We start from the raw sequence: 110,472 nt of genomic DNA, 5'->3' as shown, positions 1-110,472 counted from the left end.
CCTCCACGCGCAGCCCGATCGGGAGGTGCGTGAGGTGGACCCGGGCGGTCGCGCCGGGCGCGTGCCGCAGGACGTTGCTGAGCGCCTCCTGGACGATCCTGTACGCCGACAGCTCCACGCCGGGCGGCAGGGGCCGGCGCGTGCCGCTCGCCTGGGTGGTGACGGTCAGTCCGGCGGCCCTGGTGTTCTCCACCAGCGCGTCGAGCCGGTCGAGGGTGGGCTGCGGGGCGTGCGGCAGGGGATCGCCGCCCTCGGACGCCTCCAGTACGTCGGGGTGCTCGGAGCGCAGCACGCCCAGCACCCGGCGCAGTTCGGTGAGCGCCTCCAGCGCGTTCTGCCGGATGCCCGCGAGGTTCTCCCTCAGCTCGTCCGGCGGGTTCTCGACGAGGAGGGGGGCGACCTGGGCCTGGATGGATATCACCGACATGTGGTGGGCGACCACGTCGTGCAGCTCGCGCGCGATGCGGCTGCGCTCCTCCAGCAGGGTGCGCCGGGCCCGCTCCTCGGCGGTGAGCGAGGTCTGCTGCGCGAGTTCTGAGCGTGCCTCGCGGCGGCCGCGCAGGGCGGTGCCGAGAACGACGCCGACCGTGAACAGGATGACGGCGAGCATCCCGGTCGGCTCGAAGTTCGACGCACCCACCACGCCCTGCACCAGGTAGGTGGTGAGCGCGGTCAGGGCCAGGGCCTCCAGGGACACCCGCGTACGCACCCGCAGGGCGAGCAGGAGCAGGACGAAGAGGTGGGCGATGAGCCCGGCGGCCGTCCAGGGCCAGGTGAACTTGTCCCCGCCCGCCACCATCTCGGCCCGCACGGCGAAGGCCCCCACCAGCATGCCCGCCATCGACAGCCACCACGCCGCGACCGGCCGCCACAGCGCCAGGACCATGGCACCGGCCTGCGCGAGAGCGATGACGAAGGCGAATCCGGGGTCGACCCCGCCGTTCTCACCGAGTTGGGCCGCGGCACCGAGCAGCACGCCGAGGGCGGCCAGGCAGACGATGCCGTGCGGGAACCAGCGCAGCCACACCGACGGCGGCAGCGGATCCGGCCGCCAGGTCCAGAGGTCGTCGTGGAGCACCCCCAGCGCGCGTTCGACGCGGCCCCGGGCCGTCTGCCGTTTCCCCCGTCGTGTCACGGGCCCCACCCTAGACATGACGTGCACCCGCCGTCCTCGTCCGGCCGTCCGGGCGGTGGGCTCGGACGATCTTGGAACGGCGCCGGGCGCGACCGCGCTCGCAGGAGCGAAAGGCGGCCCAGCAGCCCGCCAGGGCCAGCGCGAACACCGGGAGCCAGGCGATCCGGGCCGCGACCCAGTCCAGGCCGTCGGGGCGCGTGTGCAGGCCGGGCAGGCGGCCCAGTAGGAGGCTGCCGGCCGTGGTCGCCATCAGCGCCGTCTGGTGCCAGAGGAAGATCGTCATGGCGGAGAGGTTGACCAGGGCGACGGCCGCCCACGCCACCGGCCGCCGCATCGCGCGTCGCAGCCGGTCGCGCAGCAGCAGGGCGAGGCCGCACTGCGCCAGACCGAAGGTGACGGCGGCCAGGGTCGGCGGATTGAGGTTCGACACCGCGGCGCCCGGGACGCCCACCATCGAGGCCGGATAGCCCGCCCAGGCGACCAGCGCCGCGGTCGCCGCCGTACCCCCGGTGAGCAGGATCCAGCCGCTGCGGCGGCGGTCCAGTTCGCCGCGGGTCCAGGCGGCGCCGAGGGTGAAGGGGACCAGCCAGCCGACCGCGAGGTTGAGCCAGCCCAGCCAGGACGGGGCGCCGAAACCGAAGCGCATCAGGTCGACGTGGAGGACGACGACCAGCGGCCACAGCGGGCTCAGCCGCGTCAGCAGCGGCGTCGCCGCCGTCAGCGCCGCGAAGACCAGCAGGAACCACATCGGGGACAGGGCGAGCTTCACCAGCGTGTGGACGGTGCCGAACTCCGCGCCGGACAGGAGCAGCAGCGCGGCCGTCACCGTCCACAGGCCGAGGACGGCCAGGACCGGTCGGAACAGCCGGGAGAGGCGGGCGGACAGCCAGCGGCCGTAGGAGTCGCCCCGGGCGCGGGCGGACGCGTAGCCACGGGTGGCGACATGACCGCCGACCAGGAAGAACACGGCAAGGGTCTGGAAGGCCCAGGAGACCGGGGCCAGCCAGGGCATGTCCCCCAACGGGCTGGCCGCACGCAGGCTGGTGCCGTCGGCGACCAGGGCCGTCACCAGCCAGTGTCCGAGGACCACCCCGAGGATGGCGAAGGCACGCAGGCCGTCGACGGCCCGGTCCCTCGACGCGGGCGTGGCGGCGTCGATCCGGCCGGCGGAGCGGAACAGGCGCCGCCGGGCGGTACCCGGCCACCGGGTGGGAGCGTCCCGCGTGGGGCTCGGCCGGGTCTCCGGCATCTCCAGCGCCGCTCGGGACGCTCGGGCCACTCGGGCCACTCGGGACGAGCGGACCGCTCCGGACGCTCGGGTCACGTCAGTCATGGGTCACCTCCGTGGTCTCGCCCAGGGCGATCCGGGCCAGGTTCGTCAGGGAGAGGGAGCCGGGGTCGAAGTAGTCGCTGTGGCCGCCTCCGCCGGCGTCGAAGACCCGGGCGCCGAACTGCGGGGAGACCGGGTCGGTGCCGAAGCCGACGGTGGTGCCGAACAGCCCGGTGCTGAGGTGCGGAACGTGCTCCACCCAGTCGTCGTCGCCCCGCGCCGCCCAGATCCGGGCGCCGCTGCGCAGGCCCGCGGCCGTGTCGGCGCCGGTGCCCGGGCTGCCGAGCAGGGCGATGTCGGAGACGTCGAGGCCGTCGGCGGCGCGGGCGCAGACGACCGAGCCGTAGGAGTGGCAGAGGAGGGTGAGGCGGGTGTCCGGCCCGGTGATCCGGCGCAGGTCGGCGACGAGGGCGCGGAGCTTCGGGGCGGCCCGCTCGGCGCGGCCGGTGGTGGCGACGGCGGTGCTGATCGTGCCCGGCGTCTCGTACCCCAGCCAGGCGATGACCGCGGTGCGGGTCCCGGCGGGGGCCTGCGCGGTGAGCTGCCGGTGCAGCGCGACGGCGGCGGCGCGGAACCGGCCGTAGGTGTCGAGGCCGGTGTCGGAGCCCGGGACCAGAACGGCGACGCGGTCCGCCCGCGCCAGGTCGCCGAGTACCTCGGTGGCCAGTCCGGCGCCCCGGCCGTCGAAGGCGAGGAGGCGTCGGGACGGGTCGGACATCGCACGGTCGGCCGCGGCACGGTGATGGTCGCCGTGGTCGGCGGCCATCCGGGACGCCTCTGCGGCGTTGGCCCGGTGGGCCGCGTAGGTCTCGGCCAGCGTGGCGGCCGTCGGCGCCGGCGGCTCGGCGGGGCGCGGGGCCGGGATCCGGGGCTGTGCGGCACCGGAGAGCGGGAGGACCACGGCACCGGTGATGAGGGCTGCGCACACGGCACGGCGCCACCTGCCCGCATGCCGCCGCCAACGTACCGCCGTACCGGGCCACATGGCCGCTCCCCTCCGGCACGCCCGCTCATCGGGCCCGCCTGCAGGGGAAGTTATGAATCTGGCCGGGTAACCCGCGTCCCGCCAGGGAACTCACCTGGCGGGTAGCTCTCAGGTACTACGGGTACGACGCCGACGCCTGACACGAGGGGGTCGCCCGGTCCTCCCGGGGGCTCACGTGGGGGTCGCCCGGTCCTCCCCGGGGCTCACCACGCCAACTGCGCGATCTCCTCCGCCACCACCGCGCACGCGTCCGCCGCCGGGTCGATCAGCGGGAAGTGGCCGACGTCCTCCAGCAGGGTCACACCCACCACCTCCCCGGCCTTCGCCGCCGCGTCGGCGTACGCCTCGGCGACCGCCTGCGGCACGTCCACGTCGGCCCGCCCCTGGACCAGGGTCGTCGCGATGCCCGTGGGCAGCAGCAGGGCGGGGTCGGCGTAGGGCCGGCGTTCGGCGAACAGGTCGCTCCCGCCCAGGAACTGACGCGCCGCTCCCCCGCACACCTCGAGTTTGTCGGCGACCTCGAAGTCCGCGATCGGCGCGAGCGCGACCACGCCCCGCAGCGGCGCCGGGCGGTCGGTGCGCCAAGGGGCGTCGGCCGGCAGCAGGTGCCGGGCCGCCGCCCACAGGGCGAGATGCCCGCCGGCGGAGTGGCCGGTGAGCACCGTACGGCGCGCGTCGGCCCGCGGGAGGTGCCGTCGTACCAACTCGGGCAGCGCGTCCAGCGCGGCGGCCACGTCGTCGAGGGTCTCGGGCCACCGCCCCGCCACGGGCCCGCCCGTGCCGGCGTCACCGCCCTCCGCACCGCGCCGGTACTCCACACTCGCCACGGCGAAGCCCCGCTGTGCCAGGAACCCGGCGAACGGGCTGACATGGCGACGGTCGTACGGCGCCCGCCACGAGCCTCCGTGCAGGACCACCACGACGGGAGCGGCGCCGTCCGGCCCCACGGCGGCACGCGGGGCGTAGAAGTCGATCACCTGGTCGGGGTGGTCGCCGTACCCGGCCGTGCTGTCGGGGTCCACCGCCGGATGCGCGAAGGCCGATTTCTCCTCCGCGGCGTTCCTCGCGGCAGCGGTGCCCGGTTCTGCGGCGGCGTCCGGCATGCTCAACCTCTCTGCGAAGGAACGGTGTTGGCGGACCGGATGAGTGGAAATCGGCCGTTGGCGGGACGTTATCAGGCCGATGACGTGCGCGGACATGGGGATGTGACGCTGGGTGAGGACCAAACGATTCGCCCGGCCCCCACCCTTCACCCACGGGTGACGGCACCACTCCCGCGCGTCACCCCGGCGGGGCTCCCACGCATCACCCCAGCGTCCGCGCCAGCACCCGGGCCGCCCGCTCCACGTCCGCGAAGCCGACGTACAGCGGTGTGAAACCGAAGCGCAGGACGTCCGGGGCGCGGAAGTCGCCGACCACGCCGCCCTCGATCAGCCGCTTCATGACCTCGCCCGCGTCGTCACAGCGCAGGGCGACCTGGCTGCCGCGCTCCGCGTGTGCGGCCGGGGTCACGGACTCCACCCGGCCGACGGGGACGTACGCCCCGACGCAGCGCAGGAAGAAGTCCGTCAGCGCCAGCGACTTCGCCCGCACCGCCGCCACCGAGACACCGTCCTCGTCCCACACGTCCAGCGCCGCGTCCAGGGCGAGCAGGGAGAGGATGTCCGGCGTGCCGACCCTGCCGCGCACCGCTCCCGACGCCGGGGCGTACGCGGAGCGCATGCCGAACGGCTCGGCGTGCGAGTTCCAGCCCGGCAGCGGGGAGTCGAAGCGGGGCTGGAGATCGCGGCGCACGTACAGGTAGGCGGGCGAACCGGGGCCGCCGTTGAGGTACTTGTAGGTGCAGCCGACCGCAAGGTCGACGCCGTGTTCGTCGAGCCCGACCGGCAGCGCGCCCGCGCTGTGGCACAGGTCCCAGACGGCGTACGCCCCGCAGGCGTGCACCGCGCGGGTGAGCGCGGGCAGGTCATGCAGGCGGCCGGTGCGGTAGTCGACGTGGTTGAGGAGCACGGCGGCGGTGCGGTCGCCCCGGGCGGCCAGCGCCGAGGGCACCTCGGCCGGAGTGACGGGGCGCAGCGCGCAGCCCGTCATCCGGGCCGCCGACTCGGCGATGTACCCGTCCGTGGGGAAGGTGGTGGCGTCGACGAGGATCTCGTCCCGGCCCGCGCCGCCCCCGTCGCCGCCGTCGCCGCCGTCCTCCTGCGCCATGCGCACGGCGGCGACGAGCGCCTTGAAGACGTTCACGCTCGTGGAGTCGCCCACGACGACCTGCCCGGCAGCCGCGCCGACCAGCGGTGCGATCCGGTCGCCGATCCGCTCGGGCGCGGTCCACCAGCCGCTCTCCTCCCAGGAGCGGATGCGCAGTTCGCCCCACTGGCGGCGGACGACGTCGTCCACGCGCGCGGGCACGTGCGCGGGGAGGGCGCCGAGCGAGTTGCCGTCCAGGTACGTCACGTCGTCGAGGACGAACCGGTCGCGCAGCGCGGCCAGCGGGTCGGCGATGTCGAGTCGCTCGGCCTCGCTCCTCAGCTCAGACATAGGACCGCGCCGTCCACAGCTCGGGGAACACGTTGCCGCGGGCCCGCTTCTCCAGCCAGGCCACCCCGGCGGAGCCGCCCGTGCCGGTCTTCGAGCCCATCGCGCGGCGGGTGGCGACCAGGTGGTCGTTGCGCCAGCGCCAGACCAGTTCGGCGACGTCGGTGAGCGCCTCGCCGAGGCGGGCCAGCTCGCCGTTCTGGTCGCCCTTGTAGACGGCCGTCCAGGCGGCCTCCACCTCGGGTGCCGCCTCGTACTTCCGGGTGACGTCCCGCCGGAGCACGGCGTCCGGTATGTCGTACCCGCGCCGGTCGAGGAGCCGTACCACCTCGTCGTACAGGCTCGGCTCGTGCAGCGCCTTCTCCAGTTCCGCGTGGACGCGCGGGGCTCCGCGGTGCGGGACGAGCATGGAGGCGGACTTGTCGCCGAGCAGGAACTCCATGCGGCGGTACATCGCCGACTGGAAGCCGGAGCCCTCGCCGAGGGCGGCCCGGTAGGAGTTGAACTGGGCCGGGGTGAGCTGCGCCAGGGGCGTCCAGGAGGCGTTCAGCGCCTCCAGCTCCCGCACCGAACGCTTGAGCGCGTCGGTCGCCACCGGGATCCGGTCCTCGCGCAGGGCGCGGGCGGCGGTCTCCCATTCGTGGACGATGACGGTGAACCACAGCTCCATGACCTGGGTCGTGACCAGGAAGACCATCTCTCCGGGATCGTCGGAGAGGGTGTGCTGGAGATGGGTGAGCACGTCCGCCTGGACATAGTCCTCGTACGGCGTGCTGCCCTCGAAGTCGAGATTCGGGGCTTCGTGGGACATCGCTGTCTCCTGATGTGCACGGGTAGCGGTCCGCCCTGCCGTTACCGGCACGGGGCCCCGGTCCCCAACGGCATCCTCCGCAATCGTCGCAGGAAACCGCAAGGCCCGCCCGCGCACGGCGGACGGGCCGGGGGTGTTCCTCGCGCTAGCCGAGCACCTCGGCCGCGGCGGGCGAGGAGTCCTTCAGGAACTGGGCGCAGCGCTCGTACTCCTCCTTCTCGCCGATCGCCTGGGCGGCGCGGGCGAGGGCGTGCAGGGCGCGCAGGAAGCCGCGGTTCGGCTCGTGCTCCCAGGGCACCGGGCCGTGCCCCTTCCAGCCGCTGCGGCGCAGGGCGTCCAGGCCGCGGTGGTAGCCCGTACGGGCGTACGCGTACGACTCCACGACGCTGCCCCGTTCGAACGCCTCGTCGGCCAGGCGGGCCCAGGCGAGCGAGGACGTCGGGTACTTCGCGGCGACGTCGGCGGGGGAGGTGCCGCCCGCCAGCAGCTCGCGCGGCCCGGGGTCGTCGGGGAGGTGGGTCGGGGGCGGTCCCCCGAGGAGGTTCTCGTGAATGGACATGGGACAAGTCTGCGGCATGGGTGTGAAGGGGTGCGTCGTCGGCCGGGGGTGCGTTGCCCGCCGGGGGTGCTTTGCCGGCCAGGGTGCGTTGTCAGCCGCGGGTGCGCTGGGGCTGGGCGCGCAGTTCCCCGCGCCCCTAAGGGCGTGACCCGGGCGTCGGGCCAGGGGTGCACCCTGCGTCCAGGTGCGTCGTCGACCGCGGGTCCGCTGGGGCCGGGCGCGCAGTTCCCCGCGCCCCTCAGGGGCCTGACCCGGGCGTCGGGCCAGGGTTGCACCCTGCGTCCAGGTGCGTCGTCGGCCGCGGGTCCGCTGGGGCCGGGCGCGCAGTTCCCCGCGCCCCTCAGGGGCCTGACCCGGGCGTCGGGCCAGGGCTGCGCCCTGCGTCCAGGTGCGTCGTCGGCCGCGGGTGCGCTGGGGTCGGGCGCGCAGTTCCCCGCGCCCCTCAGGGGCGTCGACACCGGGCACAGCGGTGTACGGCTACGTGCTGCGCTCGCCCTCCAGGGGTGGGGTCAGGATCGAGCCGTGGGTGTGGCATTCGGGGCGGCGGCAGTCCGGGGCCGGGCGGCGGACCGTCGTGAAGGCGATCGCGGAACCCGCCACCAGGACGGCCGCGCAGATCAGCATCGCCGGGCCGAACGCGTCGTCGAAGGCCCGTGCGGACCGGTAGGCCTCCTCGCCCATGCCGATGAGCAGCGGCAGCGCGGCCACCGCGACGAGCCCCGCCGCGCGGGCCGCCGCGTTGTTGATGCCACTGGCCAGTCCGGCACGCGCGGTGTCCACGGCGGCCAGCACGCTCGCCGTCAGCGGCGCGACCAGGGTGACCATGCCGAGGCCGAGCACCACCAGGGCGGGCAGCACGTCGGTGAGGTACGAGGCGCCCGGCCCGACCCGGAGCATCAGCAGCATCCCGGCCGCGCTCAGCAGCGGTCCGACGGTGAGCTGGAGCCGGGGGCCGAGCCGCTCGGACAGCTCGCCGGAGCGGGCGGAGAGCAGCAGCATCAGGACGGTGGTCGGCAGCAGCGCCGTACCGGCGGCCAGCGCGGACCAGCCGAGCACGACCTGGAGCTGGAGGGTGGCCATGAAGAAGAAGCCGCCGAAGGCCGCGTACACGCACAGCGTGACCACGTTGATCGCGGTGAACTGGCGGGAGGCGAAGACGTCCAGCGGCATCATCGGATCCGTGCGGCGGCCCTCGACGACCACGAAGGCCACCGCCGCGGCCACGCCCGCCACCGCGCTGAGCACCACCGCCCAGGACGCGCCGCGCGCCTCGATCAGCGCGTACGTGAGCAGCGCGAGGGCCGCCGCGCCGAGGACCGCGCCGAGCACGTCGAAGCGCGCGTGGGCGCGCTGGTCCGAGGACTCCGGTACGTGCCGCAGCGCGATCGGCGCGCACAGCAGGGCCAGCGGGATGTTGAGCAGGAAGACCCAGCGCCAGCCCGCCCCGTCCACCAGCCAGCCCCCGATGAACGGCCCCACCGCCGCGCCGACGCCCCCGAAGCCCGACCACAGGCCGACCGCGCGGCCCCGGTCGTCGGGGTGGAAGGAGGCCTGGATGAGGGCGAGGGAGCCGGGCGTGAGCAGCGCGCCGCCGATGCCCTGGAGGGCGCGGGCGGCGATCAGGACACCGGCGTTCGGCGCGATGCCGCACAGCAGGGAGGCGGCGGCGAACCACACCACGCCGATGACGAAGATCCGGCGGCGGCCGAACCGGTCGCCGAGGGTGCCGCCGAGGAGGATCAGCCCGGCCAGCGTGACCAGGTACGCGTTGACCGTCCACTGGAGGGCGGCGAGGTCGGCGTCGAGGTCGCGGCCGATGCGGGGCAGCGCGACGTTGACGACGGTGGAGTCCAGCAGCGCCATGCTGGAGCCGAGGACGGTGGTCAGCAGGATCCACTTGCCTTGCGGTGAGGCCAGCCGGACGTCGGGCATGCCCCCAGGTATACAGCGAGCCCGGCGCGTTCGGCGCCGGGCTCGCTGTACGTCTCGCGGCCGGGTGACCGCCCGAGGACCGGGCGGACGGCTGACCGCCGGGGACTACTTGATCTTCGTACCGGCGGACCGCAGGTGGCCGCAGGCCTCGACGACGCGCGCGGCCATGCCGGCCTCGGCCAGCTTGCCCCAGGTGCGCGGGTCGTAGGTCTTCTTGTTGCCGACCTCGCCGTCGACCTTCAGGACGCCGTCGTAGTTGCGGAACATGTGGTCGGCGACCGGACGCGTGAAGGCGTACTGGGTGTCCGTGTCGAGGTTCATCTTCACCACGCCGTTGTCCAGGGCGGTGGCGATCTCCTCGGCGGTGGAGCCGGAGCCGCCGTGGAAGACGAAGTCGAACGGCTTGCTGCCGGCCGGCTGCCCGTACTTCGCGGCGACGCCCTCGTTCAGCTCCTTGAGCAGGTCGGGGCGGAGCACGACGTTGCCCGGCTTGTAGACGCCGTGCACGTTGCCGAAGGAGGCGGCGAGCAGGTAGCGGCCCTTCTCGCCCAGGCCCAGGGCCTCAGCCGTGCGCAGCGCGTCGTCGACCGTCGTGTAGAGGGAGTCGTTGATCTCGTGCGAGACGCCGTCCTCCTCACCGCCGGTCGGGGTGATCTCGACCTCCAGGATGATCCTGGCGGCGCGGGCGCGCTCCAGCAGCTCGGTGCCGATGGAGAGGTTGTCGGCCAGGGTCTCCGCGGAGCCGTCCCACATGTGGGACTGGAACAGCGGCTCGCGGCCGGCCTTGACGCGCTCCTCGGAGACGGCGATCAGGGGGCGGACGTACCCGTCGAGCTTGTCCTTCGGGCAGTGGTCGGTGTGCAGCGCGATGTTCACGTCGTACTTCGCGGCCACGATGTGCGCGAACTCGGCGAGGGCCACGGCGCCCGTCACCATGTCCTTGCTGTGCTGGCCGCCCAGGAACTCGGCGCCGCCGGTGGAGATCTGGACGATCCCGTCGCTCTCCGCCTCGGCGAAACCGCGCAGGGCCGCGTGCAGCGTCTGGGAGGAGGTCACGTTGATGGCCGGGTAGGCGAACTTTCCTGCCTTCGCCCGGTCCAGCATCTCGTTGTAGACCTCGGGAGTTGCGATGGGCATCTGTCCGCTCCTTGTATGTGCGGGTGGGCTCGGCTGCTGCTTATGGCCCTGACCTAGGACTGGGGGGCGACGTCATCGTCGGCCCCATCCTTCCAGACGGACCGGGATTACCCGAGTGGACCTCCGGGCGGACTCAGTCCAGGCCCAGCTCGTCCTTGTCGTACGCGTACAGGTACGGCACTCCCGCGCCCTGCTCGATCTTCTCGGCGGCGCCCGTCGCACGGTCGACGATGGTGGCGACGGCGACCACCTCGGCACCGGCCGCGCGCACGGCCTCGACGGCGGTGAGCGGGGAGCCGCCGGTGGTGGAGGTGTCCTCGACGACCAGGACGCGGCGGCCCTTGATGTCCGGACCCTCGACCTGGCGCTGCAGCCCGTGCGCCTTGGCGGCCTTGCGGACGACGAACGCGTCCAGGCGCTTCCCGCGCGCGGCGGCGGCGTGCAGCATGCTCGCGGCGACCGGGTCGGCGCCCATGGTCAGCCCGCCGACCGCGTCGAACTCCAGGTCGTCGGTCAGCTCCAGGAGCACCTGCCCGACCAGCGGCGCGGCCTCGCCGTCCAGGGTGATGCGGCGCAGGTCGACGTAGTAGTCGGCCTCGAGCCCCGAGGAGAGGGTCACCTTGCCGTGCACCACGGCCTTGTCCTTGATCTGCTGCAGCAGCGCCGCGCGTACGTCGTCCGTCATGTACGCCAGCTTAAAGGCGGCGCCAGGACCAGGTCGTCGTGGCCTCCAGCGGCTCCAGGGGCGTGACCAGGCGCGGGAGGGTGTTCAGGCCGTCGGGCGGCCCGGTCTGCGGCTCCACGCAGACGGCGGCCTCCTGCTCGTCGTACACCACGACCCAGTGCTCGCGGCTGGTCACCTTCAGCTCCAGCCGCTCCGGCCAGGTCAGGGTGACGTCGACACCGTCGGGCATGCCGAAGCAGTCGTCCCAGGGGCCCGGCTTGGGGTCGACGCGGTTGCCGGTGGGCAGGTGGTCGTCGCCGCGCTCCTCCTGCCAGGCGGGGTCGAAGCCGATCGCGGCGTCCACGCCGTCGAGGGTGCGGTTGAACCACGGGTGCCAGCCGACCTGCGCCGGGAAGGACGAGGCGTACGTCTCCACGGACATCGTCAGCGTCAGCGCGTCCTCGGTGAGGGCGATCACCTGGGTGACGCGGCCGGTGTAGGGCCAGGGGTCGGCCAGGTCGTACGTGATGACCGCCTCGTCCGCGGTGACGCGGGCGGTGTGCCAGGCGCCGTCGCGGGCGGTGCCGTGGATGGCGTGCGGCGGGGAGTTGAGCGGCATCTGGTGGACGGCCGCGCCGTCCCGGAAGCGGCCGTCGCGGATCCGGCCGCACCAGGGGACCATCGGGAAGCAGCCGTAGCGCTCGCCCTGGCGGAGCAGTTCCGTGCCGCCGACGCGGAGTCCGCCGATCCGGCCGCCGTTGCCCGGCAGCACGGTCGCCTCCGCGTCACCCGCGGTCAGCGTGATGGGTTCGTTACTCACGCCACGACCCTACTGGGGCGATCAAGGGCGCCCCGGTACGCGGGGTGGTACGCGGGGTCCGGGAGGGCGCTCAGCGGCGCTTGCGCAGCGCGCGGCCCACGACGATCGCCCCGGCCACGACCACGGCCGCGGCGGGAGCGGCCCAGCGCAGGGGGGCGCCGGCGACGCCCGTCTGGGGTGCGGGGACGGGGGCGTACCGGCCGCGCGGCGGGGCGTGGTCCACCTCCTCGGCGCTGCGGCCGATCATCGTGCGGCGCGCGTGCGCGGCCTCGGCGGGGGGTTCGACCACGTCGGGGGCGGGGGTCTCCGGGGCGTTGGGGCCGGCGGGGGTCTGCGGGGCGGCGGCTCGGCCCTCGTCCGCGCCGTCCGTGTCATCCGCGTCGTCTGTGCCGGCTGCGTCGTCCGCCTCGTCCGCCTCGTCCGCGTCCTCCGTGTCGAGGGAGGGCGGAGGGACCTCGGTGTCGAAGACGGAGGCGGGCGGCTGCTCCTCGGCCGCCGCGGTGCCCAGGTTCTCCGCGAACCTGGTCAGCAGGCGGGCCGTCGCCGAGGTCACCGACTCCTCGGGCAGCTCCGTGACCCGCCCGTCCGCGGTGGCCGTCCCGGCGAGGACGACGGTGGCGCCGCCCTCGGCGTCCCGGACGGAGAGGGTCAGGGCGAGCGTCACCGCGCCGGTGCCGCGCGACTCCGTGGCGTCGCCCTCGACGGCATACGTGCCGTCCGGGCGCGCGGACAGGCGCACCGAACCCCGGTAGGTGATGGAGTGGCTGCCGATACGCACCTTCAGCCGGCCCGCGACGGGCTCGGCGCCGGCGTCCTGCTGGAGCCCCGGAACCGCCCGGGCGACCCGGACGGGGTCGGCCAGCACGTCCCTGAGCCGCTCGGCCGGAACCGGAACGAACACCTCATGCTCCATGTCACGGCACCCTACCCAGCGGGCGCCCGGAGCACCCCCCGTCGGCCCAAAGTCACCCGGCGTCCCCCGGACTCCTCGGCCGGTTCAGTACCGCGGATGCACCAGCGTCGAAGCCGGCAGCCCCGGCACCCGGGTACGGGACGCGGCGCGGGCGTCCCGGGCGAGCGACCGGGGTGTGAGGGTGCGCGGGCGGGGGTCCCGGGCGGTGTCCAGGCGCAGTGCGGGGGGTGTGCGGGCGGCCAGGAGGAAGCCCCATTCGCGGGGGGCGCCGGGGGCGGCGGCCGTGCGGTCGGGGCCGGGCGTGAAGCCGGCGTCCCGGGCGGCGACGCGGTAGGCGACGGTCGGCAGTCCGGCCGCGCGGAGTGTCGCGTCCACCGTCCAGAAGGTCCGGGGCCGGGCGGCGGCCGGACCCGCGTGCACCACCAGCCGCCCGTCGGGGGCGAGCACCCGCCGCAGCAGGCCGTAGAACTCCTGCGAGTACAGCTTGGTGCTGGCGGTGATGCCCGGGTCGGGCAGGTCCGAGATCACGACGTCGTACGTCGCGGAGGGCGTCGACCGCAGCCGCCGGAAGGCGTCCTCCGCCAGGACGTGGACGCGCGGGTCGCCGTAGGCGTGCTCGTTGAGGGTGGACAGGCCGGGGTCGTGCCGGGCCAGACGGGCGAGCCCGGGGTCGAGTTCGACGACGTCGACGCGCTGGACGCCGGGGCGCCGCAGTACCTCCCGCGCGGCGAGGCCGTCGCCGCCGCCGAGGATCAGCACGCGCGCGTGCGGGCCGCTCAGCGCCGGGTGCACCAGGGCCTCGTGGTAGCGCCGTTCGTCGCTGCCGCTGACCCGTAGCCGCCCGTCCAGGAACAGGCCGAGGGACCGGCCGTCGGTGCCCCCGGTGAGGACGACCTCCTGCACACCGGTCTGGACGGCCACCCGGACGTCCTGGCCGTACACGGCCTGCCGGGCCGCCCGTTCGAAGTCGGCGGCGAGGACGGTGGCCGTGGCGAGGAGGGCGAGTACGAGGAGGTTGGCGGTCAGCAGCAGCCAGCGGGCCCGGCGCGTCAGGTCGCGCCGGAACAGACCGAGGACCAGGGCGGCGCCGACGACCGCGTTCACGGTGCCGGTGAGCAGCGCGCCGGTGAGCTGGCCGAGGAAGGGGAGCAGGACGAAGGGGAAGGCGAGGCCGCCGACGAGCGCGCCGACGTAGTCCGCGGCGAACAGGTCGGCGACGGCGCCGCCCGCGTCCTGCCTGCGCACGCGCTGGATCAGCTCCATCAGCAGCGGTACCTCGGCGCCGATCAGCACACCGATGACGAGCGAGAAGGCGACCAGCAGGAAGCGCGGCCCGTCGGCCCACAGGCCGCCCCAGCCGCCGGTCCAGGCGAAGACGGCGTACAGGATCATCGCGCTGGAGCCGCCGACGAGGGCGAGGACCGCCTCGACCGCGCCGAAGCCGGCGGCGGCCAGCCGGCGCAGCCGTTTGGCCGCGAGCGAGCCGAGGCCCATGGCGAAGACCATGACGGACAGGACGACGGACGCCTGGGTGACCGAGTCGCCGATCAGGTACGAGGCGAGGGCGACCAGTTCGAGTTCGTACACCAGCCCGCAGGCCGCGCAGACGAACACGCCCGCCAGGACCAGGAACCGCGCGAGGGCGGGCCGGACGGGCAGCCGCGCGGGCCCCTGCGGACCGCAGGGGCGGCCCCAGGACGGCGGAGAGCCGGGCGGGGCGGGCGCGTGCGGATCGATCACGGAGTGACGTTACGTCACTCCCCCACTGCGCTTCGTCACCCACACGTGTGAAACTGGCGTCGCGTTCGGCCCCACAGGTTTACCCGGCCCGGACCCCGCGTCGGGCCGCTCCCCGCCCGGCCGCACTCACCGGCTCACACCGAGGCGCGGCTGAGCTGCGACGTCGGCACCCGGACGCCCACGCGGGTCCGGGTCGCCACCACCTGCCCGTCCTGCGGGTAGGCGTGCCAGGTACGCCAGTGCACCTGCCCCTCGTGCCGCTGGGCCAGCAGCGCGGTGAAGGCGTGCGGGCTGCCCGGGAAGACGCCGGCCAGACCGTGCGGATGGTCGGAGACGAGGGCCAGCAGCTCCTGGGCGCGGCCGGCGAAGGAGCCCGGTGTCAGCACCTCCACCCGGGCGGCGAACTCGTACTCCCAGTCGCCCACCCGTTTGGCGACGCCGAGCGGCAGCGGGGTGCTGCTGCCGGGGATGCACGCCACCGTCTCCGAGCAGCTGCCCCGCTCCTCCTCGAGGAGCACCTGGTGGGAGGCGCCGAGGAGTCTCAACTGCAGTTTCGCGTCCGTGAGTTCGACATCGAGGCTGGCGAGCGCGGGCAGCGGCTCGCGCCCCAGGGCCCAGGCCAGGTCTGCGGCGCGCGTGTCGGTGTAGGCGGTGTTCAGGGTCGTGAGCATGGATCGGCTCCGCAAGCACACAAGGAGAGGAAGATGTGGGGCCCGCGCATCCCGGCCTCTGCCGGGGCTGCGGTCCGCGCAGCCCGGTCGGCCGGTCAGGAGGGGGGTCAACAGGTCGTCCGAGGAGCTGCGTTGGTGAGGGAGAGCGAATCATGAACTATGGCGTCGCCACAGCGTTTTTACCCAACTTCGTGGGGTTTCCATCCCTCAGGGGGCTCCACTGCTCAACTGTTCAACCAGGGCGCACACCCCGAGCGAACGGAGTGCGCCGGTGTGCGGGAGCGCCCGCCGGGCGTACTGCCCGACGGGCGCTCTTGGCGGGGCCGGGGCCCGGTCCCAGGTGTGGGCCCCGTGGCGGGGATGCGGTTCCCCCTGGCTGGAGCTCAGCTGCCCCGTGTCAGCTGCCTCCACCGCATCCGCCGCCGCCCCCTCCTCCCCCGCAGGACGACCCGCCTCCGCAGGACGAGCCGCCACTGCAGGAGTGGCTTCCGTGGTGACCGCCCGAGGACGAGCCACTGCTGTCACCGGCCCACCAGCTGCCGCCGCTGTCGCCCGTCCACCGCGAACGGTTCGGCCGGACGGTGCGGCCGGCCCGCCGGCCGACCACGATTCCCCTGATCACCAGGGCTGCGACCACGATCAGGATGATGACTGTGACCATGACTTCACCCTCCTTCCATTCCCGGGCGCAGGCCCGGGAGGTCCCCCGAAGCAGTCCCCCGTCGGATGCCTCGCTCTGTCGGAATCTGTCGTGAAGCTCGTTGCGTGAACGGGAGATGCCCCTCGCCGCGACGGCCCAAAGCAGAGTTGAGGAAGTTCTGAGGGTCCCTAAACACGAACGGCCCCTGACCTGCACCGGAGTGCGAGTCAGGGGCCGTTGGCGCCTTGCTGGGCCGCCTATGGGCCGTCAGCGCCTTCCGGGCCGTACCGGAACACGGAGTCGATGGCCCGCCGGGCCCGTTCGCGGCTGTCGGGCATCAAGGGCCCGCGCGAGGCGCGGGCAGGCCCCCTTGGGCCAGCCCCTCTGCGCCTTCGGCGCCGGGGCCGGCCCATGGGGCCGCAGCGAAGCAACGGCCCGAGGGTAGAGCCCGCATGGCGTGCGAGGTCAAAGACGATGCCTCCGACGGGGGATCGGCCGGCACCGGGATGGAGGGGGCGCCGTCGCCGACCGCGGGCACGTTGGCGCGTGCGTGGGGTGCTCCCATCCCGTCCACCGTCGATCCAGGCAGAGCCGAGCAGACGCGGCCCAGGGCGTCCAGGTCGTTCGTACAGTGGCGCGCTCCACCTGGACGCCCTGAACCACGCCCGCTCCACGATGTGTGGGTCGACGGCGGACGGGATGGAAGCCGGGGAGGGTGGTGGTTCAGCGGACGCGGCTGACGTCGGCGCTTCAGTTCTCAGACGAGTCTGCTTCGGCGTGTTCGGCAAAGACCTCGCGTGCCACGGCGTAGCTGTCAAACGCGCGAGCGACACCCGCGTAGACGGCCATCTGGATGAAGGCTTCGACGATCTCCTCTTTGGTCACGCCATTGTGCAGAGCGATACGCAGCTGCCCCCGGAGCGGCTCGAGGATGCCCAGGCTCGCCGTAATGGTGACCGAGATGAGTGCGCGGGTGCGGAGGTCGAGATGCTCGCTGCGAGTCCATGCGTCATTGAAGGCGTGTTCGGTCGCGATCCGTGTGAAGTCGTAGGCGTTGTCGGGTTCCGTCGGCCTAGGATCGACATACGGCGCCAGGCTGAAACCAAGGATCTTCTCGGCATTGTTCAGAGCGCGCGTGTAGTCAGCGTCGTGTTCCGTCATGGCGCCATTCTGCGCGCTGCCGACCCAAGGGCATTGGACCGGCACGACGCTCGAACTGGTCCACTGTGTCGAGTTTGCCAAGAGCGCCCCTTTCGCTGACACCAGTACCTGACACCAACAAGGCTGGACAGCAGCAGATACCGCCGAACCTCGACGGATAGCTAGTCAAGGCGGGAGACGAGTTGGCCGACGTTCCGGGGCGCCATGATCGACCTGATAGGGATGAGGCTCCAGCTCGCCTCTGACCGGACGTCGCCCGTAGAGGCGGCATCCGGTCGGGCTGGCTAGCGCTGGGCCTGTTCCAGCGCGGCGATTTCCGGCGCCGTCGCCGTGGCCCGCTGACCTGCCTGGACCTGCTGGAGGCGTTTGATAGTGGCAGCCAGTACGTCATGGGCGTCTGTGGCATCGGCGCCCGCGTCCTCCACTTTCACGCGGGCGATGACGGTGCCGGACCTGCTGTAGCCGTAGACCATGCCACTCGATCCACTGTGCGCGAGGAAGACCGACTCTTCTCCGACCCGACCGACCTCGAGGGGGAGGTTTCATCCGTTTCCGGCCACTGCTCGTATGCCGCGTTCGCGTGAGCGACGTTGTCGAATTGGCAGACGTCTAGATCAATGCCTCGCGAGACGGTCGACCCCTGGTAGTCGTAGTCGCCGCTGCCTGCTCGCTGCCAACCAGCTGGTGCGGGAGTGTCCAGCGGAGCACAGTCGTCGGACTCACCCGGTCTACGCTTGTGCAGACTGCCGGGATAGTAGTCGGCAACCAGGTCCTCAGCATCGGGAATTGCCTGTGTGAGTTCCCCCCGGCTGAGCTGCTTGGTCAGCGGCACGTCGGTGTCGTCCTTGCGTGGCCTCGCTTTGCCGGTCTCGCTCACTGACGGCGCCCCAGCGGGGGCCGGCTGCGCCTCGTCCGCGGCACAAGCGGATAGCACGAGGCAAGCCAGAAGCATTGCAATGCGGGGAAGGTGACCTCTTGTCATGTTGTGAACCTAGGCCAAATCTAGGCCGTCGGAGCCAAATCACGTCAGGAGCCACGGGGGGCTCAATTAGGCCTGAAAGGGACTCTCTAGGGCATCGCCGGTGCCGTTGATCACGCGGGCCGGTCCCGCCCTGCTCGTGGACAGCAGTCGCACCACCCCACTCAAAGAGCGCACTGACAAGGCCAAGGCCTACTGCGCCGACTGCCACGTCCGGGAGCCTGCGCGGACTACGCCATCACCAACGACTTCACAGACGAGATCTGAGGCGGGCTCACTGTCGACGAACGCGACCAACTTGTGCGCAAGCGCGTGTGCGACGACTGAGCTTGTCTGGGGGCTCAACCGCTGGACTTGATGCGCAGCCACCCAGCATCCTTTACTGATGTTGCGACGTGCATGGCGAGCGTGGCGGGACCAAGAGGCGGCACGAAGCGCCTGGCAAAACCGGGGCGTATCTGTCCGGATGAATGAGTTTTACGACGCTCTATTGAAGGAGGAGAGAGCGTCTGCCGAAGACGTCGCCCTCAAGTACGCCCGTACGCTCTATCCCGCCTACGATCGTCTCTTGAGCACGAAGATCGCCTCGTCCTCTCCGTACTATGTCGGGCTGTCCTCAGACTTGGGGAGCTTCACACATGTGACCAAGCGGGTGCCCTTGGTCACAGACACGATGCTGTTGTCCGACCATGGCATCGGACCAGTGCACTACCTCGGGACACTGACCATTCCTGGCCCTGCCTTCGACCCCCCAAAACCCTCTCTCGCCCACCAGCGGTGTAGGGGACAGCACACAGCGCTACGGGATGGTGACCAGGGATCTTGTCGATTTGGGGCAGTGGCTGCTGGAGGCCGAGCCCCTGCTCCGCGCCGGCCTGGTCTGGTATGGGCCAGTCTTCTATAAAGGGAGCGTGCATCAGCAAACGGGACTCCGGCGACGGGATCCGGCCGATCTCCCTTCATTCAGTGACCGGTCCATCGACTTTCTGGTGGACCACGGCCGCGCCGTGGATCTATCGAGCACGAAGCCAATTGCTTGCCGGGTGGTCCGGCCGATCCTGGAGATCGATCTCCCCTTCATCGATGGCCTCACTCTCACCGACTTCGCGCAAGTCACCAGTGAGGAGTTCGATTCCTACCGCCAGTTCCGAGACTTCATGCGCTCCCGGCTTCTAGAACTCGACGACGCACTCGAAGCGGTTGACTCGCAGGTAGCCCTGGAGCGCGTCGCGCTCTCCATCCGTGACGAATTGAACGCCGCTACCGCTGAGATGGAAACCGCGGCCCGGTCCCGGGTTCTCAACCGCTCCGGTGCCGTGCTGGGTACGACGAGCGCCATCCTCGCTGCTGTCCGCCCCGACGCCCTCCAAGGTGCCCTCGCCGCGAGTGCGACTATCGCGGCCGGTGCCACCGGCCTGTGGCCCACAATTCAGGCGTTCGCCGACCACAAACCTAGACGCACCAGCGGTAAGTGGCACTACGTATGGGTCCTGCAGAAGAGAAGCGCCCTTTGAGCGCATGTGAGGACGACATGCCCTCGCGCTAGACCCTCAGCCGCGCCTTAGTCGGACGACAGGGCCGTCCAGGAGTCCAGCTTCCACCTGCTCCTACCCGCAGCCGTGCTCCGTAGCGGCCGGTAGACCGACACCGACCGATCCACAAGGAGCTAGGGAATCGAAGGTAGCCGCGTTCCTGGCGTGCCCGACCCACCCAGTAGCCAGCGTGTAGGGCTGCAGCGGCCGACGAACACTGCACACGAGAACGGCCCCTGGCCGATCCGCTTGGCCAGGGGCCGTCCTTACTACTCAGCAAACGGAGAGGGCGGGACTGAAACCGCCGCGGCATCGCGGCCACGCCTGTCCTCAAGGCTGATTACTCAAGTAGGTTCTCCGCCGGACGCTCCGGACAGGGTGGGGCGCACTCGTACACCTCGATGGACAAGCCGTGCGCTCCGGAGTGCCCTTCGGCGCGACCGGCGGATCTGGCCTCTGCCCTAATGGCCTTGTCGCACCAGCAGCAGTGCCAACCGAGGTACTGCCAGCCGTTGAGTTCCTTGACCGGTGGCGGCTTCGGCCGTCCGATCCCGGTCATGGCCGGTCGGCGTACGGGACCAGGGCGTGCTCCTCACGGCACGAACCACAGGCCGATTGCACACGCCCCGGTCCGCTTCCTTGCTCCACTACCTCGATGACCCGGAGGCCGGCACTGTAGCCGCGGTGCCATGAGCAGTAGCCGTAGGTCATGGGCTCCGCCGTGGCCGCCGCCGGACTGTTCGCCGGGTTCTGGTCCTGCGTACTCTCGTTCACGTCGACTCCTTGTCAGTCGTCCACGCCCCTGGGTCGTTCGCGCGGCCGCAGGGGCACTGTGCGTTTACGTAGGATATGCCTAGGTAGCTAGGGTAGCTAGGCCAGTCAGGCAATCTCGTCTCGCCGAGCAGGCTCATACTGCCTAGCTTCGGATCATGGACTGGAAGCCGGACATCCCCCGCTGGAAGCAGGTGTACGAGGTCATCGAGCAGCGGATTGCCGATGGCGAGTACCCGCCCGGTAGCCAGCTGCCCGGCGTCCTCGCGATTCAGGGGGAGTTCGGCATCGCACAGATGACGGCCCGGCGCGTCCTCACCGAGCTACGGGAAGCCGGGCTCGCGCAGATGCAGCCGGGCATCGGGACGTTCGTCGCCGAGCTGCCCAAGCCGTAGCGGCGCTCTCTGGGCGGGGTCTGCCTGACCACGGGTTTCCCGAGGACCGACCTCCTCCCCCGTAGGTGAGTCCCGGGCCGTCCCTGGGCCGTGCGAGGGGGGTCAACGTCGACCGACGATGACAGACGTCGACTGACCACCCGCAGGTCAGAGGGGGTGCCTGGAACATCGGCGCAGGTGGCTTCCGCCGAAGGTGAGTTGAGGAAGTCCAGAGCTTCGGCGCAGGATGACCGCCATGACCTCCATGAGCTCCAGCGCCCGCCCCCTTCTGAACCGCCGGCTGGCGGAGTTCGGAACGACGATCTTCGCCGAGATGTCCGCCCTGGCCGTGCGGACCGGCGCGATCAACCTGGGCCAGGGCTTCCCGGACACCGACGGCCCCGAGGAGGTCCGGGAGGCCGCCGTGCGGGCGCTGCGCGACGGGCACGGCAACCAGTACCCGCCGGGCCCCGGCGTCCCCGAACTGCGCGCCGCCGTCGCCGGGCACCAGCAGCGGCGCTACGGCCTGTCCTTCGACCCGGACACCGAGGTCCTGGTCACGGCCGGTGCCACCGAGGCCATCGCCGCGTCGCTGCTGGCGCTCCTGGAGCCCGGTGACGAGGTCGTCGCGCTGGAGCCGTACTACGACTCGTACGCGGCGGCGATCGCGATGGCGGGCGGCACGCGCGTGCCGGTGACCCTGCGCCCGCACCCCACGGACGAGGGCCCCGTCTTCCGCCTGGACCTCGACGAGCTGCGCGACGCGGTCACCGACCGCACCCGGCTGCTGCTGCTGAACACCCCGCACAACCCGACGGGCACGGTCCTGAACCGCGCCGAACTGGCCGCGATCGCCGAGCTGGCCGTGGAGCGGGACCTGCTGGTGGTGACCGACGAGGTGTACGAGCACCTGGTCTTCGACACCGCCGAGCACATCCCGCTGGCGACCTTCCCGGGGATGCGCGAGCGCACGGTGACCATCGGGTCGGCCGGCAAGACGTTCTCGTTCACCGGCTGGAAGGTCGGCTGGGTCACCGCGGCGCCGGCCCTGGTCACGGCGGTCCGCTCGGCCAAGCAGTACCTGACGTACGTGGCCTCCGGCCCCTTCCAGTACGCGGTCGCCGAGGCGTTGGCGATGCCCGAGTCCTACTTCACCGCCTACCGGGAGGACATGCGGGCCAAGCGGGACCTGCTGGCCGCGGGTCTGGCGGAGGCGGGCTTCGGGGTGTTCCGGCCCGCCGGGACGTACTTCGTCACCACCGACATCCGCCCGCTGGGCGAGAGCGACGGCTTCGCCTTCTGCCGGGGCCTGCCGGAGCGCGCGGGTGTCGTCGCCGTCCCCAACGCGGTCTTCTACGACCACCGGGAGGCGGGCGCGCCCTACGTCCGGTTCGCCTTCTGCAAGCGGATCCCGGTCCTCGAGGAGGCGGTGGGGCGGCTCAAGACGCTGGCGGGGTGAGGCGTGGCGGGACGACGAGAGCCCGGTCCCCGCGATACGGGGCCGGGCTCTCCTCGTACGGGCTCTCCTCGTACGGGCGGTACGCGGACCGTCGGACTACTCGCCGTCCTCGTCGGTCGGCTTCTCCGCCTCGTTGACCTCCTGCTCCAGGCCGAGCTGCTCCACGAGCCACCGGTCGAACTCGATGGCGGCCCGCACCCAGCTGACCGTCGAGGAGACGAAGTGCTCCAGGCTGACGCCCATGCCGATCAGCATCTGCGCCTCGCCGATCAGGCGGACGGTGCCGTCGTCGTGGGTGTGGGAGTACACCTTGGGCCACAGGGTGCGCCGGTTCCAGTCGTCGACCGACTCGAGCAGCTGCGGCTTCTCGTCGATCTGGTGGGGCCGGTCGTAGAACGTCCGCACCGAGAAGACCTGCTGGTCACCCTCACCGCGGAACATGAAGTACGTACGGAACTGCTCCCACGGCGCCGCGAGGTCGCCCTCGTCGTCGACGACGTACTTCAGCTCCATCTGTTCGAGGAGCTGCTTCACAAGATCCTGATCCGGGACGACGGGGCCCGCCGGTCCTTGGGGCTGCGGCTCGGGCTGCTTGCCCCCGAAGTTCGGAATCGAGGACGGGTCGATGGTCACCGTGAATTTCCCTTCGTACGGATCTGGCCATCCTCCCCCATGCGGGGAGGGGCGTGGCAAGCCCGCCGGGAGCCTGTCAGCCCTGGGCTGACATGATCCGGCCGGTCGGGTGGATGTTCGACGGACGGAGGCGGGGACGATGGCGCGCACACCGAGGGCGGGCGGGGGCCCACAGGGCGGTGCGGACGTACCGCGGGGGCGGACCCGGTGGCGGTGGGTGGCCGCGGGTGTGGCGGTGTCGGCGCTGATCCTGCTGCCCCTCCTCATCGCCCTCGTGGGCTTCGTCTTCTCCGAGTCGGACGACCGGGACGAGGGCGGGCGGGACGAGGGCGGGCGGACGAGCGAGCAGGTCCCCTGCTCCGAGGCGCTGGCGTTCGGCGGAGCGGCGCTCCCGGCCGGCGCGCGGCCCACCGGTGCGTGCACGGTGCAGGGCTTCCAGGACATTCACTACAGCGCCGCCTTCCGCATGCCCCGCACGGGTGTCCAGGACTGGCTGATACACACCTATCCGGACGCTCCCGCACCCGGCGCCGAGTCCTGCCTGGGCACCGAAGCCGATCTGTGTCTGGACCTGGGCCACGAGCAGGGGCTGCCGACGGGCGTGGACGCGCACGCCGTGCAGGTGCGGGTGGCGCACGAGGACGCCGGGACGGCGCTGGTGCGGTTCACGGCGTTCACGATGTGACACACGGCGGCCCGCCACCCACCCGGGGTGACGGGCCGCCGACGCCTCCGCGGCGCCCTCAGAGAGTCTTGCCCTCCGTCGCCGGTCCGACGATCAGATCGTCGCCGAACCGGTCCACGCGGACGGCGTCGCCGTCCTTGATCTCGCCGGACAGGATCTCCCGGGCCAGCCGGTCGCCGATCGCGGTCTGGACGAGGCGGCGCAGCGGGCGGGCGCCGTACGCCGGGTCGTTGCCCTCCTCCGCCAGCCAGGCCAGGGCCTCGTCGGTGATCTCCAGGGTGAGCCGGCGCTCGGCGAGGCGCCGGGACAGGCCCTGGATCTGGAGCCGCGCGATCCGGCTCAGCTCCTCCTTGCTGAGTGCCGAGAAGACCACGAGGTCGTCGAGCCGGTTGAGGAACTCCGGCTTGAACGAGCTGCGGACCACCTCAAGCACCTGCTGCTTCTTCTCCGCCTCGCCGGTGGTCGGGTCGACCAGGTACTGGCTGCCCAGGTTGGAGGTGAGGACCAGGATGGTGTTGCGGAAGTCGACGGTGCGGCCCTGTCCGTCGGTGAGGCGCCCGTCGTCGAGCACCTGGAGCAGGATGTCGAAGACCTCGGGATGGGCCTTCTCCACCTCGTCGAGGAGCACGACGGTGTACGGCCGCCGCCGCACCGCCTCCGTCAGCTGGCCGCCCTCCTCGTACCCGACGTATCCGGGCGGCGCGCCCACGAGCCGGGCGACGCTGTGCTTCTCGCTGTACTCCGACATGTCGATGCGGACCATGGCCCGCTCGTCGTCGAAGAGGAAGTCGGCGAGCGCCTTGGCCAGCTCGGTCTTGCCGACGCCGGTGGGGCCGAGGAAGAGGAACGACCCGGTCGGCCGGTCGGGGTCGGCGATCCCGGCCCTGCTGCGCCGTACGGCGTCGGACACGGCCCGCACGGCCTCGCTCTGCCCGATGAGCCGCTTGCCCAGCTCGTCCTCCATGCGCAGCAGCTTCTGCGTCTCGCCCTCGAGGAGCCGCCCGGCCGGGATGCCGGTCCAGGAGGCGACCACGTCGGCGATGTCGTCGGCGCCGACCTCCTCCTTGACCATGGTGTCCCTGGCGACCTCCTCCTCGGCCTCGGAGGCGGCCTCCAGGTCGCGCTCCAGGTCCGGGATCTCGCCGTACAGCAGCTTGCTGGCGGTGTCGAAGTCACCGTCGCGCTGGGCCCGTTCGGCCTGCCCGCGCAGTTCGTCGAGCTTCTCCTTCAGCTCGCCGACCCGGTTGAGGGACTGCTTCTCCTTCTCCCAGCGGGCGTTGAGGCCGCGCAGCTCCTCCTCCTTGTCGGCGAGGTCGCGGCGCAGGCGCTCCAGGCGCTCCAGCGAGGCGGCGTCGGTCTCCTTGCCGATCGCCAGCTCCTCCATCTTCAGCCGGTCGACGGCGCGCTGGAGTTCGTCGATCTCGACGGGCGAGGAGTCGATCTCCATGCGCAGCCGCGACGCGGCCTCGTCGACGAGGTCGATGGCCTTGTCGGGCAGGAACCGGGAGGTGATGTACCGGTCGGACAGGCTCGCGGCGGCCACCAGCGCGCTGTCCGCGATCTGCACCTTGTGGTGGGCCTCGTACCGCCCCTTGAGCCCGCGCAGGATCGCGATGGAGTCCTCGACGGTCGGCTCGGCCACGAGTACCTGCTGGAAGCGCCTTTCGAGGGCGGGATCCTTCTCGATCCGCTCCCGGTACTCGTCCAGCGTGGTCGCACCCACCATGCGCAGCTCACCGCGCGCGAGCATGGGCTTGAGCATGTTCCCGGCGTCCATGGCGGAGTCGCCGCCGGCACCCGCCCCCACGACGGTGTGCAGCTCGTCGATGAAGGTGATGATCTGCCCGTCGGAGTCCTTGATCTCGGCGAGCACGGTCTTCAGCCGCTCCTCGAACTCGCCCCGGTACTTGGCCCCGGCCACCATCGCGCCCAGGTCGAGCGCGACCAGCCGCTTGTCCTTCAGCGACTCGGGCACGTCCCCCTTGACGATCCGCTGGGCGAGCCCTTCCACGACGGCGGTCTTGCCGACACCCGGCTCACCGATGAGGACGGGGTTGTTCTTGGTGCGCCGGCTGAGCACCTGCACGACCCGGCGGATCTCCTGATCGCGCCCGATGACGGGGTCGAGCTTGCCCTCCCTGGCCGCCTCGGTGAAGTCGGTGCCGAACTTCTCCAGCGCCTTGTACTGACCCTCGGGGTCGGCGGTGGTCACGCGGCGTCCACCCCTCGCCTTGCGGAAGGCCTCCTGCAACTTCTTCGCACTGGCACCCTGCCCCTCCAGTACCTCACCGGTCGCGCCGCCCTTCGCGGCGATGCCGAGGAGCAGGTGCTCGGTGGAGAGGTACTCGTCCCCGAGTTCCTTGGCGCGTGCCTGGGCGTCGGCGACCACGGCGAGCATCTCACGGCTGGGTTGCGGCGGTGCGACCGTGGACCCGGTCACGCTGGGCAGCCCGCCGACGATGCGCTCGGCGCCGGTCCGTACGGCGGCCAGGTCGGCCTCGACGGCGGCGAGCAGGTCGGTGATGTTCTCGTTGTCCTGCCCCTGGAGCAGGGCCAGCAGCAGGTGGGCTGGGGTGAGGTCGGCGTTCCCCTCGGTCACGGCCCGGCTGCTGGCCGCGTTGATGGCGTCCCGGCTCCGGTTGGTCAGCTCGGCGTCCACGTTCTGGCTCTCCTCCGTGTCTCCATGTCTCCCAGTGCTGACTCAAACAACGTACACAAAGTTGAGTCTATTTCACTCAAGGGGGGTCGGCCACGGGTTCCGTAGGGACATCCGGACGGAACCCGGGTGAGATCAGGACGTGATCCGACACGGGCAGGAGCTTTTCAGCCAGGCTCAGGAATCCGCGGTACCCGCACATACCCATACATACGACAGCGGCGTCACCGTGTTCAGGTCACGGTGACGCCGCTGCCGGGGGGAAGCACCTGAGCGATTTGTTACGACGGGGGAATCGCGTCAGGCGCTGCGGGGGGTGGCCGAGATGGTCCTGATGTCGGAGACCTCCGGCGGCGCGAGCCGGTGGTCCCGCTGGTCCAGGTTCACAAAGATCATTCCGTACCGGATGGCACACCGCACGGGCTGCGGCGCCCCCCGAGGCCGCCGCAGACACCGGTACGCCCGCACGTCACCGTCCTCGTCCAGCGTGACGACGACCGGCTCACCGAAGACGGTCACCATCAGGGAGTCACCGGGGTGGGGGATCGCGGTGACCAGGTCGATGAAGTGCCAGCCGGAGCGGTAGGCGGTGGCCATTTCTCGGCGGAAGGAGCGGTCGTCGGGTGGAGTCGTCATGTCGATCAGTCCCACTTACTGTCCGCCGGGAGACTGGCTACCCCGTCGCCGACCGCGGCGGCAGGCGCAATCTCGACCCCGACAACCGCCCCGTGCGCGTCGCCCTGCGCACCGGAGAGGCCAGTCAGAGCTCCGAAGGCCACAACGGCGGAGGCGGCGACGACAAGCACCGAGCGAAGCATTTTCTTACGCATAGTCGGCTTCGTCCTCACTTGAAGATCCCCTCTATCCCCCGTCGGATAAGACGATGGCTCATTCAGGCACGTCATGGCCACACAATCGGTGCATCATGTTCCTGCACGTTCAGGACCCTGGGGGGTGGAGAATTGACATCAAATGGGATGAAAGCGACACATCCCCATTCGGTCACCGAACTTTGTGAGGACGGAAGCCGCCTCTACGCGGGTGCACTGCGAACAGGACGCATCCTGCGGACGGATGCCGAATCTGCTCCGTGCCTGATGGAGTTCGCACTGCTTCATCCCGATCCCGATGACGCAAAATGGTTGCGTCCTGTGCCTCCGGCGATCGCCCTGGCCCGGCGACTCAACCCCCTCGAGCGCGAGATCACCGAGCATCGACGGCAGTCGATCGCACTCGCCGAAGTCTTCGAGCCGTTCATGGCTCTCGGCGTCCAGGACTCCGCCCCGACCCACTCCATCAGCGTGCTGGAGGGCCTGGACCGCATCAACTCGGCTCTCGATCTGGCGACGGCCCAGTGCCGGACCGAGATGCTCACCGTTCAGCCGAGTGGCAGCGCCCGCAGCGCCGAGAACCGCCTCCTGGAAGCGCTGGAGCGCGACAAGCCGCTGATCGAGCGCGGAGTGAGCATCCGCACCCTCTACCAGCACACCGCGCGGTACAACCCCGAACGACTCGCCTATGTGGACCAGTTCGCAAATGGCAAGGTCGAGTACCGCACCATCGACGAACTCGTCGAACGCCTCATCATCTGCGACGAGACGGTGGCCTTCATCCCCATCCGGGACGACCGCCAGGTCGCTCTGGAGATCCGGCACCCGGGTCTCGTCCGCTACCTGATCAAGGTCTTCGAGTTCATCTGGGGCCGGGCGGTGCCGCTCACGGCCGGCGCACCGTACGAGACCGCCCCCGACGGCATCACGGACATCCAGCACTCCATAGCCAAGCTTCTGGTGGAGGGCCACGTGGACGAGGCGATAGCCCGCCGTCTCGGCATGAACGTCCGCACCTGCCGGGCCCACATCGCCAAACTGGCGACGGCACTCGGCAGCGGCAGCCGGGCCCAACTCGGCTATCTCATAGCCCAGTCGGGGATCCTGGAGCAGGCGTCCCCGAGTCTGGGAGGAGAGAGGCGCTCATGACGGTTGAGGCGCACCGGCACGGGGCTGAGGAACTGTGCGGCGCGGGTCTCGATCTCTACTCCCGGGCACTGCGCGAGGGCCATGTGTCCAGCGCCGAGGCAACAACGGCGCCTTGTCTGATCGACATCGGGCTCCTGCACCCGGCCGTAGACAACCTGAACCGGCTGGAGCCTGTCGCACCGCCCGTCGCGCTGCAACGTTTGCTGCGTTCCTCGGAGGAGCGCATCGCCGACGAGAGGCGACGCGGTCAGCGCATCGCCGACACCTTCGAACCCCTCATGCGCGTCGGCGCGCACGTTGCGGCGAGCGAGGAGACCCCGGCGCTCCGAATCCTCGGCAGCAAGGAGCGGACGGGGCAGGCCATCGAAGAGGCCATGCGCGAGGGCCGGCAAGAATTGCTCGCGATCCAGCCCCACGACCCGAGCGTCACCCAGCGCCCGTACATCCTCGAAGGGGCCATGAAGCGGGACCAGGCGTTTCTCGACCACGGCGCCCGCATCCGCGCGCTGTACCAGCACACCGTCCGGTACGCCCCCTACGCACGCGCCCGCTACGAGCAACTGTCCGGCGACGTGGAAGCCCGCACCCTCGACGAGATCACCGAGCGGCTCATCATCGTCGACCGCACCGTCGCCTTCATCCCCGCCAGCGCCGACCGCACCCTCGCCCTCGAAGTCCGCCACCCCGCCCTCATCACCTACTTCGTCAACACCTTCGACCGCCTCTGGCGCCTGGCCACCCCCATGCACCCCCAAGCCACCCACCAGCCCACTCTCAACGGCATCACCCCCCGCCAACACGCCATAGCCACCCTCCTCGTCGAGGGTCACACCGACGCCGACATCGCGGAGCGGCTCGGCATGAACGTCCGCACCGCCCGCGTCCACATCGCCAAGCTCGCCGCCACCCTCGGCAGCGAGAGCAGGGCTCAGCTCGGGTACCTGATCGCGGAGTCAGGGGTACTCAAACGAACGGATGCCGAAGAGTGACGCCTTCGCACCGGACGCACGGCCCGGAAGAGATGTGTGCCGTGGGGATGCACTTGTACCGAAAGGCATTGGAGCGAGGCCACCTGACAGAGCAAGCCACTGGTCAGGCTCCTTGCCTGCTTGACTTCGGACTGCTTCATCCGGCGCTCGACAACCCGGGCAGACTTGAGCCGGCCTCTCCGATGTCCGCGCTGCACAGTCTGCTGCGTGCCTCGGGCCAACGGATCGCCGACGAGCGTCGCCGCGAGGAACAACTGGTGGAGACCTTCAGCTCACTGATGCCTGAGCCAACCACAGCGGCTGGCGTCACCACGCTGATGACAGTCATGGGGAAGGAACAGATCAGCCGGGCCATCGCGGATGCCTTGTCCGGCGCAACAGAGCAGGCTCTGACCATCCAGCCCTATCAGGGCCCCAACTCTCCACCCCAGCAGGACAACGCGCGTTCGCTGGAGCGCGATCAGGCGTTTCTCAGACGTGGGGGCAAGATTCGCACTCTGTACCAGCACACGTTTCGCCACGCTCCGCACGTGCTCGCCCGCTACGAGCGACTGACCGGCGACGTCGAGGCCCGCACGCTCGACGAGGTGACCGACCGGCTCATCATCGTCGACCGCACCGTCGCCTTCATCCCCGCCAGCGCCGACCGCACCCTCGCCCTCGAAGTCCGACACCCCGCCCTCATCACCTACTTCGTCAACACCTTCGACCGCCTCTGGCGCCTCGCCACCCCCATGCACCCCCAAGCCGTCGAACAACCCACCCTCAACGGCATCACCCCCCGCCAACACGCCATAGCCGCCCTCCTCGTCGAAGGCCACACCGACGCCGACATCGCGGAGCGCCTCGGCATGAACGTCCGCACCGCCCGCGTCCACATCGCCAAGCTCGCCGCCACCCTCGGCAGCGAGAGCAGGGCTCAGCTCGGGTATCTCATCGGGCAGTCGGGGATTCTTGACCGGGAAGGATGACGGGGGCGGGGACGCCCTGGGAGGTGCCGTCCAGGCCCGCCTGGGCTATGCGGACGCCCAGTTGGGTGCGGCTCGCCGCGCCCAGGGTCTCCGAGAGGCGGGCGATGTGCGCGCGGGCCGTGCGGACGCTTATGCCCAGCCGTTCCGCGATGACCGCGTCCTGGTGGCCCTCCGCCAGCAGCGCCGCGATGGACTGCTCGCGGTGGGAGATGCCCTCGATGCCGGTGTCGGGGAGGGCGGCGGAGAGCGGGATGGCGAGGCGCCAGAGGCGTTCGAAGACCGTGACGAGGTAGGAGACCAGCGCGGGGTGGCGCAGTTCCAGGGCCATGGTGCGGTCGGTGTTGGCGGGGATGAAGGCGACCGTGCGGTCGAAGAGGATGAGACGGTCGATGACCTCGTCCAGCGTGCGTGCCTCCACCGCGTCGCCCATCAACTCGAGGTAGTTGAGCAGACCCTGGCCGTGCCGGGCGACGTGCGTGTACAGGTCCCGCATCCGCACCCCGCGCCCGCGCAGCGCCAGCGCCCGGTGCAGCCCCTCCGACAGCTCCGCCTCACGCCGGATACCGCCGGGCTGCACGGTCAGGACCTCCGTCGTGCACGCCTGCGTCGCCTCGTCCATCGCGGCCTGGATGCGGGCCAGCCCGTCGAGGACCCGGATCGCCGAACTCTCCGTCCCGGCGGAGGCGTGGATGAGCCGGCCGAGCCCCGCGTACCACTCGAAGGCCTCCACCGCCGAGCCCACCCGCCGCTGACTCGCGCTGACCTCGTCGTGGACGCCGCGCAGCAGCCGTGTCATGACCTCCTGCGGAGAGGTCGGCACCAGCCAGTCCATGTCGTCGGGGTCGGGGTGCAGCAGGGCGAGTTCGAGGAGGCAGGGGACCGGTTCGGCGTCCTGGCGCGGCACCCGGCCCCGCCGTACGGCCCGGGAGTACACACGGTCCCCGGCCGCGCACAGCCGGTCGGCGCCGTGCGGATGCTCCTGAGCCCCGTGCCCGGCCATCGCCCATCCCACCCCCGGTTCCGGCTCCTCCGCAGCGCAACTATGCGCGGCCGGGACCGGCTCCGCAACACGGCTCCTCCCCCACGCCACGTGCATATGCGCCGTAATGGCCCTTTACGCACGCCCCCCGGTTCCGCTCGTTGCAACAAGCTGAAGGTGTCGCGGGGTTGTACGCAGCGTGCATGCTGGGTGACGGCGGAGCATGACCGGCTCCGCCTGCCGTACTGAGGCCGCCTTGCCGTCGCGTGGGCGGGGCCGGGAGCCCGGACGGCGTGCGGGGGTGCGCATGGGGGAGGACAGAGATCGTGATACGCGTAGGCGTACTCGGCCGGGAGCCGCTGGAACGGGCCGGGGTCAGACGTGTGCTGGAGGAGGACACCAGGATCCGGATCGTCTGCGAGACCTCGGACCCGTCGTCCCTTCTGATCAGGACGTCCCGTCCGGACGTCCTGATCAGCATTCACCGCGGTGCGGACGATGCGCTCGACGCTCTCCGGCGACCGAAGCCGGCCTCACCGGGGGCGGCCGGTGTCCCGGCCTTTGCTCCCGCACACGTCGTACTGGTCGACTCCCTGTCGGAGCACGGCACACGCACGCTGCTCCGCCACGGAGCGCGCGGAATTCTGCTGCGCGGCAACTCCGTACGGCACCTGCCGTGGGCGGTCAGGGCAGCCGCCGAAGGCACCGTCGCCCTCGGACCGGTTGCCGCCCGGTTCCTCGTCGATCAGTACGTCCGCCCCGGCCGCGTGGCGGACGCGGTGGTCGCCGCGCGGGGGATGCTGGAGAGGCTCAGCGCCCGTGAGCGGGAGATCGCCCGGTTACTGGCGGAGGGTGCCTCGAATCCCGACATGGCCGAGGCGCTGGGGATCAGCGCGCACACGGTGAAGGACCACATCCGCGGGGTCTACGCCAAGCTCGGTGTCGACAACCGCGTCCAGGCCTCCCGCATCGTGTGGCAGGCCCATGTCCCCGAACAGCCGACGACGACCGCACCGGCGCGAGAGTCCAAGGCCTGCACGGGTGGCGATGGTCCTTGATCGCCGGGGGTGTGGGCCACTGCATGTCCACACCCCCGGCACGCCTCGCCTCAGTCGTTGCGGGGCCGCCACACCAGTCCCGCGGCGGAGGCCGTTCTGGCGCCCCACCACGCCATCACCGCGGCGCACACCAGACCGGCCGCGCCCACCGCCGACAGCGCGGACAGCCGGTCGGCGGAGTCGGCCATCAGCGGTGTGGTCACGTACCACGTCACGGCGACGGCCGCGCACACCGCGAAGGCGGTCGGCGCCAGGAGGGACCAGACGGAGACGGCGTAGTAGACGCGGCCGTTGCCGCTCAGCACCGAGACCGGCCCCAGTTCGCGGCCGGTCCGGACGAACTGGGCGACCGAGCCGACCCCCGCCACCACCACGATCACCAGGACGCCCGCCACGGAGAGCAGCTCCAGCCACCGCTGGGCCGCGACGCCCTCGCCACTGCCCCCGAAGGTGCCCGCCATCGCGAAGACCTGGACGTCCGTCGCCATCGCCACGTGCGCGTTGGCGGCCTGGTGCACCCGCGACAGCGACAACTGACGTCCGTCCCGGGCCAGGACCACCAGGGCCGCTTCCTCGGCTGTACGGACGGTCTTGGTCACGTCGCCCGTACGGGCGTAGAGGTGCGCCCCGACGGACCGCTCCAGCTCGGCCGCACGGGCCAGACCCGCGTGCCGGGTGCGCAGTCCGGCGGGGGCCGCGGCCGGACACACGACTCCCAGGTCCCGCCAGACCGGGCAGTCCGCTACGAGGTCGATCCGCCCCGACCGGGAATCCCTCGTCATGGCCAGGGCATGGACCTCCGTCCCCAGATCCCGTTCGAAGGCCGCCACGTCGGCGGTGGCCGTGGCGAGGGTCGTCGACACGTGCAGGACGCTGGTGCCGAGGTGCTCCTCCACGGCGTCGACCCGGTCGCTCATGTCCGTGAACAGGCTGATCGCGATCTGGCCCTGCGCGGCCAGCCCGATCGCGATGACCACCGCCGCCACCAGCCGGGCCACCGGGCGCGCGCCCGCCGCCAGCCGCCGGCCCGCGACCAGCATGCCCACCCGCCCGCGTGCGGCGCCCAACCGGGCCAGTGAGGGCCCGGTCGCCGCCACCACCGCGCCCGCCACTCCGGGCAGCAGGGCGATGGTGATCACACTTCCGGCCGCCAGGACCGGCAGGCGCAGATCGTACGGAGCCAGGTCGGTGCCCCGGACCGTGCCGAAGAGAGCCACGGGAAACAGCCACAGCATCCACTCGCGACGCCGTCCGGCGGCCACGGGCCGGGTCGAGCCGCCCGGCCGGTGGCGCGGCTGGAGCAGTACCACCGCGGCCAGAACCGCGAGCGGTACTCCCAGCACGGCGCCCACGAGGCCGGGGAGCGCGGCGCGCGCGTCCGGTTCGTACAGCACGAAGTCGACGACGGGCAGCGGCACGTCGGTGAGGAGTACGGGGGCGACCGTCACGGCCGCGGCCGACGCCCCGAGCGCCACGGGAAGGAACGCCTCGCCCACGGTGAACCAGGCCCGGGCGGTGACCGAGGCGCCCAGCGCGGTGAGGACCGCGGTCCGCCGGTCCCGGGCCGCGGCGCCGACCCGGGCGGCGATCACGACGAACAGGCCGGCGGGAAGGCCCACCATCGCGAGATAGGCCCAGTGGAACTCCTTCGGCCCGAAGTTGTACATGTGCTCACCGAGCGACGGCGTCCAGGAGACGCCGAATCCCGAGGCCCTGGTCATGTTCCCGGCGTCCAGTCGCTCCTGCGTCGGCCGTACGTAGGCGAAGTACTCGCTCGGCGACTCCAGGCCGTCCGGATCGATGGTGCCGACGCTCCGGCCGTATTCGCGGCGGACCTGTGGCCCGGCCGCCTTCAGGGCCGGGGAGAGCACGGCCTGTCCGGGCTCCGGCCAGTCGTTCAGGCCGGGTGGCAGGGGCGCCTGCGGGGTCAGGGGCTCTATGTAGACCACGTCGTACTGGCGGTCGCCCGCGCTCGCCAGCGTCGCCCGCCACAGGAGGGTGGCGGAGCCGTTGTCGGCGGTCTGGGGCCAACGGGCCTGGCTGCGCTCGGTCCGGCCGTCGAAGGAGGACACCGCGAGCAGGAATCCGCAGACGGTGAGGACGGCCACGGTGGTGGCCGCGAAGAGCGCGAAGTACCGGATGCGGCCCGCTTCCGCCGTCCCGGACGCGGCGCGCCCCATGCGCAGCAACTGACCGCGCAGAGCGGCCCCGTTCACCGCACCTCCCGCGTCTGGACCAGGCGCCCCTCGTGCAGGTGCAGCCGAAGGTCGGCGCGACCGGCCACCAACGGGTCGTGCGTCACCACCACCAGGGCACACCCGTGTTCGCGCGGGGTGCTGAACAACAGGTCGGCCACGGATTCGCGTTGTTCCCCGTCCAGCGCTCCGGTCGGCTCGTCGGCCAGCAGCAGCTCGGGGGTGTTGACCAGGGCGCGCCCCACGGCGACGCGCTGCCTCTCGCCGCCGGACAGGTCCCGCGTGGCCGCGGCCTGGGGCACACCGAGGCGGGTGAGCAGCGACTCGGCGCGGGAGCGTGCGTCGGTCACCGCCTCCCCGGCGAGCAGGCTCGCGATCATCACGTTCTCCACCGGGGTCAGTTCGGGCAGCAGCTCGCCGAACTGGAAGACCATGCCCACGTGGCGCCGCCGATGCGCGGCGAGGGCCCGCGCGGACAGCCGGGTCACGTCCTGACCCACGACCTCCACGCGCCCCGACTGCGGGCGTATCAGCCCCATGACGCACATCAGCAGGGTCGACTTCCCGCTCCCGGACGGCCCCATCACGGAGACGGAACCACCCGGCGGAACGGTGAGATCGGCACCGGCGAGCAGACTCCGGCCGGACACGCCGTAGACCACCTCGCTCAGCCGCAGAACAGGGGGGCGGGGGGTTGAGGTCACGCGGAGCTCCCTTGGTCGGGGGGATCACTCGATGTGTACGTCGCGGACAACGCATGCCTGACCGAGGGGCCGGGTCGGCCCCTCGGTCAGGCAGTGGTCGGGCTGTGTGGGCGGAACTGCGTCAGCCCGAGTACCAACTGGTGTGCCAGTCGGGCAGGTTGTTGCGGGACACCGTGCCGCGGGCCTTGTAGATCTCGGAGGCCCTACTGCTCTCGACGGTGCCCCTGTTGCCGTCGTTGTCGGACGGACCGTTCGGGCCGTTCTTGTTCCACAGGGTCAGCTTGGTACCCGAGTGGGCCACCCGGTAGTACTCGGCCTTGACCCAGTGGCTGGAACCCGTGTCCTTGATGTTCATGACGGAGCGGTTGCCCTCGGTCCAGAACCGGAGCTCGCCACTGTAGGAGTGCGGGCCGATCTCGTACGCGAAGGCGGGCGTCGCCGTGCTCAGGGCCAGGGCGGCGATGGCGCCGACCCCGAGCCGTCGAGCGATTCTGACGTTCACTGAAGTGTGTCCCCTCGTCTGACGGAGTGCCCGTGCCGCGACAGGCGACAGGGAGGGAGACGCACCGCGGAGAGCCGTGCGTTTCCTGTGGCTCCCAGACTGCTCGGGGACGATGGAGGGGAGAATCCACCCGTTGGGGGGTGTGAACGCGCCCCCCGTCCTGCCGGGGGGGCTGCCTACTTCAGCCCGATCTCCGCGCAGGCGTCCGCGTACTTCGCCGTGCAGATGTCGCTGGCCTTGTAGAAGCCGTCCGCGACGACCGTCTCGTCGATGTTGCCCTGGGTGAGGGCGACGACGGGGACGAGCTGGGCGGGGATGCCCTTGTGGGTGGGGCTGTCGACCTTGTCGCGGGCCAGTGCGTCGAACTGGATGTCCCGGCCCTGGACCCGCGCCACGGCCATCTCCGCGGCGTTCTCGGCCTCCTGCGGGTAGGACTTGTAGACGCTCATGTACTGCTCGCCGGTGACGATCCGCTGCACCGCGGAGAGTTCCGCGTCCTGACCGGTGATCGGGGGCAGGTCGGTGACGCCCGCGCCCTCCAGGGCCTTGATGATGCCGCCCGCCATGCCGTCGTTGGCGGAGTAGACGCCCGCGATGTTGTTCTTGCCGACCTTCTCGATCGCCTCGGTCATGTTCGCCTCGGCGTTCTCCGGCTTCCAGTCCTTGGTGTCGAAGGACTGGGCGATCGTCACCTTGCCGTTCAGCTCGGACATCGCGCCGGCCTTGAACTGCTTGGCGTTCGGGTCGGTGGGCGAGCCGTTCATCATGACGATCTTGTCGGAGCTGTCCGCGCCGTCGAGCGCGTCGATGAGGGAGCGGCCCTGCACCTCGCCGACCAGCTCGTTGTCGAAGGATATGTAGGCGTCGATCGGGCCCTCGGCCAGCCGGTCGTAGGCGATGACCGGGATGCCGGCGTCCTTGGCCTTCTGCACGCCGTCCCCGATGGACTGCGCGTCGACCGCGTCCAGCACGATCACGTCGACCTCGTCGTCGATCATCTGCTGCATCTGCTCGGTCTGCTTCGACGCGCTCGCCTCGGCGTTGGCGTACTTGACGTTGCCCGCGTCGTTGGTGAGCTCGCCGACCTTGGCCTTGAAGAAGGGGTAGTCGAACTGCTCGTAGCGCGTGTTCGCCTTCTCCGGCAGCAGCAGTCCCACGGTGATGTCGTTGCCCTTGGTCGGGCTCGCCTCGTCGCTGCTGTCCGTCGCGCCGAGCACGCCGCAGCCGGCCAGCACGAGGGACATCGAGGTGGCGGCCATGGTGATGGCGATACGGCGCATGTGAGGGCTCACTTCAGGTGCGATTCGGGACGTGGGTACAGCAGTGCGACCCATGTGACTGAAAAGCCAACGCTTCACCCACCATCGGCGTCAAGGGGAACCACTTAACGAGATGGGCACAGTACGTTCCACTTATCCGGCGAAAGTTCTGCGAACAGTCTGCGGAGATCTTCCGGGAGCGCTCTCACGCCCTGGTCACACCTGGTGCACAACGTGCGGGCGCCCGTGGGCGTCTGACGTACCGAGCACCTGTCGCGTACCGACCACCCGTCAGCCGCGTACCCACCATCCGTCAGCCACCGCACGGCGAAGGAAGACCGCATGGCCCACGTCACCGAGGACGCGCGCTTCGGCGCCCTGACCGTCCGGCTGGACACCGGCCTCGGGGAGGTCACCGTCGAGGGCGACGCACTGCCCCGCGTCGAGCTGCGCCGGGCGCAGGGCACGGAGACCGACGAGCACACCCCCGTCGGCACCCGGGACGGCCGGCGGCTCACCCTGACCGTCGACGGCGAGGAGGCGGTCGTCAGCCCGGCGAAGGGACGGCTGACGCGGCGCTCGTTCGCCGTCGACGTCCGGTACGCCGGCCGCACCTGGCGCCTGGTCCCCGACTCGGCCCTGGGCAGCCGCCTCACCCGCGACGAGGAGCACGTGGGGGACTTCTCGGGTGACGGCGAGGGGCGCGGCCACGTGCGGGCAGAGTGGCGCGAGGACGCCGCGTGCGAGGCCCTGGACGCCTCCCTCGGCTACGCGCTGGCCACCGCGTTCGGCACCGGCGCCGAGTCCATGTGGTCGCTGGCCGTCGACGCGGCCGGCGAACTGCTCCCCGGCTGACGGCCGCAAGGGAACCGCGGGCGCGGGGCGCACGTGAAGGGGCCCGGGGGCCGCGCACGAAGCGCGGCCCCCGGGCCCCTTCACTGGTTCCGTCAGTCCGACTGCTGCCGCTTGGGCCGCCACACGACCAGGGCGCTGGTCTGCTGCACCTCCTGGTACGGGACCAGGTCACGGCGGTACGACGCGTGCACCGCCGCCTCGCGCTGGCGCATCGCCGTCGCCGCCCCGTCGAGGGCGTCGGCCATCTCCGCCACCCGGGCCTGGAGCGCGGCGACCTGGTTCTCCAGTTCGATGATGCGCTTGATTCCGGCCAGGTTGATGCCCTCGTCCTGCGACAGCTGCTGCACCTGGCGGAGCAGCTCGATGTCGCGGGCCGAGTAGCGCCGGCCGCGCCCGGCCGTGCGGTCCGGGGAGACCAGGCCGAGGCGGTCGTACTGGCGCAGGGTCTGCGGGTGCAGACCGGAGAGCTGGGCCGCCACCGAGATGACGTAGACCGGGGTCTCCTCGGTCAGTTCATACGGGTTGCGTCGACGACCGTCCATCCCCATCAAGCTCCCTTCGCGGCCTGGAACAACTCCGCCCGCGGATCCTCGTCCGCGGTCGCCTCGCGATACGCCTCCAGCGCGTCACGAGCCTTCCCCGTCAGGTCCTTCGGAACACTCACCTCGACGGTGACCAGGAGGTCGCCCCGGCTGCCGTCCTTGCGGACCGCGCCCTTGCCGCGGGCCCGCATGGTGCGCCCGTTGGGCGTGCCCGGCGGAAGCTTGAGCGTGACGGGCGGACCGCCCAGGGTCGGCACCCGCACCTCGCCGCCCAGGGCGGCCTCGGCGTAGGTGACCGGGACGGTGACCGTGAGGTTGTCGCCCCTGCGGCCGAAGACGGAGTGCTCCTTGACGTGCACGACCACGTAGAGGTCGCCCGCCGGTCCGCCCCGCTCGCCCGGTGTGCCCTTGCCGCGCAGCCGGATGCGCTGCCCGTCCGACACCCCGGCCGGGATGCGGACCTGCATCGTCCGGGAGGACTTGGCGCGTCCGGAGCCCTTGCAGACGTCGCAGGGGTCCTCGGCGATCAGGCCGCGGCCCTTGCAGTCCGGGCACGGGTCGGTGAGCGAGAAACCGCCGCCGGAGCCCCGCGCGACCTGGCCGGTGCCGACGCAGGTCGGGCACACGCGCGGTGTGCCGTTCTTGTCGCCGGTGCCCGAACAGGCCTTGCAGGGCGCCTGCGAGGACATCCGCAGCGGCACCGTGGCGCCCTCGATGGCCTCCGTGAAGCTCAGCGTGACCTCGGACTCGATGTCCTGGCCGCGCCGCGGCTGGGTCCGCGTGCCGGCGCCGGGACCCCCGCCGGTGCGGTTGAACAGGCCGCCGAACACGTCCCCGAGGCCGCCGCCGAAGCCGCCGGCGCCGCCCCCTTGGCCCCCGCCCTGGGCGCCGCCTCCGAAGAGGTCGCCCAGGTCGAAGTTGAAGGTGCCGCCGCCGCCCGCGCCCGGCCCCGGACGGAAACCGCCGTTGCCGAAGAGGGCGCGGGCCTCGTCGTACTCCTTGCGCTTCTTGGAGTCACCGAGGATGTCGTTGGCCTCGGAGATCTCCTTGAAGCGCTCCTCGGCCCTGACGTTCCCCTTGTTGGCGTCCGGGTGGTACTCGCGGGCGAGCTTCCGGTACGCCTTCTTGATCTCGGCCTCGGTGGCGTCCTTGGGGACGCCGAGGACCTTGTAGTAGTCCTTCTCGATGAAGTCCTTGGTGCTCATCCCCGACGTCCCTCCTTCCCGCTTCGCCTACTGACGTCAGCCCTCCTCCGGGCCACCGCTCTCCTTGTTCTCCGCGGCGTCGGAGCCGTCCTTGGCGTCGGTGCTCTCCTCGGCCGGCTTGACGGTCTGCGCGCCGGGCTGCGGCTCGGCGACGGCCACCCGCGCGGGGCGGATGGTGCGCTCGCCGATCCGGTACCCCGGCTGCAGGATCGCCACGCAGGTCGTCTCGGTGACGTCCGGTGCGTAGGAGTGCATCAGGGCCTCGTGGATCGTCGGGTCGAAGGGCTCGCCCTCCTTGCCGAACTGCTGGAGGCCCATCTTGGCGATGACCGTCTCCAGCGACTCCGCGACGGACTTGAAGCCACCGACCAGCTCCCCGTGTTCCCGGGCGCGGCCGATGTCGTCCAGCATCGGGAGCAGCTCGGTCAGGAGGTTCGCGACGGCGACCTCCTTGACCGCGACGCGGTCCCGCTCCACGCGGCGGCGGTAGTTCTGGTACTCGGCCTGGAGCCGCTGGAGGTCCGCCGTACGCTCGTTGAGCGCGGTGCGCACCTGGTCCAGCTGGGCCACCAGGCCCGCGTTCTCGCTCGCGTCCCCGGCCGGGGCCGCGCCCTCCTCCGAAGAGGGGGCGGCGGCCTTCGGCTCGGCGTCGTCAGGGCTGGCGCCGGAGGGGACGTCGGGCTTCTCGTCGAAGCCCGGGGTCTCCTCCGTCACGCGGCACCGTCCTTGCGCTCGTCGTCCACGATCTCGGCGTCGACGACGTCGTCGTCGGCCTTGTCGCCGTCACCGGCGGTGGCACCGGCGCCCGGGGCCTCGCCGCCGGCGGCCTGCGCGCCCTGGGCGTCGGCGTACATGGCCTGGCCCAGCTTCTGCGAGACGGCGGCGACCTTCTCCGTGGCGGTGCGGATCTCGGCGGTGTCCTCGCCCTTGAGCTTCTCCTTCAGCTCGGCGACGGACTCCTCGACCTCGGTCTTGATCTCGCCGGGGACCTTGTCCTCGTTGTCCTTGAGGAACTTCTCCGTCTGGTAGACGAGCTGCTCGCCCTGGTTGCGGGACTCGGCGGCCTCGCGGCGGGCGTGGTCCTCCTCCGCGTACTTCTCGGCCTCCTGGCGCATCCGGTCGACCTCGTCCTTCGGCAGCGAGGAGCCGCCGGTGACGGTCATCTTCTGCTCCTTGCCCGTGCCCAGGTCCTTCGCGGTCACGTGCATGATGCCGTTGGCGTCGATGTCGAAGGCGACCTCGATCTGCGGGACGCCGCGGGGCGCCGGCGGCAGACCGGTCAGCTCGAACATCCCGAGCTTCTTGTTGTACGCCGCGATCTCGCGCTCGCCCTGGTAGACCTGGATCTGCACGGAGGGCTGGTTGTCCTCGGCGGTGGTGAAGATCTCCGAACGCTTCGTCGGGATCGTCGTGTTCCGCTCGATCAGCTTGGTCATGATGCCGCCCTTGGTCTCGATACCGAGGGACAGCGGGGTGACGTCGAGGAGCAGGACGTCCTTGACCTCGCCCTTGAGGACACCGGCCTGCAGGGCGGCGCCGATGGCGACGACCTCGTCCGGGTTGACGCCCTTGTTGGCGTCCTTGCCGCCGGTCAGCTCCTTGACCAGCTCGGCGACGGCCGGCATACGGGTCGAGCCACCGACGAGGACGACGTGGTCGATCTCGGACAGCTGGATGCCGGCGTCCTTGATGACGTTGTGGAACGGCGTCTTGCAGCGCTCCAGCAGGTCGGCCGAGAGCTGCTGGAACTGCGCCCGGGTGAGCTTCTCGTCCAGGTGCAGCGGGCCCTCGGCGGAGGCCGTGATGTAGGGCAGGTTGATCGAGGTCTCGGTGGACGAGGACAGCTCGATCTTGGCCTTCTCGGCGGCCTCGCGCAGGCGCTGGAGGGCCATCTTGTCCTTGGACAGGTCCACGCCGTGACCGGCCTGGAACTGCTTCACCAGGTAGTCGACGACACGCTGGTCCCAGTCGTCACCACCGAGGTGGTTGTCACCGTTGGTGGCCTTCACCTCGACGACGCCGTCGCCGATCTCGAGCAGCGAGACGTCGAAGGTGCCGCCACCGAGGTCGAAGACGAGGATGATCTGCTCGTCCTTGTCGAGGCCGTACGCCAGCGCGGCGGCGGTCGGCTCGTTGACGATGCGCAGGACGTTCAGGCCCGCGATCTCACCGGCCTCCTTGGTCGCCTGGCGCTCGGCGTCGTTGAAGTACGCCGGGACGGTGATGACCGCGTCGGTCACCTTCTCGCCCAGGTAGGACTCGGCGTCCCGCTTCAGCTTCTGCAGCACGAAGGCGCTGATCTGCTGCGGGTTGAAGTCCTTGCCGTCCAGGTTGATCTTCCAGTCGGTGCCCATGTGGCGCTTGACCGACCGGATGGTCCTGTCGACGTTCGTGACCGCCTGGCGCTTGGCCACCTCGCCGACCAGCACCTCACCGTTCTTGGCGAAGGCGACGACGGACGGCGTGGTCCTGGCGCCCTCGGCGTTGGTGATGACGGTGGGCTCGCCGCCCTCCAGAACGCTGACGACGGAATTAGTCGTGCCCAGGTCGATGCCGACCGCACGTGCCATGGTGAATAACCTCCAGCTGACTTGAGTGGAACAGGCTCAAGTGTGCATGACGGCCTTCGTGCGGTCAACGTAGGTGAGTCGAGCCGACTCAACTCTTATCCGTTCCTTACGCGCAACGGAGCGCTGACCTGCGCTTCTTCGGTACGCCTGGCCTGACGAACCGGGAAAATCGACCCTCGGGAGGATGCACCCCTAGGGGGTCCGACCGCCTCGGGAGACACCTGGGACTCCGTACGCGGCCGCCGCACCCGCGCCTGCGGCCGGCCGGGCACCGGCCCGTCCGCCTCCGCCCGCGGCCGCGCCTGGGGCCGGCCGGGCGCCTGTCCCGGCACCTCTGCCGCCCCTGCCCCGCTCCGCGGCCCGTACACCCGCACCCGCAGCAGTCCCGTCAGCGCGGCGACCGCAGCGCCCGCCACCCACCACACCGCCGTCCCGTCCAGCCGCCCGGTGTGCACGAGCACCCCCACGAGCACCGCGCCGCACGACGCCCCGCCGACGACCACCGCGGCGCCCTGCGGAGTGAGCCCGAGCCGGCGCAGCCGGTGGGCGAGATGGTCGGGCCCGGACCGCAGCGGCGGCCGCCCGGCCAGCCGGCGCGAGAGCAGGACGAGTACGACGTCCAGGCAGACCGGCACGGCGAGCGCGAACAGCACCGCCGCGCCGCTCGCGGGCGCGTACCCCTCGCGGGTCAACACGGCGGCCCCGGCGAGCAGGAACCCGGCGAAGAGGGCCCCGCACGCACCGAGCGCGATCCGCGCGGGATGCCAGTTGTGCAGCAGCAGTCCGGTCAGCGCGGCGGCCAGCGCGAGCAGCGCCACCGCCAGCCCGTCGCGCAGCTCCGCCGCGGCACAGGCGGCGACCCCGAAGGCGGTCACGACCCCCACCGTGCCGGCCACCCCGTCGGCGTGGTCGAGCCCCCGGAAGGCGGAGGCGACCAGCGTGATCCATCCCACGGCGAGCGCCCCGGCCAGCGGCCCCGTCTCGCCGTACGGCACGACGCACACCGCCGCGACGGCGGTACCCGCGACCACCCAGCGCCGCCGCAGCCGCCAGGCGTCGGCGGCGAGGCCGAGGACACCGACGGCGGACGCGCCCAGGAGCAGCCGGCCGGCCGCGGAGCCGAGCGGCACGACGCCGGTCCAGTCCCCGGCCCACGCGACCAGCGCGGTGACCAGGGCGACGGCCACCCCGCCGGAGAGCGGGACGGGCCGCCGGCGGCGGCGGTCGACGAGGGCGAGGGAGAGGGCGGGTGCGCGCAGCACCCCGGCGAGGAGAGCGGCGAGGAGAAAGGAGGCGGTGGCGGCGGCGATCCCGTAGAGCACAGGGATAAGCTATGCCGGATATCACGTTTTGTTATGAATTGCCCGCCCACGACGGCGTGGCGCCGGCCCGGCAACCGGGCCGGTGACCGCACCGGCGGCCGATCCCGGGTCAGGGTTGCCTCAGCGACGCAGATCACCGCACGTCCGACTACAGTGCGGCGGAGGATCGGGGTAGTCTCGGACGGACTGAATAAGTTACCGCTTAGTAATATCGATCCCCCTCGCAACCTCGCAGGCCCGAGGAGCCCCCAAATGCAACTCGCCGCGATCATCGTGTCGCTGGTCCTGATCGTGGTCGGCGTCGCACTGTTCGGCCGCGCCGTCCTGCAGATCGTCAACTACATGCGGCTCGGTCAGCCGGTGCCGGCCGGCACGCGGACCGACGATCCCGCAGCGCGCACCGTCACCGTGGTCCGGGAGTTCCTCGGCCACACCCGGATGAACCGCTGGGGCATCGTCGGGGTGGCGCACTGGTTCGTGGCGGTGGGCTTCTTCTCCCTGCTCCTGACGATCGTCAACGCGGTCGGACAGCTCTTCGAGGCGGACTGGATCCTGCCGGTCATCGGCGACTGGGCGCCGTACAACGTCTTCGTCGAGTTCATCGGCACCATGACGGTGCTCGGCATCCTCGCCCTGATCGTCATCCGCCAGCTGAGCAGGCCGGACAAGCCGGGCCGCAAGTCCCGCTTCGCCGGGTCCAACTTCGGCCAGGCGTACTTCGTCGAGGCCGTCATCCTCATCGTCGGCGTCTGCATCTTCATGCTGCACGCCCTGGAGGGCGCCCTCCACCACGTCGACGGCTACGAGGCCTCGTTCTTCATCTCGTACCCGGTCGTCTCCGCGCTCGGGAACCTGGACGTCTCCACCCTCCAGAACCTGGTCTACCTCTTCGCCGGCCTGAAGATCGCGACCTCGTTCATCTGGATGATCACCGTCGCCCTGAAGACCGACATGGGCGTCGCCTGGCACCGCTTCCTGGCCTTCCCGAACATCTGGTTCAAGCGCGACGCGAAGGGCGGCACCGCCCTCGGCGCCCTGCTGCCGATGACGTCGGGCGGCAAGCCGATCGACTTCACCGACCCCGGCGACGACGACACCTTCGGCGTCTCCCAGGTCGAGCAGTTCTCCTGGAAGGGCCTGCTGGACTTCTCCACCTGCACCGAGTGCGGCCGCTGCCAGTCGCAGTGCCCCGCCTGGAACACCGGCAAGCCGCTCTCCCCCAAGCTCCTGATCATGTCCCTGCGCGACCACGCGCACGCCAAGGCCCCCTACCTGCTGGCCGGCGGCGGCAAGACGATGGAGGGCGAGGAGAAGGCGTCCGAGGAGCAGCTCGCCTCGGTGCCCGCGGCGGCGCTCGCGGAGTCCGAGCGCCCGCTGATCGGCACCCTCGAGGAGAACGGCGTCATCGACCCGGACGTCCTGTGGTCCTGCACCACCTGCGGCGCCTGCGTCGAGCAGTGCCCGGTGGACATCGAGCACGTCGACCACATCGTCGACATGCGCCGCTACCAGGTCATGATCGAGTCGGCGTTCCCGTCCGAGGCGGGCACGATGCTCAAGAACCTGGAGAAGAAGGGCAACCCCTGGGGCCTGGCGAAGAAGCAGCGCCTGGAATGGCTCAAGGAGCTGGACTTCGAGGTCCCGGTCGTCGGCAAGGACATCGAGGACCTCACCGAGGTCGAGTACCTCTACTGGGTCGGCTGCGCCGGCGCCCTGGAGGACCGCGCCAAGAAGACCACCAAGGCCTTCGCCGAGCTGCTGCACATCGCGGGCGTCAAGTTCGCGATCATGGGCGGCGACGAGAAGTGCACCGGCGACTCCGCCCGCCGCCTCGGCAACGAGCCCCTGTTCCAGGAGCTCGGCATGGAGAACGTCATGTCCCTCAACACCGCCTTCGGCGAGGAGATGGACGACGACGGCAAGGTCACCGAGGAGTCGAAGAAGCCCAAGTCGGCGAAGAAGATCGTCGCCACCTGCCCGCACTGCCTCAACACCCTGGGCAACGAGTACCCGCAGCTCGGCGGCGACTACGAGGTCATCCACCACACCCAGCTGCTCCAGCACCTCGTCGACGAGGGCAAGCTGCTCCCGGTCACCCCGGTCGAGGGCATCATCACGTACCACGACCCCTGCTACCTGGGCCGGCACAACAAGATCTACACGCCGCCGCGCGAGATCATCGCCGCCGTCCCGGGCGTCCGCAACGAGGAGATGCACCGCCACAAGGAGCGCGGCTTCTGCTGCGGCGCCGGCGGCGCGCGGATGTGGATGGAGGAGCGGATCGGCAAGCGCATCAACAACGAGCGCGTCGACGAGGCCCTGTCCCTCAACCCGGACATCGTCTCCACCGCCTGCCCGTTCTGCCTCGTCATGCTGACCGACTCGGTCAACGGCAAGAAGAACGACGGCAAGGCGAAGGAGTCCATCCAGGTCGTCGACGTCGCCCAGCTCCTGCTGGACTCCGTGAAGACCCCGGCCGACCCGGCGGGCGAGCCGGAGGCCGAGAGCGAGCCGACGCCGGAGCCGGTGAAGTAGCCGCCGCCCGGCAGCCCTTCGGCCGACACCCCCTGGTCCCGTCCGGACCGGGGGGTGTCGCCGTTCATCGGAGTGCCGCCATGCACGGGGGGCGCCACTCACCCGGGGGCGTCTCAGCTCACCCGGGGGTGTCGCCATGCGTCGAACACGTGCATCATTACCCGGTCGTTGTCGGTGACACGGATTCACCGGTGGCACGGGTTGACCGGTGACACAGGTTGACCGGTGACACGGTTTCGGACGGGCGGGGTGAATGGTGCGCAGGCGAAGAAGCACCCGGGTCGGCACGGCGGCGGCCGTCGGCTGCATGCTGCTGCTCGGCGCCTGCGGCCAGGGCGGCCGGGCTCCCGGCACCAAGGACGCCGAACCCACCCCCGTACGGGCGGCCCAGGCCCCCGCCGCGCTGCCCGTCCCGCGCGGCGACGGCAGCGAGGTCCCCGACGACTTCAACGGCGACGGCCACCGCGACCTCGTCCTCGACGACCTGGTCAAGGCGCAGAGCCACGCCGACGACGCCGGAATCGGCATCGTCTACGGCTCCTCGCGTGGACTGGTCCCGGGCGCCCGGCAGTTGCTCACCCCGGCGAAGTACGCGGCCCCCACGGACGGGCAGACACCGGCCGTCTTCGAGGCGGAGGCGACCTGCGACCTCGACGGCGACGGCTTCACCGACCTGGTGGTCACCACCGACCCGCCCTACGACGGCCAGGGCCGCCCGCCGGTCCCGCTCCAGCTCCTCTTCGGCTCCCCGACCGGACCGGCCGCCCGCGCGGTCCCGCTGAACGTCCCCGACCAGGCCCGCTTCGGCAACGACTGGCCCGAGCGGCCGGTCTGCGGCGACTTCGACGGCGACGGCGCCGAGGACCTGGTCCTGCACGCCTCCGCCGGTCACCTCAGCTATCTGCGCGGCCCCTTCACCCGCAAGGGCGCCCCGCGGAAGGCCGGAGCGCCCGTCCTCTCCCCCGGCGAGGTACCGACCGGCCCCGCCGCCGACGTGAACCGCGACGGCTACGACGACCTGGTCGTCCGCGCCTCCGCGGGCCCCGGCGCCGCGGCCGTCGTCCTCGGCGGGCCCGCCGGCCCCACCCGCACCGGCGTCGACCTCCCCGCGGGCGTCGACGTCGTCCTCGGCTCCTTCGGGCGGGGCAAGGCGCTGGACGCGGCGGTGGGCGACGCGGACGGCACGGCCCTGCGCTTCGACCTGCCCACACCCCGGCGGGGCACCCTCGACACCCCCGGCACTCAGCTCGACGCGGCCGACTTCGACGGCGACGGTCTGATGGAGCTGGTCACCGGCGACTCCGGCGTACGCGTCCTCCCGGTCCGCGCAACCGGCCCGACGACGCGGGGCGCGGTCACGGTGGCGCCCGCCGCCGAGGGGACGACGCGGGTGCTGACGGCGGGCGACTTCGACGGCGACGGCCGGGCGGACCTGGTCGTGCGGACGTACCAGGGCGACACGAAGGACACGGTCGAGGTCCACCGGGGCGCGGCCGAGGGTCTGGTGACGACGGAGCCGGCGCTGACCTTCTCGACGTCGCAGTTCCTGGTCCGGTAGGCGGCCGGCGGGGCGGACGCGGACGGTCCACCGGCCGCCACCCCTTCCCCGAGCCGGTGCCGGGGACGGTGCGCGGGGCGGCTAAGGTTCCCCTCCGCATCACAGGGGAGGGGAACAGCACCATGAGGAACCGATTCACCAGAGCCGTCGCCACGCTCGCCGGCCTGGTACTGGCCGGCTCCGGGCTGGCCGTCGCCAACGCCGCTCCGGCCGCCGCGGACTTCGAGGAGGACTGCCCGAGGGGCTACTTCTGCGGCTGGACGGGCGACGACGCCGACGGCAAGATGTGGAAAACGAACAAGAACGTCGCGGACCTGGGCCGCTGGGCCGACGACATCCACTCCTACGCCAACCACACAAGCGCGGAAGCCTGCCTGTACGGCAAACGGAACTACGACAAGTCGAGCTACCTCTGGTACGTGGAACGCGCCCCCAGCGGCGAGGGACTCGCGTATTACGGGGAGAACGACCGGGTGATCGGCTCGGTCAGGTTCGTCCAGGACCGGCACGAGTGCGACGTGAGCGACTACCCGTCCTGGGCGGTCTCGCCCACCTCCGGCACCCCGGAGTTCGGTGACATGGACGGCGACACCCGGCCCGACATCATCAGCCGCGACCGCGCGGGACGCCTGTGGTTCAGCCCGGGCAGCGGAACGGCGGGCCGGATCATCGGCACCGGCGGCTGGAACGCGATGAGCGCCCTGACCCGGCACGGCGACTTCAGCCGCGACGGCCGCGAGGACGTCATCGCCCGTGAGGCCGCCACCGGCAGGCTCTGGCTCTACCCCGGCACCGGCTCCGGCCGCCTCGGCGCCCGCAAGCTCATCGGCACCGGCGGCTGGAACGGCATGCGCACCATCACCGCCTCCGGCGACCTCACCGGCGACGGCCTCACCGACCTCGTCGCCGCGGAGAAGTCCACCGGCAGGCTGTACCTCTACTCCGGCACCGCCACCGGCGGCCTCGGCCCCCGCAAGCTCATCGGCACCGGCGGCTGGAACGCCATGAACACCCTCGTCGGCATGGGCGACACCAACGGCGACGGCCACCCCGACCTCTACGCCCGACAGGCCGCCACCGGCCAGCTCTGGCTCTACCCCGGCACCGGCTCCGGCGGCCTCGGCGCCCGCAAGCTCATCGGCACCGGCGGCTGGAACAGCATGGCGCACCTCGTCGCCGTCGGCGACGTCAACGGCTCCGACACCCCCGATCTCGTCGCCGTCACCAACGACAGCTACACGCGGGACGGTTCGCTGTACGGCGCCGGCTGGCAGGTCGTCTACACAGGCCGCGGCGACGGCCGCCTCGAAGGCGCCTGGCCCGTGGGGGAAGGCTGGTGGGGTTTCACCGCCTTCTGCTGACGGCACTCCCGCCCACTGGGGCCGTACGACACCGTCACCGACCCCCGTACGGCCCCTAGGGGACGCCCCGGTCAACCCCCGTAAGGGATGTCACAGCTCGGCCGCAAAGGGTCCCCCGAATGGCCGGGCCCCGCACGTCACTCTCCGGGACCAGGTACGTTCGAAGGCGTGGCTGGATTCAGGATCGGACGCGGCCGGGACAACGGCGCTCCAAACACGCGACCGCAACGCCCACCGTACGGACAGCAGGCTCCCCAGGGACCGCCGTACGGCGGCCAGGCGGCGCCTCGGCAGCCGTACCCGCAGCAGCCGTACGGGGGTGGCGGACCGGGACCGGCTCCCGGCGGATCCCCGTGGCCGCAGGCCCACGGCGGCGGCCACGGTGGCGGCCACGGCGAGCCGGAGTACTTCGGCGACGGCGGCCACCACCCCGGCGGGCACGGCGGCCAGGCCCCGTACGACCCGTACGCCGCCAACAACCCAGGGCACACCCAGGCGTTCAGCGTCGACGACCCCTACAACCAGGGCGACACCTACCGCGCCGGCTCGGCCCCCGCGCCCGGCCCGGTCGGCCCGCGCCTGCACTGGAAGGACCTGCTGAGGGGCGTCGTCCTCGCCCCCAACCAGACCTTCCTCCAGATGCGGGACTACGCGATGTGGGCCCCGGCGCTCATCGTGACGTTCCTCTACGGCCTGCTGGCGGTCTTCGGCTTCGACGGCGCCCGCGAGGAGGCGATCAACGCCACCCTGTCGAACGCGGTGCCGATCGTCCTGACGACGGCCGTCGCCATGGTCCTGAGCGCGTTCGTCCTGGGCGTGGTCACCCACACGCTGGCCCGCCAGCTCGGCGGCGACGGCGCGTGGCAGCCCACGGTCGGCCTCTCCATGCTGATCATGTCCATCACGGACGCCCCGCGCCTGGTCGTCGCCCTGTTCGCCGGCGGCGACGCGCCCTTCGTCCAGATCCTGGGCTGGGCCACCTGGATCGCGGCCGGCGCCCTCCTCACCCTGATGGTCTCCCGCTCCCACGACCTCCCCTGGCCGAAGGCGCTGGGCGCGTCGGCGATCCAGCTGATCGCGCTGCTGTCGATCGTGAAGCTGGGCACCTTCTAGCATCCGGCCACGCGAAGGCCCCCGGTGTCGCACACCGGGGGCCTTCTCCCTGCCCCACGGCGATCACCTGGTGCTACTGTCACCCTGCTCACGCGGGACGAGCGGCGACATCGTGAAACGCCCCCCTGCGCGACCGCCCTGGGGAGGGACTCCTTTCGTGATACGTCCGCTGAACAAGCGGGCCGTGCGCCGTCGGCGTGCGCTCGGCCGCACCGCTGTCACCGTCACGCTCGCCGTGACCGCCGGAATCGGCACCACGGCGGCAGGCACCGCCGCCGCGGCGCCCACCGGGACCACCGCCGCGGCCGCCGAACCCGTCGTCGTCAGCCCCGGCGCGCGCTTCGTGCCCCGCGCCACCGTCGTCCTCAACACGGGCGAGACCGGCCTCCTCACCGCGCAGGAGGGCGACGACCGCCTGCGCTGGATCGACTACGCCACCGGCGCGACGACCGTCCTGGACCGCCGGCTGCCCGAGCCGCTCGCCTACGACGTGGACGACTTCCGCTTCGCCGAGCACCCCGGAGACTTCGGCCACGGCTCCGACACCGTCGCCCTGTACGCCCCGACACCGTCGCCACACGTGACGCTCCAGCAGCGGGCCGGCGACGGAGCGACGGTCACGATCCCCGTCCCGGACGGCCAGACGTACGTCGCCACCTACGGAGACACCGTCATCACCCGCACCGGCACCGAGAACGCCGCGACGGGCCTGCACCTGCTGCGCCCGGAGGACGGCGGGGTGCGGGACCAGAGGCTGGAGGGGCTGCCCGAGGGCTGGCACCTCACCATCAGCTCGGGTGACGCCCGGTCCGTGGCCGTCCGCGCGATCAAGTGGGAGGACACCAGGATGTCGCAGGGGTGGTGGGTCGTCGACCTCGCCACCGGGTCACTGAAGACGCTGTCCACGCACGGCGAGAGCGTCTCCTTCGACCGGGACACCGTCTTCCACCTCGACGCCCCGGAGCCCTACGCCGCCCAGGTCTACCGCCGGGACGACCTGGATGCCGAGCCGACCACGCTCGACCTGCGGGAGGTGCACGCGTACGACGACACGATCCTGCCCTTCGCCGACGGCTTCGCCACCGTGTCCGCGCCCAACCCCGGCAACAACGAGTACCGCGGCAACGCGCTCACCCTGAGGGACATCGAGGGTCGGCACGCGAGGACCCTGCTGGACGTCGCCTCCCCCTCGCTGCACCGCACTCCCGACGGCTCGCTGCTGGTGACCGGCGCCGAGAAGGACACCGACTACGGCCCGCTCGACTGGGGCTACTACCTCTTCACGCCCGCGGCGGACGGCACCGTCACCCGCAAGCGCGTCGCCGACATCGAGGACCGGGAGGCCGAGCCGTACGGCATCTCCCTGGGCAGCGGCATCCTCACCACGGCCGACGACTCGAAGCTCTACATGCCGCACACCTACGTCGGCGCCTACCGCAGCACCTGGCTGAAGACGTCCGGCCGCCCGGAGGAGCTGAACTCGACCGTCGACGGCCTCGTCGCGGGCGACGACGGGGACTGCGGCGACTCCGAGAGCGGCTACTGCGTGACCATGTTCGCGAGCGGCGACGGCCACCACGGCCGCAAGGCCGGTACCGAGCAGGACGTCACCATGCTCTACCGCAACGGCGCCTCCTCGTGGGGGCCGCGGGTGACCTCCGGGTACTACAGCCCACAGCTCCTCGACCTCTCCGGCCGGTACGGCGTCGTGAACGAGGGGACGGGCGGCGCGCAGGCCGTCGTCCACTTCAAGGACGGCGACACCGGGAGCGTCGTGGAGAAGCGGGCGGAGGTCGCGGCCTCCGTCTGGGGCAGCACCCTGTGGAGCGCCCTCGGCCGGTGGGACGACACCGGCTCGGGCGTGTCGACGCGGGTCGCGGCGAAGAACCTGTCGACGGGCGCCGCAGGCGAGTCCTTCGACGCCGGCTGCGTCCCCAGTGACCTCCAGGCCGTGGGCCGTTGGGTGTACTGGCGGTGCAGCGACTACTGGCACGACTTCAAGGGCGCCGGCGTCTACGACCGGCAGACCAAGCGCTTCCTGAAACTGGGGGCCGACAAGACACTCCTCGGTGACGGCTATCTGGTCCGCCAGTCGGACACGACCGGCTTGACCCTCGTCGACCTGCACGACGGCTTCCCGGCCGGCGGCGCGGAGGCGGACCTGCCCCGCCGCGTGATCGTCACCGCCGCCGAGCTGGGCGACCGGACCGTGCGCCGGGCCGGCTGGACCGTGGACCGCTTCGGCGGCCACGTCGCCTACATCGGTGCGGACCGCCAGGTGCGGATCGTCCCGTCGAACGTCCCCGCCTCCCGTATCACCGTCATCGACGCGGAGACGTCACCGACCCTGGACATCCAGGCCGGGGCGACGTGGGCGTCGCGCTGGTGGCTGTCGAAGCCGGCCGCCTCCTGGTCGCTGACACTGAAGAACAAGGCGGGCGGCAAGGCCGTGCGCACCCTGTCCGGCGGCGAGGCCCGGGGCCTGCTCCCAGCCTCCTGGGACGGCAGGGACGCCGCCGGGAAGCACGTCCCGAACGGCACCTACACCTGGACGCTGACCGTGAAGCCCGCCGACGGCGCCGGGGCCGACCTCTCCGTCTCCGGCACCGTGCCGGTCACCGGCGGCGCGGCCGTCTGGCGGGACATGGCCGGCGACGACGGCTTCGGCGACCTGCTCACCACGGACGCCGCCGGCGCCGTGTCGCTGTACCGGGGCACCGGAACCGGCGGGCTCTCGGCCCGCACCGCCGGCACCGCGGGAGCCTTCGCCGCCGGCTCGCTGCTCGTGCCCGTCGGGGACGTGGACGGCGACCGGTGCGCGGACGTGCTGGTGCGCGTCGGCGACCAGCTGCGGGCCTACCGGCCGGGCTGCGGCAAGGTCGTCGGCGCCTCGTCGCCGTACACGCCGATCGGCGGCGGCTGGTCCCAGTACGACCGGCTGACCTCGCCGGGCGACCTGAACGGGGACGGCCTCGTCGACCTCGTCGCACGCCAGGCGGCCACCGGCGACATCTACTTCTACGCCGGTACGGCGGACCATCGCCTGAAGCCCCGGGTGCGGATCCAGACGAACTGGAAGCTGTACAAGAGCATCACCGGCGCCGGGGACCTCAACGGCGACGGCCGCGGCGACCTGCTCGGCCTGGACAACGCGGGCGTGCTGTGGCGCTACTACGGCACCGCCGCCGGCGGAGTGACCCCACGGGAGCGGGTCGGCGGCGGATGGAACGTCTACTCCGCCCTCGCCGGCACCGGCGACCTCTCCGGCGACGGCCGCACCGACCTGCTGGCCCGCGACACCACCGGGAAGCTGTGGCGATACGCGTCCACGGGATCCGGGGCGTACGGGGGCCGGGTGCTGATCGGCACGGGGGGCTGGAACACGTTCAAGGGCCTGTTCTGACCCGTCCTGCCCTGCCCGACCGAACCGCGAAGGGCCCCGGCGTGTGTCACGCCGGGGCCCTTCGCGCACGGCGTACCGCGCGACACTCAGGCGTCGAGCACCTGTCCGTCCCGGCGCACTACTGGAGGCAGGACACTCCACGGGAAGTTGATCCACTCATCGGTCCGCTTCCACACGTACTCGCACTGGACGAGCGAGTGCGACTTCTCATAGATCACCGCGCTGCGGACCTCGGCGACGGTGTCGAGGCAGAAGTCCCGCACCAGCTTGAGCGTCTTGCCGGTGTCGGCGACGTCGTCGGTGATCAGGACCTTCTTGTCGGAGAAGTCGATGACGTTGGGGACGGGCGCGAGCATGACGGGCATGTCGAGCGTGGTCCCGACGCCCGTGTAGAACTCCACGTTCACGAGGTGGATGTTCTTGCAGTCCAGCGCGTAGGCCAGCCCGCCCGCCACGAAGACGCCACCGCGGGCGATGGAGAGCACTATGTCCGGCTCGTACCCGTCGTCCGCGATCGTCTGAGCGAGTTCGCGCACGGCGACGCCGAACTGCTCGTAGGTCAGATTCTCCCGAACATCACTCATGCGCGCGTCCTGCTCATACCTGGGTTCATGCCCGGGTTCACACCTGGGTCCGATGGAAGTTGAGGAAGGAGCGGGAGGCGGTCGGCCCCCGCTGCCCCTGGTAACGGGACCCGTACCGCTCGCTCCCGTACGGGTGCTCGGCCGGCGACGTGAGCCGGAACATGCAGAGCTGCCCGATCTTCATCCCCGGCCACAGCTTGATGGGCAGGGTCGCGAGATTGCTCAGCTCCAGCGTCACGTGCCCGGAGAACCCGGGGTCGATGAACCCGGCGGTGGAGTGCGTGACGAGGCCGAGCCGCCCGAGCGAGCTCTTCCCCTCCAGCCGCGAGGCGAGATCATCGGGCAGCGAGACGACCTCGTACGTACTGGCCAGCACGAACTCGCCGGGGTGCAGGATGAACGGCTCGTCGCCCTCCGGCTCCACGAGCCGGGTCAGATCCACCTGCTCCACGGAGGGGTCGATGTGCGGGTACCGGTGGTTCTCGAACACCCGGAAGTAGCGGTCGAGGCGCACGTCGATGCTCGACGGCTGCACCATGGAGTCGTCGAACGGATCGATCCGCACCCGCCCGGAGTCGATCTCGGCCCGGATGTCCTTGTCTGAGAGAAGCACGCACCGAGGATACGCAAGGCGCGCGGAGCTGCGACAACCGCCGCCGCACCGCGCGCCCGATCCTGCCCCGGGAAGCCCCCGGGATGTCCTGCTACCGCTCCTGCGAACCCACCGGCACGGCACTCCGCAGCCGCGCACACCGCGGACATCGGACGAGCCTGCCGGGGCCGAGTCGCTCGGCCTGCTGCATCGGGAACGAGGCGGCGGTGAACACGTGCCCATCGGCACAGCGGACGACGGTGGTGCGCTCCATCAAGTCCTTCAAGTCCCTTCCCCAAGAGCCGCGTCTGGCTGTCTACCCTGACGACAAAAGCCACAGTACGGGATGAAAGAGACGACTCTCCAGGCGGCACTCCGCCTTCACGCACACCCTCTCCGACGCCCCCACCGTACGCGCCAACTCGGCCCACCCGCAGCCGGATCCCACCCCCCGGAACGACCAGCGGCCTCGCGGCGGGAACACCGGGGGCCGGCGATGGGGTAGAGTGAGCGAGCGTCCAGGCACCGACCGTGTTCGGCGTCTTACGCGGGTGTAGTTTAATGGTAGAACATCAGCTTCCCAAGCTGAGAGCGCGAGTTCGATTCTCGTCACCCGCTCCATGCGAAACCCCCCAGGTCATCGACCCGGGGGGTTTCTTGTTGTCCAGACCGGTGGGCGACTGCCGCACCACAACCGCACCATGCCTCTGTGGCTGGGGCGGTCGGCTCCACGGCTTTACAACGGCTAACAAAATGGTCGTCGGGCCTGTGCTTACAAGCCTCCCGGCTCGCCTTCGGCGTTGAACCTTGTCAGGGAGCGCTCCAGCAGTTCCAGAAACTGTCGTAGGCCATCGGCTACCTTGTCGAGCTCCGCTTCGTCCAGCGAAGCCGTCCGCGTCCGGTACACGGCCCCATCAGGCCCCGCGACATAGATCAGGCCGCCGCCGTTCGAGCCGATGACCAGGCCACGGCTCTTTTCGTCCGTGCCGACGTCGACAACGCCGCACTCCTGGAGCCGCAGCAGGAGGTCACCGGCCGGATCGAGGAAGTAGCCGTTGCCAACGTCCTCCCAGGTGACGTCACCGATGCCCTCGTAGAAGGTGACCAGGTCAGCTGGTGTAGGGGTGACTTGGGCCAGCGTGCGAGCCGCGGCTTGATCGTCATGGTCGGCCGGCCGAACCTGGTTGATCCCGGGAGGAAAGCCGTGCCGATGCTCGAACTCGCCCGTCATGGCCGTGAGTGTCCCGCTGACCCTCTCTGTCCACGAGGCCAGCCAGGCAGGCGAAAGCGATCGATCGCTCATGGGGCCGGATCATGGCATGCGCGACGGACATCCATGGAGTGCCCAGCGGTTCCAGTGTCAGCGCAATGCCCTGAGCTGCCGATGGGTGATGAGGCAGCAGGCGAGTTTGAGGAATGCTTCGTGGATGTCAGCTCGCCGTTCCCAGCGGATGCGCAGGCGACGGAAGCCGTGCAGCCAGGCAAAGCTCCTCTCCACGACCCAGCGGTAGGTGCCCAGTCCGGTGCCCAGTCCGGTGCCGTGCAGGGTGCCGCGGCGGGCGATCGCGGGCACGATGCCGCGGGCGCGGACCTGGTCCCGGTAGATGTCGTGGTCGTACCCGCGGTCGGCGAACAGTGAGTCCGGCTTCCGGCGAGGATGACCGACCCGGCCGCGGACCGGCAAGATCGCGTCGAGCAGGGGCAGGAGTTGGGTGACGTCGTTGCGGTTGCCGCCGGTCAGCAGGACCGCGAGCGGGGTGCCGTGTCCGTCGGTGATCAAGTGATGCTTGGAGCCGGCTCGTCCCCGGTCGACCGGCGATGGGCCCGTGTGCTGCCCCCTTTTAGCGCCCTGACGTGCGAGGAGTCGACCACACAGCGGGACCAGTCCAGACGTGCGGCCGCGTTCAGTTCGGCCAGCAGAATCTCGTGCAACCGCTGCCAGACGCCAGCCTCGTTCCAGCCTCGCAGCCGGCGCCAGCACGTCATGCCCGACCCGAAGCCGAGGTCCTTGGGCAGGTACTCCCACTGGATCCCGGTGTGCAGCACGTACAAGATCCCGCACAGCACGTCCCTGTCCGGCAACGGCTTGCGACCTGGATGCCGGAACCTGCGCTCACGCTGCGGCAGCAGCGGCTCCAGACGGTCCCACAGTTCATCCGACACGATCCACGGCGACGTCCCCACACCGAACAAAGGCTCAACTCCCGTGCCGGACACGGCAACCAGGACTGATCCACCTCATTGTGTTAGGCGTTGTAAGCCCGGAGAACTAGGGTCGTGAGTCGGGCGCCCGCAACGGCTGCCCGCCCAAGCGGCCGGCTGCCACTCAACCTCTCGTTCCTTGGACAGGGGATCTCCTTCTGCTGACCTCCTGCTTCTCCGGTTCGTCGCCGACCGGCATGCTCAGCTTGAGGTCGCGCAGACCCGCAACGCGTGCTCGGGTTGCCTGGCCGGTGTCGTACGTAAGCACCGTCACTTCGCGCCCCGACAGGGGCTTGACCGCCAGTGCCCTGTCCACAATCTCGTCATCCTTGATTGGCAGCCGCACATGACCCGGCGGATCGAACAGGAGCTGCACGGTCACTTCGCCACGTCGCAGCCCGGTGGTTCGCAGTTCCTCGGCGTCAGCCTCACGGAGCCTGGCCTGCTCCGTGCTCTTCTGGAAGAGTCGATCCAGAACAGCAAGTGTGTACCGTGCCCGCCATCGCGACTGCGGGGCCTTGCTCTCCTTGAGTTGGTCGAGTTCATCAACCACGACCATCGGCACCATGAGGTGTACGAACGCCCCGCGCGTACCTAGCAGAACAGAAAAGTCCGTGTCTTCCAGCTTGTCTGGATGATGGATGAGACGTGAATGCCGTCGTCCGCTGCCGGAGTTCGGCACTCACCAGTTGGTTCACGAGGCGCTGAGTCGTCCCGACGGTAAAACTGTCCAGTCCGGCGAGCAACTGGTCGTGCCGCTTGGTAAGAACAAGCCGGTCAAGGTCAGCGCTGCTGATGAGAGCCTCCAGTCGATCAACGGCATACGCCGCCCAATCTAGGTAGGCCAAGAGCCGTTCGTAGTACTCGTGCGGACCGCTGGTGTGCAGGTTCGAGAGCTTCTGGCACACCTCGCTGAGCGTCTTGTATAGGTGCTTCCGGTCAACGCCGGGCAGCGAACTCACAAGCATCCCCGTACTGTGGCAGCTTACGGACACTGCCCGCACGTGAACTGTCGTACTCCTGACGCTGAACGGCGCCAAAGCAGTACCGCGGCCCGAGCCAAGGGCCAGGTCAGTCTCTGGTTGGCAACGGCTCGTGACGGTGCCAGATCAGGTACCGGTCCTCGCGGCGCAGCTCCGCTGACCCCCACTCAATGCGCATGACACCTTTCTCCATGGAGCAGGCGTAGGCGACGAGGACGAGCTGCACGTCCTCGGGAAGCAGCTCCAGATCTGGATGCACTTCGGAGTCGTCAAGCTCTCCCCAGTCCAGGTCGAATGCCTGCTGCCTGGGAGGTGGGCCGTGGCGGCGGATCAGGTCAGCTCGGAAGCCTGTGGCCCGACGGAGACGAGCGGCTGTGACAGGCACGTCTTTCTTGGCGTAGCGGAGGGGGTAGATCAGGTGGCCGCGGACGAGCATCAGCGTTCGCCCTTGTAGACGCACAGCTTCCCCAAGCCCTGAGATGCCGGCGGCCAGTTCTTCGTATTGCACCGCGTAGAGGCCATGCCCGTAGGCCTCGAGCGTCTGAGTGTGAACGCCCTCATGCCCCGTCCGGGCGCGGTCATGAGCCCGTAGGAGGCAAGCCGGGATGATGTCGGCCAGCTCACCGGCTATGTCCCCGAAGGTCTCACGTGCCCATTGACTGGCTGAACCCACGACGTAGCCCCTCCCTGATGGTCCTGCGGCACAGCACCGAGCAGCATCCGCCTCAACCGTGCTGCGCCCAGGCGAGTCACACAAGGTCGCAACCAGCGCACGAAGGGAGCGCGCACCGCCTGAACAGGGTTCACCGCACGTACCACTCGCCTGTCAACCACAGCAGACGTTCGCCCGGCCCGATCGCTAGGGTGACGGCAATCCCGACGGCAACGACGGCGAACGGCAGCGACCCTCAGCAGCCCACCACGGTGCCGGTGTAGGCCGATCGGTCGAATAACTAAGATGATGTCTCAGTTGGCGTGATTGCTCTATTCCCCGGCAAGATGCACCGGCATGGCAGATCCGGAGCTTGAGCGTGTTAACGACATTGCCCTCACGGCGGTGCAGGCCCTGCTGGGGCTGATCTCCTCCGACGTGGTCGCGGTAGCGGTTGGGGTCGAGGAGGACAGAGTGCTGCTCTCTTTCTGGGTGCATCGCCATACCACCGAGATCGACGAAGACACCGCCGATGCGATCGCCGACCTGGACGCCTTTCTCCAACCAGACGGCCCGCTGATCGAAGCGCGCGTCGTGGTGGGTGCTCCGGAGGCGGCCGTCATGAGACCGCACGAGCGCATGATCTATTGGGCCAAGTCCTAGACCTGCGCGGCTCTGCGGCAGCAGCTGAGGGCGCAGGCGATACCGACGAAGGCGAGGAAGTGGTCAGCGGTGCGTTCGTAGCGGCGATGCAGGCGGCGGCAGCCGTTGAGCCACGACATGGTGCGTTCGATCACCCAGCGGTGCCGGCCCAGGCGGCCGGATGACTCGATGCCGCGGCGGGCGATGCGCGGGACGATCTGTCGTCGCCGCAACCAGTTGCGCAGGTGGTCGAAGTCGTAGCCCTTGTCCGCGTGGAGCTTGGCCGGTCGGCGTCATCTGGGCCCGTAGCGGGAGCGGATGGGTGGGATGCCTCGCATGAGCGGGATGAGGGCCCGGCTGTCGTGCAGGTTGGCGCCGGAGATGCCCACTGAGATCGGCAGGCCGTTGCGGTCAGAGATGACGTGGATCTTCGACCCGAGTTTGCCGCGATCGGTCAGATTCGGTCCGGTCAAGGGCCCCTTTGACCGCCCGGACACTGACCGAATCGATCGCGCACCGGGACCAGTCCAACTCGCCGTTCGCGCCGAGCCGGTCAAGCACGACGCGGTGCAGCTTGGCCCATACCCGGGCTTTGGACCAGTAGGTGAAGCGGCGGTGCACCGTATGCCAGGACGCGCCGAAGACGGGCGGCAACTGCCGCCAGGTACAGCCCGACGTGGCCACGAAGATGACTGCAGCGAGCACCGCACGGTCGTCGCACCGCCGACGCCCCCCACCTTGTGCGCGAGCCGGTGGTTCCGGCGCCACGTCCAGGAAGATCTCTCATAACCCATCCGGCACGAGCCGTTCAACTATCCCCATGCAAGGGCAACGAGCCAACGCCAACTGAGACATCGTCTAACTGCGTGACAACGCCGACGTATAGCGGCGGACATGCACGGACGTCTGTGGGCCTTCAGCGCAGGTAGCGGACACACCCAGCTCAAGGTCAGACACCCGCCTCCGATATCCGCGAGCGACATGAACGGCCCCGGAAGTCAGAATTGCCAGGCGGTCTGACGTGGGCAGCATGGCCATGAGGCTCACCGATAGTGCCGAGGAGCAACCGAACGTCTAAGAGCTCGTAACAGGATCTTGTCGGGGTGCCGCCAGTGCGCAGAGCAGCCCTTCACCGAGCAGACACTTGCTCACAATCTAGGCCATTGCATGGTGACGCAATGAGGGCCACCACCACCGTGCGTCAAGGCCACTGCAGGAGTGAACCTGACCTTTCGTCCCGAAAAGACCTGCTTGAACTGGCGGGCAATCGCAATGTCGGTACCGGCACCCACCGTGGGGACAATCACGCTGCGGTTGGTCAGCAGAAAGTTGATGTACGAGGCGGGCTGCGCACGGCCGTCTGGCATGACAGCGTAAGGCAGGTGCTCCACTACGTGGACGTGCAACGGCTCTCCCCCGGCAAGCCGGGAATGCGCAAGGACATCCAGGTTGGCCGCCAGACGGGTGTGGTTTGGGTTGTCGACTGCTGCTACCTGGACAAGCAACGTGTCTGGACCGGTGAACACAGCGACGTTATCGACGTGCCCATCGGTGTTCGCCAAATCCTCAACAAGACCGTACGGGAGCCAGATGACATGGCGCACCCCTAGACTGCGGCGTACGACGGCTTCGAAATCCTGACGGGTAACCGGACCATTCCGATTGAGGTTGAGGACACACTCTTCAACGACGACGGCGGTGCCGGCGCCGTTCATGGAGATGGCCCCGCCCTCCAATACAAACGGTAGGCTCTCGATCGGAAGATCAAAGTGCCTGGCGACCGCATGCCCCACCGAGGCGTCGCCTGTGTACGGGACAAATCGGCGTCCCCAGGAGTTGAAGGAGAAATCGACGACTTCCGCGCCTGCTTCCCCCCGCGCCAAGATCGGACCGTTGTCACGGATCCACCCGTCATCGATGGGGTGCACAAGCAAGTGGCTGTTCTGCGGCAGAATCCGCCCCACCAGGTGCTCATCACGTGGATGGCAGATCACCACGATTGACTCGTCCTCAGCGACTGCGTTGAGGAGCGCCGTGTATTCCTCCACTGCGCGGCCCATCCAAGGGGACCAGACCGACTCGCGAGTAGGCCACGCGACGAGGGTGGCTTCGTGATCCTCCCACTCACCGGGGACGGTGCGACTACTCATGCGCGCCTTACGGGATCACGAACAGGAATAGGATGGACAGACCGACGCCGATCAAGCCGCTGAAGAATCTGGCCAGGATGTCCGTCCAATAGGCTGACGCCACATCGGAGATGAGAGCTTGTGGAGTCACTCCCGCATGCAGGGCTTGCCCTTCAGCCAGACGCTTGATCGCTTCGACTCTCCACGCCAGGGATGAAAACGCGACGGCGGAGACGAAGGCGGCCAGCGTGCACCAGCCGAGCGCCGCTCGGTTGACGGGTGTCGGCACCGTTCCGTAGGCCGAGGTGAAGGTGTTGACAGCAAGGGACAGGACGACAGCACCCGCGAGATACAAGGCTGCGGGGTTGATCAGGGTGATGGCCATAGCTAACCTACGCATCGCCAACGATCTCCTTCACCTGGCGCCGGAACTTATTGATCTGTTCCATGAGTGTCGAAACGGGCTCATCCCGGCATAACGTGAGGGTGCTGTCAGCGAGGTCATCGATCTTTGCGATGTCGGCCAGAATCGATGCCCTACGCCTGGCTGTCGCGTCGCGCTTAAATAGCCGCCCTCCCACCTGCTCCGCGAACTGTTGGAGCGTGACGAGCCGCTCGTTGAGACGCTCCTTAGCCGAACCCCATACTTCGCGTACCTCTGTCTGCGCCGCTTCACGGCGCTTCGTTTCAGCTCCTGCCAGCAGGGCCTCGACGGTCTCCACGATGTCGGTGGTTCCATAGCCGCGACGTTCCACATCGCCCTTGATCACCACATCGGCGACGCCGTATCGCAGCAGAATGTTCTTGTAGATTGAACCTTTGAGTCGCGAGCCGGTTACCACCGCCCTCGGTAGCTCTGGCCGGTTCTGCAAAAGGAAGGTCAGCACCTCATAGCCCGAGTAATCGTCCTCGTCGGTGAGGTTAAGATCGATCAGAGCGCAGTCGAAGCTACCGACGCTCAGCTCATTCATGGCGTCCTGGACTGTCCTGACGTGGATTACCTGATGGCCAGTGAGAGCCCGTCTGACCGCGCGTGCGAAATGCCCGTTGTCTTCAAGGAGAAGGATGCTGGACATCGTCATTTCCCCTCACAACGCATAGACACCAGGAAAGTCGCTCCGCCAAGCTGAGTGCCCGAAGCCGAGATACTCCCCTGCAGTTTCGTCACAATCTCTCGAGCGCGGGCCAGTCCCAGCCCCCTACCTTCCCCTCGGGAGCTGAATCCAAGGCTGAAGATCTCCTCCGTCTTACCCGCGGGGATGCCCGGACCGTCATCGGTAACGGCCACGTGGACCGTGGAGCCAGCCATCTCCACAGCGACCCGTACGGTGCCGCAGTCGTCTGTGGCTTCTATCGCGTTGTAGAGGAGATTTTCGAAGACAGCCGTTACTTCGCCGCGGACACCACGAATCAAGATGTCCTCCGCAAGGGGAACTTGTAACTCAATGTGGGTGTCTGGGAATTCTAGTGATAGCCGGTTGCGCAACGCAGTCAGCACGTTGACGAGGTTGACGTCGTCCACCTGTTGAGCCCGCCGGATGTCGGACGGTGCGAGCGCAAGCTCGGTACAACCGTCCTCGATGTCGTCGAGACACTGCTTCAACTCACCATCAATAGCTACCTGACGAGTGGTCAGCTCCTGCCTAATCGACTGGATGTCTCTCAGAATGGGGTCGACAGCCTTGCGGATTCGGTGGGCAAAGTCTCGATTCAGGCCAAGTCGAGTAGTCTCGGCCTCAGATTCGGCAACCTCCTCGCGGCGACGTCGCAGTTCCGCGACCAACCTGGCGCTGGCCAGAACGACCGATGCCAGGACGGGGACGACTTCACGTTGCGGCGGGGTGAACGGGTGTCCGTTGGGAATAGTGATTATCTCCACGCCGAGGAGTGTTCCCTCGGCGTGCAGCGGGATCAGTGCAACCGAGTTGGCCGGCCATGCGTTGGGGCCGATGAACTTGGCGAAACGGTGAGGGCGGTTCTGAGAATCCAGCATGATGGGCTTGGAGTGCCCGCTGAACCACTTCAGAGTCCCCTTGATGTCGAGGCCTTCGGGCGTTTCCCAGCCCTCTGTGTGATAGGCCTCCCGCAGTCGGCCGTTTCGGCCCGCCAACCACGTACTTGACTCCAGTTCGGAGTGGATTGCGTCGCGGAGCAGGGCAGCGCCCAAGGCGAGCACCGACCGCTCATCCTCGCCCTGCCCCGAGAGTGTGAGGGCACCAACTAGCTGCCGAAGTTGGTCGGTCAGCACCTCACGAGCTGCGGCTTCGCTCGCTCGGATAGCTTCCTCTCGGGCCTGCCGCAGGCGTGCCTCATCCTCCAGCGGCACATCCGTGACATCGATCCCTAGCTCTGCGAGGAGGTACTTGCTGCGGAACTCATCCCAGAGGGCAAATCCGACCGTCAGCAGCAGGCGCTCGGAGCCGTCCGCCATGACATCATTGGCCAGGTTTCGAAACTCTCGACGTTTGGCGACGATGTCCGCGTGGTCGGCTACTGCTTGGTCGCGCTCGAGTTCGTTGACGAACAGGTCGAGATAGCTCTTCCCCAGCACCCTCTCGCGAGTCAAGCCGTACAACTTCTCCGCGCCCCGATTCCACACGTAGATCGCGTAGTCGTCCTCGGGACCAGCTGCCGCCCAAACGGAAGCAGACACGTTTGAGACGATTTCGGTGAGCAGTTGCTGTTCGTGGTCTGCATCCTTCGCCTTGCTTAATCGCTTACGGTCAGAGGGCATCATTCTCCCGCTTCATAATCGCGTCGACGCAGGTGTAACCGCCGTCCACGATGTGGTTGGCGCCGGTAATGAAGCGAGCTTCGGCAGACAGCAGGAAGGCGACAACGCCCGCCACTTCCTCAGGCGTCCCGTTCCGACCGAGTGGAGTCAACTGTGTTGCCTCGTACGACTCCTCGGTGGACATCCCGGTGTCGACCCACCCGGGCGAGACGGCGTTGACTCGCACCCCCGCGCCCCCGAGCACGTTAGCGAGGCTCTTCGTGAGGTTGATGAGTGCGGCCTTGCTGGCGGAGTACGAGATAGATGAGAACGAGCCGATCAGCCCGTCGGTGCTCGCGATGTTCACGATGGCCGAGCCAGGCCCCATACTCTTGCTGATTTCGAGCGTCGCCAGCAACGGCCCGCGGAGATTCACCTCTAGTACATTGTCCCACGCCTCAAGGGTGAAATTGTCCCACTTCTCAAACTCAATGGCGCCGGCGTTGTTGACCAGACCGTCGAAGGGAACGCCAGCGGCAAGGGTCCGTAGCGTCTCTGCGGCCCCGTCGCGGTCGAGGAAGTTCAGGTGGACTACCTCGCTGACGCCATGCTCCAAGAGCTCACGTGCCTCGGCCTCTCCAGTGTTGTAGGTACCCACGACGCTGGCCCCGCGCGCGGCCAGCGCGAAAGCGATCGCCCTCCCGATGCCCCGCGAGGCTCCGGTCACCAGGACACGCTTCCCATCAATACCCATTTACTCTTCTCCTCACATTTTTTATCGGTACAGGCGGTCATCCAGTCCCTTGGGGCGGATACGCCCTTCGCCTTGAAGATAGAAGTTCATGGGAGCCGATATGCGAGGCGTCGACGCCGACGTCACACGATGAGGTGATTTCCGCGCGTCAAAGAAGGCGAGATAACCCTCCAGGGGTTGAATCCGCCAGACATGACCTCCCGGCCCAGTCAATTCCAATGCGCCCCCTTGTCCATCCGGGTGGCTCGTCAGGAAGAGAACACCTGTGACGGGGTTGGTGTCACAATGCCACTCATACCCCCCACCATGCGCGGGCAAGATGTTGATGTTGACGGCCGACCGTAGAGAAGTGTCGACCTCCAAGAGCCGACCGCTGACCGTCTCGGCAAGGCGCAGGAAGGGATCCTCGTACAGCGAGCGGAGCCAGGGCAGTCTCGTTGCTACCGCCTCACCGTCGATGAGCCGGTAGCTGATCTCCGTGCCGACGGGTTCCAGGCTTCCTGGTTCCCCGCCGCGTAGGACGGTCTCCATGGACGCCTCATCGACGCAGCGTTCAACGTCCGAACACCATCCGTGGGGCAGTAAATCGGAAGCGTCCACCATAGAAAAGAAGGGAAGCCTCAATGCTGCATCGACGACCATGCACCCCACCCTCCGCTACCTGATCATTTCGATCGTATGACTTCCCAGCGTGAAATCAGCGAAAAGACGATTTAAGGGCCATGCAAGCGGTAACTCGAGAAGTCCACTCAGAGGACCTAACGAGACGATTTTTACCTTTAGGCCGTATACACCGGCCGCTCGGAGTAAATCTGTTTTGGAGTATCGGAAAGCTGGCACAACTCCGCCACTGGTGCGGCGAGAAGCATATTTAATCTCAGAACGAATACCCCATCTCGGGGAAAGCTTCAACGAAACTCTGTTTAGAAAGCTGAGATAAAGGCGCCCACCCTTTGGTTTAAGCCATTTAAGGATTTTCCACAACAAGGATTCCAGCGGCAATCGGACATAGGAAGCGGAAGTGAAAATAGCTATGACCAGGTCAACGTCCTGGAACTGATGGGCTTGCATTTCTTCTACTGGCGCATTCAAGAGGCGAATGCTTCCACTGGGATATTTGCGTTCGAAATTTCCCAACATTCCAGATGAGACGTCTATGCCGGTGTAACTGATTTTGGCGGTCGTGTTCTTGATAAGCAGGTCATAGCCCAACCCGGTGCCGCAGCCGAGTTCGAGAACAGTGCACCTCTCCCGAGGAGGTACCAGCGATGTCAGCCGACTTGCTACCAGAGCATTCTCCCGAACCGACCAGGGCGAGTCATATACCTGGTCGTACGTTTCCGCAAGTGAATCCCAGTACCTTGCTTGCAGAGCCACCCACTCGTCCTCGTCCAACGCGCTCCCCCATCGCGAAGGCTGACGTCGAGATTGGATCTTGTAACGCGACTCGACCCCAACATGACGTTGCGGCACATTAGCACCTTGTTGAGTTGTCAGGGTAGAGGCGGACATCCTCAATCACGGCATCAACTATCAATGCTCCCACGGGTCTGACAGGAAAGCTCGGCCGGCAACCTTCCCGAGATCGTCGCCAGCGACGATGCGGTCTGTGCGGTTTGAGTGAGCATGGACAGGGGAGATGCGCTTCTACGATTCACAAGGTTCTCGGTGCCCCCTGCAGCGACGGCGGGGCCCACCGCTTCGTCTACACCCTCGCCCTTGGCTAATGAGCTCGCGCACGGTTAGAGCTCGTAGCAGGATCTTGTCGGGGTGCCCTGGCCGGGCGTGACCGATGTGATGATCTGGCCGTTCGTGTCGTGTGCTGACTCGGCCGTGGATCGTGGATGACGACTGATGGGTGCGGATCGAACCGCTGCCGCCATGGCCGGAGCGGTCCCCAGGGTCGAGGCCGGTGCCGGACCGGCGGTGTCTGCAAGGCATCCTGTACGTCCTGCACTAGGACATCGCTTGGGAACTCCTGGTCTGCTGGCGGCGGCTCAGGAAGACCGGATCATGAACCTGGCACAGGCTTCTAGGGCGGTCGGGTCACGATTGAGTGGCGTACGAAGCCAGGTCGTGGACTAAACCTGCAGGCGCCGTCTCCTGAGCTTGTCCAGAAGGGCGAAGCTGTGCCGGTAGGTGCCTGACGAGGTGATGTCGGTGCCACCGCCGAGTGCTCGGGCCACGTCCACAGACCCCCGATGACAAGCGAACAGCCCTGCGACCTGTTCGTAGCTGAAGCGCTGGTCGGGAACCATCTCGACGATGCGATCGCGACATTACCCCCGTCCGAGGCGAGAACGGATGGTGGGAGATCACCTACCCGTGCCGGTCGCTCGGCCCCCGCGGGCAACTTCCACTCGACCTCGCAGTAGGAGGTCCACAACGGTCAGGATTCTGCATCCAGGAGCGCGGCGTAGACGAGAGCAGCAGGCGCCGATAGGCGCGAGATAGCAGTAACAGCAAGGGGCGACACCCAACAAAGGTAGACCGTGTCTCACCGTGATCGTGTTACGAGCTCTCAGTCGCGTGGAGAGCGGCGGCCACCTCTTCCTGACGCTCTGCGTCGGAGTGCTGGTAGATCAACGCCTACTCTCGGAGGACTGTCCGGCGCGGCCCGGATACCCTGCTTGGCAGCCACCTGATGAGGATGACTGTCAGCGCGACGATGAACCAGGCGGCGAAGCACCCCACGGTGATCAAAGTCCAGCGGGTGCCAGAGAAGCTGGCGATAACGATCGGAGTTCTTTACAGCGGTCGAACGTCCCCTCACGATCACGCCATACCCCTGACGGGACTCGAGCCAGCCATCCCGAACCAGCAGCTCCAGGGCGCGAAGGGCAGTCGGGCAGGACCTACCGAAGGTCTGCACGAGCAGATTCTCGCTCGGCTCCCAACCCCCTGGCACCTAGGTGCCGTCCTCCATGCGGCGCTGGAGCGTCTGGGCGAGGCGTAGGCACTTCGGTCGCTCCACTTCGTACGCCATGAACGCGGCCCGTCAACATAGGCCAAGTCGGCGGCTCAGCCCGCCTGGAGACACTTTCACCCCGTCAGAATTAGAGCGGACCTTGCCCATCACGTCGTCCAGGCAAAAGCGACCACGAATGAGGTTATCGTGCTGGCGAGTTGGCTGGAGCTGACCTGACCCACAGTGAAACGGTGCTTGGTCCCAGGTAACCGTCGTCTTGATTCCCTTGCGTTCCCCGTGACTTCCCACAGAGTGACCCCGAGATCGCCTCAGCTTCCCAAGCTCAGAGCTTCAGCCTCCGGATACGCAGTGGCCACCTGACGCGTGGCGCTGTAGCTTGCCCCCATGACCGACAACCGAAGGGGCAATGCCGCGTAGGCGCCCGTCAGCCCTGCGGGGCGACCTCCCTGTCCGCCCCTGGAGGCGGCGACAGTACCCGTTCATCGACCGACTCTCAGGATCTTGCACAGCTGACCTGCGTCGGCTGGAGCGGATCCGCTTCTGGTCCGAAGCCACAGAAGAAGCGTTCTGGCACTGGCAGGCCTATGCCCATGGTCCCCTCAGACAACTTGTAGGCCCACGCACAGGTACTGATTGCGGCATCCCTGAGTGCGGGTGTTACGGCGCCGGCTTCCGCGAGCACCTCGAAACCGTGCTTCACGCGCTTCCCAGGAAGAGTGCGCGTGAATTACGCGCCCTCGTGCGGGCCCTCGACGAGAAGATTCTGGCAAGGGCCGAGGTCATCGCTGCTGACAGCCTGGACGTGCCCTGGTGGCGGGGTCAGCTCTAGGGCCACAGTCGGCCGTCTCAGGTTCCGTCTCATTCAGCCCCGTTCACGGCCGTTGGGCGAGGCCCTCAGCCGTCCCCGCGTCGACAGCCACAACCCGACTCGGTGCATCGGGGTATCTCCACTCGCCCCGCCGGATCGGCCAGTCATCCGCATCGGCCGTCGCTTCAAAGACGATGCCCTCGGCCGGGGTGGGGCACAGGCGCGCCGGCTTGGAGGGGGCGCCGTCGCCGGAATCGGGCGCTTTGGGCGGGCGTGGGGTACTTCCAGCCCGGCTGCCGGGGTGGGTGGTGGGCTGCAAATCTCAGCGACCGACGTCGGTTCCGACGTGGAACCTCGTCAGGGCGAAGATGGTGAAGAGGTCGAGTGTCATCACGGGGATGGCCCACAGCGGGTAGTACGGGACGAACATGAACTGGGTGATCAGGCTGATCCCTGCCGCCACCGCGCCCGCCCCACGCCCCCAGCTCTGGTTTGTCACAACGCCCATGCCGGCGATGACGAGTGCCAGGCCGACCACGATGTGGATCCAGCCCCAAGCCGTCAGGTCGAACCGGTAGGCGTACTGGGACGCGGCGAACAAGTTGTCCCTCGCGATGCCGGACGCCCCCATGAGAATGCTGAGCGGTCCGCTGAGCATCATCACGGAACCGGCGAACAGGGACGCGCCGCTGAGCCTTTCGCTGTCGCCCGGCCCGCCGTGCCCTCGCCGTGTCTCGCCCGGAATCGTTGTCATGACCGCCACCTCCTGTACAGCACAGTCACCGACGCATACAGCCCGTGCGACGTCAGGAACGCTTCACTGACAGGATCACCGCGATCCTTGGGGACCGCGACTCCAGCCGTCGTGGCTCGCCGGAGCGATCTCGTCGAGCAGGCCGCGGATGCGCTTCTCGATCTCGTCGCGGATCGGGCGGACCGCTTCGACCCCTTGCCCGGCCGGGTCGGGAAGCTCCCAGTCGAGGTAGCGCTTGCCGGGGAAGACGGGGCAGGTGTCGCCGCAGCCCATCGTGATCACGACGTCGGACGCCTGGACCGCCTCGGCCGTGAGCACCTTGGGTACCTCGGCCGCGATGTCGATGCCCGCCTCCGCCATGGCCGCGACGACCGCCGGATTGACGCCGGCCGCGGGCGCGGAGCCGGCGGACCGGACCTGGACGCGGTCCCCCGCGAGGTGGGTGAGGAAGGCGGCGGCCATCTGCGAGCGTCCGGCGTTGTGGACGCAGACGAACAGGACGGACGGGGCGGCGGTGTCAGGCATGGGTGGCGTCCTTCTGAGGGGAAGGGGTGGCGTCCTTCCGGGGCGCGGGGGTGGCGGCCGGGGCGGGGAAGTAGCGGCGCGCGTACAGGGCGACGTACACGAGGCCGATGAGTACGGGCACCTCGATGAGCGGGCCCACGACGCCGGCGAGGGCCTGGCCGGAGGAGGCGCCGAACGTGGCGATGGCGACCGCGATGGCCAGTTCGAAGTTGTTGCCCGCAGCGGTGAAGGCCAGCGTGGTCGCGCGTGGGTGGTCGAGGCCGACCACACGTCCCACGAGCATCGAACCGGCCCACATGAGCGCGAAGTAGACCAGCAGCGGCAGGGCGATGCGGGCGACGTCGAGGGGCTGCGAGGTGATGGCGTCGCCCTGCAGGGCGAAGAGGATGACGATCGTGAAGAGCAGGCCGTACAGGGCGAAGGGGCCGATGCGCGGGACGAGCCTGGCTTCGTACCAGGTGCGGCCCTTGGTCTTCTCCCCGATGCGGCGGGTGAGGTAGCCGGCTGCGAGCGGGATGCCGAGGAAGACGAGCACGCTGCGGGCGATCTCCCACACCGGGACGTCCAGGCCGGTCTGTTCCAGGCCGAGCCGGCCGGGCAGGACGGAGAGGTAGAACCAGCCGAGCGCCGAGAACGCGAAGACCTGGAAGACGGAGTTCACGGCGACGAGCACCGCGGCGGCTTCGCGGTGGCCGCAGGCGAGGTCGTTCCAGATGATGACCATGGCGATGCAGCGAGCCAGGCCGACGATGATCAGGCCGGTGCGGTAGGCGGGCAGGTCCGGCAGGAACAGCCAGGCCAGGGCGAACATGAGCGCCGGGCCGATGATCCAGTTGAGCAGCAGGGACGGCAGCAACAGGCGGCGGTCGCGGGTGACGGTGCCGAGGCGGTCGTAGCGGACCTTGGCCAGCACCGGGTACATCATCACGAGCAGGCCCAAGGCGATCGGCAGGGACACCCCCGTCACGGTCACCTTGGCCAGCACGTCACCCAGGCCCGGAACCAAGCGGCCCAGGCCCAGCCCGGCAGCCATGGCGGCGAGGATCCAGACGGCGAGGTAGCGGTCCAGGAAGGACAGGCGCCCCGCCACGTGCCGATCAGGAGCAGGAGTACTCACGAGGCGGATCCGGCCGCCGCGCCGTGGTCGGGCAGGGGCTCGCCCATCGGGCGGGTCAGGATGCTCGCCAGTCGGTCGGTCGTCTCCGGGACCAGCCAGTAGTAGACCCACGTGCCGCGCCGTTCGCAGTCGATGAGGCCTGCCTGCCGGAGCAGCTTCAGGTGGTGCGAGATCGTCGGCTGGGACAGATCGAACGCCGGGGTCAGGTCGCAGACGCACACCTCACCGCCCGCCCGTGAGGCGATGAGCGACAGCAGGCGCAGCCGCACCGGGTCGCCCAGCGCCTTGAACACCTTCGCCAGCTCCAAGGCCTGGCCCTCATCCAGGGGAGCGGTCAACAACGCGGGGCAGCAGGCCCCGGCCTCGTCGGTCCGGCCGAGCACCACCAGCTCTTGATTCGACATTTCTCTATGTTGACATCCTTCGATTCAGGGCGCAACGTTGTATCGAAGGACATCGAAACAACTGGATGGGAGCCCTGCCATGTCCCGCGCTCAGCTCGCCCTGCGTGTCAGTGACCTGGAAGCGTCGATCACCTTCTACTCGAAGCTGTTCGGCACCGAACCGGCCAAGCGGCGCGAGGGCTACGCCAACTTCGCCATCACCGAGCCCGCGCTCAAGCTCGTCCTCATCGAGGGCGAGCCCGGCGAGGAGACCCGGCTGGACCACCTCGGCGTCGAGGTCGAGTCCACCGACCAGGTCTCCGCGGCCACGACCCGCCTCAAGGACGCCGGCCTGGCCACCTTCGAGGAGAACGACACCTCCTGCTGCTACGCCCTCCAGGACAAGGTGTGGGTGCACGGCCCCGGCCAGGAGCCCTGGGAGGTATACGTCGTCAAGGCCGACGCCGGCACCCTCGACAGGAGCACCGACCCCCACGCCACCGGCGACGGCTGCTGCACCGGCCGGGCCGCCGAGGAGGCACCGAGCGCCGCGGGCTGCGCCTGCGGCTAGGGGCGGCGAAGGTCGAGCGAGAACGGGCCCCGGCCACGGTCGGGGCCTACTCGGTTCCCGCATGCCGCCGGTGCGGTCTTGGCGCCGCGCCGCGCCGCCCCCGGCCACGGGCCCGGTCGGCTCAGGGGCGTCTTTCGGCCTTTCCGGGCGGGACCGGCCGCAGCGCGCTTCCCGGCCGCCGGAGCAACTCTATGCTTCTACTTGTTTGTAGAAACAAGACCAGGGGCGGCCCTGGGCGGGCGGACAGGTGTCGTCCGTGCGCATCCCTCCGGTGGCCGGATGGCGCCGCCTCACGAAACACAAGCACTCATAAGGAGTGAACGCCACGATGGTGTTCAAGCGGCTTCTCGGCTCCCTCGGCGTGGGCGCTCCCACGGTCGACACGGTTCTCCAGCCGGAGCCCGTCCTGCCCGGCGGCACGCTGGCCGGACAGGTCCATCTCAAGGGCGGACAGGCTGACTTCGACATCGAGCACATCACGCTCGAGCTCGTGGCCAGGGTCGAGGCGGAGCACGAGGACGGGGAGAGCGAGGGCTTCGTCGTCTTCGACCGGTTCACCGTCGGCGGCGGCTTCCGGCTCGGGGCGGAGGCGTCGCACAGTGTGTCCTTCCAGGTCACGCTGCCCTGGGAGACGCCGATCACCGAGCTGTACGGACAGCCGCTGGGCATCGTGCTCGGCGTGCGCACCGAGCTGGCGGTCGCGGGCGCCAAGGACAAGGGCGACCTCGACCCTCTCACCGTCACGGCCCTGCCGGTTCAGGAAGCCGTCCTGGAGGCCTTCGGCCAGCTCGGCTTCGGCTTCAGGTCGGCCGACCTGGAGTACGGGCACATCGGAGGAACGGGCCAGCAACTGCCCTTCTACCAGGAGATCGAGCTGACCCCGGCCCCCCAGTACGCGCACCAGCTCAACGAGGTCGAGGTGACCTTCCTGGCCGGACCCGGCGGGCTCGAAGTGGTCCTGGAGGCCGACAAGCGCGGCGGGTTCCTCTCCTCCGGCCAGGACGCCGTCACCCGCTTCGCTCTGGGCCACCACGACGTCCGCGACTGGGCGGCCGAGGTGGACGGCTGGGTTCGGCGGCTCGTCGAGCACCGCGCGGCGTACGGGGCCGGGGCCGCGTACGGACACGGCACCCCGTTCACCGGCCAAGGGCACCACGGGCACCCCGGGCACCACGCTCACGGAGGTCATCACCACGACGACCACCACCGCTCGGGCCCCGGTGCCGGCACGGCCATCGCCGCCGGAGCGGCCGGACTCGCGGTCGGCGTGGTCGGTGGCATGGTCGCCGCGGAAGTCGTCGACGAGGTCGGTGACTTCTTCGAGGGCGACGACGAAGGAGAGGGCGAGGACTGAGACCGGCGCCTGCCCGGGGGCGAGGCCCTGAACCGCTCGCCTGTTCCCGCGGGTCGCCCGTCGCGACCCGCAGGTGCAGCATGGAAGGAGGGGGAAGGGCCGGCGGTGCCGGTTCCCCGGTGCCGTCGCGGGACCGGAGGAGTGGGAGCGATGACGAAGTTCATGGACGTGCACCACGGCATGAAGGGGATCACGAGCGATCAGTTCCTCGCCGCCCACAATGCCGACCTGGCGGTGCAGGGCGACGAAGGCGTGCACTTCGAGCAGGCATGGGCCGACCCGGATTCCGGCACCGTGTGGTGCCTGTCCGAAGGGCCCTCGGCGGAAGCGGTCCAGCGGACCCACGAGCGGGCGGGCCACACCGCCGACGAGATCTACCCGGTGTCACTCATGCTGTAGTGACGGTCCGCCGGTGCTTCGGCGAGCGAGCCGTATCCGCGCGGTGTCGTGCGGGGGCGGGTCGCGCGGGCGGGCCCGGTGACCAGGGCCACGCGCCCTCAAGGGTGTGACTGGCCCGCCGCCCGGCTCTCCGCCGCCACCCGCCCCACCACCGCCAGCGCCTCGCGCACCGCCCCCGGGATGTCCGTCACCGGAAAGCGGGCCAGGCGCACCACGCGGTCACGGTCCACCACCAGTACCGCCCGCTTCAGTCGCAGCGTCTGCCCCGCGCGGAAGACGGGGAGCCGCAGAGCGGCGGCGAGGCGCAGGTCGACGTCCGAGAGCAGAGTGAAGGGGATGCCTTCCTCGACCGCGAACACCCGTTGCTCGTCGGGTCGTTGCGTGCTCACGCCGCGCACCTCGGCGCCCGCCGCGCGGAAGTCGTCGTAGGCGTCCCGGAACAGGCGGTTCTCCAGCGTGCAGCCGATGGCGCCCGGGATGTCGGCCCAGCCCTCCGGCAGCGGGCTCGGGCGCCCGGTCGCCGGGTAGCAGAACAGGACGGTGGCCGCGGCATCGGCCACCGGGTCCAGTGGGTCGCCGTCCCGGTGTCCCGGCAGTTCGAGGCCGGGCAGTCGCTCGCCCAGCAGGTCCGCCACCCGCCGCGCCTCGGCACTCTCCTCGTCCGCCGTGCCGTTCAGTGAGCCGTCGCCGAGCAGCCAGCGGTCCGCCCAGTCCTGCATCGAGAGCAGCACCGGCAGCAGGCCGAGACCGCTCTCCGTCAGCCGGTACTCGTAGCGCACCGGGCCGCTCTGATACGGCACCTTCTCCAGGATCTCCGCCTCCACCAGGTGCGCGAGACGCTCGGTCAGCACCTTGCGGGAAATCCCCAACTCCTCCTGGAGCGCGTCGAAACGATGGTGCCCGCGTGCGGTCTCCCGTACCAGGAGCAGGCTCCACCAGTCGCCGACCACCGCCGCCGCCTGTGCGATCGCACAGGCGGCGTCCCGTTCGGGCACCGACCTGACCATGGCTCCCCTGCCCTCCGGATACGGCTCCAGTCCTGGAAACCATCTTGCGCCCTCGAGTGAGTTCCCGATAGGAACTCAGTCACAGCAGTAAGTTCCCATAAGAGACTCACCGGAGGCGGGGGCCGCATGAGCGAGACACCGACGAGCGAGACACCGACGGTCCCGAAGCACGATCGCCGCGGCACGGGCCACGCGACCTCGCCCTCGGCCGTCTTCTGGCGCTACTGGGCCGCCGCCACCGTCAGCAGTGCCGGAACCGCCGTCACCTCCCTCGCGCTCCCCTTGGTCGCCCTCTCGGTCCTCGACGCCACCGCGCTCCAGGCCGCCCTGCTCGCCGCCGCCGGACAGATCTCCTGGCTACTGCTCAGCCTCCCGGCCGGAGTGATCGCCCAGCGTCTCCCGCTCCGCCGTCTCCAAGTGACCCTCGATCTCGTGCGGTTCGCCGCCGTCGGATCCCTCCCGCTCGCATGGTGGCTCGACCGGCTCAGCTACCCGCACCTGTTTCTCGCCGCCCTGGCCACCGGCGCCGCGACCGTACTCTTCGACATCGGCAACTCGACGTTTCTGCCCGCCATCGTCCCGGAGCGGCAACTCGCCGCCCGCAACAGCCTGATGTCCGGCACACACGCCGTCACCGAGACCGGCGGGCCCTCCGGTGGCGGCCTCCTCGTGCAGGCCGCGGGCCCGGTCGGGGCGCTCCTCGTGGACGCCGCCAGCTACCTGCTCTCCGCCGCGTTGCTGCGCACCCTCCCCGAGCGCCGTCCCGCCCCCCGCACCGGCGACGGCACCGGCCGGCTGATCCGCCAGGGCTGGACGTACGTGACGCGGCACCCCGTGATGCTGCCCTGCATGCTCTGGGCCACCGCCACCAACTTCGTCTGCGCCGCCCTGGTCGCCCTCACCCCCCTGTACCTGGTCCGGGAGGCCGGACTCACCCCCGCACAACTCGGGCTGGTGCTCGCCATGGACGGAGTCGGCGGGCTCGCGGGCGCCGCCGTGGCGGTCCGGCTGACCCGGCGGTTCGGCACCGCCCGGGCCTCGTGGGGACCGCGCTGGCCGGCGGCGCCGCCGCCCTGCTGGCGCCGCTGACCACATCCGCCGCCGACGCGTACTGGTTCGCCCTGGGCAACGCCGGCTTCGCCTTCGGGGTCGCCATCGGGTCGATCACGACCCGCACCTACCGCCAGACCGCGTCCCCGCCCGAGCTCCTCTCCCGCGTGATGGCCACCGTCCGCTTCGTCTCCTGGGGCGCCCAGCCCCTCGGCGCCCTCACGCCGGGCTGCTCGCCACGTACGCCGGGACGCACGCGGCCCTGTGGACGGTGTGCGCCGCCGCGGTCCTGCCGCCGCTCTACCTGCTCACGTTCCCGGCGGGCCGCCGCCGGGACTTCGAGTGAAACCGGTCCCGGCTGTCGACACCCCCTGGCCCCGGTCTCCCCACCGGTGCTGGGCAGGATCGCAGAGCCACCTTCACCCCGCCGACGAGCAATTCCAGGGAGACCTCCGATGAGCCGCATGACCGTGGGCGACACCGCACTCCACTACGACGACCTCGGCTCCCCGGACGGGATGCCGGTCGTCCTGATCCACGGACACCCGTTCAACCGCACGCTGTGGGCGCCCCAGGCCCGTGCCCTCGTCGCGGCCGGGCACCGGGTGGTCACTCCCGACCTGCGGGGGTACGGGGAGAGCGACGTGACGCCCGGAAAGGTGTTCCTCTCCGACTTCGCCGACGACATCGCCGCCCTCCTGGACCATCTGGGCATCGAACGCGCGGTGGTCGGCGGCGTCTCCATGGGAGGCCAGATCGCCATGGAGTTCTGCCGCCGCCACCCGGGGCGGGTACGGGCACTCGTCCTGTCCGACACGTCGGCCCCCGCCGAGTCCGACGAGGGCAAGGCGTACCGCAACCGTCTGGCCGACCGACTGCTCGCCGAGGGCATGGCGGGCTACGCGGACGAGGTCATCGGCAAGATGCTCGCCTCGTACAACGTCGCCGCTCTCCCGGATGTGGCCGCACACGTGCTCGGCATGATGCGCGCCACCGATCCCCGTGGCGCCGCGGCGGCACTGCGCGGCCGCGCCGAACGTCCCGACTACCGCGACACCCTCGCCACCGTCGCGGTACCGACGTTGATCGTGGTCGGCGTGGACGACGTCTACACGCCCGTCTCCGAGGCCGAGGCCATCGCCGGCCTCGTTCCGCACGCCGCGCTGAGCGTCATCGACGGCGCCGGGCACCTGCCGGGCGCCGAGCAGCCCGAGCGCTTCAACACCGTCCTGCTGGACTTCCTCCGGACGGCCGGGCCCGCCGGTACCGCCTCGTCGGCCACTTCCTCACCGCTTCCGAACCAACTGGCGTGAATCGCGTGGGAAGATGACGGTCGTGACCGATTCGTCGCCCTTAGTAGTTGCCGAAGGCGAGGCGCGCGTGCGTGGGTTGGGGGCCCGTGCCGCCGTCGCGCTCGTGTTCGGGTCCTCCGCCGCCGTGCTCGTGGTCGAGATCGTGGCCCTGCGGCTGCTCGCTCCGTATCTCGGGCTCACTCTCGAGACCAGCACCATGGTGATCGGCATCGCCCTCACGGCGATCGCCGTCGGGTCGTGGCTCGGGGGGAAGAGCGCCGATCAGGTCGATCCCCGGCGGCTGCTCGGGCCCTCGCTCGGGGTGTCGGGGGCGGTCGTGGGGTTCACCCCCGCCGTGCTGCGCACCACCGCGGAGTGGGCGCCGACGGCGCTGTTGTTCATCGCGTCGCTGACCATCCTCGTGCCGGGCGCGCTGCTGTCCGCGGTGACGCCGATGGTGACGAAGCTGCGGCTCACCAGCCTCGCCGAGACCGGGGCGGTCGTCGGACGGCTGTCGGGCGCCGGCACCGTCGGGGCCATCTTCGGGACCGTCCTCACCGGCTTCGTCCTGGTGTCGCGGCTGCCGGTCAGCGGCATCCTGATCGGCCTCGGCACGCTGCTGGTGGCGGGATCCGCGGTGGTCGAGTGGCGCACGCGCGGGTGGAGCGGTGCGCCCGCCCTGGCCCTCGTGATCGTCGCCGGGGGTCTCGCCGCCGCGGTCGCGCCCGGTGGCTGCGACGCCGAGACCCGCTACCACTGCGCGCGGGTCGTCGCGGATCCAGAGCGGGACGGCGGGCGCACGCTGGTCCTGGACGGTGTGCGGCACTCCTACGTCGACGTCGACGATCCGACCTTCCTGGAGTTCGCGTACGTGCGCGCCATCGCGTCCGTGGTCGACTCCGCGTTTCCCAAGGGTGAGCCGCTCGCCGCCCACCACCTGGGCGGTGGCGGGCTCACCCTCCCCCGGTACCTCGCCGCCACGCGGCCCGGGACGCGCAGCCTCGTCTCCGAGATCGACGGCGGTGTCGTACGGATCGACCGGGAGCGGCTCGGTCTCGGGTCGGCCGCCGGTGTCGACGTGCGGGTCGAGGACGGGCGGCTCGGTCTGCGGCGCCTGGACGCCGGCAGCCGGGACCTCGTCGTCGGCGACGCCTTCGGGGGCGTCAGCGTGCCGTGGCACCTCACCACGGTGGAGGCGATGACCGACGTGCGGCGGGTGCTGCGGGAGGGCGGGCTGTACGTCGCGAATCTCATCGACCACGGGGGGCTGGACTTCGCGCGTGCCGAGGTCGCCACCCTCGGCGAGGTCTTCGAGCACGTCGCCGTCGTCGGCGAACCCGTCGACATCGGCCTCCACCCGAGTACCGGGCCCGACGGCGGCAACCTGGTCGTGCTCGCCTCCGACCGGCCCGTCGACCTGCGCGCGGCGCAGCGGGCGCTCGACGCCCGGCGGACCGGCTGGAAGATCGCCGGTGGCGACCGGCTCGCCGCCTGGACCGGCGACGCCCGGCTGCTCACCGACGACTACGCACCCGTCGACCAGCTCCTCCAGCCGGCCGCCACGCGGCGCGGCCCCTGACGCAGGGCCGGTGCGCTCAGCCGATGGGTGCCGGCATGGGCTGGACGTCGTACTGGAGGCGGATCGTGTCCCCGGTGGCGGGGTCGGCCAGCTCAACGCTCCAGCCGTCGGCGAACTGGTCGACGCCGGGCGTCATGGGGATGGTGCCGGAGATCAGGACGGTGCCGGGCGTGAGCCCGCCGCGTGAGCGCAGTACGTCGATCCAGTAGGCGGGGGCGAGGAGTTCCGCCAGGGTGCCGTGCTGGATCTCCGTCGACGTGTCGCCGTGGGTGACCCAGGCGCGCAGGGTGAGGTCGTCGAGGCGGGACTCCACGTCGGCCAGGCGCCAGGCGCGGCGGGCCAGCACGTCGGGGCCGGCGTTCTTGCTCCAGGCCACGCCGTGCACCTCCAGGTCGCGGTCGGTGTGGTCGCAGGCGGCGGTCAGCAGCAGCTCCCCGTCGTCCGCCACGACCAGCGCCCACTCCGCCTCGCCCGAGGTGTGCCCGTGCTGCGCCTGGACCCGGTCGGTCTGCTGGGCGAGGTAGGGGGAGACGGGGTAGAGGGCGGGCGTCACGGACGGGCCGGGCACTCCCAGCTCGGCCAGTTCCGCGACGTGCGCGGCGACGTCCTCCTGGCTGCGTCCGGCGTACCCGGCGTTGAGGACCTGGACGACGTCGACCTCGCGCGTCGATCCGTCGGGCAGTTCGAAGGTCAGCAGCACGGCCATGAGGGCACTCCCAGAGTTCGGGTCCGTTGATCGGGTCCGCGGTGAATCTCTCGCGCAAAGGGTTGCGCATACGACCTGTATACAAGAAGTATGCCGGGAGGTCGATGTCCCCCGACGTCCCCGAGCGAGGATGGGAACCATGCGCGACACCCCGAAGGACGACACGAAGGACGGCACCACGCCGCCCGCGCGGCACTCCGGCGTCCGCCGGGCCTTCGTCGCGAGCCTGACCGGCACGGCGCTGGAGTGGTACGACTTCGCCGTCTACTCCGCCGCGGCCGCCCTGGTCTTCGGCGACTTGTTCTTCCCCTCGGAGGACCCGCTCACCGGCACGCTCCTGGCGTTCTCCACGTACGCGGTCGGCTACGTGTCCCGCCCGCTGGGCGGGTTCGTCTTCGGCCGGCTCGGCGACGTGATCGGCCGCAAGAAGGTCCTGATCGCCACGCTGGTGCTCATCGGCGCGGCGACGTTCCTGATCGGCGTGCTGCCCGCGTACTCGACGGCCGGCGTGGCCGCCCCGATCGCGCTGGTCGTGCTGCGCTTCGCGCAGGGCGTCGGCGTCGGCGGCGAGTGGGGCGGTGCCGTACTGCTGTCCAGCGAGTTCGGGGATCCGCGCCGCCGCGGCTTCTACGCCTCCGCCGCCCAGGTGGGCCCACCGGCCGGAAACCTGCTGGCCAACGGCGTGCTGGCGGCCCTCGGCGCGACGCTGACCGAGGCGCAGTTCGAGTCGTGGGGCTGGCGCGTGGCGTTCCTGTTCTCGGGCGTCCTCGTCGCGTTCGGGCTGTGGATCCGGGCGAAGCTGGAGGAGACCCCGGTGTTCAAGGCGATGGAGGCCGAGCAGTCCCGGCCCCAGGCGCCGGTCCGCGAGGTGTTCACCACCCAACCCCGCGCCCTGCTCGCCGCGATCCTGTGCCGCGTGGGCCCCGACGTGCTGTACGCCATGTTCACCGTCTTCGTCCTCACGTACACCACCGAGGAACTCGGCATGTCACGCGGCTCCGCCCTGGCGGCCGTGCTCATCGGCTCCTCGATCCAGGTCTTCCTCATGCCGCTGGCCGGAGCGCTCTCCGACCGGGTCAACCGCCGTCTGCTGTACGGCGTCGCCACGGTGGCCGCCGGTGTGTGGCCCTTCGTGTTCTTCCCGATGATCGGCGGCGGCACCTGGCTGCCGCTCGCCACGGGGGTCGTCGTGGGCCTGGTGATCCACTGCTGCCTGTACGGCCCGCAGGCCGCCTTCATCACCGAGCAGTTCGCGCCCCACCTGCGCTCGACCGGCTCGTCCCTCGCCTACACGCTGGCCGGGATCATCGGCGGCGCCGTCGCCCCGCTGCTGTTCACCACCCTGCTGAGCGCGTACGGCACGTGGACGCCGCTGGCCGTGTACATCGCCCTCGCCTCGGCCGTCACCCTCGTCGGCGTCCGGCTGGGGCGCGACCCCGACGCCGCCCTCGACGAGGACGCCGCCCTCGCCGCGCCGACGGCGGACACCGTTTCTACCCGCCTCTGAGGAGGACGCACCGTGCGCATCGCCCTGAGCCAGCTCACCACCGGCCCCGACCCCGAGAAGAATCTCCTGCTCGTCGAGGAATGGACCCGGCGGGCGGCGGACGCCGGAGCCCGTGTCGTCGTCTTCCCGGAAGCGACGATGGCCTGCTTCGGCACCCCGTTGGCACCGCTCGCCGAGACGCTGGACGGGCCGTGGGCCGACGGCGTCCGGCGGATCGCCGCCGCCACCGGCACGGTCGTCGTGGCCGGCATGTTCACCCCGGCCACCGGGGGGCGGGTGGCCAACACCCTGATCGCCACCGGGGCCGGCGTCGACGCCTCCTACGACAAGATCCATCTGTACGACGCCTTCGGATTCCGTGAGTCCGACACGGTCGCCGCGGGCTCGGCCACGACGGTCATCGACGTGGACGGCGTACGGCTGGGCCTCGCCACCTGCTACGACATCCGTTTCCCGGAGCTGTTCCGGGCGCACGCCGACGCCGGTGCCGTCGCCACGCTGCTGGGCGCGTCCTGGGGTGCGGGGCCGGGCAAACGGGAGCAGTGGGAGCTGCTGGCGCGGGCCCGTGCGCTGGACGCCACCGTCTGGCTGGCCGCCGTGGACCAGGCCGACCCCGGCACGGACGCGGGACCGGGCTCCGCGCCGACCGGCATCGGGCACAGTCGCGTCGTCGGACCCGACGGAACCGTACGGCACGCGCTGGGCGCCGGGCCCGAGCTGCTGGTGGCCGACCTCGACGTGGACGAGGTCGCGGCGGTCCGGCAGCGGATCTCCGTGCTGGCGAACCGGCGTCCCGAGGTGTGGGGGCGGTGAGCACCGTCTCTCGTCCCCGTTGGGGGGCGACGGGGGCGACGGGGGGGCGACGGGAACGACGGGGGCGGTGGAGGCTTCGGCGGCTCGGCATCGGCCTCGGTGGGGGCCGGGGGCGAGGGAGCCGAAGGGCCGAGGGAGCCGGGGGGCCCGAGGCAGCCGTGAGCCCGAGGCAGCCGTGGGGCTGAGGGAGCCGGAGGGCCGAGGGAGCCCTGGCCCGAGGGAGCCGGGGGCCCAAGGAGTCGTGGGCGGGGGAGTCGTGGGCCGGGGGCCGGGGGAGCCGGGGCCCGAACGAGCCCGAGGCCCGGGGGCGCGCGCATGCCCCCGGCCCTCAACCCTCCAGCAGAACCTTGAGCGTCGACTCCAGGTGATGGTCGATGGCCGCCCACGCGGCCTGCGCGTCACCGGCCTCCAGGGCGTCCAGGATCGCCTCGTGCTCCCCGAGCACCGCATCCTGGCGCCCCTGCCGGCTGAAGAGGGCGGCGACCCCGGCACGGACCTGGCGGCTGCGCAGACCCTCGTAATGCCGGTCGAGGAGGGTGTTGCCGACGGCGGAGACCAGCGCCGCGTGGAAGCAGTGGTCCACGGCGATGAACTCCCGGGCCTGATCGGCACCGGTGAGCCCGCGCTGCCGTTCCAGCAGGGACCGCAGCTCCGCGACCGGCGCTCCCCCACCCGAGACCAGCTCCTGGGCGGCGTACCGCTCGACGATGCCCCGCAGCTCCATGAGCTCGCGGATCTCCCGTCCCGTCAGGGGGGACACCCGGGCGCCCCGCTTCGGCACCAGCTCGACCAGGTCCTCGGCCGCGAGCTGCAACAGGGCTTCCCGGATGGGTGTGCGGGAGACGCCGATCCGGTCCGCGAGCTCCTGCTCGGACAGGAAGGCGCCCTGCATCCCGGGATCCGTCAGCACCGTGTCCTTGAGATACGCGTACGCCTTCTCCCGACCGGACGTCACCGCAGCCCCCAGCTCTCGCATACACCTTGTATACGACCGGACGCTACCACGCGGTCCCCTCGCGGTGCCCGCGGTGCGTTCCGGATCTCTCGGGAGATGCGGGCCCGCGCAGGTGAGAGGAGGGTGGGAGGAAGGGGTGGCCGCCCGGCCGAGCCGGGGCGCGCCTGACACCGCTGACCGCACTCGAGGCCATTCATGGAAACCGAAACGCAAGCCACTCTCGTCGCGGCCCTCGCGACCGGATACGCCCTGGGCCGCACCAAGAAGGGCAAACTCGCCATCGGGGTCGCCTCCGCACTCGCCGGCCAAGGGCTGCTGAGCCCCCGAGAGTTGATGACTCGGGCGCTGAGCAGGGCATCCGAGAACCCGCAGACCGCGCAGTTGCTGGATCAGGTCCGCGGCGAGCTGATGGACTCCGCCCGCACCGCGCTGTCCACGACCGCCGACCGCCGCCTGGGCGCACTGGCCACCTCGCTGCAGGAGCGCACCGAAGCCCTCCTGGGCCAACCCGACGGCGAGGGCGAGGAGGAGGAAACGCCGGAGGACCAGGAAGACCAGGAAGACCAGGAGGCCGAGCAGGAGGCGGAGGCGGCGCCGCCCCGTCGGAGCCGAGCGCGGAAGAGCCCCGCGAAGAAGTCCGCGACCAGGACCGCCCCCGCGAAGCAGACGCCCGCGAAGAAGGCGCCCGCGAAAAAGGCTCCCGCCAAGAAGGCGCCCACCGGGAAGAAGAAGGCCGACGCGGGCAGGACATCCGGCCGCGGCAGCCGTAGGAGGTAGGCCATGGCCAAGACGGAGTCGAAGTCCACTCCAGCCGGCACCTCCGGCATGGACCAGCTCAAGGAGCAGCTGGCCGCGTTCGCCTCGGCGAAGGGCCAGCAGATGGCGGACAAGGCCGGGGAGAGGATCAGCGGCCTCGCGCAGGACCTCGGGAACGTCGGCGAGGGCAACAGCACCTTGCTCGACGTCGGCAGACGCGTACTCGGCGAAGGGGAGTCGCCGGTCAAGGCGTTCCTCGGCAAGAAGGCGGGGGACGTGAAGGACAAGGTGGTCGACACCGTGAAGGGCGTCTTCGGCGGCGGTGGCAAGGCGGGGAGCGTCAAGGTCACGAACATCGTCGAGGTGATCGACGTCGGCAAGCCGGTGCGCACCGTGTACGACCGCTGGACCCAGCTCGAGGAGTTCAGCTCCTTCACCAAGGGTGTTCAGAGCGTCTCGCAGTCGGACGAGGTCGAGAGCGACTGGAAGGCCAAGATCGCCTTCTCCAACCGCAGTTGGAAGGCCACCGTCCAGGAGCAGGTCCCCGACGAACGCATCGTCTGGAACTCCGAAGGGGGCAAGGGCACCACCCGCGGCGCCGTCAGCTTCCACGAACTGACCCCCGACCTCACGCGTGTCGTCGCCGTGGTCGAGTACTACCCGTCCGGCTTCTTCGAGAAGACCGGCAACATCTGGCGCGCGCAAGGACGTCGCCTGCGCCTCGACCTCAAGCACTTCCTGCGGTACGCCACGCTCTCCGACGACGAGGAACTGGAGGGCTGGCGCGGTGAGATCCGCGACGGCGAAGTGGTCCGCTCGCACGAGGAAGGTCTTGAGGACGACGAGGAGGACGGGGACGACGGGGAGGACGGGAACGACGCAGAAGCCGATGCCCAGTACGACGACGAGGACGAGGAAGAAGAGGAGTACGAGGACGAGGAAGAGGACGAGGACGACGAGGGTCGGTAGGCGGGACCGGGCCGGCGGCGTGTGCGCGCGTCGCCGACCCGATCTCCCTACGACTCACCGCGTCTCACGGCGTCTCACGGCGTCTCACGGTGAGACATCACCGCACTCGCCGCGCCTGCCCGCCCTCGCGGCCCTCGCGGCCCTCGCGCGGGCGCACGAAGTCGGAGACGTGCGTCTCGCGGCCCGCGAAGTGGCCGACGACCAGACCGGCCAGACCGAGGGCGGCGACCACCACGAACGCCGCGAACCCGCCGAAGTATCCGGCGAAGCCAAGTGCGAGGCCGGTCAGGAGCCCCGCGGTGGTTGTGTTCATGGCTCGTTCCCCATCTCGCGTACGACTCCCCCTCGGGAAGGGCGGGGCGAGTCAGTCGACCCGCTGCCGGTCGCGGTCGCTCTCGCCCTCGTCCTCTTCATCCGCCTCCGGCAGGGCTACGTCGTTGACGTCGATGTTCACCTCCACCACCTCCAGGCCGGTCATGCGCTCCAGCGTCGCGATCACTTCGGCGCGCGTGTCCGCCGCGACCTCGGCGATGGGGTAGCCGTAGTCGGTGACCACGTCCAGGTCCACCGCCACCTGGCGTTCCCCGACCTCGACGCTCACGCCCCGGGTGACGCTCGTCCGGCCGCCGGGCATACGGTCGCGGACACCCCCGATGGCACGCGTCATGCCGGAACCGAGGTGGTGGATGCCGGGGACCTCACGGGCCGCCATCCCGGCGATCTTCGCCGCCACGACGTCCGCGATCGTGGTCCGTCCGCCGGGCTCCGAGCCGGCGGTGCCGGTCCGCTTCTCGCCCTCCGGCGCATCCCGCTTGGGGTCGTGCTGCGGCATGGTTCCCGGGGTCGGCCTGGCGCGGTCCGATGCCGGGTTGTACGTCGTCTGCGTCATGACGTCCTCCTGAGCGACGAGCTGCGAGCGACGGTTCGGGGGCACCTGGTCGGCGCCCTTCATAGAGTTCGACACGAACCAGGCGAAATCGTCACACTTATCTGTGATCTGGCTCACGTATCCTGGCTCGTAGCAGGACGCGCCCGACGGCGTCACGTGGGAAGCGGACAGTGGATGTGGGGAGCGATCTCGACGAAGCGGACGACCGGGTCCTCGCCGTCCGCGCCTCCGAAGCCGACGAGGACGCCTTCGCGGTGCTCGTGCACCGGCACACCGCCCGGCTGCTCGCGCTGGCCTGCCACATGCTGGGCAGCCTCCCGGACGCCGAGGAGGTCGTGCAGGATGCCTTCGCCAGTGCCTGGAGACGCCTTCCCGAGTTCCGGGGGGACGCCGCCTTCCACACGTGGATGTACCGCATCGTCACCAACCGCTGCCTCAACCTCCTCCGCGGACGCACGCCCTCCCTGCCCCTGGACTCCGTCGCCGAGCCCTTGGCCCACGACGCGACGGGCGAACCGGAACGCAGTGCCGAGAACGCCGCGGCGGCTGCCGCACTGTCCCGCGCGCTCGGAGACCTCCCCGCCGGCCAGCGCGCCTGCTGGATCCTCCGGGAGCTGCACGAACTCCACTACGAGGAGATCGCGCAGGTGCTGGGGGTGAGTGAACAGACCGTACGCGGCAGGCTCTTCCGGGCTCGGCGCACGCTCACGAAGGAGATGGCCCCATGGCGCTAGACCACCCCACCGCCACCTCCTCGTCCGGCCGGCCCGGCCCGGTCCACGGGAGCCCCGGCGGGATACGGTTCCCGGCCGACGAGCGACTGCCGTGCGCCCGCCTGCTGAGCGACGTATGGGAGCGGGCGCGCACCGGCCGCGATCAGGACGACGCCCACACGGACGGGTGCGTGTACTGCCGGGACGCCGTCGAAGGTCTGACGGCCCTGGACCGCGCCACCGACGCGCTGCGCACGCGAGGGCCGAGCGCCCGCGCCCTCGTGGAGAGGATCGTCGCCGCCGTGCGCGCGGAGGTACGACTCGGGCGGCTGGTGCCCCTGGACGATCCGACCGGAGAACTGCGCATCGCGGAGACCACGGCGGCGGGCGTCCTGCGCCGCGCCGCCGGACGGGTTCCGGGCGTGCTGGCCGCCAGCTGCCGGCTTGCCCCGGGCGCCGCGGGGACGGAGACCCGGGTGTCCGTCGCCATGACCCTTTCCGTCACGCTCGACCAGCCCCTGCCCGGCAGGACGGAACAGGTGCGACGGGCTGTGGCCGACGCGGCGGCCCACGAGCTGGGCCTCGCCGTCGAGGCGATCGACCTGCGGGTCTCGGCCGAGTGGGAGCGTCCGCACCCGACGGACAGCCGCGCCTCGGGGCCCGGGGTGGCGACATGACGGCCGTCGACCCGGGGAGCGTGGAACGCGCGGTCGCCCATGCCGCGCTGTCGGTCCCCGGAGTGGCCGGACTCCAGCCGGGCCTCGGCCGCTCACTGGCCGACGCGGCCCACGCGGCCCACGCACAGCACACTCCCGGCACCGCCACTCCGGCTCCGGGCGCCGGCGTCCGCGTCCGGCACGCGCGTGACAGCGGCGTCTGGCACGTCGAGGTCCGCTGCGTTCTCACCGAGGGCGGCCGCGCCCTCGACACGGCCCGCGCGGTCCGCGCCCGAGCACAGGCGGCCGTGCACCAGCAAGCTCCGGGGAGCTGCGTCGTCGCCGTCACGATCACGCGCATCGTGGGGGACGTGGAGGGCCGGGCCTCGACCAGCTGACCCGACGGACCGGGCCCGATCCCCCGAGGGGAACCGGGCCCGGTCGTGTCTTGCCGTGCCGTCTGTCAGGCGCCGGTGCTCTTGTTGCGGCGGCGGGTGACGATCACCGCGCCGGCGCCGAGGACGAGTGCCGCGCCGCCCGCCAGGGCGATCTTCGGCAGGGCGTCGTTCGAACCGGTCTGGGCGAGGGAGCCGGTGGTGGTGGTGCTGGACGTGTTCACCGGGGTGGTGGAGGTGCCGCCCTGTCCGGTGGGGCTGTTGGGGGCCGGCTTGTCCTTCGGGTCCTCGGGCTTGCCCGGGTCGTCGGCGTTGTCGCCGCCCTCGGGCAGGATCTGGAAGGCGTAGTCGTCCAGGTCGGGGTAACCGCCGCAGGAGCCGTCGTCGTTGAGGTAGTCGGCGGTGACGTAGACCGAGCCCTCACCGGCGAGGACGTCCTCGTCGACCTTCAGCCGCAGCTTGACGTCGACCGAGGCGTTCGCCTTGAGGGAGCCGATGGAGGTGCCGCCCAGCAGGTCGGCGTCGCGCCACTTCGGGTTGGCGGCGGTGGACCATTCCAGGTCGAGGTAGGAGTCCAGCTCCTTGTAGCCCTTGGTGTCGAAGCCGTGGGCGGACGCGAACGGGTACACCTCGTCCAGCGTGCCGCCGGTGCCGTTGGTGACGCGGAGGGTGAAGGTCTCCGTGGTGCCGCCGACGACCTTGTCCGGCAGCCCGCTGACGACGGCGGTGAGTTCGGGCGCGGCGACGCACTCACCGGCCGGCTCCTCGCCCTCAGCGCCCTCATCGCCCTCCTCGGCCTCGGCGTCGGAGAGCGCCTTCTCCGCGTCGTCCAGCTTCGTCTTGGCCTCGTCCCGCGCCTTCTTGAGGAGTTCGATCTTGCGGGCCTGGGCGACGCGCTCGTCGTCGTGGGCGTCCTGCGCCTCGGTGTGCGCGGTGTCGGCGGCCGTCTTGGCCTCCGCTGCCTCCGTGGCGGCGGTCTTGGCCTCGTCCAGCTCGGTCTGCGCCGCCGCCTTGTCCTCGTCGGTGGTGGCGGCGTCCAGCTTGGCCTGGGCGTCCACCACGGCCTGGTCGGCCTCGGCCTTGACCTTGGCGGCGTCCTCGGCGGCCTTCTCGGCCTCGATGAGCGCGGCCTTGGTCGGGTAGGTCTCCTCCTCCAGGCCCTCCTTGAGGAACTTCTTGGCGTCCTTCACCGCGATGACGGCGGCGTCGTACTCCTTCTGCGCGCGTTCGACGGCCTGCCGCAGCTCTTCGATCGTCGGCTTCGCCTTCTGCGTCTGCGCGGCGGGCTTCTCGTCGGCGAAGGCGGGCGCCGACGAAAGGAGGACGACCGGGGCGGTCACGGCGGCGGCGACGGCGGTCGCGAGAACACGGCGAATCTTCACATGGACCCCTGGTCGGGTGGAGAAAGGAAGCGAGGGACGCCGCACTCACAAAATCTTCACGCGACGCGACGCTCCGGCGATGGTATGGCCTGCTTGATCGAGACCACAGGGGGTTTCCCCCGCCCATGCCGGAAAAGCCTCCACGACGTATGAACAAACGGTACTTAAGGCGCAGTTGCCCTCGTAGGCCGCACTTTCTGTGTGAGCCATGTCATCGCCGCCGACCGCCACGCCGCCTCAGGCGCGGGCGAGTTCCGCAGCGCCGAAGGAGACGTCGAAGCGGTCGCACCAGATGCTGACGCTGCTGTAGCGGGCCGGGTCGATGCCGGCGGGCACGGTGTAGTTCTGGCTGCCCTTGTTGCCCTTGAGCTTGCCCAGGCCGACGTGCTTTCCGTCGTCGAAGACGTGCCAGCCGGCCCGGCCCTCCTCGACCGGTGCGTCGGTCAACAGGACGCGCAGGTCGGGGCCGTTGCTGGTGTCGAGGTCCTCCAGGCGGACGACGTGCGAGCCGTCTGACAGCCGCACGAGTTTCACGGTGCCGGTGGTCGTGTGCTCGTGGCTGATCAGGTCGCCGCTCGCCAGGGTGACCGGCTCCGAGGCGGAAGGTGCTGAAGTGGAAGGTGCCGCCGGCTTGTCGGACGAGGGTCCCTGGGCAGGGGCGCGCGACGCGTCCGCCGTCGCGGGCAGCGCCTCGTGGACGGTCTCGTCCTGCCACAGCTTCCACGGCTGGAACCAGTACAGCCCGAGGCCGGCCGCGGCGAGCGCCACCAGCAGCACGCCGCCCATCCACGGCCTGACCCTCGTACTTCGTCCACGTCCCATGCCGTCCGCCTCCCGGGGAGAATGCCGCGTCGCTTCCGTATCGCCTCCATTCAACGGATGGCGCGGCCTTCCCACGTCGTTCGGCGGATGACGAAACGCTTACGTCCGCCGCCCGTCCCGTCGAGTGTCCACGAACTTCTCCTGGATTGTCCGTGATCTGTAACGGACGGATCCCGTGTCCCCTTTTCCTCGTCCTGCCAGGTGGACCCGGGTTACCGAGGTCGACGGTGAACTGCGGGAAGGCGGGGCGGGCATGGCACGGCACAGTGGTGGGCGGGGCTGGTACGGCAAGGTGGTCGGGGCCGCCCTCGGGGTGACGATGCTCGCCGTCGGTGCCTCGGTGTGGACCGCGCAGGCCGATGCCGTGGGCAGTTCGGCGCCGAAGGCGTCCGCGTCACCCGCGCCGGGCGGCGCGGTGAAGCCGGTCGACGTGACCATCGCGCACGCCTCGGACGCGGGGGCGCGCGGCGTGAACATCACCATCGACGACGGGCCCGACCCGGCGTGGACGCCCCAAGTGCTCGACCTGCTGGCGGAGTACGAGGTGAAGGCCACGTTCTGCGTGACGGGGACGCAGGCGCAGGCCCACCCGGACCTGGTGAAGAAGGTCGTCGCGGCCGGACACCGGCTGTGCGACCACTCGGTGTCGCACGACACCTCCATGGACCAGAAGTCCGAGGCGTACCAGTCGAAGGAGATCCTCGACGCCGAGCGGATGATCATCAAGGCGTCGGGCGGCGTCCGGCCGATGTACTACCGGGCTCCCGGCGGGGCCTTCACCCCCTACAGCCGCAAGCTCGCCGCCTCCCACGGGATGCGCCCGCTGGGCTGGAACGTGGACACCAAGGACTTCGAGCGGCCGGGCACGGACGCCATCGTCGAGACCGTCCAGCGGGAGCTGGCCAACGGGCCGACGCTCCTGTTCCACGACGCGGGCGGCGACCGTTCGCAGACCGTCGAGGCCCTGCGGCGCGTGCTCCCGTGGCTGGCGGAGCAGGGGTACGCGTTCGGGTTCCCCGTGCGTTGATCCCGGTCGGTCCGCGCGAGCGGACCTCAGAGGGCCGCGGCCGGCGTGGCCCGGCGCCCCCGCAGGTCGCCCGCGAAGAGGAGGGCCAGGCCGAGCAGGGCCCAGCAGGCCAGCACCAGGGCGGGGGTCCCGGCGGACGTGCCGTCGAAGAAGGCGTTGGCACGCAGCAGGCTGCCGGCGGCTCCCGGCGGCAGGAGCTGGCCGAAGGCGGCCCAGCCGTCGGGGAGCCAGTGGGGGCCGCTGGCCAGGCCGGAGAGCGGGTTGCCGAGCAGCATGACCACCGCGGCGCCGAGGCCGAAGCCGGGCAGCCCGAAGAGCGATTCCGCGCCGAGCAGGGTCATGACCAGGGCGGCCATGCCCAGGGACATGCCGAGGGCGGTGACCAGGTAGTCGCCGTCGAGTGAGCCCGTTCCGTACTGGAGGAACGCGGTGACGGCGAAGCCCGCGACGAGGGCGAAGACGGCGCCGCCGACCGCGCGCAGCCGCAGCCCGGAGTGGCCGGGGAAGAGGCGCGAGAGGAGCACGGCGGGGAACATGCCGCCGAAGATCATGGGCAGGGTCGCCGCGGCGAAGCCCGCGCCCCTGGGGTCGTCCTCGGGGAACGGCTTGAGGTCGGTGACGGTGATGTCCGCCCGCTGCTTGGCCGCGAGCGCCGTCGCCGTGCCGGTCAGTGTCGCGGCCCCCTGCGGGCCGCCCGCCGTGGCCGTGTAGGCGGTGACCCGGCCGGGGGCCAGGACTATGCCGCCCATGACGTCGCGATTCCGGATCGCCGACCTGAGGTCGGCCTCGGTCTCGTAGGCGGTGACGTCCCACGCGTCGCCCCGGAGGGACTGGCTCACCGCTGTCGTGGCCTTCTCCGGGCCGGTGACGCCGACGGGCAGGTCGTGCGGGCCGCTGTTGATCGAGGGCAGGGCGAACGCGCACAGCATCACGACGACTACGGCGGCCAGGCCCACCACGACGACGGCGAGCTTGCGACCCCGGCCGGTGGTCGGGCCGGGGGTGCCGGCTTGCTGAGTCATGGGCGGGATCCTCGTCAGAAATTAATTCATCGACTGTTGAAACAACGATACATGCTAGGTTGACAGCTATGTCAAACGTCGAGTTCACCGCCTCCGAGCCCGTGCGGGAAGAACTCGTACAGGCCGCACTCCGCGCCGCCCGGACGCACGACATGGCCGTCGGCGATGTATCGATGCAGGCCATCGCCCAGGAGGCGGGCATCTCGCGCAGCACCCTGCTGCGCCGGCTGGGCGGCAGCCGGCGCGCCCTGGACGAGGCGGTCCGCGCCGCCGGCGTCGATCCCGGCGGGCAGCGGCCGGTGCGCGAACGGGCCCTGGAGGCAGGCGCCGCCCTCATCGGCGAGCGGGGGCTGGCCGCGCTCACCCTCGAACGCGTCGCCGCGCAGGCCCAGTGCTCGGTGCACAGCCTGTACGCCGCGTTCGGCGGCCGGGACGAGATGCTGCTGGCCGTCTTCGAGCGCTACAGCCCGATCCTCGACGTCGAGGCCGTGCTGGCGGCCCCGTCCGCGGACCTGCGCGGCACCGTGCGGACCGTGTACTCCCTGATGGCCGCCGCGCTGAGCCGTGAGCCGCGGCTGCTGCCCGCCGTCTACGCCGAAGTGCTGGCCCGGCCGCACGACGACTCCGTACGGCCGATCGCCGAGCAGTTCCTCCCGCGGATGTTCGCCGGCGTCGGCCGGTGGCTCACCACCGAGATCGAGGCGGGCCGCATCCGTGACCTGCCACTGCTGCTTCTCATCCAGCAGATGACCAGCCCGCTCATGATCCACTTCCTGATGCGGCCGACCACGGACCGGATGCCGCACTACTCCGTCCCGCCCGTCGAGGACGTCTGCGACACGTTCGCCGACGCGTTCCTGCGCGCCGTCACACCGCCGCGGGACGGACCTCCGCGCGCGTGACGGCACGGCGCCGGGCCGGTACGCCGAGGGTCGGGTTGGCTACGCCCCAGGCGGCGGCCTTGCAGACCAGCTCCTTGTAGAACGCGGCGAAGCGTCCGGTCAGGGCCGCCCCTACGGCTCGGTCGTCGGCGGTGACGTACTGGATCAGACCCTCACGGCGGCCCAGCGAGATGCACTGGTTGAAGTAGCGCAGCGGCGCGTTCGGGAGCTTGCCGCCGGTCAGGCGGGCCGCGATGGAGTCGGCGGCCTGCCAGGCGGTGGGGGTGCCCGAGGCGCACGACATCCGCAGCGGCTTGTCACCGGGGCCGGCCGCCATGGCCGCGTCGCCGATGGCGTACACGTCGGGGTGGGAGACCGAGCGCATGGTCCCGTCGACCACGATCTGGCCCGTGTCGGTCACGTTCAGGGTGGTGGCCCGTGCGATGGGGTGGACGGCGAAGCCCGCGGTCCACAGGGTGACGGCGGCCGGGATGGTGGCGCCGTCGGCCGTGGCGACGTGGTCCGCCGCGACTTCGGTGACCGCGGCGTTCTCGTACGCCGTGATGCCGAGGGTGCCGAAGACCTTGCGCAGGTGGCGGCGGCCCTTGGGCGAGAGCCAGTCGCCCAGACCGCCGCGCGCGGCGAGGGACACGTCGAGGTCCGGGCGGGCCTCGGCGATCTCGGTGGCGGCCTCCAGGCCGGTCAGGCCGCCGCCGACCACGACCACGGACGCTCCGGCGTCCAGCCCGGCCAGCCGCTCGCGCAGCCGGAGGGCTCCCGGGCGGCCGGCGATCTCGTGGGCGTGCTCGACGGTGCCGGGCACGCCCTGGTGGTTCCAGGCGCTGCCGAGGGCGTAGACGAGGGTGTCGTACTCCAACTCCCGGTCCTCGCCCGGCTGGTCCGGGTCGGTGACGGCGACCGTCCCGCGGTCCACGTCCACGCCGGTGACCTTCCCGAGCCGCACCTCGACACCGGTGCCGGCGAACATCTCGTCGAGCGACCGGGGCCTGAGCTGCTGGCCGACGGCGAGCTGGTGCATCCGGACGCGTTCGACGAAGTCGGGCTCGGCGTTGACGAGGGTGATGGCGACATCCTCGCGGCGCAGTCGCTTCGCGAGGCGCCCGGCGGCGACGGCACCGGTGTATCCGGCGCCCAGGACGACGATGCGGTGCTGCATTTCCCTGCTCCTGTCTCCGGTGGCCGAAGCCTCCGGTGTACGACGGTCTCCGGGGTCCGGAGCCCTTCGGCGGGTTCGCCCCTTGAACCGGGCGGCCCGCCGTTTCCTGACAGGAGCAGGGTGTGATGCGCGTCACATATGCAGGGGTGATGGTCAGAAGGCGTTGAACAGGGGTTCTCCGTGGTCGGTGGCGGCCCAGCGCCGGGTGGCGCGTTCGAGCTTGTCGGGGTTGACCTGGTTGCGGAACCCGGCGATGCCCTCGGGGGTGATCTCCAGGCACATGACGCCGATGACCCGGCCGTCCACGACCGCCACCACGGCGGGGTCGCCGTTCGCGGTGTCGGCGTAGACCCCGACGGTGCCGCCGGCCAGGGCCCGCTTGGCCTTGCCGGGCTTGAACAGGCCCCGCATGAACGTCGCCACCGCGCGGGCGCCCTCGAACGCCTTGGCCCGGGCCGGGACCTTCCCGCCGCCGTCGCCGACCGACACGGCGTCCTGGGTGAGCAGGCGGACGAGCGGTTCGGTACGGCCGCTGGTGGCCGCGGCGAGGAACTCCTCGACGACCCGCCGGGCGGCGGCCTGGTCGATCTCGGTACGGGCCCTGCCCTCGGCGACGTGCTTCTTGGCGCGGTGGAGGATCTGCTGGCTGGCGGCCTCGGTGAGGTCGAGGATCCCGGCGATCTCCCGGTGCGGGTAGCCGAACGCCTCGCGCAGGACGTACACCGCGCGCTCGCCCGGGGACAGCCGCTCCAGCAGGGCGAGTACGGCGAAGGAGACCGACTCGCGCTGTTCGGCCGTGTCGGCCGGGCCGAGCATCGGGTCCCCGGCGAGCAGCGGCTCGGGCAGCCACTGGCCGACGTAGGTCTCCCGCCGGGCGCGGGCCGAAGTGAGCTGGTTGAGGCAGAGGTTGGTGAGCACCTTGGTCAGCCAGGCCTCCGGGACCTCCACCCGGCCGACGTCGGTGGCCTGCCAGCGCAGATACGTCTCCTGCACGGCGTCCTCGGCCTCGCTCGCGGAGCCGAGGAGGCGGTAGGCGATGGCTTCCAGACGGGGCCTGGACGCCTCGAACCGTTCCACGTCGTTCATGGTCAGGGCCATGGGCCGGATCCTAGTCGCCACGCCGTGCGGACGGTCGGCGCCTCGTCACCGCTGGCAGCGCGGGCACCACACCGTGCCGCGGCCGCCCACGCGGGAGTGGCGCAGGTGGGTGCCGCAGCGGGGGCAGGCGGGGTCCGGGGTGTCGCGGTGGCCGGTGAGCCAGGAGGCGCGTGGTGGGACGCGGCCCGCGGGGACGGCGGAGCGCAGGGTGCGCCGCATGTGCGTGTGGAGGCGGCGGCGGTCGGACTCGGTGAGGTCGGCCGCCGCGTGCGTGGGGCGCAGGTGGGCGCGCCACAGGATCTCGTCGGCGAGCAGGTTGCCGAGGCCGGCGACGACGGACTGGTCGGTCAGCGCCGCCTTGACGCTGCCGCGCCGTGCGCCGAGCGCGGCCTCGAAGTGCTCCCGGTCGACCGTCAGCGCGTCCGGGCCCTGGTGGTCCAGGAGACGGGCGACGTCGGACTCGTCGTGGGCCAGCCACAGGCCCCGGAGTTTGCGCTGGTCGCGGTAGCGGAGCTGGCGGTCGCGGGACACCGTGAACAGGACCCGGTCGTACGGGTGGGCGGGATCGTCGGGGCGGTGGCAGAGCAGCAGGCCCGTCATGCCGAAGTGCAGCAGCACGGTGGGGCCGCCGGTGCGGGCGAGCAGCCACTTGCCGTGCCGTTCCGCCCGCGTGAAGCGCCGGCCCTCCAGCGCCTCGCGCAGCCCCCGGGCGCTCACTCCGTGCAGGACCCCGGTGTCGCGCACCTCGACACGCTGGACGGTCCGGCCCGTCGCACAGGACGCGAGGAGCTCGCGGAATCCCTCGACGTCGGGCAGCTCAGGCACGTCGGCCTCCTCCCGGAACGCGGGCCGCCTCGAACGGCCCCGGTCCCATGGTGCGCGCGCCGCGGGCTCCGCGCAGCGCGCCGCCGCGGTTCGCCTATCTTGGCGCCCATGCAGGCATACACGATCGGCCAGGCGGCCCGGCTGCTCGGCGTCAGTCCGGACACCGCGCGGCGGTGGGCGGACGCGGGGCGGGTGACGACCCACCGCGACGAGGGCGGCAAGCGGCTCATCGACGGCAAGGACCTGGCCGCGTTCTCCGTGGAGCTGGCCCAGAGCGGCAGCGGCGAGGAGGACGCGTCCTTCACCTCGGTCCGCAACGCCTTCCCCGGCATCGTCACCGCGATCAAACTCGGTGACGTGGCGGCACAGGTCGAGATCCAGGCCGGCCCGCACCGACTGGTGTCGCTGCTGACCCGGGAGGCCGTGGAGGAACTGGGCCTGGAGGTCGGCATGGAGGCCACCGCCCGCGTGAAGTCGACGAACGTGCACGTCGACCGGGGTTGAGCGGGGCCGTGACCGCTCAGCGCCCGGTGAGCGTCCCGGGGTAGCCCCCGTCCACCCGGATCGCGTCGATGCCGCTGATGTGACGGCCCCCGCAGCGGTCCTGGGGCAGGACCAGCTGAGGGCCGACGCGGTCGAGGGCGGTGCCGTCGAGGGTGACGGCGAGGAGGACGGGGGCGCGGCCGAAGTCCGGGTCGATCTCCGCCCAGGACAGCAGCGCGTGGTGGCCGTCCGCGCCGCGCACGGCGATCAGGAAGCGCAGCCGGTCCTTGCGGCGCGCGGGGTCGAAGGCCGGGGCGGTGTCGGCGAGGACGTCGTGCAGAAGGGGTCCGGTGAAGCGGTGGTGCCGGACGCCGCTGGTGGCGCACTCGAAGGCGGCCTGGGCCGTGTGCTGCGGCCAGCCCGCGAGGTCGGGGACGGTCAGGCGGGCCGGACGGCCCAGGTCGCCGGTGATGACGACGACCGCCGACGGACGGGCGGCCGGACCGGCGGCTGCGAGGGACTGACTCACGGCTTTCACCTCCCGTGTGACGGTACCCGGCCGAACCTCCCGTACAAACGCACATGCCATGCCAGAGATGAGTTCCGCCTGCTCATGCGAAGAGACAGGAGACCTCCGGGTGGCATCTGCGGCATTATCATCGGCGTAAGCGCAGCGAGCCCAGCAGGATCAGCACCAGAGGGAGTGGACCCGTGATGACCCGTTCCGCGCGCCGGACCCGTCGCACCGTGCAGGTGGTGGGGGCGACCGCCGCCGCGCTGCTGGCGCTGAGCGCCTGCTCCTCCGATTCCGACTCCGGTTCCGGCTCGACCTCGGGCTCGGGCTCCGGTGAGAAGTCCGGCGGTACGGAGAAGCTCTCGGGGACGGTCAACGTCTTCGCCGCGGCCTCGCTCACCGAGAGCTTCACCGAGCTGGGCAAGGAGTTCGAGAAGCAGCACCCCGGCACCGAGGTCGTCTTCAACTTCGGCGGCAGCGACTCGCTCGCCGCGGGCATCACCAGCGGCGCCCCCGCCGACGTGTTCGCCTCCGCCAGCCCCAAGACCATGAAGGTCGTCACGGACGCCGACGCCGCCGCCGGGACGCCGGCCACCTTCGTCCGCAACCGGCTGGAGATCGCCACCCTGCCGGGCAACCCCGACGGGATCGCCTCCCTGAAGGACCTGACCGGGTCCGGCCTGAAGGTCGTCCTGTGCGACAAGTCGGTGCCGTGCGGGGCCGCCGCCCAGAAGGCGCTGGACGCGAGCGGGCTGAAGCTGACGCCCGTCTCCTACGAGGAGGACGTGAAGTCGGCGCTGAACAAGGTCGTACTCAAGGAGGCCGACGCCGCCCTGGTCTACAAGACCGATGTGAAGGCCGCCGGTGACAAGGTGGAGGGCGTGGAGTTCCCCGAAGCCGCCGACGCCGTCAACGACTACCCGATCACCCTGCTCAAGGACGCGCCCAACGCCGAGGTGGGCCGGGCGTTCATCGAGCTGGTGCGGTCCGCCGAGGGTCAGAAGGTGCTGACCGGGGCCGGGTTCACCGCACCGTGACCGCACCGGCCAGGAGCGCGCGGGTGAGGGGCGGGGCTCCCCTGCCCCTGCTCGTGCCCGCGCTGATCGGCCTCGCCTTCCTGGTGCTGCCGCTGATCGCCCTGCTGATCCGGGCCCCCTGGGCGAGCATGCCGGAGCTGCTGACCAGTACCGAGGTGTGGCAGGCGCTGCGGCTGTCGCTGATCTGCGCCACGGCGGCGACCGTGGTGAGCATGGTGATCGGCGTGCCGCTGGCCTGGCTCCTCGCGCGGGTCGAGTTCCCCGGGCGCGGTCTCGTACGGGCCCTGGTGACGCTGCCGCTGGTGCTGCCGCCGGTCGTGGGCGGCGTGGCGTTGCTGATGGCGCTGGGCCGCAACGGGGTCGTGGGGCAGTGGCTGGACTCCTGGTTCGGGATCACCCTGCCGTTCACCACCACCGGCGTCATCCTCGCCGAGGCGTTCGTGGCGATGCCCTTCCTCGTCATCAGCGTCGAGGGCACCCTGCGCGCCGCCGACCCGCGCTACGAGGAGGCGGCCACCACCCTGGGCGCCTCCCGCTTCACCGCCTTCCGCCGGGTCACCCTGCCGCTGATCGCGCCCGGCATCGCCGCGGGCGCGGTGCTGGCCTGGGCCCGGGCACTCGGCGAGTTCGGGGCGACGATCACCTTCGCCGGGAACTTCCCCGGCCGCACCCAGACCATGCCGCTGGCCGTCTACCTCGCCCTGCAGAGCGACCCGGAGGCGGCCATCGCCCTCAGCCTGGTGCTGCTGGCCGTGTCCATCGCCGTACTCGCCGGACTGCGCGACCGCTGGATGACCGCCTCATGACCGGGACCGAGCAGCCGACCGCGCCCCTCGCCGACGGGCTGGACGCGCGGCTCGTCGTCGACCGCGGGGGCTTCCGTCTCGACGTGACGCTCACGGCCGCACCCGGCGACGTGGTCGCCCTGCTCGGGCCCAACGGCGCGGGCAAGACCACCGCGCTGCGCGCGCTGGCCGGCCTCGTCCCGCTGTCCGACGGCCACCTCCGCCTCGACGGCGACGAGTTGGACCGTACGCCGCCGGAGTCCCGGCCCGTCGGCGTGGTCTTCCAGGACTACCTGCTCTTTCCCCACCTCACCGCGCTGGACAACGTGGCCTTCGGACCGCGCTGCCACGGCGCCGGCAAGGCCGAGGCACGGGCGCAGGCCGCGGTCTGGCTCGACCGCATGGGCCTGGCCGGGCACGAGGGCGCCAAGCCGCGCCGGCTCTCCGGCGGCCAGGCCCAGCGGGTGGCGCTCGCCCGCGCCCTGGCCACCCACCCCCGACTGCTGCTCCTGGACGAGCCGCTCGCCGCCCTCGACGCCCGCACGCGCCTCGACGTCCGCGCCCAGCTCCGGCGTCACCTGGCCGACTTCGAGGCGGTGGCCGTGCTCGTCACCCACGACCCGCTGGACGCCATGGTCCTCGCCGACCACCTCGTCGTCGTGGAGGACGGCCGGGTCGTCCAGGAGGGCACCCCGTCGCACATCGCCCGCCACCCGCGCACCGACTACATCGCCCATCTGGTCGGCCTCAACCTCTATCGGGGGCGCGCCGAAGGGCATGCGGTACGTCTGGACGACGGGACGGCGATCACGACCACCGAGGAGCTGACCGGGCCGGTGTTCGTGGCGTTCCCGCCCAGCGCGGTCACCCTGCACCGGGACCGCCCCACCGGCTCCAGCGCCCGCAACCTGTGGCGCTGCGAGGTCGCCGGCCTGGAGACCCACGGCGATCAGATCCGCGCCGACCTCACCGGTGAACTCCCGCTCGCCGCCGACCTCACCACGGTCGCCGCTGCCGAACTAGACCTGCACCCCGGCGCCGCCGTCTGGGCCACGGTCAAGGCCACCCAGACCCACGCCTACCGCGACTGACCGACCGCCGGTCAGGCCGCCTCCAGTTGGGGCTCCGGCCGCTTGGCCGGCGCTGCCGCGCCCGTCGGCTGCCATCCCCTCGTGGTCCGCACGTAGCCGTGGATCACCGAGGCCATCGCGAGCAGGAGGAGGGGGCCGAAGACCAGCGGGTGGCGGGCCATGTCCAGGGACAGATAGCGGGTCGACGCGAGGATCGCGGCGAACACGAGCGCGCCGTGGGCGACCAGTTGGATGCCTGCCCGGTCCCAGCCGCGGTCGAACGCGCGCAGGGCCGCCTCGACCGTGACGGCGAAGACCACACCGGCGACGAGGTCGATGCCGTAGTGATAGCCGAATCCCAGCGTCGCGCCGAGCGTGGCGACCAGCCAGAACGTTCCTGCGTAGCGCAGGACCCTCGGTCCGCCGCGGGAGTGCAGGAAGATCACGGTGGCCCACGCCGTGTGCAGGCTGGGCATGCAGTTGCGCGGGGTGATCCCGTCGTACGTGAACGCGGCGGGCGCGCTGACCGGCGGCGGCGTGTCCGGCCACAGCATGGCGACGGCCCACTGCTCACCGCCGGTGCCGAAGGCCCCGGTGCCGTAGGTGAAGATCGGTCCGACCACGGGGAAGATCATGTAGATACCGGGCCCGAGCAGGCCGATCACCAGGAACGTGCGCACCAGGTGATGGCGCGGGAAGCGGCGCTCGGCGGCGACATGACGCAGTTGGTAGAGCGCCACGACCACCGCGGCCACCGCGAGCTGGACGTAGACCCAGTCGAGGACGTGCTCGCCGACCGGGCCCGCGGCCCGCACCGCCCGGCCCACCAGCCACGAGGGGCTGCCCAGCGCGTGATCGGCGACCGCGACGTACGGGTCCAGCACCTTCGGGTGGGTCTTCGCGGTGATCAGCAGCCAGGTGTCGCCGGTCTTGCGGCCGGCCACCAGCAGCAGCCCCAGCCCGACACCCTTCAGCAGCAGGACCCGCTCCCGGCCGGTGCGGCGCGTGACCGCGAGGACGCCGCAGCCGAGGACCACCCACAGCGCGCCGTTGCCGAAGGAGTGGCTGCCGGACACCGTGGCGCCCGCCGCCCAGCGCACCAGCGCGAAGACGAGGTCGACACCGACCGCGCAGGCGGCCGCCACGAAGCGCTGACGCCAGGTCAGGACCACCATCATCAGCGCCAGGCCGGCGTAGAGCAGCGGTCCCGAGACGGGGGCGAACACCACCTCTTTCGCCTGGTTGGTGATCGGCCCCGGGAGGCCGTAGCGGCGCGCGGCGATCTCCAGCGCGACGAGGAACGCGAGAGCCGCCACACCCGCCACGGCCCAGAGTCTTGCGCGCGGCTGACGCCAACGTATTCGCGAAGGTATCCGTGATGGCATGTATCTCAATCTTTATTCTGTTTGCGTTTTTTTACCGTTTTGCGCCAATAACGACCTTTCGGTGACGGGAGGGTTACCAACCCGTCAGCACAAGAAGACGAATGTATTACTGCGCGGGTTGCCAGGCGAAGCCGTCGGGGTCCTCGAACGGAGCGGTGTCCCCGGCGATGACGAGGCGGTGCGAGCCGCTGCCGTCGGCGTCGACGCCCGCGACCTTGGCGAGGCCGCGCCGCTTGTAGAGGGAGAGCTTGACCGTGCCCGGTTCGGTGGCGAACTCGACGTACTTGCTCCCGAAGCTCTTGCCGACCGCGAGCCCTCGCTCGACGTAGAACTGCTTGCTGGCCTTCACGTCCTCGACGCCGAGCAGGAGCACGATCTCGTCGAACTCGCGCGTGACCGGGCCGGTGTCCTTCTTCTTCGAGGTGGCGAGCTGCCAGATCGTGCCGTCCGGCGCCTGGACGACACCGCCGTAGCCCCACAGGGACTTCGCCGCGGGCTTGACGACGGTGGCGCCGGCGTCCACGGCGGCGGTGAGGAGCGCGTCGACGTTGCCCGGCTGGGACACCACGAGGGAGAGGGTGAAGCCGCGGAAGCCGGCCGTCGGGGACTCGGAGGCGCCGACGCGGACCTGCTTCGGGTCCAGTCCGAAGGCGTCGGAGTAGAAGCGGGTGGCGGCCTCGGTGTCGGCCACTTCCAGGGTGATGGCGTCGATGGATTTCATGTCCACGAAGGTAGGGGCGGCGGGGGCGGCGAGGCTTCTCGAAAACTGACCATGCTGCCGCGTGTCCCAGCCGCGCGGGCCGGGGGGCGGCGGACCGCCGGGCCGGGTCCGGCCGGGACAGCCGGTGCGTCGCAAGTGCGACGGGATTATCACGAGCGTCCACACGGTCACGGCGTGCTACTGTCGATGGAAGTTGCAGTTGTGGTTGCCTGAAGGTTTTTCCGACGGGGTGATCATCACGGCGACCGGCGTTCACACAGGGTGAGCGCCGAGCACCGTACCGAAGGAGAAAAAAATGGCATCCGGCACCGTGAAGTGGTTCAACTCGGAAAAGGGCTTCGGCTTCATCGAGCAGGACGGCGGCGGCCCCGACGTCTTCGCCCACTACTCGAACATCGCCGCCCAGGGCTTCCGTGAGCTGCTCGAGGGCCAGAAGGTGACCTTCGACATCGCGCAGGGCCAGAAGGGCCCGACCGCCGAGAACATCGTGGTCGCCTGACCTCACGACGCACTCGCGTTACTTCGCAGTCGGGGCCCGCACCTTGGGGTGCGGGCCCCCGCTCGCGTTTCTTTCTTTTTCTTCTCGTTTTCTTCTCCATGTTCCGGTCCCGCGCCCCGATGCGCCGACAGTGACCGGACCCCGGCTCGTTCTTGCGATTCCCCGCGCCGTACCACCGCTGCGGGACTCCCTTGATACGTGCCGTATCGAGGAAGGTTCCGTATGGACCGCGCACGCACACGCACCAATGACCGCAGCCGCTCCGGCGGCGGCCCCCGCCGCTCCTCCCGGACGGCCGGCCGCTCCCAGAACCCCGGCCGCCGCCCGGCCGCCGCTCCCCAGGGCGAGTTCGCGCCCCCGAAGACGATCACCCCGGCGCTGCCCGCCGTCGACTCGTTCGCCGAGCTCGACCTGCCGGAGCGCATGCTGGCCGCGCTGAGCGGCGAGGGCGTGACCGTGCCGTTCCCGATCCAGGCGGCGACCCTCCCGAACTCCCTGGCCGGGCGCGACGTACTCGGCCGGGGCCGCACCGGCTCGGGCAAGACCCTCGCCTTCGGCCTCGCCCTGCTGGCCCGCACGGCCGGCCAGCGCGCCGAGCCGCGCAGGCCCCGCGCCCTGGTCCTCGTCCCCACCCGTGAGCTGGCCCAGCAGGTCACCGACGCGCTCGCCCCGTACGCCCGCGCCGTGGGCCTGCGGTCGGCCACCGTGGTCGGCGGCATGTCGATCGGGCGGCAGGCCGGTGCGCTGCGGGGCGGCGCCGAGGTCGTCGTGGCGACGCCGGGACGGCTCAAGGACCTCATCGACCGGGGCGACTGCCACCTCGGCGACGTCGGCATCACCGTGCTCGACGAGGCCGACCAGATGACCGACATGGGCTTCATGCCGCAGGTCACCGCCCTCCTCGACCAGGTGCGGCCGGACGGGCAGCGGATGCTGTTCTCCGCCACCCTGGACCGCAACGTCGACCGGCTGGTCCGCCGCTACCTGTCGGACCCGGTGGTCCACTCCGTCGACCCGTCGGCCGGCGCCGTCACCACGATGGAGCACCACGTGCTGCACGTGCACGAGGCGGACAAGCAGGCCACGACCGTCGAGATCGCGGCGCGCGACGGCCGGGTCATCATGTTCCTGGACACCAAGCACCGGGTGGACCGGCTGGTCAAGCACCTGCTGAAGAGCGGCGTGCGGGCGGCCGGACTGCACGGCGGCAAGTCCCAGCCGCAGCGCACCCGCACCCTCGCCCAGTTCAAGGACGGGCAGGTGACGGCGCTGGTGGCGACCAACGTCGCGGCCCGCGGCATCCACGTCGACAACCTCGACCTGGTCGTCAACGTGGACCCGCCCGGCGACCACAAGGACTACCTGCACCGCGGCGGCCGTACGGCCCGCGCCGGCGAGTCGGGCAGCGTCGTCACCCTGGTCACGCCCGACCAGCGGCGCGACATGACGCGGCTGATGGCCTCGGCCGGCATCACCCCGCAGGTCACCCCGGTCCGCTCGGGCGAGGCGGAGCTGTCCCGCATCACCGGTGCGCAGGCTCCCTCCGGCGTGCCCGTCGTCATCACCGCACCGGTCGTGGAGCGCCCGCGGCGCGCCGCGTCCGGCTCCGGCTCCTCGTCCCGCGGGCGGCGCGGCCGCTCCGGCCAGGCCCGCTCCGGCCAGGCCTCCGTCCCGCAGACCCGCACCGGTCAGAGCCGCGGGGGCGGTCAGAGCCGCTCCACCGGCGAAGGCCCGCGGCGCAGGCCGCGGCGCCAGTCCGCCGGTGGTTCGGCGGCCTAGACGAACCGCAAGCCCATCCGCTCCGTCCCCCTTGTTGGAGGCATCATGCGCTGTGTCATCGCCCGGTATCCGTTCGACCTCACCAAGCAGGGGGTCCTGGACGCGATGAAGGGCGTCACGCCCCAGCCGGTCACGGGTGAGTCCGTGACCATCGGCCGCCGCCGCTACCCGGTCAAGCAGGTGGGCGTGGTCGTCACCCGGCAGGACAGCCGCGACTTCTCCGGCGCGGAGGTCACCCGGGCCATGACGCGCCTCGGCTTCACCTGCCACCCCGCTCCCGGGGCCGAGCCCGCCCCGGCGCCCGAAGCCACGCCGGTCCAGACCGCGTCGGCGCTGCTCGGAGGGCCGGTCCAGCCGCAGGAGTGAGAGCGGGCCCCCTCCGTCAGGGGGCCCGTGGCCCGTCGCCCGGCGTCAGGACAGTCCCGTGGCCCGGCCCGCGCCGTCCCAGCGCACCTCGCTCACGCGCCGGACGGCGTCGCGGTCGAGCGGGCCGAAGACGTGCGGGAAGAGGGTGCCCTCGGCGACCCCGGGCGGCGGTGCGGGCGCCGCCGCCTCCCACACGCACCTCGCGGTGAGCCGCTCCTCGTCGAGGAGCACCGCGAGCAGCGGACGGCTCGCGGCGCGGTAGTAGGCGTTGACGACGGCGAGCGTGGTCGCCTCGTCGGGCGAGCAGTGCACGAGCCCGTCCTCGGCGAGGGAGGCGGGGGCGTAGGGCCGGCCGGGTTCGGCGTTCCACTCGGCGAGCGGTACCACGTGGTAGATCATCGTTCCGTTTTAACAGCCGGGCCGCCGGGCTCCGAGGGCGTGGGCACGGAGCCCGGGGCGGACGGCGGCGCGGACGCCGACGGCGAGGAGGCCGACGGGGTCGGCACGGCCCCCGTGGACGCGTCGGGGACCGGACTCGGCGCCTGCGAGGCGTCACGGGGCGGGGCCGGGGTCGGTGCGGTCGTCGCGGGCGGGTCGGCGGGGGCCGGGGCCAGCGGGGCCGTCGGACGCGGGGGCGGGGCGGGGGACGCCCAGTTCAGCGGCAGCGCGATCAGGGCGGCGGCGGCAGCGGTCGCGGCCGCACCGGCGGCGGCGCGCAGCAGACGCCGCCGGGACGCGGTTTTACGGATCGCCTCGTAGCGGCCGGGCGGCGGGCCCAGGTACGCGGTCTCCGGGCTGAGCACGACCAGCAGCGGATCGTCCTCGTCCCGTCCGGACCCGGGATCGTCCTCAAGGCGTGTGGTCAAGGCTTCTCCTCAGATGGACGCGGAGCAGTTCGCGGGCCGCGTGGAGGTCGGCCTTGACGGTTCCTTCCTTGCGCCCGGTCAGCGCGGACACCTCCCGGATCGGCATGTCAGCGTAGTAGTGGAGCAGGATCGGCACGCGCAGTCGCTCCGGCAGCGACTGCACGAGCATCCGCACCGAGGGGTCGGTCTGTTCGGGGTGCGGGCGTACGGCGACCTCCGCGGTGACCCGGCGCACGGCCCGGCGTTCGCGCTCCAGCTTGCGCCAGTGATCCCGGACGAGGTTGGCGGCGGTCACGTAGAGGAACCCGCGGGGCTCCTCCACGGACGTCCAGCGGGCCCAGAGCCGGGTGAACGCCTCCGAGGCGATCTCGTGGGCCGTCTCGTCGTCGTCGACGAGCCGGCGGCACCAGCCGGCGAGGCGGGGATACAGGGCGGCGAACAGCTCGGACGCCGCCCTGTCACGGGACCGTTTCAACGCTCTCCATGGTCGTGAGGGTATGCCGTGCGCACGGCCGGTCAGGAGGCAGCGGGCCGCGTCGCGCTCAGCGCGGCGAAGACGATGACGTTGTCCCGGTACTCCTCGCCGACGCGCGGGCCACCGCAGGTGATGAGCCGCAACTCCGGCCGGTTCACGTCCCCGTAGACGTCGTCCGTGGGGAACTCCGCCTTCCGCACCGTCCGTACGGCGGTGACCGTGAACTCGGCCGCCGCGCCGTTCTCCAGGCGGGTCTCGATCCGGTCGCCCCGGTGCAGCCGCGCGAGGTGCCGGAAGACGCCGTCGCCGTGGGTGCCGACCGTGACGTGGCCGAGCAGGACCGACGGTCCCACCTGGCCCGGGGTCGGCGAGTGCCGGTACCAGCCCGCGCGGTCGTCGTCCGTGACGGGCGGGACCTGCACCGTGCCGTCCGCCGCGAGGCCCAGCCGCATCACCGGGGTGTCGACGCCGACGGCCGGGATGCGCAGGCCGACCGGCACGGAACGCTCCAGTGGACGCGCGGACTTGGCACCGGTCGGCGACTGAGGCGCAGTGGTGCCGGGGCGGTCGGACGCGGCCACGTCGTTCCCCGCGTTGCCCCCGCTTCCCGCATCCCCCGCGCCGCCGCAGCCGGCCAGCAGCACGGCGAGTGCCGCGGTGGCGAGGGCGCGACCGGCGGGCCGGGTCATGCCCCGGTCGCCGCCCGCCGGCGCCGTACGACGAAGAGGACCGCGCCGCCCGCGACGAGCACGGCACCGGCGCCCGCGCCGACCAGCCCCTCGTCGGTCCCGCCCGGCTCCGGGGTCGCGACGCCGGTGTCGGGGGCGCCCTCGGGCACGGCGGAGACCTGGCCGTCGGCCGGGGCGGGGGCGGGCGTCTCGTCGGCCGGGCCCGGCTTGCTGGGCGAGGGCGTCGGGGCCTTGGTGGGGGCCTCGCTCGGCACGGGGCTCGGGGTGCTCTGGGCCGGGGCGGCCTTGGTGGGCACGGGGCTGGGGTCGTCGGCGAACGCGGGTGCGGTGCCGGCCAGTACGGCGGTGCAGGCCAGGGCCACGGCGCTGAGGATGGTGCGGCGCATCGGGTCGCTCTCTCTCGGGGGGTGGTGAGTGGATCGGACGGAGAGACGAGGCGGCACCCCGGCGGGTTGTAAAGGGATGGCAAAGCCGTGGTGGGTGGTGGTGGGTGACGGACGCATCCCGTTCTTACGGAGCCGTGACGTGCCGCGCCGGACGCCCGGCGCGGGGGCCTCACGCGCCTAGCGTGGACGCATGCGCGTACTGGTCACCGGCCATGCCGGGTTCATCGGGTCCCATGTCGTCACGGCACTGCGGGAACACGGGCACGAGCCCGTCGGATACGACGTCCGCGAGGACCCCGCCGCCGACGTGCGCGACCCCGCGGCGGTCGCCAAGGCGCTCACCGGGGTGGACGCCGTGTGCCACCAGGCGGCGATGGTCGGGCTCGGCAACGGGGTCGCCGACGCCGCGGAGTACGTCTCGCGCAACGACCTCGGCACCGCCGTCCTGCTCGCCGCGATGGCCGAGGCGGGCGTGGGGCGGCTCGTCCTCGCCGGGTCGATGGTCGTGTACGGCGAGGGGCGCTACGAGTGCGCACGGCACGGCGTGGTGCGGCCCGGCCCGCGTGCCGTCGCCGACCTGGACGCGGGCCGGTTCGAGCCGCCGTGCCCGGTGTGCGGCGCGGCCCTGTCCCCGGGGCTGGTCGGCGAGGACGCGCCGGCCGACCCGCGCAACGTGTACGCGACGACCAAGCTGGCCCAGGAGCACCTGGCCGCCGCCTGGGCGCGGTCGGCCGGCGCGACGGCGGTGTCGCTGCGCTACCACAACGTGTACGGCCCCGGGATGCCCCGCGACACCCCGTACGCCGGGGTCGCCTCCTTCTTCCGCTCCGCGCTCGCCCGCGGCGAGGCCCCCCGGGTCTTCGAGGACGGCCGCCAGCGCCGGGACTTCGTGCACGTACGGGACGTGGCCGAGGCCAACGTCGCGGCGCTGACGGCCGACCGCCCGGACGGCACGCTCATCGCCTACAACACCGGCAGCGGCGACCCGCACACGGTGGGCGAGATGGCCACCGCCCTCGCCGACGCGTACGGCGGCCCCGAACCGGTCGTCACCGGCGAGTACCGCCTGGGCGACGTACGCCACATCACCGCCGACTCCACCCGCCTGCGCACCGACCTGTCCTGGCACCCCCGGGTCGGCTTCCGGGAAGGCATGCGGGAGTTCGCCCGGGCGGGTCTGCGGGGGGACTGAAGTCGGGGCGGCGGCACGGGCGGAGACGTACCGCGGGCCGGGCAGACGGCGCGGGGCGAGGCGGGGCGCCCGGGCCGGGGGCCGAGCCGCGCCCGGGCCTGGGACCGAGCCGCCCTCGGACCGGGAACCGAGCCCTCGGGCCTGGGACCGAGCCGCGCCCGGGCCGGGAACCGAGCCCTCGGGCCTGGGACCGAGGCGCCCTCGGGCCTGGGACCGAGGCGCCCTCGGGCCTGGGACCGAGGCGCCCTCGGGCCGGGGGCCGAGCCGCCCTCGGGCCGGGGGCCGGGCCCGAGGGCGAGAGTGCCGGCCCGGGCAGGTCCAAGGTCGAGGACGCCGGACGGCTCAGGCGTCGGCCAGGGGGAGGGTCACCTCGAAGCGGCAGCCGCCGGGGATGTTGTGGACGGTGGTGCGGCCGCGGTGGGCTTCCACGATGCCGCGGACGATGGCCAGGCCCAGGCCCGCGCCGGCCGGAGGGGTACGGGCGTGGGTGCCGCGCCAGCCGGTGTCGAAGACGCGCGGCAGGTCCTCCTCGGGGATGCCGCCGCAGCCGTCGGAGACGGAGAGCACCACGCCCTCGGGCGAGGGTTCGGCGGCGACGGCGACCGTGCCGTCGGCGGGGGTGCGGCGGATGGCGTTGACCAGGAGGTTGCCGAGGACGCGGCTCATCTCCTTGCCGTCCACCTCGACCGGCACCGCCGCCACCGCGTCGCCGACCAGCCGTACGCCGTGCTCCCGGGCGAGCGGGTCCGCGCCCGCGAGGGCGTCGCCGACCAGGTCGTAGAGCGAGATCCGGGCGGGGGCGAGGGCGAGGGCGCCGGCGTGGATGCGGGAGAGTTCGAAGAGGTCGCCGACCATGTCGTTGAGGCGTTCGACCTCGGTGCGGATCTGGCGGAGGTAGCGGTCGGGGTCCGCGGCGACGCCGTCCTCCAGGGCCTCGGACATGGCCCGCAGTCCGGCCAGCGGCGTGCGCAGGTCGTGCGAGATCCAGGCGACCAGTTCGCGCCGGGAGGTCTCCAGGGCGCGCTCGCGTTCCCGGGACTTGGCCAGGCGCGCGCTGGTGGCGGCCAGTTCACGGCTGAGGGCGTCGAGTTCGGCGGTCGCCGGGACGGTGGGGGCCGCGTAGTCGCCGTCGTCGCCGAACGAGCGCGCGGCGGCGGCCAGTTCGCGGCTGCGGGCGACCACCCAGCGGCCCAGCAGCAGCGCGGTGGCCAGCGACACCACGGCCGCCATCGCCGCGACGGTGGTGACCACGGACAGGTCGTGCGGGGACAGGAACATCGCCCAGGCGACGGCAAGGGTGCCCGCGAGCATCGCGAGGACCGCGACGGCCGCCACCACCGCGAGCGACGCGGTCAGCGAGCGCCGCCGGATCAGCCGCAGCACGGCCGCGCCGGCCAGCCCGGTGACGGCGGCGCCGGCGAAGGCGTACAGGGCGATGAGGAGGGTGGCGTGCATGTCAGTCCGTCTCCCGCCCGGCCGGGTCGAAGCGGTAGCCCACGCCCCACACGGTCTGGATCAGCCGCGGCCGGGCCGGGTCGTCCTCGACCTTCCCGCGCAGCCGCCGCACGTGGACGGTGACGGTGGACAGGTCGCCGAAGTCCCAGCCCCACACCTCCCGCATCAGCTCCTCCCGGGCGAAGGCCCGCCCCGGGTGCCGCAGGAAGAAGGCCAGCAGGTCGAACTCGCGCAGGGTGAGGGCCAGCTCGGCGCCCTCCTTCGTGGCCCGCCGGGCGCCCGGGTCGACGGTGAGACCGGCCGCGGAGGGCGGCACCAGCCCGGGGGCGGGACGGGTGCGGCGCAGCACCGACTCCACCCGCAGCACCAGCTCGCGGGGGCTGAACGGCTTGGTCACGTAGTCGTCCGCCCCGACCTCCAGGCCGAGGATGCGGTCGTCCTCGTCGCCGCGGGCGGTCAGCATGACGACCGGCACGGGCCCGGTGTCGCGCAGCCGCCTGCACACCTCCAGGCCGTCCATGCCGGGCAGCATCAGGTCCAGCACCACCAGGTCCGGCCGGTGCGCGGCGGCCCGGGTGAGCGCGGCCGGACCGTCATCGGCCCGGTCCACGACGTGCCCGGCACGCTCCAGGTAGCCGGCGACGACCTCCGCGACGGTGGGGTCGTCGTCGACGACCAGGATCCGGGCGGGGTCGGCGGTGGATCCATCGGGGGTCCCGGCCGGGGATCCGACCGGGGATCCGGCGGGGGATCCAGCGGGGGGTCCGACCGGGGATCCGGCGGGGGATCCGACCGGGGATCCGACGGGTGACCCGACCGGGGATCCGACCGGGGATCCGACCGGGGATCCGACGGGTGACCCGACCGGGGATCCGACCGGGGATCCGGCGGGGGATCCGGCGGGGGATCCGGCGGGGTCCCGCTGTGCGGGAGCGGGATCGTGCGGCTGCTGCATGCGCCCAGCCTCGCACCGCGCCCACGCGGACGTCGTCCCCGCGAACCGGCCCCGGCCGCGACGTCCGTGTTTCGTAAGGAGCGGGAGTCCGTTTCGCCCTATTTCGGCTCGTAGGGTGAGAGCCGTGACCACCTCGCCCGCTCCCGACGTCGACGTAGTACTCCCCTGTCTGGACGAGGCCGGAGCCCTGCCCTGGGTCCTGGCCCGCATCCCGGACGGCTGGCGCGCGCTCGTCGTCGACAACGGTTCCACCGACGGCTCGGCGGAGATCGCCCGCGCGCTCGGCGCCACGGTCGTGACCGAGCCGCGCCGCGGCTTCGGCGCCGCCTGCCACGCCGGGCTGACCGCCGCCACGGCCGACATCGTCTGCTTCTGCGACTGCGACGCCTCCCTCGACCCGGGCTTGCTGACGCCCTTCGTGCGCGAGATCCGGGACGGCACCGCCGATCTGGTGCTCGGCCGCCGACGACCGCAGGGGCGCGGCGCCTGGCCCCCGCACGCCCGGGCCGGCAACCTCGCGCTCGCCCGGATGCTGCGCCGCCGCACCGGCCTGCGGCTGCACGACCTCGGCCCGCTGCGCGCCGCCCGCCGCGAGGCGCTGCTCGGCCTCGGCCTCTCCGACCGGCGCAGCGGCTACCCGCTCCAGATGGTGGTGCGGGCCGCCGACGCGGGCTGGCGGGTCACCGAGCACGACGTGCCGTACCTGCCCCGCACCGGGGCGTCGAAGGTGACCGGGACCTGGCGCGGCACCTGGCACGCGGTACGGGACATGCGCGGCGTGCTCGCCGAGCAACCGGAGCACAGGGTTCCGAGTGACGCGGCCCACGAGGGGAACACACGGTGAGCATGATGAGCACCCTCCTCGTCATCGCGAAGGAGCCCCGCCCCGGCCGGGTCAAGACCCGCCTCACCCCGCCCTTCACCCCGGACGAGGCGGCCGCGCTGGCCGAGGCGTCCCTCGCCGACACCCTGCGCGCGGTC

General features: G+C 70.9%; 106 protein-coding genes, 1 tRNA gene and 2 pseudogenes (2 of these 109 only partly in view). 42 read left to right on the top strand and 67 right to left on the bottom strand.

What is annotated here, in order from left to right; genetic code table 11:
• The 16 genes from ACGF3J_RS16610 to ACGF3J_RS16535 all read right to left on the bottom strand — a co-directional run.
• On the bottom strand, positions 1 to 1,153 hold the 5' portion of the coding sequence (locus tag ACGF3J_RS16610) for a sensor histidine kinase (protein ID WP_161328298.1). The gene continues 242 nt to the left of window position 1, outside the view; the window shows 1,153 of its 1,395 coding nt (coding positions 1–1,153); its start codon is at positions 1,151 to 1,153; its stop codon lies off the left edge, out of view.
• Entirely contained in the window at positions 1,146 to 2,384 is a 1,239-nt protein-coding gene (locus ACGF3J_RS16605) for an acyltransferase (protein WP_161328314.1), read from the bottom strand. The genes ACGF3J_RS16610 and ACGF3J_RS16605 overlap by 8 nt, the downstream gene beginning before the upstream one ends.
• Before the next feature lie 76 nt (positions 2,385 to 2,460).
• A complete protein-coding gene (locus ACGF3J_RS16600; RefSeq protein ID WP_161328297.1) occupies positions 2,461 to 3,450 on the bottom strand; it encodes an alpha/beta hydrolase in 990 nt (329 codons plus the stop codon).
• Between the two features lie 203 nt (positions 3,451 to 3,653).
• Complete coding sequence (locus tag ACGF3J_RS16595; RefSeq protein WP_161328296.1) at positions 3,654 to 4,553, bottom strand: alpha/beta hydrolase; 900 nt, start codon at positions 4,551 to 4,553, stop codon at positions 3,654 to 3,656.
• 202 nt (positions 4,554 to 4,755) lie between these two features.
• Positions 4,756 to 5,988: a kynureninase gene (gene kynU, locus ACGF3J_RS16590; protein ID WP_161328295.1), complete on the bottom strand. Its 1,233-nt coding sequence runs from the start codon at positions 5,986 to 5,988 to the stop codon at positions 4,756 to 4,758.
• On the bottom strand, positions 5,981 to 6,796 hold the full coding sequence (locus ACGF3J_RS16585) for a tryptophan 2,3-dioxygenase family protein (protein ID WP_161328294.1): 816 nt from the start codon (positions 6,794 to 6,796) through the stop codon (positions 5,981 to 5,983). Before ACGF3J_RS16585 ends, kynU begins: the two co-directional genes overlap by 8 nt.
• A 145-nt stretch (positions 6,797 to 6,941) precedes the next feature.
• Entirely contained in the window at positions 6,942 to 7,355 is a 414-nt protein-coding gene (locus tag ACGF3J_RS16580) for a DUF3151 domain-containing protein (protein WP_122616749.1), read from the bottom strand.
• 477 nt (positions 7,356 to 7,832) lie between these two features.
• A complete protein-coding gene (locus ACGF3J_RS16575) occupies positions 7,833 to 9,287 on the bottom strand; it encodes an MFS transporter (RefSeq protein WP_161329873.1) in 1,455 nt (484 codons plus the stop codon).
• A 105-nt stretch (positions 9,288 to 9,392) separates the two neighbouring features.
• Positions 9,393 to 10,424: a class II fructose-bisphosphate aldolase gene (gene fbaA, locus ACGF3J_RS16570; protein ID WP_122616746.1), complete on the bottom strand. Its 1,032-nt coding sequence runs from the start codon at positions 10,422 to 10,424 to the stop codon at positions 9,393 to 9,395.
• Positions 10,425 to 10,557: 133 nt separating this feature from the next.
• Positions 10,558 to 11,109, bottom strand: a complete 552-nt coding sequence (gene pyrE / locus ACGF3J_RS16565; protein ID WP_161329872.1) for an orotate phosphoribosyltransferase — start codon at positions 11,107 to 11,109, stop codon at positions 10,558 to 10,560.
• 10 nt (positions 11,110 to 11,119) lie between these two features.
• Positions 11,120 to 11,908: an aldose 1-epimerase gene (locus ACGF3J_RS16560; RefSeq protein ID WP_161329871.1), complete on the bottom strand. Its 789-nt coding sequence runs from the start codon at positions 11,906 to 11,908 to the stop codon at positions 11,120 to 11,122.
• Positions 11,909 to 11,978: 70 nt separating this feature from the next.
• Complete coding sequence (locus ACGF3J_RS16555; protein WP_393854223.1) at positions 11,979 to 12,821, bottom strand: SRPBCC domain-containing protein; 843 nt, start codon at positions 12,819 to 12,821, stop codon at positions 11,979 to 11,981.
• Positions 12,822 to 12,905: 84 nt separating this feature from the next.
• Positions 12,906 to 14,561 (bottom strand): polyamine aminopropyltransferase, encoded by a 1,656-nt coding sequence (locus ACGF3J_RS16550; protein ID WP_161330465.1) that lies wholly within the window; start codon positions 14,559 to 14,561, stop codon positions 12,906 to 12,908.
• 134 nt (positions 14,562 to 14,695) lie between these two features.
• Complete coding sequence (locus ACGF3J_RS16545; protein WP_386933875.1) at positions 14,696 to 15,232, bottom strand: DUF2617 family protein; 537 nt, start codon at positions 15,230 to 15,232, stop codon at positions 14,696 to 14,698.
• A gap of 1,390 nt (positions 15,233 to 16,622) precedes the next feature.
• Positions 16,623 to 17,033 (bottom strand): carboxymuconolactone decarboxylase family protein, encoded by a 411-nt coding sequence (locus ACGF3J_RS16540; protein ID WP_003975062.1) that lies wholly within the window; start codon positions 17,031 to 17,033, stop codon positions 16,623 to 16,625.
• A gap of 284 nt (positions 17,034 to 17,317) precedes the next feature.
• A complete protein-coding gene (locus ACGF3J_RS16535; RefSeq protein ID WP_161326344.1) occupies positions 17,318 to 17,506 on the bottom strand; it encodes a hypothetical protein in 189 nt (62 codons plus the stop codon).
• A 1,312-nt stretch (positions 17,507 to 18,818) separates the two neighbouring features.
• Here ACGF3J_RS16535 and ACGF3J_RS16530 point away from each other — a divergent pair.
• From ACGF3J_RS16530 to ACGF3J_RS16520, 3 genes are all read left to right on the top strand, one after another.
• Entirely contained in the window at positions 18,819 to 19,526 is a 708-nt protein-coding gene (locus ACGF3J_RS16530) for a hypothetical protein (protein ID WP_161326345.1), read from the top strand.
• A gap of 947 nt (positions 19,527 to 20,473) precedes the next feature.
• A complete protein-coding gene (locus tag ACGF3J_RS16525; RefSeq protein ID WP_087808173.1) occupies positions 20,474 to 20,710 on the top strand; it encodes a winged helix-turn-helix domain-containing protein in 237 nt (78 codons plus the stop codon).
• A gap of 235 nt (positions 20,711 to 20,945) precedes the next feature.
• Positions 20,946 to 22,148 carry a pyridoxal phosphate-dependent aminotransferase gene (locus ACGF3J_RS16520; RefSeq protein ID WP_161326346.1) on the top strand — a complete coding sequence of 401 codons (1,203 nt, stop codon included), beginning with the start codon at positions 20,946 to 20,948 and terminating at the stop codon, positions 22,146 to 22,148.
• 96 nt (positions 22,149 to 22,244) lie between these two features.
• On the opposite strand, the gene ACGF3J_RS16515 is transcribed toward ACGF3J_RS16520, so the two are convergent.
• On the bottom strand, positions 22,245 to 22,781 hold the full coding sequence (locus ACGF3J_RS16515) for a YbjN domain-containing protein (protein WP_122616738.1): 537 nt from the start codon (positions 22,779 to 22,781) through the stop codon (positions 22,245 to 22,247).
• Positions 22,782 to 22,920: 139 nt separating this feature from the next.
• On the opposite strand from ACGF3J_RS16515, the gene ACGF3J_RS16510 reads away from it, so the two are divergent.
• On the top strand, positions 22,921 to 23,466 hold the full coding sequence (locus ACGF3J_RS16510) for a hypothetical protein (RefSeq protein WP_161326347.1): 546 nt from the start codon (positions 22,921 to 22,923) through the stop codon (positions 23,464 to 23,466).
• Positions 23,467 to 23,524: 58 nt separating this feature from the next.
• Here the strand turns inward: ACGF3J_RS16510 and clpB are convergent, their stop codons facing one another.
• Both clpB and ACGF3J_RS16500 read right to left on the bottom strand, forming a co-directional pair.
• Entirely contained in the window at positions 23,525 to 26,125 is a 2,601-nt protein-coding gene (clpB, locus tag ACGF3J_RS16505; RefSeq protein ID WP_161326348.1) for an ATP-dependent chaperone ClpB, read from the bottom strand.
• A 297-nt stretch (positions 26,126 to 26,422) separates the two neighbouring features.
• The gene (locus tag ACGF3J_RS16500) at positions 26,423 to 26,758 is read right to left on the bottom strand and encodes a hypothetical protein (protein ID WP_125494939.1); all 336 of its coding nucleotides are present in this window, start codon (positions 26,756 to 26,758) and stop codon (positions 26,423 to 26,425) included.
• 341 nt (positions 26,759 to 27,099) lie between these two features.
• On the opposite strand from ACGF3J_RS16500, the gene ACGF3J_RS16495 reads away from it, so the two are divergent.
• The 3 genes from ACGF3J_RS16495 to ACGF3J_RS16485 are packed head-to-tail and all read left to right on the top strand — an operon-like array spanning position 27,100 to position 30,061.
• Entirely contained in the window at positions 27,100 to 28,101 is a 1,002-nt protein-coding gene (locus tag ACGF3J_RS16495; RefSeq protein WP_161326349.1) for a helix-turn-helix transcriptional regulator, read from the top strand.
• Entirely contained in the window at positions 28,098 to 29,090 is a 993-nt protein-coding gene (locus ACGF3J_RS16490; protein ID WP_161326350.1) for a helix-turn-helix transcriptional regulator, read from the top strand. Before ACGF3J_RS16495 ends, ACGF3J_RS16490 begins: the two co-directional genes overlap by 4 nt.
• Positions 29,087 to 30,061, top strand: a complete 975-nt coding sequence (locus ACGF3J_RS16485) for a LuxR C-terminal-related transcriptional regulator (protein WP_393854222.1) — start codon at positions 29,087 to 29,089, stop codon at positions 30,059 to 30,061. Before ACGF3J_RS16490 ends, ACGF3J_RS16485 begins: the two co-directional genes overlap by 4 nt.
• Here ACGF3J_RS16485 and ACGF3J_RS16480 read toward each other — a convergent pair.
• Complete coding sequence (locus ACGF3J_RS16480; RefSeq protein ID WP_161326351.1) at positions 30,024 to 31,061, bottom strand: helix-turn-helix transcriptional regulator; 1,038 nt, start codon at positions 31,059 to 31,061, stop codon at positions 30,024 to 30,026. The genes ACGF3J_RS16485 and ACGF3J_RS16480 overlap by 38 nt on opposite strands.
• A gap of 305 nt (positions 31,062 to 31,366) precedes the next feature.
• Here ACGF3J_RS16480 and ACGF3J_RS16475 point away from each other — a divergent pair, with 305 nt between their 5' ends.
• Complete coding sequence (locus tag ACGF3J_RS16475; RefSeq protein WP_161326352.1) at positions 31,367 to 32,098, top strand: response regulator transcription factor; 732 nt, start codon at positions 31,367 to 31,369, stop codon at positions 32,096 to 32,098.
• A gap of 50 nt (positions 32,099 to 32,148) precedes the next feature.
• On the opposite strand, the gene ACGF3J_RS16470 is transcribed toward ACGF3J_RS16475, so the two are convergent.
• From ACGF3J_RS16470 to ACGF3J_RS16455, 4 genes are all read right to left on the bottom strand, one after another.
• Entirely contained in the window at positions 32,149 to 34,314 is a 2,166-nt protein-coding gene (locus tag ACGF3J_RS16470) for a hypothetical protein (protein WP_161326353.1), read from the bottom strand.
• The gene (locus tag ACGF3J_RS16465) at positions 34,311 to 34,997 is read right to left on the bottom strand and encodes an ABC transporter ATP-binding protein (protein WP_161326354.1); all 687 of its coding nucleotides are present in this window, start codon (positions 34,995 to 34,997) and stop codon (positions 34,311 to 34,313) included. Before ACGF3J_RS16465 ends, ACGF3J_RS16470 begins: the two co-directional genes overlap by 4 nt.
• Before the next feature lie 121 nt (positions 34,998 to 35,118).
• The gene (locus ACGF3J_RS16460) at positions 35,119 to 35,499 is read right to left on the bottom strand and encodes a hypothetical protein (RefSeq protein ID WP_161326355.1); all 381 of its coding nucleotides are present in this window, start codon (positions 35,497 to 35,499) and stop codon (positions 35,119 to 35,121) included.
• A gap of 176 nt (positions 35,500 to 35,675) precedes the next feature.
• The gene (locus ACGF3J_RS16455) at positions 35,676 to 36,758 is read right to left on the bottom strand and encodes a sugar ABC transporter substrate-binding protein (protein ID WP_202557470.1); all 1,083 of its coding nucleotides are present in this window, start codon (positions 36,756 to 36,758) and stop codon (positions 35,676 to 35,678) included.
• A gap of 342 nt (positions 36,759 to 37,100) precedes the next feature.
• Between ACGF3J_RS16455 and ACGF3J_RS16450 the strand changes: the two genes are divergently transcribed.
• Positions 37,101 to 37,613: a hypothetical protein gene (locus ACGF3J_RS16450; RefSeq protein ID WP_161326357.1), complete on the top strand. Its 513-nt coding sequence runs from the start codon at positions 37,101 to 37,103 to the stop codon at positions 37,611 to 37,613.
• Positions 37,614 to 37,705: 92 nt separating this feature from the next.
• Here the strand turns inward: ACGF3J_RS16450 and ACGF3J_RS16445 are convergent, their stop codons facing one another.
• The 5 genes from ACGF3J_RS16445 to ACGF3J_RS16425 form a co-directional block, all read right to left on the bottom strand.
• The gene (locus ACGF3J_RS16445) at positions 37,706 to 38,155 is read right to left on the bottom strand and encodes a heat shock protein transcriptional repressor HspR (RefSeq protein ID WP_161332772.1); all 450 of its coding nucleotides are present in this window, start codon (positions 38,153 to 38,155) and stop codon (positions 37,706 to 37,708) included.
• A gap of 5 nt (positions 38,156 to 38,160) precedes the next feature.
• A complete protein-coding gene (dnaJ, locus tag ACGF3J_RS16440) occupies positions 38,161 to 39,360 on the bottom strand; it encodes a molecular chaperone DnaJ (RefSeq protein ID WP_161332771.1) in 1,200 nt (399 codons plus the stop codon).
• A 36-nt stretch (positions 39,361 to 39,396) separates the two neighbouring features.
• The gene (gene grpE / locus ACGF3J_RS16435; RefSeq protein ID WP_161332770.1) at positions 39,397 to 40,074 is read right to left on the bottom strand and encodes a nucleotide exchange factor GrpE; all 678 of its coding nucleotides are present in this window, start codon (positions 40,072 to 40,074) and stop codon (positions 39,397 to 39,399) included.
• Positions 40,071 to 41,930 carry a molecular chaperone DnaK gene (gene dnaK / locus ACGF3J_RS16430; RefSeq protein WP_122616724.1) on the bottom strand — a complete coding sequence of 620 codons (1,860 nt, stop codon included), beginning with the start codon at positions 41,928 to 41,930 and terminating at the stop codon, positions 40,071 to 40,073. The genes grpE and dnaK overlap by 4 nt, the downstream gene beginning before the upstream one ends.
• A gap of 95 nt (positions 41,931 to 42,025) precedes the next feature.
• Positions 42,026 to 43,252 carry an undecaprenyl/decaprenyl-phosphate alpha-N-acetylglucosaminyl 1-phosphate transferase gene (locus ACGF3J_RS16425; protein ID WP_161332769.1) on the bottom strand — a complete coding sequence of 409 codons (1,227 nt, stop codon included), beginning with the start codon at positions 43,250 to 43,252 and terminating at the stop codon, positions 42,026 to 42,028.
• A 252-nt stretch (positions 43,253 to 43,504) separates the two neighbouring features.
• Between ACGF3J_RS16425 and ACGF3J_RS16420 the strand changes: the two genes are divergently transcribed.
• From ACGF3J_RS16420 to ACGF3J_RS16400, 5 genes are all read left to right on the top strand, one after another.
• Entirely contained in the window at positions 43,505 to 45,787 is a 2,283-nt protein-coding gene (locus ACGF3J_RS16420) for a (Fe-S)-binding protein (RefSeq protein WP_161332768.1), read from the top strand.
• 253 nt (positions 45,788 to 46,040) lie between these two features.
• On the top strand, positions 46,041 to 47,345 hold the full coding sequence (locus ACGF3J_RS16415; protein ID WP_161332767.1) for a VCBS repeat-containing protein: 1,305 nt from the start codon (positions 46,041 to 46,043) through the stop codon (positions 47,343 to 47,345).
• A 122-nt stretch (positions 47,346 to 47,467) separates the two neighbouring features.
• A complete protein-coding gene (locus ACGF3J_RS16410; RefSeq protein ID WP_161332766.1) occupies positions 47,468 to 48,706 on the top strand; it encodes an FG-GAP-like repeat-containing protein in 1,239 nt (412 codons plus the stop codon).
• A gap of 87 nt (positions 48,707 to 48,793) precedes the next feature.
• Positions 48,794 to 49,819, top strand: a complete 1,026-nt coding sequence (locus tag ACGF3J_RS16405) for a Yip1 family protein (RefSeq protein ID WP_161332765.1) — start codon at positions 48,794 to 48,796, stop codon at positions 49,817 to 49,819.
• Between the two features lie 157 nt (positions 49,820 to 49,976).
• Positions 49,977 to 53,222: an FG-GAP-like repeat-containing protein gene (locus ACGF3J_RS16400; protein WP_161332764.1), complete on the top strand. Its 3,246-nt coding sequence runs from the start codon at positions 49,977 to 49,979 to the stop codon at positions 53,220 to 53,222.
• Between the two features lie 86 nt (positions 53,223 to 53,308).
• On the opposite strand, the gene ACGF3J_RS16395 is transcribed toward ACGF3J_RS16400, so the two are convergent.
• Together ACGF3J_RS16395 and dcd are read right to left on the bottom strand one after the other, a co-directional pair.
• Positions 53,309 to 53,806 carry a phosphoribosyltransferase gene (locus ACGF3J_RS16395; RefSeq protein ID WP_064728972.1) on the bottom strand — a complete coding sequence of 166 codons (498 nt, stop codon included), beginning with the start codon at positions 53,804 to 53,806 and terminating at the stop codon, positions 53,309 to 53,311.
• Between the two features lie 37 nt (positions 53,807 to 53,843).
• Positions 53,844 to 54,419, bottom strand: a complete 576-nt coding sequence (gene dcd, locus ACGF3J_RS16390; protein WP_064728971.1) for a dCTP deaminase — start codon at positions 54,417 to 54,419, stop codon at positions 53,844 to 53,846.
• Between the two features lie 526 nt (positions 54,420 to 54,945).
• Between dcd and ACGF3J_RS16385 the strand changes: the two genes are divergently transcribed.
• A tRNA-Gly gene (locus tag ACGF3J_RS16385) sits at positions 54,946 to 55,019 on the top strand.
• A 151-nt stretch (positions 55,020 to 55,170) separates the two neighbouring features.
• On the opposite strand, the gene ACGF3J_RS16380 is transcribed toward ACGF3J_RS16385, so the two are convergent.
• From ACGF3J_RS16380 to ACGF3J_RS16370, 3 genes and pseudogenes are all read right to left on the bottom strand, one after another.
• Positions 55,171 to 55,629 (bottom strand): SMI1/KNR4 family protein, encoded by a 459-nt coding sequence (locus ACGF3J_RS16380; RefSeq protein ID WP_161332763.1) that lies wholly within the window; start codon positions 55,627 to 55,629, stop codon positions 55,171 to 55,173.
• Positions 55,630 to 55,758: 129 nt separating this feature from the next.
• Positions 55,759 to 56,561, bottom strand: a pseudogene (locus tag ACGF3J_RS16375) (IS5 family transposase).
• Positions 56,562 to 56,724: 163 nt separating this feature from the next.
• Complete coding sequence (locus ACGF3J_RS16370; RefSeq protein ID WP_161332762.1) at positions 56,725 to 57,282, bottom strand: PIN domain-containing protein; 558 nt, start codon at positions 57,280 to 57,282, stop codon at positions 56,725 to 56,727.
• Between ACGF3J_RS16370 and ACGF3J_RS16365 the strand changes: the two genes are divergently transcribed.
• Positions 57,242 to 57,439: a hypothetical protein gene (locus tag ACGF3J_RS16365; protein WP_202559128.1), complete on the top strand. Its 198-nt coding sequence runs from the start codon at positions 57,242 to 57,244 to the stop codon at positions 57,437 to 57,439. The two genes, ACGF3J_RS16370 and ACGF3J_RS16365, sit on opposite strands and share 41 nt — an antisense overlap.
• A gap of 232 nt (positions 57,440 to 57,671) precedes the next feature.
• Here the strand turns inward: ACGF3J_RS16365 and ACGF3J_RS16360 are convergent, their stop codons facing one another.
• Entirely contained in the window at positions 57,672 to 58,256 is a 585-nt protein-coding gene (locus ACGF3J_RS16360) for a hypothetical protein (RefSeq protein ID WP_123623128.1), read from the bottom strand.
• Positions 58,257 to 58,592: 336 nt separating this feature from the next.
• Between ACGF3J_RS16360 and ACGF3J_RS16355 the strand changes: the two genes are divergently transcribed.
• Positions 58,593 to 58,898, top strand: coding sequence for a hypothetical protein (locus tag ACGF3J_RS16355; RefSeq protein ID WP_161332761.1), 306 nt, complete (start codon positions 58,593 to 58,595; stop codon positions 58,896 to 58,898).
• On the opposite strand, the pseudogene ACGF3J_RS16350 reads toward ACGF3J_RS16355, so the two are convergent.
• From ACGF3J_RS16350 to ACGF3J_RS16295, 12 genes and pseudogenes are all read right to left on the bottom strand, one after another.
• Positions 58,895 to 59,657, bottom strand: a pseudogene (locus tag ACGF3J_RS16350) (IS5 family transposase). The gene ACGF3J_RS16355 and the pseudogene ACGF3J_RS16350 sit on opposite strands and share 4 nt — an antisense overlap.
• 368 nt (positions 59,658 to 60,025) lie before the next feature.
• Complete coding sequence (locus ACGF3J_RS16345) at positions 60,026 to 61,027, bottom strand: agmatine/peptidylarginine deiminase (protein WP_161332760.1); 1,002 nt, start codon at positions 61,025 to 61,027, stop codon at positions 60,026 to 60,028.
• A gap of 7 nt (positions 61,028 to 61,034) precedes the next feature.
• Positions 61,035 to 61,391, bottom strand: a complete 357-nt coding sequence (locus ACGF3J_RS16340) for a hypothetical protein (RefSeq protein WP_161332759.1) — start codon at positions 61,389 to 61,391, stop codon at positions 61,035 to 61,037.
• A gap of 7 nt (positions 61,392 to 61,398) precedes the next feature.
• Positions 61,399 to 62,082 (bottom strand): response regulator, encoded by a 684-nt coding sequence (locus ACGF3J_RS16335; protein ID WP_161332758.1) that lies wholly within the window; start codon positions 62,080 to 62,082, stop codon positions 61,399 to 61,401.
• Positions 62,083 to 62,084: 2 nt separating this feature from the next.
• Complete coding sequence (locus ACGF3J_RS16330) at positions 62,085 to 63,743, bottom strand: PAS domain-containing sensor histidine kinase (protein ID WP_161332757.1); 1,659 nt, start codon at positions 63,741 to 63,743, stop codon at positions 62,085 to 62,087.
• Positions 63,730 to 64,473 (bottom strand): SDR family NAD(P)-dependent oxidoreductase, encoded by a 744-nt coding sequence (locus ACGF3J_RS16325; RefSeq protein ID WP_161332756.1) that lies wholly within the window; start codon positions 64,471 to 64,473, stop codon positions 63,730 to 63,732. Before ACGF3J_RS16325 ends, ACGF3J_RS16330 begins: the two co-directional genes overlap by 14 nt.
• A gap of 21 nt (positions 64,474 to 64,494) precedes the next feature.
• Complete coding sequence (locus ACGF3J_RS16320; RefSeq protein WP_161332755.1) at positions 64,495 to 65,115, bottom strand: 2OG-Fe(II) oxygenase; 621 nt, start codon at positions 65,113 to 65,115, stop codon at positions 64,495 to 64,497.
• Between the two features lie 15 nt (positions 65,116 to 65,130).
• Positions 65,131 to 65,850 carry a class I SAM-dependent methyltransferase gene (locus tag ACGF3J_RS16315; RefSeq protein WP_161332754.1) on the bottom strand — a complete coding sequence of 240 codons (720 nt, stop codon included), beginning with the start codon at positions 65,848 to 65,850 and terminating at the stop codon, positions 65,131 to 65,133.
• 2,682 nt (positions 65,851 to 68,532) lie between these two features.
• Positions 68,533 to 68,964, bottom strand: a complete 432-nt coding sequence (locus ACGF3J_RS16310) for a hypothetical protein (protein WP_202559121.1) — start codon at positions 68,962 to 68,964, stop codon at positions 68,533 to 68,535.
• A 75-nt stretch (positions 68,965 to 69,039) separates the two neighbouring features.
• Complete coding sequence (locus tag ACGF3J_RS16305; protein WP_161332753.1) at positions 69,040 to 69,489, bottom strand: arsenate reductase ArsC; 450 nt, start codon at positions 69,487 to 69,489, stop codon at positions 69,040 to 69,042.
• Entirely contained in the window at positions 69,482 to 70,579 is a 1,098-nt protein-coding gene (gene arsB, locus ACGF3J_RS16300; RefSeq protein WP_346346350.1) for an ACR3 family arsenite efflux transporter, read from the bottom strand. Before arsB ends, ACGF3J_RS16305 begins: the two co-directional genes overlap by 8 nt.
• A gap of 23 nt (positions 70,580 to 70,602) precedes the next feature.
• Positions 70,603 to 71,010 carry a helix-turn-helix transcriptional regulator gene (locus ACGF3J_RS16295; protein WP_161332751.1) on the bottom strand — a complete coding sequence of 136 codons (408 nt, stop codon included), beginning with the start codon at positions 71,008 to 71,010 and terminating at the stop codon, positions 70,603 to 70,605.
• Between the two features lie 79 nt (positions 71,011 to 71,089).
• On the opposite strand from ACGF3J_RS16295, the gene ACGF3J_RS16290 reads away from it, so the two are divergent.
• From ACGF3J_RS16290 to ACGF3J_RS16280, 3 genes are all read left to right on the top strand, one after another.
• Positions 71,090 to 71,560 carry an ArsI/CadI family heavy metal resistance metalloenzyme gene (locus ACGF3J_RS16290; RefSeq protein ID WP_161332750.1) on the top strand — a complete coding sequence of 157 codons (471 nt, stop codon included), beginning with the start codon at positions 71,090 to 71,092 and terminating at the stop codon, positions 71,558 to 71,560.
• A 328-nt stretch (positions 71,561 to 71,888) separates the two neighbouring features.
• The gene (locus tag ACGF3J_RS16285) at positions 71,889 to 72,914 is read left to right on the top strand and encodes a sporulation protein (protein ID WP_161332749.1); all 1,026 of its coding nucleotides are present in this window, start codon (positions 71,889 to 71,891) and stop codon (positions 72,912 to 72,914) included.
• A gap of 150 nt (positions 72,915 to 73,064) precedes the next feature.
• Positions 73,065 to 73,313, top strand: coding sequence for an SCO4226 family nickel-binding protein (locus ACGF3J_RS16280; protein WP_125493565.1), 249 nt, complete (start codon positions 73,065 to 73,067; stop codon positions 73,311 to 73,313).
• A gap of 98 nt (positions 73,314 to 73,411) precedes the next feature.
• On the opposite strand, the gene ACGF3J_RS16275 is transcribed toward ACGF3J_RS16280, so the two are convergent.
• Positions 73,412 to 74,320 (bottom strand): winged helix-turn-helix transcriptional regulator, encoded by a 909-nt coding sequence (locus tag ACGF3J_RS16275; RefSeq protein ID WP_161332748.1) that lies wholly within the window; start codon positions 74,318 to 74,320, stop codon positions 73,412 to 73,414.
• A 126-nt stretch (positions 74,321 to 74,446) separates the two neighbouring features.
• Here ACGF3J_RS16275 and ACGF3J_RS16270 point away from each other — a divergent pair, with 126 nt between their 5' ends.
• The 3 genes from ACGF3J_RS16270 (at position 74,447) to ACGF3J_RS16260 (ending at position 78,241) form a co-directional block, all read left to right on the top strand.
• Entirely contained in the window at positions 74,447 to 75,409 is a 963-nt protein-coding gene (locus ACGF3J_RS16270) for an MFS transporter (RefSeq protein WP_161332747.1), read from the top strand.
• Between the two features lie 416 nt (positions 75,410 to 75,825).
• A complete protein-coding gene (locus ACGF3J_RS16265) occupies positions 75,826 to 76,683 on the top strand; it encodes an alpha/beta fold hydrolase (protein WP_161332746.1) in 858 nt (285 codons plus the stop codon).
• Between the two features lie 13 nt (positions 76,684 to 76,696).
• Positions 76,697 to 78,241: a fused MFS/spermidine synthase gene (locus ACGF3J_RS16260; protein ID WP_202559120.1), complete on the top strand. Its 1,545-nt coding sequence runs from the start codon at positions 76,697 to 76,699 to the stop codon at positions 78,239 to 78,241.
• Between the two features lie 16 nt (positions 78,242 to 78,257).
• On the opposite strand, the gene ACGF3J_RS16255 is transcribed toward ACGF3J_RS16260, so the two are convergent.
• Positions 78,258 to 78,947, bottom strand: coding sequence for a DUF2848 domain-containing protein (locus ACGF3J_RS16255; protein WP_161332745.1), 690 nt, complete (start codon positions 78,945 to 78,947; stop codon positions 78,258 to 78,260).
• A gap of 139 nt (positions 78,948 to 79,086) precedes the next feature.
• Here ACGF3J_RS16255 and ACGF3J_RS16250 point away from each other — a divergent pair, with 139 nt between their 5' ends.
• On the top strand, positions 79,087 to 80,454 hold the full coding sequence (locus ACGF3J_RS16250; RefSeq protein WP_161332744.1) for an MFS transporter: 1,368 nt from the start codon (positions 79,087 to 79,089) through the stop codon (positions 80,452 to 80,454).
• Positions 80,455 to 80,466: 12 nt separating this feature from the next.
• Positions 80,467 to 81,267, top strand: coding sequence for a carbon-nitrogen hydrolase family protein (locus ACGF3J_RS16245; protein WP_161332743.1), 801 nt, complete (start codon positions 80,467 to 80,469; stop codon positions 81,265 to 81,267).
• 328 nt (positions 81,268 to 81,595) lie between these two features.
• Here the strand turns inward: ACGF3J_RS16245 and ACGF3J_RS16240 are convergent, their stop codons facing one another.
• Positions 81,596 to 82,243: a GntR family transcriptional regulator gene (locus tag ACGF3J_RS16240; RefSeq protein ID WP_202558006.1), complete on the bottom strand. Its 648-nt coding sequence runs from the start codon at positions 82,241 to 82,243 to the stop codon at positions 81,596 to 81,598.
• A gap of 174 nt (positions 82,244 to 82,417) precedes the next feature.
• Between ACGF3J_RS16240 and ACGF3J_RS16235 the strand changes: the two genes are divergently transcribed.
• Complete coding sequence (locus ACGF3J_RS16235) at positions 82,418 to 82,999, top strand: hypothetical protein (protein ID WP_161328435.1); 582 nt, start codon at positions 82,418 to 82,420, stop codon at positions 82,997 to 82,999.
• Between the two features lie 3 nt (positions 83,000 to 83,002).
• Entirely contained in the window at positions 83,003 to 83,947 is a 945-nt protein-coding gene (locus ACGF3J_RS16230) for an SRPBCC family protein (RefSeq protein WP_161328434.1), read from the top strand.
• 97 nt (positions 83,948 to 84,044) lie between these two features.
• Here ACGF3J_RS16230 and ACGF3J_RS16225 read toward each other — a convergent pair whose 3' ends face one another.
• Together ACGF3J_RS16225 and ACGF3J_RS16220 are read right to left on the bottom strand one after the other, a co-directional pair.
• On the bottom strand, positions 84,045 to 84,260 hold the full coding sequence (locus tag ACGF3J_RS16225; RefSeq protein ID WP_161328433.1) for a hypothetical protein: 216 nt from the start codon (positions 84,258 to 84,260) through the stop codon (positions 84,045 to 84,047).
• A gap of 51 nt (positions 84,261 to 84,311) precedes the next feature.
• Complete coding sequence (locus ACGF3J_RS16220; protein ID WP_393854221.1) at positions 84,312 to 84,836, bottom strand: Asp23/Gls24 family envelope stress response protein; 525 nt, start codon at positions 84,834 to 84,836, stop codon at positions 84,312 to 84,314.
• A 170-nt stretch (positions 84,837 to 85,006) separates the two neighbouring features.
• On the opposite strand from ACGF3J_RS16220, the gene ACGF3J_RS16215 reads away from it, so the two are divergent.
• From ACGF3J_RS16215 to ACGF3J_RS16205, 3 genes are read left to right on the top strand one after another with little or no spacing between them, the layout of a single operon-like run.
• Positions 85,007 to 85,570, top strand: coding sequence for an RNA polymerase sigma factor (locus ACGF3J_RS16215; RefSeq protein ID WP_393854220.1), 564 nt, complete (start codon positions 85,007 to 85,009; stop codon positions 85,568 to 85,570).
• Positions 85,561 to 86,226: a hypothetical protein gene (locus ACGF3J_RS16210; RefSeq protein ID WP_202558005.1), complete on the top strand. Its 666-nt coding sequence runs from the start codon at positions 85,561 to 85,563 to the stop codon at positions 86,224 to 86,226. Before ACGF3J_RS16215 ends, ACGF3J_RS16210 begins: the two co-directional genes overlap by 10 nt.
• Positions 86,223 to 86,603: a hypothetical protein gene (locus ACGF3J_RS16205; RefSeq protein ID WP_161328431.1), complete on the top strand. Its 381-nt coding sequence runs from the start codon at positions 86,223 to 86,225 to the stop codon at positions 86,601 to 86,603. The genes ACGF3J_RS16210 and ACGF3J_RS16205 overlap by 4 nt, the downstream gene beginning before the upstream one ends.
• A gap of 65 nt (positions 86,604 to 86,668) precedes the next feature.
• On the opposite strand, the gene ACGF3J_RS16200 is transcribed toward ACGF3J_RS16205, so the two are convergent.
• Together ACGF3J_RS16200 and ACGF3J_RS16195 are read right to left on the bottom strand one after the other, a co-directional pair.
• A complete protein-coding gene (locus tag ACGF3J_RS16200; RefSeq protein WP_161328430.1) occupies positions 86,669 to 87,982 on the bottom strand; it encodes an LPXTG cell wall anchor domain-containing protein in 1,314 nt (437 codons plus the stop codon).
• A gap of 237 nt (positions 87,983 to 88,219) precedes the next feature.
• Positions 88,220 to 88,804 carry a DM13 domain-containing protein gene (locus tag ACGF3J_RS16195; RefSeq protein WP_161328429.1) on the bottom strand — a complete coding sequence of 195 codons (585 nt, stop codon included), beginning with the start codon at positions 88,802 to 88,804 and terminating at the stop codon, positions 88,220 to 88,222.
• Positions 88,805 to 89,057: 253 nt separating this feature from the next.
• On the opposite strand from ACGF3J_RS16195, the gene ACGF3J_RS16190 reads away from it, so the two are divergent.
• Positions 89,058 to 89,831 (top strand): polysaccharide deacetylase family protein, encoded by a 774-nt coding sequence (locus ACGF3J_RS16190; protein WP_161328428.1) that lies wholly within the window; start codon positions 89,058 to 89,060, stop codon positions 89,829 to 89,831.
• Positions 89,832 to 89,857: 26 nt separating this feature from the next.
• Here the strand turns inward: ACGF3J_RS16190 and ACGF3J_RS16185 are convergent, their stop codons facing one another.
• Positions 89,858 to 90,853 carry a hypothetical protein gene (locus ACGF3J_RS16185; protein ID WP_161328427.1) on the bottom strand — a complete coding sequence of 332 codons (996 nt, stop codon included), beginning with the start codon at positions 90,851 to 90,853 and terminating at the stop codon, positions 89,858 to 89,860.
• 68 nt (positions 90,854 to 90,921) lie between these two features.
• Between ACGF3J_RS16185 and ACGF3J_RS16180 the strand changes: the two genes are divergently transcribed.
• The gene (locus ACGF3J_RS16180; protein ID WP_393854219.1) at positions 90,922 to 91,755 is read left to right on the top strand and encodes a TetR/AcrR family transcriptional regulator; all 834 of its coding nucleotides are present in this window, start codon (positions 90,922 to 90,924) and stop codon (positions 91,753 to 91,755) included.
• Here the strand turns inward: ACGF3J_RS16180 and ACGF3J_RS16175 are convergent.
• The 3 genes from ACGF3J_RS16175 to ACGF3J_RS16165 all read right to left on the bottom strand — a co-directional run bounded on the left by ACGF3J_RS16175 (position 91,721) and on the right by ACGF3J_RS16165 (position 94,834).
• Complete coding sequence (locus tag ACGF3J_RS16175) at positions 91,721 to 92,911, bottom strand: NAD(P)/FAD-dependent oxidoreductase (protein ID WP_161330968.1); 1,191 nt, start codon at positions 92,909 to 92,911, stop codon at positions 91,721 to 91,723. The two genes, ACGF3J_RS16180 and ACGF3J_RS16175, sit on opposite strands and share 35 nt — an antisense overlap.
• A gap of 153 nt (positions 92,912 to 93,064) precedes the next feature.
• A complete protein-coding gene (gene sigJ / locus ACGF3J_RS16170; RefSeq protein ID WP_161330967.1) occupies positions 93,065 to 94,009 on the bottom strand; it encodes an RNA polymerase sigma factor SigJ in 945 nt (314 codons plus the stop codon).
• Positions 94,010 to 94,054: 45 nt separating this feature from the next.
• Positions 94,055 to 94,834 (bottom strand): DNA-formamidopyrimidine glycosylase family protein, encoded by a 780-nt coding sequence (locus tag ACGF3J_RS16165; protein WP_161330966.1) that lies wholly within the window; start codon positions 94,832 to 94,834, stop codon positions 94,055 to 94,057.
• 108 nt (positions 94,835 to 94,942) lie between these two features.
• Between ACGF3J_RS16165 and ACGF3J_RS16160 the strand changes: the two genes are divergently transcribed.
• Positions 94,943 to 95,338, top strand: coding sequence for a molybdopterin-binding protein (locus ACGF3J_RS16160; protein WP_161330965.1), 396 nt, complete (start codon positions 94,943 to 94,945; stop codon positions 95,336 to 95,338).
• A gap of 16 nt (positions 95,339 to 95,354) precedes the next feature.
• On the opposite strand, the gene ACGF3J_RS16155 is transcribed toward ACGF3J_RS16160, so the two are convergent.
• A complete protein-coding gene (locus ACGF3J_RS16155) occupies positions 95,355 to 95,846 on the bottom strand; it encodes a molybdopterin-dependent oxidoreductase (RefSeq protein ID WP_161330964.1) in 492 nt (163 codons plus the stop codon).
• Positions 95,847 to 96,031: 185 nt separating this feature from the next.
• On the opposite strand from ACGF3J_RS16155, the gene modA reads away from it, so the two are divergent.
• The 3 genes from modA to ACGF3J_RS16140 are packed head-to-tail and all read left to right on the top strand — an operon-like array spanning position 96,032 to position 98,744.
• Positions 96,032 to 96,868, top strand: coding sequence for a molybdate ABC transporter substrate-binding protein (gene modA, locus ACGF3J_RS16150; protein WP_202558673.1), 837 nt, complete (start codon positions 96,032 to 96,034; stop codon positions 96,866 to 96,868).
• Positions 96,865 to 97,674: a molybdate ABC transporter permease subunit gene (modB, locus tag ACGF3J_RS16145; protein ID WP_161330962.1), complete on the top strand. Its 810-nt coding sequence runs from the start codon at positions 96,865 to 96,867 to the stop codon at positions 97,672 to 97,674. The genes modA and modB overlap by 4 nt, the downstream gene beginning before the upstream one ends.
• Positions 97,671 to 98,744 (top strand): ABC transporter ATP-binding protein, encoded by a 1,074-nt coding sequence (locus tag ACGF3J_RS16140; RefSeq protein ID WP_161330961.1) that lies wholly within the window; start codon positions 97,671 to 97,673, stop codon positions 98,742 to 98,744. Before modB ends, ACGF3J_RS16140 begins: the two co-directional genes overlap by 4 nt.
• Before the next feature lie 11 nt (positions 98,745 to 98,755).
• On the opposite strand, the gene ACGF3J_RS16135 is transcribed toward ACGF3J_RS16140, so the two are convergent.
• Both ACGF3J_RS16135 and ACGF3J_RS16130 read right to left on the bottom strand, forming a co-directional pair.
• Positions 98,756 to 100,108, bottom strand: coding sequence for a phosphatase PAP2 family protein (locus tag ACGF3J_RS16135; RefSeq protein ID WP_202558672.1), 1,353 nt, complete (start codon positions 100,106 to 100,108; stop codon positions 98,756 to 98,758).
• Positions 100,109 to 100,214: 106 nt separating this feature from the next.
• A complete protein-coding gene (locus ACGF3J_RS16130) occupies positions 100,215 to 100,829 on the bottom strand; it encodes a glyoxalase (RefSeq protein WP_161330959.1) in 615 nt (204 codons plus the stop codon).
• Between the two features lie 295 nt (positions 100,830 to 101,124).
• Here ACGF3J_RS16130 and ACGF3J_RS16125 point away from each other — a divergent pair, with 295 nt between their 5' ends.
• The 3 genes from ACGF3J_RS16125 to ACGF3J_RS16115 all read left to right on the top strand — a co-directional run bounded on the left by ACGF3J_RS16125 (position 101,125) and on the right by ACGF3J_RS16115 (position 103,473).
• Positions 101,125 to 101,328, top strand: a complete 204-nt coding sequence (locus ACGF3J_RS16125) for a cold-shock protein (protein WP_019324834.1) — start codon at positions 101,125 to 101,127, stop codon at positions 101,326 to 101,328.
• Positions 101,329 to 101,550: 222 nt separating this feature from the next.
• Complete coding sequence (locus ACGF3J_RS16120) at positions 101,551 to 103,107, top strand: DEAD/DEAH box helicase (RefSeq protein ID WP_161330958.1); 1,557 nt, start codon at positions 101,551 to 101,553, stop codon at positions 103,105 to 103,107.
• Between the two features lie 45 nt (positions 103,108 to 103,152).
• Positions 103,153 to 103,473 carry an SCO5918 family protein gene (locus tag ACGF3J_RS16115; protein WP_161330957.1) on the top strand — a complete coding sequence of 107 codons (321 nt, stop codon included), beginning with the start codon at positions 103,153 to 103,155 and terminating at the stop codon, positions 103,471 to 103,473.
• 45 nt (positions 103,474 to 103,518) lie between these two features.
• On the opposite strand, the gene ACGF3J_RS16110 is transcribed toward ACGF3J_RS16115, so the two are convergent.
• From ACGF3J_RS16110 to ACGF3J_RS16095, 4 genes are all read right to left on the bottom strand, one after another.
• Positions 103,519 to 103,872, bottom strand: a complete 354-nt coding sequence (locus tag ACGF3J_RS16110; protein ID WP_393854218.1) for a DUF952 domain-containing protein — start codon at positions 103,870 to 103,872, stop codon at positions 103,519 to 103,521.
• 450 nt (positions 103,873 to 104,322) lie between these two features.
• Positions 104,323 to 104,814, bottom strand: coding sequence for an RNA polymerase sigma factor (locus tag ACGF3J_RS16105; RefSeq protein WP_161332684.1), 492 nt, complete (start codon positions 104,812 to 104,814; stop codon positions 104,323 to 104,325).
• Between the two features lie 41 nt (positions 104,815 to 104,855).
• Entirely contained in the window at positions 104,856 to 105,503 is a 648-nt protein-coding gene (locus ACGF3J_RS16100) for a class F sortase (protein ID WP_161332683.1), read from the bottom strand.
• Positions 105,500 to 105,889 carry a sortase-dependent protein gene (locus ACGF3J_RS16095; RefSeq protein ID WP_393854217.1) on the bottom strand — a complete coding sequence of 130 codons (390 nt, stop codon included), beginning with the start codon at positions 105,887 to 105,889 and terminating at the stop codon, positions 105,500 to 105,502. Before ACGF3J_RS16095 ends, ACGF3J_RS16100 begins: the two co-directional genes overlap by 4 nt.
• A 190-nt stretch (positions 105,890 to 106,079) precedes the next feature.
• Between ACGF3J_RS16095 and ACGF3J_RS16090 the strand changes: the two genes are divergently transcribed.
• Complete coding sequence (locus tag ACGF3J_RS16090; protein WP_161331297.1) at positions 106,080 to 107,081, top strand: NAD(P)-dependent oxidoreductase; 1,002 nt, start codon at positions 106,080 to 106,082, stop codon at positions 107,079 to 107,081.
• A 342-nt stretch (positions 107,082 to 107,423) separates the two neighbouring features.
• On the opposite strand, the gene ACGF3J_RS16085 is transcribed toward ACGF3J_RS16090, so the two are convergent.
• Together ACGF3J_RS16085 and ACGF3J_RS16080 are read right to left on the bottom strand one after the other, a co-directional pair.
• Positions 107,424 to 108,536, bottom strand: a complete 1,113-nt coding sequence (locus ACGF3J_RS16085) for a sensor histidine kinase KdpD (RefSeq protein WP_161330076.1) — start codon at positions 108,534 to 108,536, stop codon at positions 107,424 to 107,426.
• Position 108,537: 1 nt separating this feature from the next.
• Complete coding sequence (locus ACGF3J_RS16080; protein ID WP_161330085.1) at positions 108,538 to 109,218, bottom strand: response regulator transcription factor; 681 nt, start codon at positions 109,216 to 109,218, stop codon at positions 108,538 to 108,540.
• Between the two features lie 388 nt (positions 109,219 to 109,606).
• Between ACGF3J_RS16080 and ACGF3J_RS16075 the strand changes: the two genes are divergently transcribed.
• Entirely contained in the window at positions 109,607 to 110,335 is a 729-nt protein-coding gene (locus ACGF3J_RS16075) for a glycosyltransferase family 2 protein (RefSeq protein WP_161330086.1), read from the top strand.
• A gap of 5 nt (positions 110,336 to 110,340) precedes the next feature.
• Positions 110,341 to 110,472, top strand: partial view of a DUF2064 domain-containing protein gene (locus tag ACGF3J_RS16070; RefSeq protein WP_161330087.1) — the 5' portion only. It continues 498 nt past the right edge of the window; the window shows 132 of its 630 coding nt (coding positions 1–132); it begins with the start codon at positions 110,341 to 110,343; its stop codon lies off the right edge, out of view.

It is taken from the genome of Streptomyces sp. NPDC048171, from assembly GCF_043202655.1.
Classification (GTDB): Bacteria; Actinomycetota; Actinomycetes; order Streptomycetales; family Streptomycetaceae; genus Streptomyces.
This window is presented reverse-complemented; position numbering and strand designations above follow the sequence as displayed.

Bases quoted from the DNA above. Each gene is read 5' to 3' on its own strand.
- ACGF3J_RS16605 (WP_161328314.1), bottom strand. From the start codon at position 2,384: ATGCCGGAGACCCGGCCGAGCCCCACGCGGGACGCTCCCACCCGGTGG.
- ACGF3J_RS16600 (WP_161328297.1), bottom strand. From the start codon at position 3,450: ATGTGGCCCGGTACGGCGGTACGTTGGCGGCGGCATGCGGGCAGGTGG.
- ACGF3J_RS16595 (WP_161328296.1), bottom strand. From the start codon at position 4,553: ATGCCGGACGCCGCCGCAGAACCGGGCACCGCTGCCGCGAGGAACGCC.
- kynU (WP_161328295.1), bottom strand. From the start codon at position 5,988: ATGTCTGAGCTGAGGAGCGAGGCCGAGCGACTCGACATCGCCGACCCG.
- ACGF3J_RS16585 (WP_161328294.1), bottom strand. From the start codon at position 6,796: ATGTCCCACGAAGCCCCGAATCTCGACTTCGAGGGCAGCACGCCGTAC.
- ACGF3J_RS16580 (WP_122616749.1), bottom strand. From the start codon at position 7,355: ATGTCCATTCACGAGAACCTCCTCGGGGGACCGCCCCCGACCCACCTC.
- ACGF3J_RS16575 (WP_161329873.1), bottom strand. From the start codon at position 9,287: ATGCCCGACGTCCGGCTGGCCTCACCGCAAGGCAAGTGGATCCTGCTG.
- fbaA (WP_122616746.1), bottom strand. From the start codon at position 10,424: ATGCCCATCGCAACTCCCGAGGTCTACAACGAGATGCTGGACCGGGCG.
- pyrE (WP_161329872.1), bottom strand. From the start codon at position 11,109: ATGACGGACGACGTACGCGCGGCGCTGCTGCAGCAGATCAAGGACAAG.
- ACGF3J_RS16555 (WP_393854223.1), bottom strand. From the start codon at position 12,821: ATGGAGCATGAGGTGTTCGTTCCGGTTCCGGCCGAGCGGCTCAGGGAC.
- ACGF3J_RS16545 (WP_386933875.1), bottom strand. From the start codon at position 15,232: ATGCTCACGACCCTGAACACCGCCTACACCGACACGCGCGCCGCAGAC.
- ACGF3J_RS16540 (WP_003975062.1), bottom strand. From the start codon at position 17,033: ATGACGGAACACGACGCTGACTACACGCGCGCTCTGAACAATGCCGAG.
- ACGF3J_RS16535 (WP_161326344.1), bottom strand. From the start codon at position 17,506: ATGGTCTACGGCTACAGCAGGTCCGGCACCGTCATCGCCCGCGTGAAA.
- ACGF3J_RS16530 (WP_161326345.1), top strand. From the start codon at position 18,819: ATGGTGACCAGGGATCTTGTCGATTTGGGGCAGTGGCTGCTGGAGGCC.
- ACGF3J_RS16525 (WP_087808173.1), top strand. From the start codon at position 20,474: ATGGACTGGAAGCCGGACATCCCCCGCTGGAAGCAGGTGTACGAGGTC.
- ACGF3J_RS16520 (WP_161326346.1), top strand. From the start codon at position 20,946: ATGACCTCCATGAGCTCCAGCGCCCGCCCCCTTCTGAACCGCCGGCTG.
- ACGF3J_RS16510 (WP_161326347.1), top strand. From the start codon at position 22,921: ATGGCGCGCACACCGAGGGCGGGCGGGGGCCCACAGGGCGGTGCGGAC.
- ACGF3J_RS16500 (WP_125494939.1), bottom strand. From the start codon at position 26,758: ATGACGACTCCACCCGACGACCGCTCCTTCCGCCGAGAAATGGCCACC.
- ACGF3J_RS16495 (WP_161326349.1), top strand. From the start codon at position 27,100: ATGAAAGCGACACATCCCCATTCGGTCACCGAACTTTGTGAGGACGGA.
- ACGF3J_RS16490 (WP_161326350.1), top strand. From the start codon at position 28,098: ATGACGGTTGAGGCGCACCGGCACGGGGCTGAGGAACTGTGCGGCGCG.
- ACGF3J_RS16480 (WP_161326351.1), bottom strand. From the start codon at position 31,061: ATGGCCGGGCACGGGGCTCAGGAGCATCCGCACGGCGCCGACCGGCTG.
- ACGF3J_RS16455 (WP_202557470.1), bottom strand. From the start codon at position 36,758: ATGGCCGCCACCTCGATGTCCCTCGTGCTGGCCGGCTGCGGCGTGCTC.
- ACGF3J_RS16450 (WP_161326357.1), top strand. From the start codon at position 37,101: ATGGCCCACGTCACCGAGGACGCGCGCTTCGGCGCCCTGACCGTCCGG.
- ACGF3J_RS16445 (WP_161332772.1), bottom strand. From the start codon at position 38,155: ATGGACGGTCGTCGACGCAACCCGTATGAACTGACCGAGGAGACCCCG.
- dnaJ (WP_161332771.1), bottom strand. From the start codon at position 39,360: ATGAGCACCAAGGACTTCATCGAGAAGGACTACTACAAGGTCCTCGGC.
- dnaK (WP_122616724.1), bottom strand. From the start codon at position 41,930: ATGGCACGTGCGGTCGGCATCGACCTGGGCACGACTAATTCCGTCGTC.
- ACGF3J_RS16420 (WP_161332768.1), top strand. From the start codon at position 43,505: ATGCAACTCGCCGCGATCATCGTGTCGCTGGTCCTGATCGTGGTCGGC.
- ACGF3J_RS16415 (WP_161332767.1), top strand. From the start codon at position 46,041: ATGGTGCGCAGGCGAAGAAGCACCCGGGTCGGCACGGCGGCGGCCGTC.
- ACGF3J_RS16410 (WP_161332766.1), top strand. From the start codon at position 47,468: ATGAGGAACCGATTCACCAGAGCCGTCGCCACGCTCGCCGGCCTGGTA.
- ACGF3J_RS16405 (WP_161332765.1), top strand. From the start codon at position 48,794: ATGTCACAGCTCGGCCGCAAAGGGTCCCCCGAATGGCCGGGCCCCGCA.
- ACGF3J_RS16395 (WP_064728972.1), bottom strand. From the start codon at position 53,806: ATGAGTGATGTTCGGGAGAATCTGACCTACGAGCAGTTCGGCGTCGCC.
- ACGF3J_RS16380 (WP_161332763.1), bottom strand. From the start codon at position 55,629: ATGACGGGCGAGTTCGAGCATCGGCACGGCTTTCCTCCCGGGATCAAC.
- ACGF3J_RS16365 (WP_202559128.1), top strand. From the start codon at position 57,242: ATGAGACGTGAATGCCGTCGTCCGCTGCCGGAGTTCGGCACTCACCAG.
- ACGF3J_RS16355 (WP_161332761.1), top strand. From the start codon at position 58,593: ATGGCAGATCCGGAGCTTGAGCGTGTTAACGACATTGCCCTCACGGCG.
- ACGF3J_RS16345 (WP_161332760.1), bottom strand. From the start codon at position 61,027: ATGAGTAGTCGCACCGTCCCCGGTGAGTGGGAGGATCACGAAGCCACC.
- ACGF3J_RS16340 (WP_161332759.1), bottom strand. From the start codon at position 61,391: ATGGCCATCACCCTGATCAACCCCGCAGCCTTGTATCTCGCGGGTGCT.
- ACGF3J_RS16335 (WP_161332758.1), bottom strand. From the start codon at position 62,082: ATGTCCAGCATCCTTCTCCTTGAAGACAACGGGCATTTCGCACGCGCG.
- ACGF3J_RS16330 (WP_161332757.1), bottom strand. From the start codon at position 63,743: ATGATGCCCTCTGACCGTAAGCGATTAAGCAAGGCGAAGGATGCAGAC.
- ACGF3J_RS16325 (WP_161332756.1), bottom strand. From the start codon at position 64,473: ATGGGTATTGATGGGAAGCGTGTCCTGGTGACCGGAGCCTCGCGGGGC.
- ACGF3J_RS16320 (WP_161332755.1), bottom strand. From the start codon at position 65,115: ATGGTCGTCGATGCAGCATTGAGGCTTCCCTTCTTTTCTATGGTGGAC.
- ACGF3J_RS16310 (WP_202559121.1), bottom strand. From the start codon at position 68,964: ATGACAACGATTCCGGGCGAGACACGGCGAGGGCACGGCGGGCCGGGC.
- ACGF3J_RS16305 (WP_161332753.1), bottom strand. From the start codon at position 69,489: ATGCCTGACACCGCCGCCCCGTCCGTCCTGTTCGTCTGCGTCCACAAC.
- ACGF3J_RS16295 (WP_161332751.1), bottom strand. From the start codon at position 71,010: ATGTCGAATCAAGAGCTGGTGGTGCTCGGCCGGACCGACGAGGCCGGG.
- ACGF3J_RS16290 (WP_161332750.1), top strand. From the start codon at position 71,090: ATGTCCCGCGCTCAGCTCGCCCTGCGTGTCAGTGACCTGGAAGCGTCG.
- ACGF3J_RS16285 (WP_161332749.1), top strand. From the start codon at position 71,889: ATGGTGTTCAAGCGGCTTCTCGGCTCCCTCGGCGTGGGCGCTCCCACG.
- ACGF3J_RS16280 (WP_125493565.1), top strand. From the start codon at position 73,065: ATGACGAAGTTCATGGACGTGCACCACGGCATGAAGGGGATCACGAGC.
- ACGF3J_RS16275 (WP_161332748.1), bottom strand. From the start codon at position 74,320: ATGGTCAGGTCGGTGCCCGAACGGGACGCCGCCTGTGCGATCGCACAG.
- ACGF3J_RS16270 (WP_161332747.1), top strand. From the start codon at position 74,447: ATGAGCGAGACACCGACGAGCGAGACACCGACGGTCCCGAAGCACGAT.
- ACGF3J_RS16265 (WP_161332746.1), top strand. From the start codon at position 75,826: ATGAGCCGCATGACCGTGGGCGACACCGCACTCCACTACGACGACCTC.
- ACGF3J_RS16260 (WP_202559120.1), top strand. From the start codon at position 76,697: ATGACGGTCGTGACCGATTCGTCGCCCTTAGTAGTTGCCGAAGGCGAG.
- ACGF3J_RS16255 (WP_161332745.1), bottom strand. From the start codon at position 78,947: ATGGCCGTGCTGCTGACCTTCGAACTGCCCGACGGATCGACGCGCGAG.
- ACGF3J_RS16250 (WP_161332744.1), top strand. From the start codon at position 79,087: ATGCGCGACACCCCGAAGGACGACACGAAGGACGGCACCACGCCGCCC.
- ACGF3J_RS16240 (WP_202558006.1), bottom strand. From the start codon at position 82,243: ATGCGAGAGCTGGGGGCTGCGGTGACGTCCGGTCGGGAGAAGGCGTAC.
- ACGF3J_RS16235 (WP_161328435.1), top strand. From the start codon at position 82,418: ATGGAAACCGAAACGCAAGCCACTCTCGTCGCGGCCCTCGCGACCGGA.
- ACGF3J_RS16230 (WP_161328434.1), top strand. From the start codon at position 83,003: ATGGCCAAGACGGAGTCGAAGTCCACTCCAGCCGGCACCTCCGGCATG.
- ACGF3J_RS16225 (WP_161328433.1), bottom strand. From the start codon at position 84,260: ATGAACACAACCACCGCGGGGCTCCTGACCGGCCTCGCACTTGGCTTC.
- ACGF3J_RS16220 (WP_393854221.1), bottom strand. From the start codon at position 84,836: ATGACGCAGACGACGTACAACCCGGCATCGGACCGCGCCAGGCCGACC.
- ACGF3J_RS16210 (WP_202558005.1), top strand. From the start codon at position 85,561: ATGGCGCTAGACCACCCCACCGCCACCTCCTCGTCCGGCCGGCCCGGC.
- ACGF3J_RS16205 (WP_161328431.1), top strand. From the start codon at position 86,223: ATGACGGCCGTCGACCCGGGGAGCGTGGAACGCGCGGTCGCCCATGCC.
- ACGF3J_RS16195 (WP_161328429.1), bottom strand. From the start codon at position 88,804: ATGGGACGTGGACGAAGTACGAGGGTCAGGCCGTGGATGGGCGGCGTG.
- ACGF3J_RS16190 (WP_161328428.1), top strand. From the start codon at position 89,058: ATGGCACGGCACAGTGGTGGGCGGGGCTGGTACGGCAAGGTGGTCGGG.
- ACGF3J_RS16185 (WP_161328427.1), bottom strand. From the start codon at position 90,853: ATGACTCAGCAAGCCGGCACCCCCGGCCCGACCACCGGCCGGGGTCGC.
- ACGF3J_RS16180 (WP_393854219.1), top strand. From the start codon at position 90,922: ATGTCAAACGTCGAGTTCACCGCCTCCGAGCCCGTGCGGGAAGAACTC.
- ACGF3J_RS16175 (WP_161330968.1), bottom strand. From the start codon at position 92,911: ATGCAGCACCGCATCGTCGTCCTGGGCGCCGGATACACCGGTGCCGTC.
- sigJ (WP_161330967.1), bottom strand. From the start codon at position 94,009: ATGGCCCTGACCATGAACGACGTGGAACGGTTCGAGGCGTCCAGGCCC.
- ACGF3J_RS16160 (WP_161330965.1), top strand. From the start codon at position 94,943: ATGCAGGCATACACGATCGGCCAGGCGGCCCGGCTGCTCGGCGTCAGT.
- modA (WP_202558673.1), top strand. From the start codon at position 96,032: ATGACCCGTTCCGCGCGCCGGACCCGTCGCACCGTGCAGGTGGTGGGG.
- ACGF3J_RS16140 (WP_161330961.1), top strand. From the start codon at position 97,671: ATGACCGGGACCGAGCAGCCGACCGCGCCCCTCGCCGACGGGCTGGAC.
- ACGF3J_RS16135 (WP_202558672.1), bottom strand. From the start codon at position 100,108: ATGCCATCACGGATACCTTCGCGAATACGTTGGCGTCAGCCGCGCGCA.
- ACGF3J_RS16130 (WP_161330959.1), bottom strand. From the start codon at position 100,829: ATGAAATCCATCGACGCCATCACCCTGGAAGTGGCCGACACCGAGGCC.
- ACGF3J_RS16125 (WP_019324834.1), top strand. From the start codon at position 101,125: ATGGCATCCGGCACCGTGAAGTGGTTCAACTCGGAAAAGGGCTTCGGC.
- ACGF3J_RS16120 (WP_161330958.1), top strand. From the start codon at position 101,551: ATGGACCGCGCACGCACACGCACCAATGACCGCAGCCGCTCCGGCGGC.
- ACGF3J_RS16115 (WP_161330957.1), top strand. From the start codon at position 103,153: ATGCGCTGTGTCATCGCCCGGTATCCGTTCGACCTCACCAAGCAGGGG.
- ACGF3J_RS16110 (WP_393854218.1), bottom strand. From the start codon at position 103,872: ATGATCTACCACGTGGTACCGCTCGCCGAGTGGAACGCCGAACCCGGC.
- ACGF3J_RS16100 (WP_161332683.1), bottom strand. From the start codon at position 105,503: ATGACCCGGCCCGCCGGTCGCGCCCTCGCCACCGCGGCACTCGCCGTG.
- ACGF3J_RS16095 (WP_393854217.1), bottom strand. From the start codon at position 105,889: ATGCGCCGCACCATCCTCAGCGCCGTGGCCCTGGCCTGCACCGCCGTA.
- ACGF3J_RS16090 (WP_161331297.1), top strand. From the start codon at position 106,080: ATGCGCGTACTGGTCACCGGCCATGCCGGGTTCATCGGGTCCCATGTC.
- ACGF3J_RS16085 (WP_161330076.1), bottom strand. From the start codon at position 108,536: ATGCACGCCACCCTCCTCATCGCCCTGTACGCCTTCGCCGGCGCCGCC.